Origin of the sequence: Shewanella sp. c952 (genome assembly GCF_019654975.1) — a bacterium.
Taxonomy (GTDB): Bacteria; Pseudomonadota; Gammaproteobacteria; order Enterobacterales; family Shewanellaceae; genus Shewanella.
The window spans coordinates 1-114,991 of the sequence record NZ_BPEW01000008.1; the positions used below are offsets into that span (position 1 = coordinate 1).

115 protein-coding genes (1 of these 115 cut by a window edge) are annotated in these 114,991 nt (G+C 43.2%); 58 read left to right on the forward strand and 57 right to left on the reverse strand.

Annotated features, from left to right (window positions below):
* Positions 1-150 precede the first annotated feature (150 nt).
* Positions 151-1,923: an ABC transporter ATP-binding protein/permease gene (locus K5R16_RS07660; RefSeq protein WP_220736950.1), complete on the forward strand. Its 1,773-nt coding sequence runs from the start codon at positions 151-153 to the stop codon at positions 1,921-1,923.
* Positions 1,924-2,052: 129 nt separating this feature from the next.
* Positions 2,053-2,316 carry a hypothetical protein gene (locus K5R16_RS07665; RefSeq protein ID WP_220736951.1) on the forward strand — a complete coding sequence of 88 codons (264 nt, stop codon included), beginning with the start codon at positions 2,053-2,055 and terminating at the stop codon, positions 2,314-2,316.
* Here the strand turns inward: K5R16_RS07665 and K5R16_RS07670 are convergent.
* Both K5R16_RS07670 and K5R16_RS07675 read right to left on the reverse strand, forming a co-directional pair.
* Positions 2,313-2,507: a hypothetical protein gene (locus tag K5R16_RS07670; protein ID WP_220736952.1), complete on the reverse strand. Its 195-nt coding sequence runs from the start codon at positions 2,505-2,507 to the stop codon at positions 2,313-2,315. The genes K5R16_RS07665 and K5R16_RS07670 overlap by 4 nt on opposite strands.
* Positions 2,508-2,686: 179 nt before the next feature.
* Positions 2,687-3,229, reverse strand: a complete 543-nt coding sequence (locus tag K5R16_RS07675) for a histidine phosphatase family protein (protein ID WP_220736953.1) — start codon at positions 3,227-3,229, stop codon at positions 2,687-2,689.
* Between the two features lie 169 nt (positions 3,230-3,398).
* Here K5R16_RS07675 and K5R16_RS07680 point away from each other — a divergent pair, with 169 nt between their 5' ends.
* From K5R16_RS07680 to K5R16_RS07705, 6 genes are all read left to right on the forward strand, one after another.
* Positions 3,399-4,148, forward strand: coding sequence for a ferredoxin--NADP reductase (locus K5R16_RS07680; protein ID WP_220736954.1), 750 nt, complete (start codon positions 3,399-3,401; stop codon positions 4,146-4,148).
* Between the two features lie 10 nt (positions 4,149-4,158).
* Positions 4,159-4,758, forward strand: a complete 600-nt coding sequence (locus K5R16_RS07685; protein ID WP_220736956.1) for a glutathione S-transferase — start codon at positions 4,159-4,161, stop codon at positions 4,756-4,758.
* Positions 4,759-4,955: 197 nt separating this feature from the next.
* The gene (locus K5R16_RS07690; protein ID WP_220736957.1) at positions 4,956-5,963 is read left to right on the forward strand and encodes a Fe(3+) ABC transporter substrate-binding protein; all 1,008 of its coding nucleotides are present in this window, start codon (positions 4,956-4,958) and stop codon (positions 5,961-5,963) included.
* A 145-nt stretch (positions 5,964-6,108) separates the two neighbouring features.
* Entirely contained in the window at positions 6,109-7,740 is a 1,632-nt protein-coding gene (locus K5R16_RS07695) for an iron ABC transporter permease (RefSeq protein ID WP_220736958.1), read from the forward strand.
* 2 nt (positions 7,741-7,742) lie between these two features.
* The gene (locus tag K5R16_RS07700) at positions 7,743-8,771 is read left to right on the forward strand and encodes an ABC transporter ATP-binding protein (protein ID WP_220736959.1); all 1,029 of its coding nucleotides are present in this window, start codon (positions 7,743-7,745) and stop codon (positions 8,769-8,771) included.
* Positions 8,772-9,071: 300 nt separating this feature from the next.
* Positions 9,072-10,004, forward strand: coding sequence for a Dyp-type peroxidase (locus K5R16_RS07705; RefSeq protein ID WP_220736960.1), 933 nt, complete (start codon positions 9,072-9,074; stop codon positions 10,002-10,004).
* Positions 10,005-10,071: 67 nt separating this feature from the next.
* On the opposite strand, the gene K5R16_RS07710 is transcribed toward K5R16_RS07705, so the two are convergent.
* A complete protein-coding gene (locus tag K5R16_RS07710) occupies positions 10,072-10,530 on the reverse strand; it encodes a cupin domain-containing protein (protein WP_220736961.1) in 459 nt (152 codons plus the stop codon).
* Positions 10,531-10,692: 162 nt separating this feature from the next.
* Positions 10,693-11,163 (reverse strand): transcriptional regulator ArgR, encoded by a 471-nt coding sequence (gene argR, locus K5R16_RS07715; protein WP_220736962.1) that lies wholly within the window; start codon positions 11,161-11,163, stop codon positions 10,693-10,695.
* A 351-nt stretch (positions 11,164-11,514) separates the two neighbouring features.
* Between argR and mdh the strand changes: the two genes are divergently transcribed.
* Positions 11,515-12,450 (forward strand): malate dehydrogenase, encoded by a 936-nt coding sequence (mdh, locus tag K5R16_RS07720; RefSeq protein ID WP_220736963.1) that lies wholly within the window; start codon positions 11,515-11,517, stop codon positions 12,448-12,450.
* A 77-nt stretch (positions 12,451-12,527) separates the two neighbouring features.
* Here mdh and ispB read toward each other — a convergent pair whose 3' ends face one another.
* Entirely contained in the window at positions 12,528-13,499 is a 972-nt protein-coding gene (gene ispB / locus K5R16_RS07725) for an octaprenyl diphosphate synthase (protein ID WP_220736964.1), read from the reverse strand.
* 280 nt (positions 13,500-13,779) lie between these two features.
* Between ispB and rplU the strand changes: the two genes are divergently transcribed.
* The 7 genes from rplU to K5R16_RS07760 all read left to right on the forward strand — a co-directional run bounded on the left by rplU (position 13,780) and on the right by K5R16_RS07760 (position 17,930).
* On the forward strand, positions 13,780-14,091 hold the full coding sequence (rplU, locus tag K5R16_RS07730) for a 50S ribosomal protein L21 (RefSeq protein WP_020914101.1): 312 nt from the start codon (positions 13,780-13,782) through the stop codon (positions 14,089-14,091).
* 15 nt (positions 14,092-14,106) lie between these two features.
* The gene (gene rpmA / locus K5R16_RS07735) at positions 14,107-14,361 is read left to right on the forward strand and encodes a 50S ribosomal protein L27 (protein ID WP_012154114.1); all 255 of its coding nucleotides are present in this window, start codon (positions 14,107-14,109) and stop codon (positions 14,359-14,361) included.
* 138 nt (positions 14,362-14,499) lie between these two features.
* Entirely contained in the window at positions 14,500-15,666 is a 1,167-nt protein-coding gene (cgtA, locus tag K5R16_RS07740) for an Obg family GTPase CgtA (RefSeq protein WP_220736966.1), read from the forward strand.
* Between the two features lie 26 nt (positions 15,667-15,692).
* The gene (locus tag K5R16_RS07745) at positions 15,693-16,454 is read left to right on the forward strand and encodes a threonine/serine exporter family protein (protein WP_220736967.1); all 762 of its coding nucleotides are present in this window, start codon (positions 15,693-15,695) and stop codon (positions 16,452-16,454) included.
* Positions 16,451-16,921, forward strand: coding sequence for a threonine/serine exporter family protein (locus K5R16_RS07750; RefSeq protein ID WP_020914098.1), 471 nt, complete (start codon positions 16,451-16,453; stop codon positions 16,919-16,921). Before K5R16_RS07745 ends, K5R16_RS07750 begins: the two co-directional genes overlap by 4 nt.
* Before the next feature lie 21 nt (positions 16,922-16,942).
* Entirely contained in the window at positions 16,943-17,425 is a 483-nt protein-coding gene (gene folA / locus K5R16_RS07755; RefSeq protein ID WP_220736968.1) for a type 3 dihydrofolate reductase, read from the forward strand.
* 109 nt (positions 17,426-17,534) lie between these two features.
* Positions 17,535-17,930, forward strand: a complete 396-nt coding sequence (locus tag K5R16_RS07760; protein WP_220736969.1) for a DUF3718 domain-containing protein — start codon at positions 17,535-17,537, stop codon at positions 17,928-17,930.
* Positions 17,931-18,210: 280 nt separating this feature from the next.
* On the opposite strand, the gene K5R16_RS07765 is transcribed toward K5R16_RS07760, so the two are convergent.
* The 7 genes from K5R16_RS07765 to lptD form a co-directional block, all read right to left on the reverse strand.
* Positions 18,211-20,232, reverse strand: coding sequence for a methyl-accepting chemotaxis protein (locus tag K5R16_RS07765; RefSeq protein WP_220736971.1), 2,022 nt, complete (start codon positions 20,230-20,232; stop codon positions 18,211-18,213).
* A gap of 93 nt (positions 20,233-20,325) precedes the next feature.
* Complete coding sequence (locus tag K5R16_RS07770; RefSeq protein ID WP_220736972.1) at positions 20,326-21,150, reverse strand: symmetrical bis(5'-nucleosyl)-tetraphosphatase; 825 nt, start codon at positions 21,148-21,150, stop codon at positions 20,326-20,328.
* 15 nt (positions 21,151-21,165) lie between these two features.
* Positions 21,166-21,546, reverse strand: coding sequence for a Co2+/Mg2+ efflux protein ApaG (apaG, locus tag K5R16_RS07775; protein ID WP_220736973.1), 381 nt, complete (start codon positions 21,544-21,546; stop codon positions 21,166-21,168).
* Between the two features lie 144 nt (positions 21,547-21,690).
* The gene (rsmA, locus tag K5R16_RS07780) at positions 21,691-22,503 is read right to left on the reverse strand and encodes a 16S rRNA (adenine(1518)-N(6)/adenine(1519)-N(6))-dimethyltransferase RsmA (RefSeq protein WP_220736975.1); all 813 of its coding nucleotides are present in this window, start codon (positions 22,501-22,503) and stop codon (positions 21,691-21,693) included.
* Positions 22,504-22,517: 14 nt separating this feature from the next.
* The gene (pdxA, locus tag K5R16_RS07785) at positions 22,518-23,501 is read right to left on the reverse strand and encodes a 4-hydroxythreonine-4-phosphate dehydrogenase PdxA (protein WP_220736977.1); all 984 of its coding nucleotides are present in this window, start codon (positions 23,499-23,501) and stop codon (positions 22,518-22,520) included.
* Positions 23,502-23,506: 5 nt separating this feature from the next.
* Positions 23,507-24,811: a peptidylprolyl isomerase SurA gene (gene surA, locus K5R16_RS07790; protein ID WP_220736978.1), complete on the reverse strand. Its 1,305-nt coding sequence runs from the start codon at positions 24,809-24,811 to the stop codon at positions 23,507-23,509.
* A 125-nt stretch (positions 24,812-24,936) separates the two neighbouring features.
* Positions 24,937-27,261 (reverse strand): LPS assembly protein LptD, encoded by a 2,325-nt coding sequence (gene lptD, locus K5R16_RS07795; protein ID WP_220736979.1) that lies wholly within the window; start codon positions 27,259-27,261, stop codon positions 24,937-24,939.
* 156 nt (positions 27,262-27,417) lie between these two features.
* Between lptD and K5R16_RS07800 the strand changes: the two genes are divergently transcribed.
* The 5 genes from K5R16_RS07800 to K5R16_RS07820 are packed head-to-tail and all read left to right on the forward strand — an operon-like array spanning position 27,418 to position 31,489.
* Positions 27,418-28,419, forward strand: a complete 1,002-nt coding sequence (locus tag K5R16_RS07800) for an aminoglycoside phosphotransferase family protein (RefSeq protein WP_220736981.1) — start codon at positions 27,418-27,420, stop codon at positions 28,417-28,419.
* Positions 28,416-29,084, forward strand: a complete 669-nt coding sequence (gene murU / locus K5R16_RS07805) for an N-acetylmuramate alpha-1-phosphate uridylyltransferase MurU (RefSeq protein ID WP_220736982.1) — start codon at positions 28,416-28,418, stop codon at positions 29,082-29,084. The genes K5R16_RS07800 and murU overlap by 4 nt, the downstream gene beginning before the upstream one ends.
* Complete coding sequence (djlA, locus tag K5R16_RS07810; protein WP_220736983.1) at positions 29,084-29,863, forward strand: co-chaperone DjlA; 780 nt, start codon at positions 29,084-29,086, stop codon at positions 29,861-29,863. Before murU ends, djlA begins: the two co-directional genes overlap by 1 nt.
* Positions 29,864-29,903: 40 nt before the next feature.
* On the forward strand, positions 29,904-30,515 hold the full coding sequence (locus tag K5R16_RS07815; protein ID WP_220736984.1) for an outer membrane beta-barrel protein: 612 nt from the start codon (positions 29,904-29,906) through the stop codon (positions 30,513-30,515).
* Positions 30,516-30,532: 17 nt separating this feature from the next.
* The gene (locus tag K5R16_RS07820; protein ID WP_220736985.1) at positions 30,533-31,489 is read left to right on the forward strand and encodes a D-2-hydroxyacid dehydrogenase; all 957 of its coding nucleotides are present in this window, start codon (positions 30,533-30,535) and stop codon (positions 31,487-31,489) included.
* Between the two features lie 87 nt (positions 31,490-31,576).
* Here K5R16_RS07820 and purT read toward each other — a convergent pair whose 3' ends face one another.
* The gene (purT, locus tag K5R16_RS07825; protein WP_220736986.1) at positions 31,577-32,752 is read right to left on the reverse strand and encodes a formate-dependent phosphoribosylglycinamide formyltransferase; all 1,176 of its coding nucleotides are present in this window, start codon (positions 32,750-32,752) and stop codon (positions 31,577-31,579) included.
* Between the two features lie 280 nt (positions 32,753-33,032).
* Here purT and K5R16_RS07830 point away from each other — a divergent pair, with 280 nt between their 5' ends.
* The 4 genes from K5R16_RS07830 to K5R16_RS07845 all read left to right on the forward strand — a co-directional run bounded on the left by K5R16_RS07830 (position 33,033) and on the right by K5R16_RS07845 (position 36,888).
* A complete protein-coding gene (locus K5R16_RS07830; protein ID WP_220736987.1) occupies positions 33,033-33,434 on the forward strand; it encodes a DUF3302 domain-containing protein in 402 nt (133 codons plus the stop codon).
* A gap of 1 nt (position 33,435) precedes the next feature.
* Positions 33,436-34,572, forward strand: coding sequence for an HlyD family secretion protein (locus K5R16_RS07835; RefSeq protein WP_220736988.1), 1,137 nt, complete (start codon positions 33,436-33,438; stop codon positions 34,570-34,572).
* Between the two features lie 81 nt (positions 34,573-34,653).
* Positions 34,654-36,123: an AAA family ATPase gene (locus K5R16_RS07840; RefSeq protein ID WP_220736989.1), complete on the forward strand. Its 1,470-nt coding sequence runs from the start codon at positions 34,654-34,656 to the stop codon at positions 36,121-36,123.
* 150 nt (positions 36,124-36,273) lie between these two features.
* Positions 36,274-36,888, forward strand: a complete 615-nt coding sequence (locus K5R16_RS07845) for a LysE family translocator (protein ID WP_220736990.1) — start codon at positions 36,274-36,276, stop codon at positions 36,886-36,888.
* A 79-nt stretch (positions 36,889-36,967) separates the two neighbouring features.
* Here K5R16_RS07845 and K5R16_RS07850 read toward each other — a convergent pair whose 3' ends face one another.
* The 3 genes from K5R16_RS07850 to K5R16_RS07860 all read right to left on the reverse strand — a co-directional run bounded on the left by K5R16_RS07850 (position 36,968) and on the right by K5R16_RS07860 (position 38,493).
* Positions 36,968-37,288, reverse strand: a complete 321-nt coding sequence (locus tag K5R16_RS07850; protein ID WP_220736991.1) for a DUF3144 domain-containing protein — start codon at positions 37,286-37,288, stop codon at positions 36,968-36,970.
* A 75-nt stretch (positions 37,289-37,363) separates the two neighbouring features.
* Positions 37,364-37,897 carry a type II secretion system protein gene (locus K5R16_RS07855; protein ID WP_220736992.1) on the reverse strand — a complete coding sequence of 178 codons (534 nt, stop codon included), beginning with the start codon at positions 37,895-37,897 and terminating at the stop codon, positions 37,364-37,366.
* A gap of 50 nt (positions 37,898-37,947) precedes the next feature.
* Positions 37,948-38,493: a type II secretion system protein gene (locus tag K5R16_RS07860; protein WP_220736993.1), complete on the reverse strand. Its 546-nt coding sequence runs from the start codon at positions 38,491-38,493 to the stop codon at positions 37,948-37,950.
* 147 nt (positions 38,494-38,640) lie between these two features.
* Between K5R16_RS07860 and ung the strand changes: the two genes are divergently transcribed.
* On the forward strand, positions 38,641-39,306 hold the full coding sequence (gene ung / locus K5R16_RS07865) for a uracil-DNA glycosylase (protein WP_220737098.1): 666 nt from the start codon (positions 38,641-38,643) through the stop codon (positions 39,304-39,306).
* Positions 39,307-39,332: 26 nt separating this feature from the next.
* Here ung and K5R16_RS07870 read toward each other — a convergent pair whose 3' ends face one another.
* The 4 genes from K5R16_RS07870 to K5R16_RS07885 form a co-directional block, all read right to left on the reverse strand.
* Positions 39,333-39,950: a 5-formyltetrahydrofolate cyclo-ligase gene (locus K5R16_RS07870; RefSeq protein ID WP_259649798.1), complete on the reverse strand. Its 618-nt coding sequence runs from the start codon at positions 39,948-39,950 to the stop codon at positions 39,333-39,335.
* 204 nt (positions 39,951-40,154) lie between these two features.
* Entirely contained in the window at positions 40,155-41,018 is an 864-nt protein-coding gene (locus K5R16_RS07875; RefSeq protein ID WP_220736995.1) for a PA4780 family RIO1-like protein kinase, read from the reverse strand.
* A 67-nt stretch (positions 41,019-41,085) separates the two neighbouring features.
* Entirely contained in the window at positions 41,086-42,561 is a 1,476-nt protein-coding gene (locus tag K5R16_RS07880; RefSeq protein ID WP_220736996.1) for a S41 family peptidase, read from the reverse strand.
* A gap of 99 nt (positions 42,562-42,660) precedes the next feature.
* On the reverse strand, positions 42,661-43,605 hold the full coding sequence (locus tag K5R16_RS07885; RefSeq protein ID WP_220736998.1) for a phospholipase A: 945 nt from the start codon (positions 43,603-43,605) through the stop codon (positions 42,661-42,663).
* Positions 43,606-44,024: 419 nt separating this feature from the next.
* Between K5R16_RS07885 and cobA the strand changes: the two genes are divergently transcribed.
* The 6 genes from cobA (at position 44,025) to K5R16_RS07915 (ending at position 50,516) form a co-directional block, all read left to right on the forward strand.
* Positions 44,025-44,840, forward strand: a complete 816-nt coding sequence (cobA, locus tag K5R16_RS07890; RefSeq protein ID WP_220736999.1) for a uroporphyrinogen-III C-methyltransferase — start codon at positions 44,025-44,027, stop codon at positions 44,838-44,840.
* Positions 44,841-44,881: 41 nt separating this feature from the next.
* Positions 44,882-45,790: a sulfate adenylyltransferase subunit CysD gene (cysD, locus tag K5R16_RS07895; RefSeq protein WP_220737000.1), complete on the forward strand. Its 909-nt coding sequence runs from the start codon at positions 44,882-44,884 to the stop codon at positions 45,788-45,790.
* Between the two features lie 43 nt (positions 45,791-45,833).
* Positions 45,834-47,273 carry a sulfate adenylyltransferase subunit CysN gene (gene cysN, locus K5R16_RS07900; protein ID WP_220737001.1) on the forward strand — a complete coding sequence of 480 codons (1,440 nt, stop codon included), beginning with the start codon at positions 45,834-45,836 and terminating at the stop codon, positions 47,271-47,273.
* A gap of 2 nt (positions 47,274-47,275) precedes the next feature.
* Positions 47,276-49,000 carry an SLC13 family permease gene (locus K5R16_RS07905; protein WP_220737002.1) on the forward strand — a complete coding sequence of 575 codons (1,725 nt, stop codon included), beginning with the start codon at positions 47,276-47,278 and terminating at the stop codon, positions 48,998-49,000.
* Between the two features lie 76 nt (positions 49,001-49,076).
* On the forward strand, positions 49,077-49,694 hold the full coding sequence (gene cysC, locus K5R16_RS07910; RefSeq protein WP_220737003.1) for an adenylyl-sulfate kinase: 618 nt from the start codon (positions 49,077-49,079) through the stop codon (positions 49,692-49,694).
* A gap of 249 nt (positions 49,695-49,943) precedes the next feature.
* Entirely contained in the window at positions 49,944-50,516 is a 573-nt protein-coding gene (locus K5R16_RS07915; protein WP_220737004.1) for a YdeI family protein, read from the forward strand.
* 59 nt (positions 50,517-50,575) lie between these two features.
* On the opposite strand, the gene K5R16_RS07920 is transcribed toward K5R16_RS07915, so the two are convergent.
* Together K5R16_RS07920 and K5R16_RS07925 are read right to left on the reverse strand one after the other, a co-directional pair.
* Complete coding sequence (locus K5R16_RS07920; protein ID WP_220737005.1) at positions 50,576-51,436, reverse strand: TIGR03899 family protein; 861 nt, start codon at positions 51,434-51,436, stop codon at positions 50,576-50,578.
* A gap of 62 nt (positions 51,437-51,498) precedes the next feature.
* Complete coding sequence (locus tag K5R16_RS07925) at positions 51,499-52,686, reverse strand: MFS transporter (protein ID WP_220737006.1); 1,188 nt, start codon at positions 52,684-52,686, stop codon at positions 51,499-51,501.
* A 635-nt stretch (positions 52,687-53,321) separates the two neighbouring features.
* Here K5R16_RS07925 and K5R16_RS07930 point away from each other — a divergent pair.
* From K5R16_RS07930 to K5R16_RS07955, 6 genes are all read left to right on the forward strand, one after another.
* Positions 53,322-54,728, forward strand: a complete 1,407-nt coding sequence (locus tag K5R16_RS07930; RefSeq protein ID WP_220737099.1) for a hypothetical protein — start codon at positions 53,322-53,324, stop codon at positions 54,726-54,728.
* 59 nt (positions 54,729-54,787) lie between these two features.
* On the forward strand, positions 54,788-55,936 hold the full coding sequence (locus K5R16_RS07935; RefSeq protein ID WP_220737007.1) for an imelysin family protein: 1,149 nt from the start codon (positions 54,788-54,790) through the stop codon (positions 55,934-55,936).
* 130 nt (positions 55,937-56,066) lie between these two features.
* Positions 56,067-57,710 carry a di-heme oxidoredictase family protein gene (locus tag K5R16_RS07940; protein WP_220737008.1) on the forward strand — a complete coding sequence of 548 codons (1,644 nt, stop codon included), beginning with the start codon at positions 56,067-56,069 and terminating at the stop codon, positions 57,708-57,710.
* Positions 57,711-57,889: 179 nt separating this feature from the next.
* Positions 57,890-58,417 (forward strand): menaquinone-dependent protoporphyrinogen IX dehydrogenase, encoded by a 528-nt coding sequence (gene hemG, locus K5R16_RS07945; RefSeq protein WP_220737009.1) that lies wholly within the window; start codon positions 57,890-57,892, stop codon positions 58,415-58,417.
* A 41-nt stretch (positions 58,418-58,458) separates the two neighbouring features.
* Entirely contained in the window at positions 58,459-58,989 is a 531-nt protein-coding gene (locus K5R16_RS07950) for a cytochrome b/b6 domain-containing protein (RefSeq protein WP_220737010.1), read from the forward strand.
* An 86-nt stretch (positions 58,990-59,075) separates the two neighbouring features.
* A complete protein-coding gene (locus K5R16_RS07955) occupies positions 59,076-60,074 on the forward strand; it encodes a glycosyltransferase (RefSeq protein ID WP_220737011.1) in 999 nt (332 codons plus the stop codon).
* Between the two features lie 64 nt (positions 60,075-60,138).
* Here the strand turns inward: K5R16_RS07955 and K5R16_RS07960 are convergent, their stop codons facing one another.
* Positions 60,139-60,795, reverse strand: coding sequence for a thiol:disulfide interchange protein DsbA/DsbL (locus K5R16_RS07960; protein WP_220737012.1), 657 nt, complete (start codon positions 60,793-60,795; stop codon positions 60,139-60,141).
* A 650-nt stretch (positions 60,796-61,445) separates the two neighbouring features.
* Between K5R16_RS07960 and K5R16_RS07965 the strand changes: the two genes are divergently transcribed.
* The 3 genes from K5R16_RS07965 to K5R16_RS07975 all read left to right on the forward strand — a co-directional run bounded on the left by K5R16_RS07965 (position 61,446) and on the right by K5R16_RS07975 (position 65,008).
* Positions 61,446-62,276 (forward strand): hypothetical protein, encoded by an 831-nt coding sequence (locus tag K5R16_RS07965; RefSeq protein WP_259649799.1) that lies wholly within the window; start codon positions 61,446-61,448, stop codon positions 62,274-62,276.
* 78 nt (positions 62,277-62,354) lie between these two features.
* Positions 62,355-63,956 carry a diguanylate cyclase domain-containing protein gene (locus tag K5R16_RS07970; RefSeq protein ID WP_220737014.1) on the forward strand — a complete coding sequence of 534 codons (1,602 nt, stop codon included), beginning with the start codon at positions 62,355-62,357 and terminating at the stop codon, positions 63,954-63,956.
* A 170-nt stretch (positions 63,957-64,126) separates the two neighbouring features.
* A complete protein-coding gene (locus K5R16_RS07975; RefSeq protein ID WP_220737015.1) occupies positions 64,127-65,008 on the forward strand; it encodes a LysR family transcriptional regulator in 882 nt (293 codons plus the stop codon).
* Positions 65,009-65,020: 12 nt separating this feature from the next.
* Here the strand turns inward: K5R16_RS07975 and K5R16_RS07980 are convergent, their stop codons facing one another.
* Together K5R16_RS07980 and K5R16_RS07985 are read right to left on the reverse strand one after the other, a co-directional pair.
* Positions 65,021-66,307, reverse strand: a complete 1,287-nt coding sequence (locus K5R16_RS07980) for a hypothetical protein (protein WP_220737016.1) — start codon at positions 66,305-66,307, stop codon at positions 65,021-65,023.
* Positions 66,308-66,489: 182 nt separating this feature from the next.
* On the reverse strand, positions 66,490-66,894 hold the full coding sequence (locus K5R16_RS07985; protein WP_220737017.1) for a hypothetical protein: 405 nt from the start codon (positions 66,892-66,894) through the stop codon (positions 66,490-66,492).
* A 334-nt stretch (positions 66,895-67,228) separates the two neighbouring features.
* Between K5R16_RS07985 and K5R16_RS07990 the strand changes: the two genes are divergently transcribed.
* Both K5R16_RS07990 and K5R16_RS07995 read left to right on the forward strand, forming a co-directional pair.
* Positions 67,229-68,563, forward strand: a complete 1,335-nt coding sequence (locus tag K5R16_RS07990) for a BamA/TamA family outer membrane protein (RefSeq protein ID WP_259649800.1) — start codon at positions 67,229-67,231, stop codon at positions 68,561-68,563.
* A 128-nt stretch (positions 68,564-68,691) separates the two neighbouring features.
* Complete coding sequence (locus tag K5R16_RS07995; RefSeq protein WP_220737018.1) at positions 68,692-69,546, forward strand: pirin family protein; 855 nt, start codon at positions 68,692-68,694, stop codon at positions 69,544-69,546.
* Positions 69,547-69,599: 53 nt separating this feature from the next.
* On the opposite strand, the gene K5R16_RS08000 is transcribed toward K5R16_RS07995, so the two are convergent.
* The 3 genes from K5R16_RS08000 to K5R16_RS08010 form a co-directional block, all read right to left on the reverse strand.
* Positions 69,600-70,007 carry a hypothetical protein gene (locus tag K5R16_RS08000; protein WP_220737019.1) on the reverse strand — a complete coding sequence of 136 codons (408 nt, stop codon included), beginning with the start codon at positions 70,005-70,007 and terminating at the stop codon, positions 69,600-69,602.
* 36 nt (positions 70,008-70,043) lie between these two features.
* Complete coding sequence (locus tag K5R16_RS08005) at positions 70,044-70,559, reverse strand: hypothetical protein (RefSeq protein ID WP_220737020.1); 516 nt, start codon at positions 70,557-70,559, stop codon at positions 70,044-70,046.
* A 195-nt stretch (positions 70,560-70,754) separates the two neighbouring features.
* Positions 70,755-72,419 carry an amidohydrolase gene (locus tag K5R16_RS08010; RefSeq protein WP_220737021.1) on the reverse strand — a complete coding sequence of 555 codons (1,665 nt, stop codon included), beginning with the start codon at positions 72,417-72,419 and terminating at the stop codon, positions 70,755-70,757.
* A gap of 470 nt (positions 72,420-72,889) precedes the next feature.
* Between K5R16_RS08010 and K5R16_RS08015 the strand changes: the two genes are divergently transcribed.
* Positions 72,890-73,774: a 3'-5' exonuclease gene (locus tag K5R16_RS08015; RefSeq protein ID WP_220737022.1), complete on the forward strand. Its 885-nt coding sequence runs from the start codon at positions 72,890-72,892 to the stop codon at positions 73,772-73,774.
* On the forward strand, positions 73,771-74,523 hold the full coding sequence (locus K5R16_RS22610; protein ID WP_220737023.1) for a DUF3465 domain-containing protein: 753 nt from the start codon (positions 73,771-73,773) through the stop codon (positions 74,521-74,523). The genes K5R16_RS08015 and K5R16_RS22610 overlap by 4 nt, the downstream gene beginning before the upstream one ends.
* Positions 74,524-74,583: 60 nt before the next feature.
* Here K5R16_RS22610 and K5R16_RS08025 read toward each other — a convergent pair whose 3' ends face one another.
* The 3 genes from K5R16_RS08025 to K5R16_RS08035 form a co-directional block, all read right to left on the reverse strand.
* On the reverse strand, positions 74,584-75,504 hold the full coding sequence (locus tag K5R16_RS08025) for a DMT family transporter (RefSeq protein ID WP_220737024.1): 921 nt from the start codon (positions 75,502-75,504) through the stop codon (positions 74,584-74,586).
* A gap of 390 nt (positions 75,505-75,894) precedes the next feature.
* On the reverse strand, positions 75,895-76,137 hold the full coding sequence (locus K5R16_RS08030; protein ID WP_220737025.1) for a ribosome alternative rescue factor ArfA: 243 nt from the start codon (positions 76,135-76,137) through the stop codon (positions 75,895-75,897).
* 130 nt (positions 76,138-76,267) lie between these two features.
* Entirely contained in the window at positions 76,268-77,356 is a 1,089-nt protein-coding gene (locus K5R16_RS08035) for a permease (RefSeq protein WP_220737026.1), read from the reverse strand.
* A gap of 217 nt (positions 77,357-77,573) precedes the next feature.
* On the opposite strand from K5R16_RS08035, the gene K5R16_RS08040 reads away from it, so the two are divergent.
* Both K5R16_RS08040 and K5R16_RS08045 read left to right on the forward strand, forming a co-directional pair.
* On the forward strand, positions 77,574-78,500 hold the full coding sequence (locus K5R16_RS08040; protein WP_220737027.1) for a hypothetical protein: 927 nt from the start codon (positions 77,574-77,576) through the stop codon (positions 78,498-78,500).
* Between the two features lie 294 nt (positions 78,501-78,794).
* Complete coding sequence (locus K5R16_RS08045; RefSeq protein WP_220737028.1) at positions 78,795-80,177, forward strand: Na+/H+ antiporter NhaC family protein; 1,383 nt, start codon at positions 78,795-78,797, stop codon at positions 80,175-80,177.
* Positions 80,178-80,243: 66 nt separating this feature from the next.
* Here the strand turns inward: K5R16_RS08045 and K5R16_RS08050 are convergent, their stop codons facing one another.
* Together K5R16_RS08050 and K5R16_RS08055 are read right to left on the reverse strand one after the other, a co-directional pair.
* Positions 80,244-80,756 (reverse strand): YgjV family protein, encoded by a 513-nt coding sequence (locus K5R16_RS08050; RefSeq protein ID WP_220737029.1) that lies wholly within the window; start codon positions 80,754-80,756, stop codon positions 80,244-80,246.
* 111 nt (positions 80,757-80,867) lie between these two features.
* Positions 80,868-81,479 (reverse strand): Crp/Fnr family transcriptional regulator, encoded by a 612-nt coding sequence (locus tag K5R16_RS08055; protein ID WP_259649802.1) that lies wholly within the window; start codon positions 81,477-81,479, stop codon positions 80,868-80,870.
* A 268-nt stretch (positions 81,480-81,747) separates the two neighbouring features.
* Here K5R16_RS08055 and K5R16_RS08060 point away from each other — a divergent pair, with 268 nt between their 5' ends.
* A complete protein-coding gene (locus K5R16_RS08060; RefSeq protein ID WP_220737030.1) occupies positions 81,748-82,359 on the forward strand; it encodes an energy transducer TonB in 612 nt (203 codons plus the stop codon).
* A gap of 137 nt (positions 82,360-82,496) precedes the next feature.
* Here the strand turns inward: K5R16_RS08060 and K5R16_RS08065 are convergent, their stop codons facing one another.
* Both K5R16_RS08065 and K5R16_RS08070 read right to left on the reverse strand, forming a co-directional pair.
* Positions 82,497-83,018, reverse strand: a complete 522-nt coding sequence (locus tag K5R16_RS08065; protein ID WP_220737031.1) for a hypothetical protein — start codon at positions 83,016-83,018, stop codon at positions 82,497-82,499.
* Between the two features lie 219 nt (positions 83,019-83,237).
* Positions 83,238-84,476, reverse strand: coding sequence for an MFS transporter (locus K5R16_RS08070; RefSeq protein WP_220737032.1), 1,239 nt, complete (start codon positions 84,474-84,476; stop codon positions 83,238-83,240).
* 188 nt (positions 84,477-84,664) lie between these two features.
* Here K5R16_RS08070 and K5R16_RS08075 point away from each other — a divergent pair, with 188 nt between their 5' ends.
* Complete coding sequence (locus tag K5R16_RS08075) at positions 84,665-85,381, forward strand: helix-turn-helix domain-containing protein (RefSeq protein ID WP_220737103.1); 717 nt, start codon at positions 84,665-84,667, stop codon at positions 85,379-85,381.
* A gap of 9 nt (positions 85,382-85,390) precedes the next feature.
* On the opposite strand, the gene K5R16_RS08080 is transcribed toward K5R16_RS08075, so the two are convergent.
* Positions 85,391-85,690: a DUF6482 family protein gene (locus K5R16_RS08080; RefSeq protein WP_220737033.1), complete on the reverse strand. Its 300-nt coding sequence runs from the start codon at positions 85,688-85,690 to the stop codon at positions 85,391-85,393.
* A 293-nt stretch (positions 85,691-85,983) separates the two neighbouring features.
* On the opposite strand from K5R16_RS08080, the gene K5R16_RS08085 reads away from it, so the two are divergent.
* Both K5R16_RS08085 and K5R16_RS08090 read left to right on the forward strand, forming a co-directional pair.
* On the forward strand, positions 85,984-87,285 hold the full coding sequence (locus K5R16_RS08085) for an NAD(P)/FAD-dependent oxidoreductase (protein WP_220737034.1): 1,302 nt from the start codon (positions 85,984-85,986) through the stop codon (positions 87,283-87,285).
* Between the two features lie 115 nt (positions 87,286-87,400).
* On the forward strand, positions 87,401-88,882 hold the full coding sequence (locus tag K5R16_RS08090; RefSeq protein ID WP_220737035.1) for a YdiU family protein: 1,482 nt from the start codon (positions 87,401-87,403) through the stop codon (positions 88,880-88,882).
* 87 nt (positions 88,883-88,969) lie between these two features.
* On the opposite strand, the gene K5R16_RS08095 is transcribed toward K5R16_RS08090, so the two are convergent.
* Positions 88,970-89,461, reverse strand: coding sequence for a hypothetical protein (locus K5R16_RS08095; RefSeq protein ID WP_220737036.1), 492 nt, complete (start codon positions 89,459-89,461; stop codon positions 88,970-88,972).
* An 11-nt stretch (positions 89,462-89,472) separates the two neighbouring features.
* Positions 89,473-90,291: a cytochrome c3 family protein gene (locus K5R16_RS08100; RefSeq protein ID WP_220737037.1), complete on the reverse strand. Its 819-nt coding sequence runs from the start codon at positions 90,289-90,291 to the stop codon at positions 89,473-89,475.
* Between the two features lie 635 nt (positions 90,292-90,926).
* Between K5R16_RS08100 and K5R16_RS08105 the strand changes: the two genes are divergently transcribed.
* The 4 genes from K5R16_RS08105 to K5R16_RS08120 all read left to right on the forward strand — a co-directional run bounded on the left by K5R16_RS08105 (position 90,927) and on the right by K5R16_RS08120 (position 93,150).
* Positions 90,927-91,676: a winged helix-turn-helix domain-containing protein gene (locus K5R16_RS08105; protein WP_220737038.1), complete on the forward strand. Its 750-nt coding sequence runs from the start codon at positions 90,927-90,929 to the stop codon at positions 91,674-91,676.
* On the forward strand, positions 91,669-92,193 hold the full coding sequence (locus K5R16_RS08110; RefSeq protein ID WP_220737039.1) for a hypothetical protein: 525 nt from the start codon (positions 91,669-91,671) through the stop codon (positions 92,191-92,193). Before K5R16_RS08105 ends, K5R16_RS08110 begins: the two co-directional genes overlap by 8 nt.
* A gap of 140 nt (positions 92,194-92,333) precedes the next feature.
* Positions 92,334-92,846 (forward strand): hypothetical protein, encoded by a 513-nt coding sequence (locus tag K5R16_RS08115; protein WP_220737040.1) that lies wholly within the window; start codon positions 92,334-92,336, stop codon positions 92,844-92,846.
* A 97-nt stretch (positions 92,847-92,943) separates the two neighbouring features.
* Positions 92,944-93,150 (forward strand): hypothetical protein, encoded by a 207-nt coding sequence (locus K5R16_RS08120; RefSeq protein WP_220737042.1) that lies wholly within the window; start codon positions 92,944-92,946, stop codon positions 93,148-93,150.
* On the opposite strand, the gene K5R16_RS08125 is transcribed toward K5R16_RS08120, so the two are convergent.
* Complete coding sequence (locus tag K5R16_RS08125) at positions 93,147-94,526, reverse strand: ATP-binding protein (RefSeq protein WP_220737043.1); 1,380 nt, start codon at positions 94,524-94,526, stop codon at positions 93,147-93,149. The genes K5R16_RS08120 and K5R16_RS08125 overlap by 4 nt on opposite strands.
* Positions 94,519-95,205 (reverse strand): response regulator transcription factor, encoded by a 687-nt coding sequence (locus K5R16_RS08130; RefSeq protein ID WP_220737044.1) that lies wholly within the window; start codon positions 95,203-95,205, stop codon positions 94,519-94,521. Before K5R16_RS08130 ends, K5R16_RS08125 begins: the two co-directional genes overlap by 8 nt.
* A gap of 197 nt (positions 95,206-95,402) precedes the next feature.
* Here K5R16_RS08130 and K5R16_RS08135 point away from each other — a divergent pair, with 197 nt between their 5' ends.
* Positions 95,403-96,623: a hypothetical protein gene (locus tag K5R16_RS08135; RefSeq protein ID WP_259649803.1), complete on the forward strand. Its 1,221-nt coding sequence runs from the start codon at positions 95,403-95,405 to the stop codon at positions 96,621-96,623.
* A gap of 46 nt (positions 96,624-96,669) precedes the next feature.
* Here the strand turns inward: K5R16_RS08135 and K5R16_RS08140 are convergent, their stop codons facing one another.
* The 17 genes from K5R16_RS08140 to K5R16_RS08220 all read right to left on the reverse strand — a co-directional run bounded on the left by K5R16_RS08140 (position 96,670) and on the right by K5R16_RS08220 (position 112,165).
* Complete coding sequence (locus K5R16_RS08140) at positions 96,670-97,002, reverse strand: TM2 domain-containing protein (protein WP_220737045.1); 333 nt, start codon at positions 97,000-97,002, stop codon at positions 96,670-96,672.
* A 289-nt stretch (positions 97,003-97,291) separates the two neighbouring features.
* Positions 97,292-97,537 (reverse strand): YdcH family protein, encoded by a 246-nt coding sequence (locus K5R16_RS08145; RefSeq protein ID WP_220737046.1) that lies wholly within the window; start codon positions 97,535-97,537, stop codon positions 97,292-97,294.
* Positions 97,538-98,025: 488 nt separating this feature from the next.
* Positions 98,026-98,667: a LiaF domain-containing protein gene (locus tag K5R16_RS08150; protein ID WP_220737047.1), complete on the reverse strand. Its 642-nt coding sequence runs from the start codon at positions 98,665-98,667 to the stop codon at positions 98,026-98,028.
* Positions 98,668-98,895: 228 nt separating this feature from the next.
* On the reverse strand, positions 98,896-99,528 hold the full coding sequence (catB, locus tag K5R16_RS08155) for a type B chloramphenicol O-acetyltransferase (RefSeq protein WP_220737048.1): 633 nt from the start codon (positions 99,526-99,528) through the stop codon (positions 98,896-98,898).
* 203 nt (positions 99,529-99,731) lie between these two features.
* A complete protein-coding gene (locus K5R16_RS08160) occupies positions 99,732-100,016 on the reverse strand; it encodes a hypothetical protein (protein ID WP_220737049.1) in 285 nt (94 codons plus the stop codon).
* A gap of 302 nt (positions 100,017-100,318) precedes the next feature.
* Positions 100,319-100,978: a molecular chaperone TorD gene (gene torD / locus K5R16_RS08165; RefSeq protein ID WP_220737050.1), complete on the reverse strand. Its 660-nt coding sequence runs from the start codon at positions 100,976-100,978 to the stop codon at positions 100,319-100,321.
* Positions 100,975-103,467, reverse strand: coding sequence for a trimethylamine-N-oxide reductase TorA (gene torA, locus K5R16_RS08170; protein ID WP_220737051.1), 2,493 nt, complete (start codon positions 103,465-103,467; stop codon positions 100,975-100,977). Before torA ends, torD begins: the two co-directional genes overlap by 4 nt.
* Before the next feature lie 14 nt (positions 103,468-103,481).
* A complete protein-coding gene (torC, locus tag K5R16_RS08175) occupies positions 103,482-104,660 on the reverse strand; it encodes a pentaheme c-type cytochrome TorC (RefSeq protein ID WP_220737053.1) in 1,179 nt (392 codons plus the stop codon).
* Between the two features lie 41 nt (positions 104,661-104,701).
* Entirely contained in the window at positions 104,702-104,872 is a 171-nt protein-coding gene (gene torE, locus K5R16_RS08180) for a trimethylamine N-oxide reductase system protein TorE (RefSeq protein WP_220737054.1), read from the reverse strand.
* Between the two features lie 263 nt (positions 104,873-105,135).
* A complete protein-coding gene (locus K5R16_RS08185) occupies positions 105,136-105,462 on the reverse strand; it encodes a DUF2956 domain-containing protein (RefSeq protein ID WP_220737055.1) in 327 nt (108 codons plus the stop codon).
* A gap of 92 nt (positions 105,463-105,554) precedes the next feature.
* A complete protein-coding gene (gene hutW / locus K5R16_RS08190) occupies positions 105,555-106,916 on the reverse strand; it encodes a heme anaerobic degradation radical SAM methyltransferase ChuW/HutW (protein WP_220737056.1) in 1,362 nt (453 codons plus the stop codon).
* 214 nt (positions 106,917-107,130) lie between these two features.
* A complete protein-coding gene (locus tag K5R16_RS08195; protein ID WP_220737057.1) occupies positions 107,131-107,955 on the reverse strand; it encodes a heme ABC transporter ATP-binding protein in 825 nt (274 codons plus the stop codon).
* Between the two features lie 19 nt (positions 107,956-107,974).
* Complete coding sequence (locus K5R16_RS08200; RefSeq protein ID WP_220737058.1) at positions 107,975-108,991, reverse strand: iron ABC transporter permease; 1,017 nt, start codon at positions 108,989-108,991, stop codon at positions 107,975-107,977.
* A gap of 23 nt (positions 108,992-109,014) precedes the next feature.
* Entirely contained in the window at positions 109,015-109,923 is a 909-nt protein-coding gene (locus K5R16_RS08205) for a hemin ABC transporter substrate-binding protein (protein ID WP_220737059.1), read from the reverse strand.
* 123 nt (positions 109,924-110,046) lie between these two features.
* The gene (locus tag K5R16_RS08210; RefSeq protein WP_220737060.1) at positions 110,047-110,460 is read right to left on the reverse strand and encodes a biopolymer transporter ExbD; all 414 of its coding nucleotides are present in this window, start codon (positions 110,458-110,460) and stop codon (positions 110,047-110,049) included.
* Positions 110,460-111,224, reverse strand: a complete 765-nt coding sequence (locus K5R16_RS08215) for a MotA/TolQ/ExbB proton channel family protein (protein WP_374758388.1) — start codon at positions 111,222-111,224, stop codon at positions 110,460-110,462. The genes K5R16_RS08210 and K5R16_RS08215 overlap by 1 nt, the downstream gene beginning before the upstream one ends.
* Before the next feature lie 200 nt (positions 111,225-111,424).
* The gene (locus K5R16_RS08220; RefSeq protein WP_220737061.1) at positions 111,425-112,165 is read right to left on the reverse strand and encodes an energy transducer TonB; all 741 of its coding nucleotides are present in this window, start codon (positions 112,163-112,165) and stop codon (positions 111,425-111,427) included.
* Between the two features lie 304 nt (positions 112,166-112,469).
* Here K5R16_RS08220 and K5R16_RS08225 point away from each other — a divergent pair, with 304 nt between their 5' ends.
* Together K5R16_RS08225 and hutX are read left to right on the forward strand one after the other, a co-directional pair.
* Positions 112,470-114,521, forward strand: coding sequence for a TonB-dependent hemoglobin/transferrin/lactoferrin family receptor (locus K5R16_RS08225; protein WP_220737062.1), 2,052 nt, complete (start codon positions 112,470-112,472; stop codon positions 114,519-114,521).
* Between the two features lie 77 nt (positions 114,522-114,598).
* Positions 114,599-114,991: the 5' portion of a heme utilization cystosolic carrier protein HutX gene (hutX, locus tag K5R16_RS08230; protein WP_220737063.1), read on the forward strand. The gene runs 120 nt beyond the window's last position; only the first 393 of its 513 coding nucleotides appear in the window; the start codon lies at positions 114,599-114,601; its stop codon lies beyond the right edge, outside the window.

The window sequence follows — 114,991 nt, forward strand, 5'->3', positions numbered from 1 at the left end:
GTGCTAAAGTATTACTTTTTACAGGCAGTTATCAAGCTTTAAATTAACAACTTGGATACAGATGTAACCCGTGATTAGTGTTTAGTCTGAGTCTTTCCCTGTTAAAAAGTCGATCTTTTATTTGTAATTTTTTATTTATTGGAAGTAATCATGCGCCCCTCCTTATATTTTGATGGTCCCGTTGGAAAACTCAATTGGCATGTTTTGAAACTGCTTTGGCCATACTTGTTAGAGTTTAAACAAAGGGTGGGGTTGGCACTGTTATGTTTAATCGTGGCCAAAGGGGCGAGTGTCGGTTTGCCGTTTGTGTTAAAAGCGCTGGTTGATGATTTGACCCTCGACGGCAAGAATGCCCTTTTAGCTGTACCTGTTGGGTTAGTCGTTGCCTATGGCGGTATTCGACTGTTAAACACCATCATTTCAGAGGTCAGAGATACCCTATTTGGTAGAGTGACTGAACGTGCAATACGGCGCTTAGGGATAGCAGTATTTGAGCATTTGCACCGACTTGATATGGCTTTTCATCTAGAAAGGCGCACTGGTGGCTTGTCTCGTGATATCGAGCGTGGCACCAGTGGTGTGAGTTTTCTGATGCGCTTTATGGTGTTCAATATCGTGCCAACAATGTTAGAGATTATCTTGGTCGTCGGCATCTTATTTTATAACTATGGTGTAGGTTACGCTGCAGTCACACTGCTTTCAGTAGTGGCTTATGGTGCTTACTCAGTGGTGGCTACCGAGTGGCGTACAGGTTATGTCAGAGACGCAGCCAAAGCGGATTCTGTTTCTAACACCCGTGCAGTCGATAGTTTGCTTAACTATGAAACGGTAAAATACTTTAATAATGAACAATATGAAGCCAACCGTTATGACAGTGCTTTAGCTGACTGGGAAGAAGCCAAGCGCAAGAATCGTTTGTCATTGTTTGCTTTAAATGCAGGTCAAGCTTGTATTATCTCAGTCGCGATGACCGTTATGCTGGCGATGGCGGCTAATGATGTTGTCCAAGGCGTAATGAGCATTGGTGACTTTGTGCTGATTAATGCATTTATGATGCAGCTGTTTATTCCGCTTAATTTCTTAGGTTTTGTTTACCGAGAGATCCGTGGAGCATTCGCCAATATTGAGCGTATGTTTGGCCTGTTAGATAAAGAGCCACTGATCGAAGATATCGATAATGCAAAAACTGAAAAGCTGACCAAAGGCGTCGTCTCATTCGAACAAGTTAGCTTTAGTTATGACAGCCGGCCTATTCTTGATGAGGTTAGTTTCTCGGTTAAGTCAGGCCAAAAGGTCGCGATTGTCGGCGACAGCGGAGCAGGAAAATCAACGATCGTAAAATTACTGTTTAGGTTTTACGATGTTGTGTCTGGTGCTATTCGCATTGATGGCCAGGATATTCGAGAATTAAGTCAAGATACCCTGAGACAAGCGATTGCTATCGTCCCGCAAGATACTGTGCTGTTTAATGACACATTAATTGAGAACGTACGCTATGGTCGCCCCTCAGCTACAGATGCTGAGATAGCAGAAGCGATTGAGATGGCGCACTTAGGTCACTTCATTGAAAGCTTGCCTGAAGGTGGTGAGACTCGTGTTGGTGAACGCGGTTTAAAGTTATCTGGCGGTGAAAAACAACGGGTTGCAATTGCCCGAGCGATTCTAAAGCGGGCGCCGATTTTAGTCTTTGATGAAGCAACGTCTTCGCTGGATAGTCATTCTGAACAGGCCATTTTAACAGCACTGAAAGAGGTGGCTAAAGGCCATACTAGTTTAGTCATTGCCCACAGATTGTCGACGGTGGTTGATGCTGACCAAATATTGGTGCTTAGTCAGGGGCGGGTGGTTGAAACTGGGACTCATACTAGCTTGCTTAATGCTGGAGGTTTGTATGCGAAACTTTGGCGTATTCAGCAAGAGTAGTGACTCGAATAGATTGGTATAAGTGTTTGAGGTTTTAAGCAAAGGCTGTATACAATTCAGCCTAGGTTCAGATTAGTGTGCTTATAATCATTTAACATTAATAATCATGATTATGCTGAGAAGGTCAATATGAAGAACATACCTCTACTTGTACATATCGAAGGGCAAGACAGCAAGGTTAACACCGATTGGCTTGCCATTATGGCTACGCTTAAAAAACGTGGTTTAGAAAAAGATGAGCTCGAAGTGGTCTATTTTGAATTGTCAGCAGGCATGCGCGTTACGACTCGTGGTTTAAGCTTGGCGAAAGCAAGCCCTGTTGAGCCGCTGAAAGGTTTGCTACACGAACCGAAATTTTCAGCCCGTGATTACGCTGGAATGCTAACTGCTTAGTAGTTTAGCTTGCCTATTTTCCAGCTTTCACAGAGTAAATCTTGAGGAGAAGGTGCTTTCATCGGCTGCAAACTGGTGATTTTGCCTTCTCTAAAACAGACATATTCCCCTTCTATCACTGTCATTCGTTGGCAGCTATTGCAGCTTATAGATAGCCCTTTATTTTGCTCAGGCATATCTTTGTCATCCATTACTTGACTCCATACTTAAAAGAATACTGTTTGGACTAGCATTAACCTACTTATCTAAAGATAGTTATCACTAACCCTTATTGGATATGCTATTTAATCACTAAAAATGCAGTTATCCAAGTCTATTTAACTATTAAATTAACTTTATTAACTAATAATTCAGATGGTGACTGTGTGAACTATTTTCCAAAATGATGCTTCTCTAGACTCATCTCGCCGGTCTCTTTTATCGTTAATCGGTATAGATCTCCGTAGTCTGACTCTTTTAATGCTGTTATTTTTGGCGCTCCCAATGCACTGATAATAAGTGGAACCGTATTGGAATGGCCTGCGATTATGCTGTTTCCATCTGAACCGTTAACGAGCTCAACGACTTGTGTTATGTGATCTTGCAAACCGTCAGCAGTGCCGACGATGGATATTGTAATATTATTAGCCTCTGCAATGGGCTTTAGTGTTAATTGTGTGCGCTGGTAGTTACTGGCGATGGCTTGGGAAAAGGAGAGTTTAGGTAAGGCCTTAATGAGTGCCGTGGCTCGTATTGTTCCCTTTTCACTTAATGCTGGGTCGCGTGTACCATCACTGAGTTTTTCTGCGTGACGCACCACTATGACCGTTTTGCTTTTTACTGTTTTGAGAGTCGCTTGTTCGACAGCGAATACGCTATTGCCATTCAACATGAAAATGGCGAATACGAATATTGTTTTGATGGTGACTTTCATAGATAGGCCTTGAGTTTACTCATTTTATTTCTGATAAAGAAAGGTTTAACTGCATTACTCGTTTAGTTGTTAACATTTTTACAGCTCAAAAACATCTTTGATAGATTAATCTTTCTGAATATGAAATAAAAGTTTATGCTGAAATGACGACGCACTTTTGGAGCAGATTATGTGGATTGAAGGCAAAGTCATAGAACGCCAAGATTGGAGTGACAAGTTATTTTCCCTAAAGATTAAAGTCGATATTGGTGACTTTATTGCTGGTCAGTTTATTAAGTTGAGTCAGTTGATTGATGATAAACGCATTGGTCGAGCTTACTCTCTAGTTAATCCGCCCGGAACCGATTATATCGAGGTGTTGGCCGTTGCTGTGGATGATGGCCAGCTGTCGCCTAATCTTCAAGCACTCTCTAAAGGTGATGTTATTGATGTAGCGACCAAAGCCTCGGGCTTTATGACCCTTGATGAGCTTCCTAAAGATGATAACAAGGGAGAGCATTTATGGTTTTTAGCAACAGGCACAGCCGTCGGCCCTTTTATCTCAATGATGGCGACCAATGAACCATGGCAAAGTTACCAGAAGGTAGTGTTAGTTTATGGTGTGCGAGAGGTTGAGGATTTAGCCTACTTGCCCCAGCTTAGAGCGTTTGAAGCCAAATATCCGCAGCAATTTAAACTGGTGTTATCGGTGACGCGAGAGCCTTTTGAGGGCGCATTAAGTTGTCGGATCCCTGATGGGCTTAACAATGGTGATATTGAAGCTAAAGCGGGTATCAAGCTATCAGCTAAAGATTCACAAGTGATGATTTGCGGAAATCCTGGAATGATTACTGATGCTCAACAACTTTTAAAAGAACGGGGCTTAGCTAAAAATTTACGTCGTGCTCCTGGACAAATTACTGTCGAAAAATATTGGTAAGGAGCGCAGTATGAAATTGTATTATTCCGATGCATCACCTTATGCGCGCTGCGTGCGAGTGTTTATTTGTTATCACAACATTGAAGATGTTGAAGAGATTATAGCTAATCCTTTTGATAACTCTCCTGAACTACTTAGAATCAACCCGTTAGCTAAAATCCCCTGTTTACAATTGAATGATGGCTCTGCACTGTTTGATAGCGAGGTGATTATGCGCTATTTGGATGCTGAGCATGGTCAGTCTGGTTTATTTGGTTCGATGGAACATAATTGGTCACAACAGTGCCATTTTTCATTGTTAAAAGGCATTTTTGATAGCGCTGTTTCGTTAAGGCAAGAGCAACTTCGCGAGGATGAAGGCTTACGGTCTTCGTTCTGGACCTCGCGATTTGAACAGGCTTTATTAAGAGGCTTAAAAGAGGTTGAGACGTTGGGGATTACTCGTAGCACTGAATTAACAGCGTTGCAGGTTATGTTGGTTTGTTTATTGGAATACATCGACTTTCGTCACCCAGATCTACCTTGGCGTAATGTCACTTCAGCATTGAGTGTTTGGTTAAAACAGGCACAGCAAGCTGATGTTTTTATTGCGACAAGGCCGAAGATGTAGATTGTCGTAGATGAATTACATAGTTATATTAAGCTCATGTTAATTAAGCTGTTACTAAATGGTAGTGGTAAGTTTTTAGTGGCTAAAAGTTTGCACTAATTACTTGCTGTTATTGCTCTGATTGATTACCCTTGTTGCAATTGAGAATTATTATCAGCATCGTGCTGACTATTAGATATTGTAAAGGGGTAAAGGTCATGAGAGTAATCACCAGTCTAATGATGGTTGGACTTCTGTGTAGTGCAAGTGTGGTGAGTGCCGCTGAAAGATTAACAGTTTATTCTTATCGTCAGGCCTTCCTTATTGACCCTATTCTAGCTGACTTTACTAAGCAAACCGGTGTAGAAGTCGACGTCGTTTTTTCAAAAAAAGGTATCGCTGAACGTATGATGCGTGAAGGTAGGTTATCAAAGGCTGATATTGTACTGACATCAGATTTTTATCGTTTAATGGAATTGGCTGAAAAAGATCTGGTGATCCCTGCTAAAAGTGACGTCCTTAAACAAAACATACCGCAAAAATACCGCTCTCCTGATGACATGTGGTACGCCTTAACCATGCGGGTCCGTAACGTCTATTCGTCTAAAGATAGGTTAGGTCCGTTGGATATTAACTATGAAGACTTAGCAGATCCTAAATACGCCGGCAAAATATGTACCCGCAGCGGTAAGCATCCTTACAATGTGTCTTTAGTTGCTTCGATGATCGCTCACCACGGTGAAGCGGAAGCAAAAACATGGCTAGAAGGTTTAAAGTCGAACCTTGCACGTAAACCTCAAGGTAATGATAGAGCTCAGGTGAAAGCGGTAAGTGAAGGGTTATGCGATATAGCGATTGGTAACAGTTATTATCTCGGTAAGATGTTACAAGACCCTAAGCAGAAGCCTTGGGCTGATGCGGTGGAGATTAATTTCCCGAATCAAGATAACCGTGGTTCGCATATCAATGTATCGGGTATGGCGTTGGCTAAGCACACTAAAAATACCGAGACGGCTATTCAGTTGATGGAGTTCCTATCAAGTGATGCTGCGCAACAAACGTACGCTGATGTTAATATGGAATATCCAGTTAAGGCTGATGTAAAACCGTCGAAACTTGTCGCTTCTTGGGGGCAATTTAAAGCGGATGACCTTCCTATCTACAAGTTAGCGCAATACCATGGTGCAGCGATTAAGCTTTTAGATGAAGTGAAGTTTGATCTTTAAGCTTACTATTTAAGGTTGGTCTAACACTATTGCTATATAGTGTTTCAGCTTGAATCTTTTGTGGTTGTACTGTCAGAGCCTATCTTTATGATAGGTTTTGTTTTTTTGGTACTTTTATTTTCATGACTTCTGGGCATCTAACATCATGATATTAGGCTTAGCAAAACGCTGGTCTGTTGCAAGTTACACCTTAGCACTGCTCATCGTTATGCCGCTTGTTGCGCTAATATTGCAGTCACTTTTACCTGATGAAGCGGTATTCGGCCATCTAATGGCAACCGTTTTGCCGACTTATATAAGTAACACTTTGTTGCTTATTTTTTGGGTGGTGATTGGTGCTCTCATCTTTGCAATCCCAGCGGCTTGGTTGGTGGCTAAATGTCGATTTCCAGGCCGAAATATATTCCAATGGGCACTGCTATTGCCGTTAGCTATGCCTGCTTATGTTGTTGCCTACGTTTACACTGATCTTTTTGATTATGCAGGTCCTGTTCAGCGAAGCCTTAGAGCATTATTTAGTTGGCAGACGCCTCACGATTATTACTTCCCTGAGGTGCGCTCGCTAGGTGGCGCCGCAATTATGCTGGCGTTAGTACTTTTCCCCTATATTTATCTATTGGCTCGTACCGCATTTATGGAGCAGTCTGCAAGCTTGGGGCATGCAGCACGTGTTATGGGCTGTAGTCCTTGGAAGAGTTTTTGGCGATTAAGTTTGCCAATGGCAAGGCCCGCGTTAGCCGTTGGGGCAACGCTCGTCGCTATGGAAACTGCTGCTGACTTTGCTACCGTAAGTTACTTTGCAGTGCCTACACTGACGACTGCTGTTTATGATACTTGGTTTGAATACGGCAGTTTAACCGCTGCTGCTAAGCTTTCTACAATCATGCTGTTTGTGGTGTTTGTGATGGTGGGCTTTGAGCGCTTCGCACGTCGTAAACAACAGCTTTTTCAAAAGCAGTCTGCGCCAGGCGAGCTTGACTACTATTGTCTTAATGGTGCGCAGGCATATGCTGCTACAGGCTATTGTTTTATCTTACTGGCATTAGCATTTATTCTGCCTTTTGTAATTTTATTGCAATATGCATGGGGTTATTTTGCGCAGAGTTGGAATGCCAATTTTTTTGAGTACAGCTTTAATAGCTTATGGATTTCGCTATTAGTCAGCGTTATCTGTGTCTGTATCGGTATTGTGCTAATGTTCGTCAGAAGGGTGAGTCCTCGTAAAGCTGATATGCTGCCTTCCAGATTAGCTTCTACCGGTTATGCGCTGCCAGGTACGGTACTCGCTATTGGAATTCTAGTGCCTTTTACTCAACTTGACTTTGCTATTAATGATTTAGCTTACTATTTGGGATTCCAAGAACCTGGGCTGATATTAACTGGCAGCACATTTATTCTAATATGTGCTTTTTGTATTCGTTTTGCTGCAATTGCTATTGGTAGCATAGAGAATAGTTACAAGCGTATTTCACCCTCTTTAGACATGGCGAGTGTGACCTTAGGTCTAACGCCTAAATCAATGCTCGCTAGGGTTCACATTCCTTTGCTTAGAAAAGGTATTTTCGCCGGATTGCTGTTGGTCTTTATCGAGTGTATGAAAGAGCTTCCTGCAGCTCTACTACTTAGGCCGATCGGTTTTGAAAATTTGGCGACTTATGTCTTTCAATTTGTTTCAGATGAACAGCTCGAACACGGTGCATTAGCTGCAATAGTCATTGTGTTAGTCGGTCTCGTTCCTTTGATTTATCTCAATCGTTCGTTGGAGCAAGAAAAGTAATTATGGCTACGTTACAAGTCAGCAATGTTCATAGTAGTTACCAAAATAACGTTGTGCTTAAAGGGTTAGATTTAACGGTTGAAAAAGGCGAGATTGTCGCTTTGTTGGGGCCTAGTGGCTGCGGAAAAACCACATTGCTGCGGGCTATTGCCGGCTTGCAGAGTATTTCTGCTGGTGAGATAAGGATCAACGGCAAAGCTGTGGTTTCTGATAACGAGTTTGTTGCCAGTGAAAAGCGGGGAATAGGAATGATCTTCCAGGATTACGCTTTATTTCCTCACTTGACTGTTGCTGAAAACGTACTCTTTGGCGTAAAGCTAGCCGATAAGGCCAATAAAGCTGCACGGCTTGAGAAAATGTTGGCTCTCGTCAAACTAGATGGGCTGGGGGAGCGTTATCCGCATGAGTTATCTGGTGGGCAGCAGCAAAGGGTATCGATCGCAAGGGCATTGGCCTATGAGCCTGAAGTCCTTTTGTTAGATGAACCCTTTTCTAATATTGATGCTAAAGTCCGCAGAGAGATGATGCTTGAGATCCGCAATATTTTGAAGAATCATAATATTAGTGCGGTTTTTGTGACGCACAGTAAGGACGAGGCGTTTGTTTTTGCAGACAAGCTAGCATTATTTAACCAAGGGCAAATCGTTCAATGTGGTGATGCCGAACGCTTGTATTTGCGACCTCAAGATAAGTATGTCGCTGACTTTCTAGGCGCGAGCAATTATCTTGAAGCAACAGTAATAGCAGACAAAACTGTGTCCACACTTATTGGTGATATTGAAAGCGAACTACAGCTTAAAGTGACAATCGGTAGTGATGCCGAATTATTACTAAGACCTCAGCAGTTGCAGATCGCTAGAAGTGAATCGGGAACCGGTGAAGTTATCGAAAGACGTTTCCTTGGTAGTGTTTGCCAGTACTTGGTTAACATTGGTAACAAGACGCTTGATATCCATAGTGAATACTTAGATATCAAGATCGGTGAAAAGGTGGCAATTACTACAACGCCGCACAGTTTAGTATTGTTGTAATTGACGTAATCGAGGCCATTAACTGACTTTTATCGCAACATAGTAAAGTACAGTGTATTTATTGAGTTGCTTTTACCAGTGTTTATTGACTATTTTACTAAGCTTGAATCTAGTGCGTTTAGTGCATATTAAATTAGACGCTCTCCGCGCTTACTCGTGCTGATACTGTTAGCTAGCTTGGTAAGTTGATTAAAGATAAGTCTTTATTTTTGGTTAATGTGCGTCAGATATAATTATTAATGACTAAAGTTGTAGATAATATTGCCGAAGATTAATGAATAATAAGGGTTACAGATAAAAATGGATAGTCAGGTTATGCCACGTGAACAGCTGGGAGTTTGTGCGGAAGGAAATTTGCACAGTGTCTATTTAATGTTTAATGCGAATGATGGTGTTGATTTACAAATGCGCCCGTGTGTAGCAAATGTGGCTCAATATATTCATGATCTTGCCGATCAATTTGCTGACAGTGCCTTTAATGGCTTTGTCGCTGTAGGCGCTAACTACTGGGATACGATTTATCCTGCTGCTAGGCCTTGCCAGTTAAAACCATTTCCAGCCATGAACCAAGAAAACAGAGACGCACCAGCGATAGAGTATGATCTGTTTGTGCATGTTCGCTGTGACCGCTTTGATATTCTTCACCTTGTCGCCAACGAAGTATGCCAAATGTTTGAAGGGCTGGTAGAGCTTGTCGATGAAGAACGTGGTTTCCGTTTCATGGATAGTCGAGATTTGACCGGTTTTGTCGATGGTACTGAAAACCCTAAAGGTCGCAGTCGCCAAGAGGTCGCATTAATTGGAGAGGAAGATGCGGCATTTAAAAATGGCAGTTATATCCATGTGCAGAAATTTGCTCACAATTTGAGTAAATGGAATCGCCTACCTGAAAAGAAGCAAGAAGATATTATTGGCCGTACTAAAGCCGAGAATATTGAATATGCTTCTGCAGATAAGCCGTTAACCAGTCATATTAAACGGGTTAACTTGAAGGATGATGCAGGTAACTCAATGGAGATCTTACGCCAGAGTATGCCTTACGGTACGGTCAAAGAGCAGGGATTAATGTTTATCTCTACTTGCCGTAACTCGGTGAACTTTGAAAAAATGCTCGAAAGCATGGTTTATGGTGATAACGAGGGAAATCATGATCACCTTATGCATTTCACCCAAGCTTTAACCGGATCATCGTTTTTTGCACCCTCGTTAGATTTTTTAGACAAATCGGCCTAAAGCGCTAAGCAATATCAACAAAAAAACGCACATTCAGTGCGTTTTTTGTTGGTATGTATCAGCGCAATTAATCTTCATCTTTATCAAAGTAGCTCATGGGACGACGGTTATAAACTTCGTTCATGCTTCGAACCAATACTTTATTGGTTTCCGGATAAACGACTACATCGTGAACATCGCGGTTTCCTACAACTAAAAAGATAAAGTCAGCCTCACTGTGATTAACAAATTTATGTGCGATACCTGAGTTGGCGGTAAAGCAGATATACTTGCCTTCACTAAACACATGAGGCTCTCCATCAAGATAAAGCGTTGCTTCACCTTGCATAGCGTAAATATGCTCTTCTTCCTTGGTGTGATAATGAGAAAGGGCTGAAGTCATGCCTGGCGCTAATTTTTCCATGGTTACGCCGACTCTTTCAGCCCCTGCGGTATCACCAATATGTTTCTGATGACTGCCATAGTCCTTTTCGTGAGACCAGTACTCCCAGCCCACATCAGAAACATCAATCAATTTGTTTTTCATTTTTATTATCCTCAACGTAGGAATGCTGTCCTATCTGGGAGTATAACGATATTGTGAAAATAAAAAATGATAGATTCAATATATTGTATAAAGAAAAGATTGGAGTTTTACTTAAGAATGGAATAGGGCGGCGTTTCCGCCCTTTTGTTGTTTTCTAAAAAGTTAATCCGTGTAATTGAACAACGACTTAACTGTTTCTAATGTATCTTCAATTTGCTGAATATTTGATGGGCTGATAAAAATGGTATCATCGCCAGCGATAGTGCCAAGAATACCCTCAGGCTTGCCTATTGAGTCGAGTAACCTTGCGATTAATTGCGCTGCACCTGGACTGGTACGCACTACAATCATCGACTGATTATGATCGACATCCAAAACTAAATTTTTAAGTGGACTACCAGCAGTTGGGACACCAAGTTCAGCAGGCAAACAGTAAACCATCTGCTGTTTAGCATTTCTGGTTCTCACTGCGCCAAACTTACTCAACATGCGGGATACTTTAGATTGGTTGATATTACTAAAGCCTTCCCCTTGAAGGGCTACCACAATTTCGCTTTGGGAGCCGAAACGCTCCTCTTTAAGAATTGACTTAAATGTTTTAACTAATTCGTCTTGATTTTTGCTTGCTTGCATATTTTATTATTCTTTATTCAAAAAAATCCGTTATATGATGATTATATTCGCCTTTCATGTCAAATGTTATTCGTTTTTTTGAATAAAAATTCATAGGTGAAGCTTGGTTTCAATTGCGAATCATTATGTAGAGTATAAATTCTAATTTTTTTAGCCTTAGCATTTCTAGAGTGTAACCGGCCCAAAGCTAGGCGGGCTGGGCTCTGAATGTGAATGTGCACTGAAAAGTGAGTCTAAAGTAGATTGAACACGACTAAGGGATAATTGAATTTTTGTTGTGAATCCAGTACTGTTGCGCCATTAGAAAAACAGATCTACATCACAAAAATCCAAGAATTGACGGAGATAACTATGAAAGTTGCTGTACTTGGTGCTGCTGGCGGTATTGGCCAAGCGCTTGCCCTACTATTAAAAACTCAATTACCTGCTGGTTCTAAATTGTCGCTTTATGATATTGCTCCTGTAACACCTGGTGTTGCGGTTGACTTAAGCCACATACCAACTGATGTTGAAGTAAAAGGATTTGCTGGTGAAGATCCTACCGCTGCACTTGAAGGTGCAGATGTAGTGCTAATTTCTGCTGGTGTTGCACGTAAGCCTGGTATGGATCGCTCAGATCTGTTCAACATCAACGCTGGTATCGTACGCAATTTGGTTGAAAAGTGTGCAGCGACTAGCCCTAAAGCGCTTATCGGAATTATTACTAACCCAGTAAATACCACTGTAGCGATTGCTGCTGAAGTGCTAAAGAAAGCTGGCGTGTATGATAAGAATCGTTTATTTGGTGTGACGACTCTTGATGTTATCCGCTCTGAAACCTTCGTTGCAGCCGCAAAAGGCCTGAACGTTGCTGACGTGAAAGTTAATGTTATCGGTGGCCATAGTGGTGTGACTATTCTTCCGCTTCTTTCTCAAATCGAAGGCGTGAGCTTTACTGATGAAGAAGTTGCAGCACTAACAACACGTATCCAAAATGCGGGTACTGAAGTTGTAGAAGCTAAAGCCGGTGGCGGCAGCGCAACACTTTCTATGGGTCAAGCGGCGTGTCGTTTCGGTTTGTCTCTAGTGCGTGGCCTACAAGGTGAAGCAAACGTTGTTGAGTGTGCCTATGTCGATGGTGGCAGCGAGCATGCTGAGTTCTTCGCACAGCCAGTCGTTCTAGGTAAGAATGGTGTTGAACAGGTACTTGCATACGGCGATGTTAGCGCATTTGAAACAAATGCACGTGATGCAATGCTAGACACACTAAAAGCTGATATCGATTTAGGTATTGAGTTCGTTAAGTAATTCTATTTTTTAAAAGTTAGTTGCTTAAACGAAAAACGGAGCCAAATGGCTCCGTTTTTATTTTGCTAAGCTGCATACTAATGGTTGCGTTGTACCGCAATTTTAGCCAGCGATACTAGTGCCGTTTTATATTCTGACTCAGGCAGTATGCTTAATGCTGCGATAGCCTTATTTGACTCTTCTATCGCACGCTGCTCTGTATACTCAAGTGCGCCACAGCTTTTTAGTGCACTCAAAATGACTTCAATGTGCTCCGTGCCATCACCTTTCTCGATCGCTTCTCTAATCAAGGTTTTTTCAGTGTCGCTGCCATTAGCCATAGCGAAAATGAGCGGCAGGGTAGGTTTACCTTCTGCTAAGTCATCACCAATGTTTTTGCCTAGCTCTTCTGTTTCTGCTGTGTAGTCAAGAAGGTCATCGGTTAACTGGAAAGCGGTGCCCAAGAATTTGCCGTATTCAGCAAGTGCCGTTTGCACCTCTTCTGAGCTTTCTGCTAATAAGCCAGCTAAACGTGTAGCGGCTTCAAACAGCTTTGCTGTCTTACAATAGATGACACGCATATAGCTGTCTTCTGTTGTGTCAGGGTCGTTACAATTCATTAATTGTAGGACTTCGCCTTCTGCGAGCACATTGGTGGCATCAGCAAGGATTTCGAGCACTTCTAGACTTTTTAGCTCCGTCATCATTTGAAATGAGCGGGTGTAAAGGAAGTCACCAACGAGCACACTTGCACTATTACCAAAAAGGGCATTAGCCGTTTCTCTGCCGCGACGCAGCATTGATTCATCAACTACGTCATCGTGTAATAAAGAAGCGGTATGAATAAACTCAATAATAGCGGCCAATTTTAGGTGAGACTCGCCGTTATAGTCTATCGCTCTAGCGGCCAAAATTGACAATAAAGGTCTTAAGCGTTTACCGCCACCGTTAATAATGTAAAAGCCTAACTGGTTAATTAGGGCTACATCAGACTCTAGTTGTTTATAGATCAGTTGATTGACAGCTTGCATATCGCTATCAGCCAATTGACGAATGGCGTTCAAATCCATAAATAGGCTCTATTTGTTGGCTACAATGACAATTCGCAGCTCATTTTAGACATAAATGTTATAATAGGAGGATTCTACCTAAATTTACGCTGCAAGACAGTAGTTGTCGGTAATTGTGAGAGTTATTTGGGTCTTTTTTTATTCTTATTCAATTAGCACTTGTCAGATGCGGGTTCTTAGCGTAAACTCCGCGACCATTGTCATTAAAGCTTTTATAGCACCCCTGCATCAATCTATTATGTTTTGAGCGGCGTGTTAGAAATATCGGAGTAAAATAGCTATGTACGCTGTTTTTCAAAGTGGCGGCAAGCAACATCGCGTTGAAGCCGGTCATACAGTTCGTTTAGAAAAATTAGAAGTCGCTACAGGCGAAACTATCGAGTTTGATCAAGTTCTTTTGGTTGCTGATGGTGAGACTGTACACGTAGGTGCACCTTTAGTTGAAGGTGGTAAGGTTGTTGCTGAAGTAGTTAGCCACGGCCGTGCGGAGAAGGTAACTATTGTTAAGTTCCGTCGTCGTAAGCACCACGATAAGAAGATGGGCCATCGTCAATGGTTCACCGAAGTTAAAATTACAGCTATTAGCGCTTAATTAGGAGTCTAACTCATGGCACATAAAAAAGCTGGCGGTTCTACTCGTAACGGCCGCGATTCAGAAAGTAAACGTCTTGGTGTAAAGCGCTTTGGCGGTGAATCAGTTCTAGCTGGTAACATCATCGTTCGTCAACGTGGTACTAAATTCCACGCTGGTGTTAATGTTGGTATCGGTCGTGACCACACTTTATTCGCACTTACCGATGGTAAAGTGAAGTTTGAAGTTAAAGGTCCACAGAACCGCAAGTTCATCAGCATTGAAGATTAATCTTTAGCTTTAGCTAAGATTGATACTAAGCCCCGCCATTGGTGGGGCTTTGTTTTTTTTAATATTAAGTAAATTGTGTTTTGGCGACTAGAATCGTTAAGAGTATAATTCTTTCATTCTGTGGTGCCAGGAGTTGGTATGAAGTTTGTCGATGAAGCGACTATCCGTGTAGAAGCGGGTAATGGTGGCAGTGGTTGCGTCAGTTTTAGACGTGAAAAATATGTTCCTGATGGTGGTCCTGATGGCGGTGATGGTGGTGACGGTGGCTGTGTTTATCTGCAGGCTGACGAAAACCTTAACACGCTAATTACTTATCAGTTTGAACGCTTCCATAATGCCGAACGTGGTAAAAACGGTCGTGGTCGTGACTGTACCGGCCATGGCGGTGAAGATCTTGTGCTTAAAGTGCCAGTGGGTACTAGAGCCGTTGATGCTGAGACAGAAGAAACTCTTGGTGATTTAACCACTCATGGGCAGAGAATGCTTGTAGCCAAAGGTGGTTTTCACGGTTTAGGTAACACTCGTTTCAAGAGTAGTACTAACCGAGCGCCAAGGCAGAAAACACTCGGTACCGATGGTGAAGTGCGTAGCTTGAGACTTGAGCTCATGTTGCTTGCTGACGTTGGTTTATTGGGTATGCCTAATGCGGGTAAGTCGACTTTCATTCGCTCTGTCTCAAAAGCTAAGCCTAAAGTTGCTGATTATCCTTTTACTACTTTGGTCCCTAATCTTGGCGTTGTTAACCCAAGACCGGGTCAGAGCTTTGTAATTGCTGATATACCTGGCCTTATTGAAGGTGCTGCAGACGGAGCTGGTCTGGGTGTTCAGTTCTTGAAACACTTAGAGCGTTGTCGTGTGCTGCTGCATATTTTAGATATCGAGCCTATCGATGGCAGTAGTCCGGTTGATTCAGCACGTGCTATTGTCGGTGAGCTAGAGAAACACTCTCCAAAGCTTGCTGGTAAGCCGCGTTGGTTAGTGATCAATAAAGCCGATCTAATGCTGGAAGATGAGCTACAGCAGAAAATCGATAAGATTGTCGAAGAGCTTGAGTGGGATGGTGAAGTCTTTACTATTTCTGCTTATAACCGTGAAGGTACTGATGAACTCGCGCTTAAACTTTTGGACTTTATTGCTACGCTACCTCCTGAAGAGGAAGTTGACGTTGAAGCGGAAGTTGAGTTTAAGTGGGATAACTACCATCAAAATGCCAACGAATCAGTTAATGAAGATTATGTCGATGATCTTGATGACGATGATTACGATGATGATGATTATGACGTTGAGGTTATCTATCAAAGATAGATAGTTTCAGTTAAGGACGTTGAGAATTGTACGCTGACACACAAAATGATATTACACGTCAAGTTGTTAGGGTTGCTCAACTTCTTTTAGCTTATGGTGCTGACTCTGAACTTGTTGAAGAGATTAGTCAGCGCCTAGGCTATGCGTTAGGCCTTGTTAGTGTTGAAATCTCGATCTCTTCAAACTCCCTCGTTTTAACTAGCCTAGTTCATGGGCGCTGCATAACCACTACCCGACGAACCCGTGAGCACGGGATCAATATGACCATAGTATGCGAGCTTCAGCGTATCTGTCTATTGACTGAGAAGGGGATTTACGGCTTGCATGAGGTGCGTAAGCGTGTGGCTCGTATTGAGCCTAAAACTTATCCAGCAAAGTACGTAGTACCTATGATAGGTTTGTCCTGTGCAAGTTTTTGTCATCTGTTTGGTGGAGACATTGCGGCTTGCGTAATCACCTTTATGGCCTCAGCAATTGGTATGTTTGTTAGGTTGTCGATTGCAAAACGGCATTTCAATTTATTGCTTAACTTTAGTGTTACAGCTTTTGTAACCACCATAGTCGCGCAAACCGGCTTTCAATTTGATCTCACCGAAACCCCAAAATTACCGATGGCGGCTAGTGTATTAATGCTGGTGCCGGGGTTCCCGATGATTAATGCTATTTCGGATATGGTAAAAGGTCATTTAAATGTAGGGATTTCCCGCTGGGGGCATGCGACCTTGTTAACACTGGCATCTGTTATCGGTATTACAATGGCAATGCAGATAGGAGGCCTATTTTTATGATATCTCTTATTTTAGCAATGCTAAATGATGCGGTTTTTTCTGCGATCCCTGCGGTAGGTTTCGCTATGGTGTTTAATGTTCCGCGTCGTTTCTTGCCATTTTGTGCACTGGCAGGCGCATTAGGCCATGGTAGTCGAACTTTATGGCTTAATGTTGGCTTACCTATAGAATGGGCTACCTTTTTGGCTGCAGCGCTTGTAGGGATTGTTACTATTGGTTTTGCTAAAAGACATTTAGCCCCTCCACTAATGTATGCTGTGGCAGCTATCATCCCTATGATCCCTGGGACGTACGCATTTAATACGGTTATTGCACTTGTCCAGTTAACAGCTCAATCCCATGTGAGTCCTGAACTGACGTCAGAAGTAATCAGCAACGGACTTAAAACTGTATTTATTCTTGGGGCATTGTCTGTAGGTCTTGCCATGCCTGGACTACTTTATTTTCGTTCGCGTCCAGTTATCTAACAACATTAAGAGGGAACTGATTTGAAAATTGCTATGATTGCCGCGATGGCGAACAACCGTGTTATTGGTAAAGATAATAAAATGCCTTGGCATTTGCCTGAAGATCTGCGCCATTTTAAGGCTCTAACCTTAGGTAAACCCGTAGTCATGGGGCGAAAAACCTATGAGTCGATCGGTCGACCATTACCTGGTCGACACAATATTGTCATTAGTCGTCAAGCCGATTTACAGATAGAGGGTGTAACAACGGTGACGAGTTTTGCACAAGCAAAGCTCGCGGCGGGGGATTGTGAAGAGTTGATTGTTATGGGCGGCGGCCAGCTTTATGCCGAACTTCTACAACAATCGGATATTTTATATTTAACTGAGATCTCGCTTGATGTCGAAGGAGATACCTATTTTCCTAACTGGGATGATGGCTCTTGGCTGGAAGTATCGAGAGATGTAGCTAAAAATGATAAACAAATGCAATATAGCTTTATCAAATTAGTTAAAAAGTGTTAAATTAACGGGGTTATTTAGTACCCTGTAACGATGATCAAGAAAGTGCATTATTCACTCATTGTGCTTTCTTAATACAATAAATAAAAACTAAAAGAGTAAGGAGTGTCTGATGCGCTTGCTATCCATGAGCATCGCTACACTATTTGTGGCATCTTCAATATCGATTTCATCCCCGGCGTTAGCTAATCAAGATCAACTCGCTGCAAATATTTGTAACTACGTTGTTAGCGATGACAAGAACCGTCTTCGTAAAAAACTAAAAGAAAGCCGAGTTAAGCTACGAAATATTTATGACGGCGTTTCATGTAATGGTGACAGCTTATTAAGAATCGCTATGAAAAGTGGTTCTAATGCAGTAGGTACATTTGTCGCTAAAAGATTACCCGTTTCGGATCTCGGTAAAGCAGAAGCCGATGGGCAAACTATTATTGCATGGGCAGAAAGCAACGGACATGCAGGTAGTGAAATTACATCGGCAATTAAGAGCCGTATCGCTGGCGGTTAATTTTCATTAGTTAATTGTGCCAAATAAAAATACTGGGTTAACCCCAGTATTTTTTTGCCTGAAATTTAATGTGACTAGAGTTAATAGCTTCACCTTAGTATAAAACTCCTCTGTACTTGTTATTTAATATGAATGGTTAGTTTTTTAATCTATAAGATCTAGCTCTGGAGGTATTAAATGCCAATCCTATTTTAGTATTATCGTTAAATAGCTTGATTGGGAACAAGTGAATAAAAAAGGGAGCCATAATGGCTCCCTTTTTTATATATCGGAAAAGAATTTAGACTTTAAACTCTTTCACTGAAGCTTGAAGCTCTTCAGCAAGCTGAGCAACTTGATGGCTAGATTGTGCAGTTTGATCTGCGCCTGTAGATGTCTCTTCTGAAATAGCGGCTATATGCTCTAGTTTCTCTGAAACTTGCTGGCTAACTAAGTTCTGCTCTTGCGCCGCATGCGCGATGTGGGTACCAGAGTCATGAGCTTGGTGTACAGCATTACTAATACTTTCTAGCGCTATGTTAGCTTGCTCTGTCTTATCAACACATGAGCTTGCCTGTGAGCGACCAAGCTCCATTACAGCTACAGCCTCTTGAGTACCTTGTTGGAGTACTTCAATCATCTGCTGGATCTCTTGGGTTGAATCTTGGGTTCTAGAGGCCAGGCTACGTACTTCATCAGCGACAACGGCAAAACCTCGGCCCTGTTCACCTGCTCGTGCAGCTTCAATAGCGGCATTCAATGCCAATAAGTTAGTCTGCTCAGCGATTGCTCTAATTACATCCAATATTGAGCCAATTGATGCACTATCTGCATGGACTTTATTGATCACCACTCCAGCTTTCGATACTTCATCAGCTAGAGCAAGAATAGTACGTTTGTTCTCATCAGCAATTAGGCGCATATGTCGACTTTCGTCATCTGCAGCTTTAATTTGGCTTAGGGCTTCATCTGCACTAGCGGTAACTTGCTGAGCACTTGAGCTAAGCTCAGTAGTTGCAGTAGCAACTTGATCAACCTGACTCTTTTGCTCCTGAATACCAACCGTGGTTTGTGCGGTAATCGCAGATGTCTCTTCTGCTGCCGCTGCGAGTTGATCTGAGCGGTCTAGGATCCCTTGGATCAAGGAGCGTAAACTGTCGACCAGTTTATTACAGTTAGCTGAAAGCTTAGCAAACTCATCATGGCCGCTATCATCAAGCTTATGGGTTAGATCGCCTGATGCCAGTATATTAAGAGCGTGGTTTATCTTCTCTAAAGAACGAGTTAAAGGTCGCACTACCGCGATGCTAACTACGATAGCAACCACAATGGCGATAAGTACCAAGATAATTGTTTGAACGCTAGCATTGTCGATATCTTTTATTGCTCGTTCACTTACCTGTTTTGAAATTGATTCGATGGTTGAAGTTAGGCTCGCCATCTGTTTATTCACGTCACTTGCCTGTTTCTCGACAGAGCTTAGCAATTGAGACGCCTTGCTATTTAATTCGATCTCGCTGGCTTTCATCGAAATAAGAGAGTTGTTACCTTTAACGAGACTAAAGACTTTAGACGCTTCTGTATTGATTTCATCAATCAGTTCTTGTTCAACAACACCTTCCCAATGATTAGTTACATATTTCAGCCTGCTCTTGGTGTCGCTGACAATATAATCGAGTTCTTTTGAAATAGTATTAAATTTAGATTTATCAGTTGTGCCGATTAAATCGAAGCTAGTGCTGACGATACTGCTTAGGCTTGAATCTAGTGTACTTGCCGTGGCGGCAATTTCTTGTTTAATGACATCTTCGCTAAGCTCAAAATCGATAAGGTCCAACAGTAGTGATGCGCTGTCATCAACTGCGATTTCAACATCATCATATCTGTTTTTAATTTTAGCTTGAGTCAGCAGTGCATTCTCACGAGTGCTAATCATGTTTTCACTTTGATTTTTAAAGCCGTTGTAGCTATTTTTTAGCTTGTTAATGACTTGGCTAAAATCGCTTCTGTTACTGACTAACGCTGTGAGTTGATTTAGTTCTTGCGAAAATGTGTTGCTTGCAGCTGTAAATTGAGACTTTATCGCTGGTACGGCATTGCTGTCTGGACTGTGATAAGCAACTAATACTTGTTTTTCTTGCTTGGAGAGCGTGTGAGATAGGCGATTGCTAGACTCTAGAGCCGGTAAACTAAGATCTTGTAGTAGGGTGGTGCTAGTTTTGAGCTTACTATTGGTAAACCACGATGCGGCGCCTAAAACGATGAGTAGAAAGGTGACAAATGCAAAGCCTCCAATCACTCTAGTTGCTACATTTAATTTCATAGAAGCTCCATTTATTATTATATTATTATTACGGATGACAACACTAGATTGGAAGGCACGCTATAAATTATATCGACCAATATCGCAGATAGTTTAACTCTTTTTTAACCTATTTTGAGTAATTTTTTGATCTGACTCCGCATGCCACAAAGTTAGGTGCTCTCCCCAGCAACAGCCAGTGTCCAGAGCCTGCAGTTTAGGTGAACTGACTTTGCCCATTATTGCGGCCCAGTGACCAAATACTAATGTATGAGATGGGCGTAATTTTGCTTTATGGTCAAACCAAGGTGATAGTTGTTGATTGTTACATTGTTCAATTGGTAGCTTGCAGTCAAAATCTAAACGACCATCTGCATAAATGTATCGCATCCGGGTGAGTGCATTTATGGTGTAGATATTTTTATCTAGCTCCGATAGCCCTTCATGCCAACTATCAATTGAGTTGGTGTACATTATTGCGATTAAGCTCGTTAAATAATCATCTTGTTGCAGTGCTCTGGAAACATTCTCTGCTTGTTCTTTTAGAGTCTGTAGATCCCAGTTTGGAGGGACTCCAGCATGAGTCATAATGATGTTTTGTTCAGAATGTTCTTGGTAGAGTGGTTGCAGCCGTAACCAATCAACTAGATTTCCAATCTCCTGAGAGTGTAGGAGTTCATCTAACTGATCTTTAGGGTTAGCTCGCTTTAGCTTCCCATGAACAGCAAGTAAGTGCAGGTCATGATTGCCGAGTACTATTTTAGCAGAGCCAGATAATGCTTTAAGGTATTGCAGAGTTTGTAAAGAACCTGGACCGCGAGCGACAAGGTCGCCAACTGTCCACAAACAATCGATTGATGGATTAAATGCCACTTTATCGAGAACGAGTTTTAGCTCCTCAAAACATCCCTGAATATCACCTACAAAGTAATTTGCCATGTAACGGTATAACCTTTAATGAAGTAAGCCTGGTATGGCAAGACTAAAAGCAGAAATGGGGGCTTTAAACTCTTCACCATTTTTCTTGATCATGGTGTAGTTCCCCTCCATAACTCCAAATGGAGTTTCCAAAACAGTTCCACTGGTGTACTGGTAGGCGGTATTGGGCTTTATCGTCGGAGTTTCGCCGACAACGCCTGCTCCTTCGACTTCGCTTTTTTGTCCATTTGCATCCGTAATACACCAGTAGCGACTTTTTAAGGTGACATCTTGATCACCTAGGTTGATTATCGTAATGGTATAGCTGAATAGGTATTTTTCTTCATCAGGTGTTGATTGTGCTTCAATATATTCCGTTTTAACTTCAACTTTAATGGGGGTTAAGCGTTGGTTCATCTGTAGCCTCAGTTATCAAAATCAGCAAAAGGTAGCGATATACTAATGGGACTTTTAACGAATAGATAGCGACGTGGGCGGGGGCAACTTAAAATAAAAGGGCAAATATATGCCCTTTATAAATACTTTAACGGTTAGTACCGTTTATGATTTAGCCTGCTTTTCAATAAACAGATTTGCCATCGCAACGTATTGTTGCACGCTAATCTGTTCCGGTCGCAATGTAGAGTCTATTTCAAGTTGAGCAAACTCTTCATCAGATAACATATGCTTAAGATTATTTCGCAATGTTTTACGACGCATATTGAACGCTGTAGTCGTTAAATGCCTCAAGACTTCGACATCCTTACACGGGAAAGGTTTTGTCTTATAAGGAACTAAACGTACAACTGCCGAGTCGACTTTTGGCGGTGGGGTGAAGCACCCTGGTGGTACTTCTAGCACTGGCATGACCTGACAGTGATACTGCGCCATGACGGTTAAGCGGCCATAGGCTTTTGTTCCTGGGCTAGCCGATAGTCTCAGTACAACCTCTTTTTGCAACATAAAGTGCATATTTTCGATGTACTGGGCAAACTCGAAAAGGTGGAACATTAGCGGAGTCGAGATATTGTATGGCAGGTTACCAAATACCTTCATCTGCATATCTTCACGGACAAGTTGCTTGAAATCAAAATTCAAGGCATCACCCTGATGGATCTCAAGCTTATCCTTTAGCGTTGGATGAGTTTTCAAGCGCTCAACCAAGTCTTTATCTAGCTCTACAACGGTTAATTTATCGATGCCGCTAGCAACAGGCTCTGTAAGCGCAGCAAGGCCCGGACCAATCTCAACCATTACGTGCTCGTTGTCTGGCGATATTGCGCCAACAATGCGATTGATCACATTTTCGTCGGTTAAGAAGTTCTGACCGAAGCGTTTTCTAGCCGTGTGGCCTAAATGTACTTTATTACTCATGGGTTAACTTTTCACTAATTCTTTGCGGCCAAATCAATGGCTCTATTTAATGCACAGACAAAACTACCAATATCAGCGGAGCCAGTGCCTGCAAGCTCTAGGGCCGTACCGTGGTCGACCGATGTTCTTATGTAGGGTAATCCTAGAGTAATATTGACTGAACTGCCAAAACCTCTAGCTTTTAGTACTGGAAGGCCTTGATCGTGGTACATAGCAAGTACCACATCTGCATCTTCTAAGTATTTAGGTTGGAACAACGTGTCTGCAGGTAATGGACCGATGATATCCATATCCAGCGCTCTTAATTCTTCGAGTGCAGGAATGATAGTATCAATCTCTTCTCTGCCTAAATGACCGTCTTCCCCAGCATGTGGATTTAGGCCACAGACATAAATTCTCGGGTTGGGAATGGCGAATTTTTCAACCAAGTCCTGGTGAAGAATTTTTATTATTTGATGTAAGCGATCGCGAGTAATGGCTTTTGATACATACGCGAGAGGAATATGTGTTGTCACCAATGCAACCTGTAAGCCAGGGGCTGCTAGCATCATAACCACATCTTGACAGTTTGCCTGATTGGCAAAAAATTCTGTGTGGCCGCTAAACGGGATCCCCGCTTGGTTGATGATTCCTTTATGCACTGGACCTGTTACCACGGCGTCAAACTCGCCGACCATGTTTTTTTCTCCAGCGAAACGCAGGGTATCAACAACATAGTGGCTATTTTGCTCATCAAGCTTGCCACATACCACTTCGCTTTCTAGAGCAAAAGGCACAATAGTAAGCGTACCAGCTTCTTGTGCTTTAGGAGCTTGGTTCGGTTGGTAAGGGCGCAATTGAATAGCGAGACCGAGTTTCTTAGCTCGAGCTTGTAGCAATTCAGGATCAGCACAAACGACTAGCTCAGCAGGCCAAGCCTGCTGAGCTAGTTGAATCACTAAATCTGGTCCTATCCCCGCCGGTTCACCCGGCGTGATAGCGATTCGTTTAGTCGACAATATGGTTAACCTCGGTTTGGTTCCGGCTCGAAAATATCAATAAATGCTTCAGCACGCATTTCATCTAACCAGTTCTGTAACTCTTCGTTAAACTTACGGCGATAGATTAACTGGTGAGCGCGGTTTGTATTAAACTGTTCAGTAGCATCCGTGGTGCGTCTTCCTTCAAGCTGAACAATATGCCAGCCGTGAGTCGAGCGGAATGGCTCACTGATTTCGCCTTTCTTAAGGGAATTCAATGCTTGTTTAAATGCAGGAACCCAAACATTTGGATCTGCCCAGCCCAATTCACCACCTTTTACTGCCGAACCTGGATCTTCTGAGTATTGGCGTGCAATGTCTTCGAATTTAGCTTCGCCAGAAAGGATCTGAGCTAAGAATCTATCCATCATGCCTTTCGCTCGTTCCTCTGACAGGATCGGAGACGGCTTTAGCAGAATATGACGAGATTTAACTTCTTCAATCTCTTGGGTTTGCAAACCTCGAGCATCCATTATTTTCAGGATATGAAGTCCTGCGCCACTTTTGATGGGGCCAATGACATCATTAACCTTGGCATCATTGACGACTTCGGCAAATAAAGTTGGCATTTCATTGATGTTCATGTAATCCCAAATACCACCCTCTAGCGCTTTTGGGCCTGAAGAGGCTGCAATGGCAATACTTCTAAAGTCATCACCATCTTTTAGACGTTTCAGAACTGTATCTGCTCTTTTGCTAGAAGCTTCAAGTTGGGCGCTGGTTGCATCACTAGGTACATCAATAAGAATGTGACCTATCTGAAATTCAACGTCTTTTAGGCCTTGTTCATTAATAAGACTTACTAAGTTGTTAATTTCTTGCGGTGAAACTTGGATACGACGCTGAACTTGAATACGTTGAATCTCGCCAAGCGTCACTTCTTCACGGAGCTGCTCTCGGTACTGGGCAAAAGAGGTACCGTCACTTTCGATCTGAGCTCTCATATCCTCAACAGATATTTTTTGCTCTTTAGCGATATTCGCAATGGTTTGATCTAATTGCAGATCACCAATATGCAGTCCTATACGGTCGGCCATCTGCATCTGCAGGCGCGTAAGGATCAGGCGTTCAATAACTTGAGTGCGCAACGCAGTATCTGACGGTAGCTTCTGACCCGCATTAGCAGCGTTTGCTTTAATGGTTTTAACCATGCCTGCAACTTCACTTTCTAAAATGATGCCTTCATTTATTTGTACTGTGACTCGGTCTAACGGTTCAACCGCAGCGTGAACAACTTGGCTCATCGCCAATGTTAGTAAAGCAAAAATCAATCTGTTACAGCGTTTCATCCACAAAAATCCTTGGCATTTATGAGTGTCATTTGCGGTATTCGCATACCGTGTTAATGATTCTTTTGTCCTGCTTTGACTGCTTGTCTTCAGCTAGGTTCAGCATTTTAGCTAATTTTGTTTATCTAATTCTTCAAGTAAAGCGGTTTACGATAGTTAAATAGACCATCGTCAAGCATATCTGAAACCCCTAAAGGACCCGAACCGCCTAAGCCTTTTATCACGAAGTTTAAGTAAACACCGCTTTCAAATAGCTCTCGAGTATCATTGACTGGGTTGTCTTCGTCAACGTAATTAGTCTTAATTCGATAATGATAACTCAAACGTACTGCCCAGCAACATGATTCATATTGAAATCCAGTATAGGTTTCTACGCTGCGGCTCTCATTGAGGTCATAATACCAGTTTCCAACCAGATATAAGTTGTCGTTAATTGGCCATGCACCTCTAAAGCCGACTTGCTTAATATCGACGGACTCATTGGTGTTGGTATTGAGTAAGTCGGGCACATAACGATAACTGGCCTGTAATAGCTTATTTTTACCTGGGCGATAATCAACCGTTAATTCACTCTTCTTGTTTTCGCTCTCTTTGGCGTCATATTGAATCGAGCCGCTTAAGAACCAATCGGCATAGAGTTGGGTGCTGAGCTCTGCGGCTAGTGCGGAGTTCGAGGTGTTCTCCTGAACAAATGTGTCGGCACTGCCGTTGACATCATTGATGCCTACACGGCTATCTTCTAAATAAATAATTTGACCTAAGCTGAATTTAAAAATCTCTTTGTTCTGTTCGTCAAACAGCTTGGTGGTTAAACCTAAGGTAAATTGATTGGCATCAGCAATTCTATCTAAGCCTGAAAAGCGACGTTCGCGAAACAGGCCGTTATAATCTTCTTGTAACTGAGCGGTATCGTAAATACCAATATTCGATTGATCTTCATAGCCAACATAAAGGTACTGGAACTGGGGCTCTAAAGTTTGACGATAATTAGTATTAAAGTAATCAGTAAAGCGTTCGAAATTGATCTGACCATGAATTCGAACTTGCGGTAGCGTACGGTTGACGGTGTCATCAAGTGGCGAGTTTGCCAAATTTGAGTTGTCGTCTTGCCAATAATTAGTTTGCAGTAGTTTAACTTCACTTGTTAGTGAACCTGCTGGGCCATGAATCGGATATGAAATACTCGGCTCAATATGCAAACGCGTCGCGGTTGAGTATTCACTGTCTTGATGGGAGAAGTTAGTGACTTCACTCATCAAGTTAACATCAAAACCGCGCCAGTATTCAGGTGCTCGATAGTTAAAGGTAAACTGTGGCATAACTTGGTAAGGTTTTTCCTCCTCTCCAAGTACTTTAATATCTTGCACGCGGCCGCTTATGTCCCAGTTTTCTTCAAAATAACTAATTTCACCAATCCGAGTTAACTGGTTATCTGTCGCACGTTGAACATCGGAATTAAGATCGTTGAAGTAGTTATTATCAGAGACATCGGTGTAGTTAGCCAATACGCGCCAATTTTTGTCTATGGCTCCGCTATGTTCCCAATGATACAGGTAACGATTCGGACTGTTGGTTAACTTATCGTCGTCGGGTAAAAATTCGAAGTTCAATTGACCTTGCTGCTTTTCACCAGCCAGATATCTAAACTCTGTTTTGGTATATAAACCACGAGCAGACATATAGTTAGGTGTAAATGTAAGATCAAACTCAGGTGCAATATTCCAATAATAAGGCACGGCAAATTCTACGCCGTTAGTGGTACTGGTACTAAACGATGGGAATAAAAAACCTGATTTTCGTTTATCTGATACTGGAATTGTCATGTAAGGAATATACATAACGGGTACGCCACCAATTTTAAGCTTGGCGTCCCAGATCTCTCCCCACTCCTCAGTGCTGTCAATTTTTATTTTGTCAGCTTCTAGTAACCAAGATGGCGAATCGGGAGGACAGGTGGTGAAGTTAGTCTTGGAGAGCAGTAAATTGTTATCTTTGGTGATCTCCAGTTTATTGGCATCACCATGAATTTGTTGTCCGTGCAGCCAATACTGTGCGCCGAGTAATGTGGCACTATTACTGCGCATCTTAGCTACTAAAGAATCGGCGGTAACGGTAAACTGCTCATCTTGAAATACCAAGTTACCGTTGGCGGCTAGCTCCTCAGTCTCTTGATCTAAAATAGCCTCATCCGCAGAGATGTTACGTCCGCCTTGACTAAAACTCACATCACCACTGAATTGGGCTTGTTTGCCCATTTGTGCTTTGGAGCTGTCAGAAATGATAGAGATACGTTCAAGATCTGCTGGGCTGTCTAAATCATACAGCGGCACGTACGGTTTTACTGGAGGCTCAATAACACACTGCGAACTTTCAACAGTTGCAGTATTGGCGTCATTTGCCAAGACTAATTGGGGAAGCAGGCTCAAGGCCAGAAAATAACGGATCTGCATCTTAGGTCAATTAATTATGATTTCTTAGTCTGGACTATTGAAGAAGAGAAAAGTTGCACCCTTTCTTGGGCAACTCAGCCAAATAATTTGTTTCAATCGCTTAGCTGTTTCCATTTTGTCGTTATAATAAAGCAATTTCTTCTTAAGAGCCATGAGGTGCCCTTGTCAGATCCTAGATTTATTCAGTTAAATGCATGGCTAAAGCAATATTTTAGCTCAAATATTACCCCAGAGCTTATTTCGGGTGACGCAAGTTTCAGGCGATACTTTCGGGTTGTCGTTGATTCAGTTTCTTATATTGTAGTTGATTCGCCGCCAAAGCTGGTGCCAATAACGCCATTTATACAAATAGCTGAAAGTTATTCAGCTATAGGTATTGCTGTTCCTAAAGTGGTTGCTAGCGATGTTCAGCAGGGCTTTATGCTCCTTAGTGATCTTGGTGATATCCAATTGCTATCGGTGCTGACCGCTGGCAATTTGACCGACTACTATCAAAAAGCGTTATTACTGCTTAACGATATTGCTCAAGTGACAGCGACTGAACAGGGCGCACTGCCTATTTACGATGATGAATTTGTGCTGCGAGAGTTGAACATCTTTATCGAGTGGCTAGCAGTTCACCATCTAGGGTTGGCGATGGATGAAGTTGAGTCGCGTACTCATGATATTTTCGATATTTTAGTTGAGAATGTCAGACAACAGCCTCAAGTTGGTATGCATCGAGATTATCACAGTCGTAACATCATGCTGCAAGATGACGAGCTGAAGGTGATTGACTTCCAAGATGCGGTTATAGGACCTGTGACTTATGATGCAGTTTCACTATTGCGCGACTGTTACATTCGTTGGCCTGAACCGATTGTCAACCAGCTGATGTCGCACCATTATAAGCAAGCGTTAGAGGCTGGGTTGTTGTCTACAGCTGTGAGTTTCTCACAATATCAGCGTTGGTTTGATCTGATGGGACTGCAACGACACATCAAAGCTGCAGGCATCTTCGCTAGATTGAACTATCGAGATAACAAGCCTGCATATATGGCCGATATTCCGTTAACATTGGAATATATTCGCGATATTGCTAGTCGTTATGCCGAACTTACAGAATTTAGCCAGTGGATTACAAACGTTATCATTCCAGCTGTAAAGGCCAAACCATGAAAGCAATGATTTTAGCGGCTGGACGGGGAGAGAGACTGCGACCGTTGACAGACCATTTACCAAAACCTTTGGTTGAAGTAGCCGAGAAACCTCTTATTATTTACCACTTAGAAAAGCTCGCCAAAGCGGGCTTTAAAGAGGTGGTGATCAACCATGCATGGCTAGGCCATAAGCTAGTTTCTACACTGGGAGACGGCGCCACTTGGGGGCTAACAATCAGTTATAGCGAAGAAACCCAAGCGCTGGAAACCGGCGGTGGAATAAAAAAGGCACTGAGCTTACTTGGCGATAAGCCATTTTTTGTTATTAATGGTGATGTCTTTATTGATACTTTGCCAAAAATCAATGAATTGAACGATGGAGAACTGGCACATCTATGGTTGGTTGATAACCCTATACAGCATCCCGCTGGCGATTTCGCACTAATAGAAGGTAAAGCTTCGGTGCTTGGTGAGAACAAGTTCACCTTTTCAGGCATGGGAGTATATCATCCTGCTCTGTTTGGTAATATTGCCGAGCAAGCTTTTGCACTCGCGCCGCTACTGCGAGAAGCGATGGACAATGGTAAGGTTTCTGCAGAACATTTTGCTCCATATTGGTGTGATGTTGGTACGCTAGAACGTCTTAACAAAATTGAAGAGCGTGAAGTACAAAAGGGTAAGTAATGCGAATTTGGGGTAAGGTTTTCGGTTTTATTATTGGCTATATGTTCGGTCGCCTTGGCGGTGCCATTTTTGGCTTGTGGCTTGGGCATATGTATGACCGCCGTCAAAGTGCTAGAGCAGGTATAGGCAGTAGCAGTAAGCGCCAAGCGCTATTTTTCAATACCACATTTGCTGTCATGGGGCATGTAGCAAAAGCGTCTGGTCAGGTTACAGAAGTTGATATTCGTATTGCAAATGCGCTGATGGATCAAATGCGTCTTACTGGCGATGCAAGGGCCGATGCGCAGGCTGCGTTTAGAGAAGGTAAAGAGAGTGACTTCGATATTCACGCCTGTTTGAAGACGTTTAGATTGATCTCTATGGGTCGTAAAGAGCTACTACAGATGTTCTTAGAGATCCAAATTCAAACGGCGCTATCAGACGCGAAGCTGGATCCTAAAGAACATACGATTCTATCGACCATTGCAAAAGAGTTAGGCTTTAGCCAAAAGCAACTCGATGAACTGTTGGCAAGATGGCAAGCTGAATTCAATTTCCATCAACAGGGCGGAGCGGGTCATCAGACTTCCGTTGCTGATGCTTATGACGTGTTGGGAATGGAAGAGTCGATGTCAGACCAGGATATTAAGCGTGGTTATCGTAAGTTAATGAATGAACATCACCCTGATAAACTGGTGGCCAAAGGTTTGCCACCTGAAATGATGGAGCTGGCAAAAACAAAAGCACAGGATATTCAAGCCGCTTATGATAGGGTTAAAAGTGATAGAGGTATGCGTTAAGCCTTGAATTAGTGAAAGTAAAATAATAAAAGGAACTGTCATGAAAAAGAGTCTAGTACTTGCATTGATCGGATTATGCTCCTTACCCGCTGCTGCTGAAGTCTATGTTGCCCCTTTTGGAGGGTATAGTTTCGGCGCCAGCAATTTTGATGTCTACAGCACTCAAGGTGAAGATAGTGGCACCGTGAAGCTGTCAGAATCTGAGAACTATGGCGTTATGCTCGGCTTTACCACAAAAGATCCCGGTAATGTTTATTTACTCTATAGTCACCAATCTACTGATCTGCGCGCAAGTGGCAATTTTAGCCCTAATATCATTTCTAAAATGGATGTCGACTATTTTCATGTTGGTGGCAGCCTGTATTTCCCAGTCGAAAATGTAAAACCTTATGTGACTACCAGTCTTGGTTTGACTCAGCTACGCCCCAGTGGTGAATATTCTAATGAAACTCGTTTTTCGGTTGCGTTAGGTGGCGGGGTTGAGTATCAAGCGACTAACGCGCTGTCATTATTTGCCGAAGTAAAAGGCTACGCGACTTTTATTAGCGCAGACAATCAACTCTTTTGCAGTGGCCAAGGTTGTATCTGGAATATTCAATCTGACATTATGTGGCAAGGCCAAGCTAATATCGGTGCAAGTTTGAAATTTTAAAAATGTGAGAGTGATAAATGCGAATAGTGGTATTAGATGGATATGCATTGAATCCTGGCGATCTAAGTTGGCAGCCTCTTGAAGACATTGGAGAGTTGGATTGTTTTGAGCGTACACCAGCACAAGATGTGTTGGCGCGCAGCAAAGAAGCCGAGGTATTGTTCACTAACAAAACGGTGCTTGATGCCGCTACCTTAAAGCAGCTTCCGAAACTTAGATATGTCGGGGTGCTTGCCACTGGCACAAATGTGGTTGATATCGATGCTGCTAAAGCACTTGATATCGTGGTCACCAATGTTCCAGGTTACGGCCCTGACGCTGTAGCACAAATGGTATTTGCGCATATCTTACACGCCACACAGCAAGTTGCTCGTCACTCTGATGCTGTTATGCAGGGGAGATGGTCATCAAGTGCTGATTTTTGTTTTACCCTGTCGCCGCTGCAATCACTTAAAGGTAAAACCTTAGGCTTAATCGGCTTTGGTGATATTGGCCGCACAGTCGCCCAAATCGCGCTAGCGTTTGGTATGAAGGTGATGGTTAATACTCGACATTCCAGTCTTAAACTACCCATGGGATGCACTTGGGTAACGCAAGATGAGTTATTCCTCAGCGCAGATATCGTATCACTGCATTGCCCATTAACAGCTGCTACTGACAAGTTCATTAATCAAGACGTACTCAGGAAAATGAAACGTAGCGCTATGCTGATAAACACTGCTCGTGGCGGCTTAGTTGATGAAGTGGCTTTGGCTGATGCTTTGGTAAAAGGGGAGATAGCTTTTTGTGGTGTCGATGTTTTATCGACAGAGCCACCTGAAGCAGACAATCCACTGCTATCAGCGCCAAATATTACTATTTCACCGCATAATGCTTGGGCAACCATTGAAGCAAGACAAAACTTGTTAAATATTGCTGTAAATAACCTGATTGCTTTTTTAGCAGGAAAGACAATTAATAGAGTTAACGAGTAGCATGATTGGTTGAAAAAAGGCTCTGTATCTCAGCAGAAATATAGAGCCTTGTTAGTCAGTTTTAATCAACTACCTTTAGCAAAGCTGTTAAAGAACGACGTTAACTTTACTGGCAGAGGTCAGTGCTTTGTCGACTGCTTTTTCAATGCTGCTATCTCTGGCTAGTGCAACACCGAGTCGTCTGCTGCCATCAATCTGTGGTTTACCAAATAGTCTAATTTGAGTATTGGGCGCTACTAGCGCTTCAGCAACTCCAGAAAATTGAATATTAGTCGATTGGCCATTGGCTAAGATCACCGCTGATGCACTGGGACCATGTTGTACAATATTACTGATAGGCAAGCCTAAAATTGCCCGCACATGCAGTGCAAACTCAGATAAGTCTTGGCTGATCATAGTCACCATACCGGTGTCATGGGGGCGAGGTGATACTTCTGAAAAGTAAACATCATCACCTTTGATAAATAGTTCAACACCAAACAAGCCATAGCCGCCAAGTGCCTTTACCACTTTTTCACCGATATCTTGTGCTTTAGCTCTAACAACATCTGACATAATTTGTGGCTGCCATGATTCTCTATAATCACCATCCTCTTGACGGTGGCCAATAGCGTCGCAAAAATGAATGCCGTTTATGGCGTTAATTGTTAGTAGAGTAATTTCGTAATCAAACGCGATAAAGCCCTCAACAATAACGCGTCCACCGCCAGCCCTGCCGCCTTCTTGGGCATACTGCCAAGCCGAGTCTATTTGAGCTTCATCTCGAACCACGCTTTGGCCTTTGCCTGATGAACTCATTACCGGTTTTACCACACAAGGTAAACCAATCTGGCTAATGGCCTTTCTAAATTCGTTTTCGGTATCGCAAAAGAAATAAGGTGAAGTTGGAATTGATAATGTTTCAGCAGCTAAACAGCGTATGCCTTCTCTATCCATGGTCAACTGTGTTGCTTTGGCTGTTGGGATTATATTTACCCCTTTGGCTTCTAGTTCAACCAATGCTTGGGTGGCGATAGCTTCAAGTTCAGGGATCACCAGATCAGGTTTTTCTAAGTTGATGACCTGCTCCAATGCCTCGGGATCTAGCATGTTTATCACATGGCTGCGATGCGCAATCTGCATTGCCGGCGCATTTGGATAACGATCAACGGCGATAACTTCAATACCAAAGCGTTGCAGTTCAATGGCTACTTCTTTACCCAACTCTCCACAACCAAGCAGCATAGCGCGCTTAGCGTTTTGACTTAATGCAGTACCTATCATCTTTTTTACCTTTGTTTAAATTGTAGGGATGCTCTCCTTGCTGCAATGTAAACAACATAGGGGCATTATTTATTATTGTTTTTAGTCTACCTTGCCAATTGAGCTCGCAATGTAGCATTGACGATAAACGTGCGGCAGATCACGCTGATTTAGAAAAACACTCTATGCTTATATAATGTTTTAATTCAAAAAAACATAGCTTTGTAAGTAGTTTGTTGCCAAGATGTTTGTATAGAATTGACAGTTATAGATGTAATCAAAACAATAAAAGGAGAGCGCTGTGTTTTTAGATTACTTTGCGTTAGGCATCATATTTTTTGTCGCCATTTTTATTTTTTACGGCGTAATAGCAATACACGATATTCCTTATGAAATCGCTAAAAAGCGAAATCATCCGCAGCAAGATGCTCTGCATGTTGCGGGCTGGGTGAGCTTATTCACACTACATGCTATATGGCCATTTTTGTGGATTTGGGCGACACTTTATCGCGAAGACCGAGGTTGGGGTTTCAGCCAAGTAGTTGAGAAAGAACAGATATTAGAGAGTGAGGTTAAAGGCCTGACTGAAACGGTTAGAAAACTGGAGCAAAGATTAGCTGCAGTTGAAGGTATCAATGCTACCGCTGAGTTGAGCAAATCTGTCGTGGATACGACTAATATCACGCCAGAGGAGAAAGTGTAATATGGATTTACTACTGATTCTTACCTACACCGCTGTGTGCATTGCTATTTTTAAAATATTTAAAATTCCGCTAACAAAATGGACTGTACCCACTGCTATTTTAGGCGGTATTTTTATTGTCGGTGCTTTAATTTTATTAATGAACTATAACCATCCTTACACACCTTTTGCTAAGGATATGTTTGTTTCGACGCCTATAAACCCATTAGTTAGAGGCGTCGTGGTTTCGGTTGACGTGGAACCTAATACTCCGATTAAAAAAGGCGATGTGTTGTTTAAGTTGGATGCAACTGGTTACGCCGCTATTGTGAAGCAAAAGCGCGCAGCATTAGTTGCTGCCGAACTTGAAGTACCTCAATTGGAGGCTGCTTGGGAAACTGCTAAGGCTGCTGTAATGAGAGCCGAGGCTGATAGAGATAGAACTAAGTCTGCATTCGACCGTTATGAAAAAGGCCGCAAACGAGGTGGTGCTAACTCACCATTTACAGAGCTAGAACTGGACAACAAACGTCAGCTCTATTTAGCTGCTGAAGCACAGCTTACTGCAGCAAATGCCGAGGCGTTACGTGTAAAACTGGCATACGAGTCTAACGTTGACGGGGTGAATACTAAAGTCGCAGGAATTCAGGGAGAGCTTGAGAAAGCGCTGTTTGATCTTGAGCAAACCGTGGTGCGAGCACCTGCTGATGGTATGGTGACACAGATGGCACTGCGCCCAGGAATTGTTGCTGTCCCTATGCCGTTAAGATCATTACTGAGTTTTATTCCGAATGAAGATCGTCTTTTTGCTGGCGCATTTTGGCAGAATTCTCTGTTAAGGCTTAAAAAGGGAGATGAAGCTGAAGTTATTTTAGACGGAGCACCAGGGGTAGTATTTAAAGGTAAAGTCGCTCAAGTATTACCTGCGATGGCTGAAGGTGAGATCCAATCTGGTGGGCGATTAATTACAGCAAGTTCAATGACATCTCGTGGTCGTTCAATTGTTGTTATTGAGCTTGAAGATAGAGAGATTCTCAATCAATTTCCAGCGGGTGTATCTGGACATATCGCGATATATACCGAGCACTTTGCTCATGTGGCAATTATGCGCAAAGTCTTGTTGAGAATGCAGGGCTGGTTGAACTACCTATTCCACTAAGAGTTGAGTCGTTGAGTTTGATAAAGGGACCTTTTAGGTCCCTTTATTGTTAGTAAATTTTGATAATTAAGGTTGTAAAACATGCAAGATATAAGGGATTTAACTGCGATTTTACGCTCCAACACGCCTATCGTGGTTATCGAAACCTATGAAGAGTATCGAGTTCTAGATTTACTAAAAAGGGTGTCACAAGTTTTATATCAACCGTTATTTAGCTGGAGCATCACCAAGGGCTTATCTCGGGTAGATAAACAGCTAGGAGTGCAAAAATTTAACAGTGAACCTGCCGATATATTAGGACAGATAAAATCAACGCCTCAAGGAGGAATTTATGCGCTTTGCGATTTTCATCCATTTGTCATTGATGAGCCGAAGAATACCCGTTTACTAAAAGAGATAGCACTAGAGTATGAATCGTTAAAGCACACTATCATCTTGATTAGTCATGCTTTTGATATACCGCCTGAAATCAAACGCTATTGTGCCCATTTTAGATTGTCTCTGCCAAACAGTACTCAGCTTCTTAATATTATTCAGCAGCAGGTCAGACAAGCAAATCAACAGGGCTTGAACATTGAAGTGGATGAGTCGGCAGCGTTAAAGCTCGCAGATAATCTTCGCGGAGTCACATTTGATGATGCCCGTCGCCTAGCTCATAAGGCAATTGTTGATGATGGAGCTATTACTCACTCAGATATAGATCTTGTTAATCGAGGTAAGTTTGAACTGCTTAATATGGATGGGGTGCTGCAGTTTGAATATGACACTAGTGATTTTTCTCAAGTTGCTGGTTTGCATAATCTCAAGCAGTGGCTGCAGCATCGTAAGCCGCAATTAGAGCAGACCTGCAATATTGAAAGCCCTAAAGGTATCTTGCTACTCGGAGTGCAAGGAAGTGGTAAAAGCTTGGCGGCGAAGGCGGTTGCTGGATTATGGCAAAGGCCGTTACTAAAACTTGATATGGCAGCGCTGTATAACAAGTATATTGGTGAGACGGAGAAGAATCTACGTCAAGCATTAACGTTGGCCGATCTGATGTCACCCTGCGTATTGTGGATTGATGAAATAGAGAAAGGCTTAAGCAGTGGTGATAGCGATGATGGTACTTCTAAACGGATATTGGGCACCGTACTTACCTGGATGGCTGAGAGGAAGTCAGAGGTGTTTTTAGTTGCTACGGCAAATGACATCAGTGCACTGCCACCGGAGCTGATGCGAAAAGGGCGTATGGATGAAATATTTTTTGTCGATCTTCCTGATGATGAGATCCGCCAAGCCATCTTTCTTATTCATGTACAGAAGCGAGGTATAGAGCCTAATGTATTGGACTTGGCGCAATTATCGATAGCGAGTGAAGGTTTTTCGGGAGCTGAAATTGAACAAGCGGTGATCTCAGCAATTTATACAGCCAGAGCGACTAATCAAAGAGTGGATCAACAGGTGCTAATGACTGAACTGCTCAACACTCGACCCTTATCGGTCGTTATGCGTGAGAAACTTTCAGGCTTAAGAGAGTGGGCATCGGGGAGAACTGTCAATGCGCACAATTAAAATACTCGCTTATGTACCACGATTAATAGCAATTAAGACCTTGTCGATATTATTCAGCATTGGTTAAACTGGCGGTAAAATTGCGCGGGTACTCTGAACTCATCACAGCAGCGCTTCAAATTTAAAACGGGCTTTAAAGGGAAATCATAAATGAGTTTTAGTGTATGGCTAGGATTGCTCGCTATCTGTTGTTTAGGCGCGATGTCTCCAGGGCCTAGTTTAGCTATGGTGGTAAGGCATACTTTAGGTGGTGGTCGAGGCAAAGGTATTATCTGTGCATGGGCTCATTCCATCGGTATCGGCGTTTATGCCTTGGTGACTTTACTCGGGCTAGCAGTGGTACTTAAGCAGGCTCCGATGGTATTTAATGGTATCGCGATTATAGGGGCATTGTATTTAGCTTACATGGGCGTACAAGCTTTGCGCTCTAAAGGTGGTATGTCGGACAAATTGGCAGCGGGTAAGTCAACGGATGCATTTACTGCTGCTCGTGATGGCTTGGCTATCTCACTGTTTAACCCAAAAATTATGCTGTTCTTCTTGGCGCTTTTTAGTCAGTTTGTCATGGTCGCAGATAACATGACTGCTAAAGGGTTGATTGTGCTGACTCCTCTACTGGTGGATGGCCTTTGGTATACTCTTATTGCACTGGTTTTATCACACTCAGCAGTGTTACCTAAGCTGCGAGAGAAAGCGGCATTGATTGATAAGCTGTCTGGGGTTGTACTGATTTTATTAGCGCTAAGAGTACTGGTTACCCTATAGGATGGAGCTTTAGGTACTATTTACGTAATAAAAAAGCCATCAGCAATGATGGCTTTTTTGTGCAGCTTTTAGGTATTCATTAAGAATTGAATACTTGCACAGAGTCATCTTTAGCAGGCTCTTCAGCTTTTGGCTGTGATGGATTCTTAATATGGTCTTCAAGATTGTCTTTCAACATCTCTTTATACTCGTTACTAAACCATTCAAGAGCATTATCTTTTTCTGCTGCAAGATCAGCTGATTTTAGTGATGCTTCAAACGCATTAAAACGAGCTGCTGCAAAACGCATTCCTGTGCCGACTTTACCGACATCTTGCTCTTTTGCTGAAAGTTCGTTGGCCAATGCGATGAATTGATCGGCTATTTCAAAAATTGTGGTTTCTTTTTTAGCTTCTGACATTCTGCTTATGCTCTTAATGATTGAGATTTAGATGACTGATTCTATCTTAAATTAGCAGCTAATAAACCATTGATATCAACTATTGGGATCTGAATCGGTAATAACGCTACCGTCTCTAGAGTCGTAATAGATAGACATAGTCTGTTCTGGGAGAAAGTAAAAGAAGCACTGGTCTGGGCTTTGATAAGCGGCGCGATAAACTGCATCGGGCGTATTTACCGAGTTAGAGACAATGGGAGCATCTTCTAGTACCGTGCGCCAAACAGACATGCAGTCATTGGTATTATTTAGCCGCGGGCTGCTCTCAAAGGGGGGATAACTTTGCGCAGGAAAGCCCCATTGGTTGATATCTAATTGACCAGATGCACCACCGCTAAATACTTGCAAATTGTCAGCTGGACCTGAATTTCCTGCCGCAGCCCATTTTACATTGGCTAAGGTTATTCCTCCTTTAAAGGCACCACCGGTCGCTTGATGGGTGGCTATCTCTGCATCTTGTCTTAGGTTAATAAACTTAGGGAAAGCGATAACGGCAAGAATACCTAAGATGATAATAACAACAACCAGTTCAATTAACGTGAACCCCTGTTGGACTGATTTATTGGTCATGAATAGATCCATTATTCAGTTTGTCTGAATTGAGTTTAGCTTAACTTAATCTAACTGTTTGGATCTGAGTCTACTGTAACGGAGCCTAAATTAGAATTGTATTGAATTGATAAGTTGGTATTTTCTCTATAGTTAAATGTACAAGTCGCAGTTGCACTATAGATTGCTTTATAGTCTGTCTCATCGGCATTGTTATTAGATACACTCGGCTCATCACCTTGAAAGATAACTTGCCAGACCGAAATACAGTCGTCAACATTGTCAAGCTTGGGCGATGCTTCATTGCCATGAATATAGTGCTGTGCAGGCCAGCCATTAGCATTAAAGTCAACTTCACCTGATTGTGCAGTGCCAAATACCGGTAGGTCTTCCACTGGTCCATTACCAACTTTTACAGCCCATACCGCTCTTGACAGATCAAGCCCTGACTTAAATGCCCCTGCAGTACCTTTAACTGTCGATACTTGTGCATCTTCAGACAAATTAATGAACTTAGGTAAAGCAATAACTGCGAGGATCCCTAGGATAATGATGACAACAACAAGCTCTATTAATGTAAATCCAGACTGTGACTTTGAAGATGAAGGGTTCAACATTTGAGAGGCCGTCCTAGGCAAAAAATGAGCGCATATTTTATCACCTTAGTGACTTAATACCAATGACTAAACATCAAACAATCTAATGGATTGCATGGGTTAAGCCGAACTTTTACTATAGAGGAAAATACTTATATGAGCAGAGCTATGGCTACGGAATCAAGTTGGGAACAATTCATCCAGCAGCAGAAACAGCAGGACTACTTTATTGAGCTTGAGGCATTTGTTAGCGCAGAGCGAGCAGAAAAAGTTATCTATCCAGATGAGTCCTTGGTGCTCTCAGCATTTGAACACACCCCGCTGGAAAAGGTTCGGGTGGTGCTGATTGGCCAAGATCCTTACCATGGTCCAAATCAAGCCCATGGTTTGTGCTTTTCGGTGCAAAAAGGGATTAAAACTCCGCCATCATTGGTTAATATGTATAAAGAGTTGCTGACTGATATAGAAGGTTTTAAGACGCCTGACCATGGTAACTTGCAAGCCTGGGCAGAGCAGGGGGTGCTGATGCTTAATACGGTGTTAACCGTAGAGCAAGGTAAAGCACATTCTCACGCTAAATCAGGTTGGGAAACATTTACCAGCAATGTACTGCTGCATCTCAATGAACAGCCACAACCGATTATATTTGTGCTTTGGGGGGCTCATGCGAAGAAGAAAGGCAAGGTCATTACTGCTAAGCAGCACAAAATTGTCTGCGGACCTCATCCATCACCACTGTCTGCTTATCGCGGTTTTTTTGGTTGCAAACACTTCTCTCAAATCAATACGCTAATTGCACAACAAGGCGGCCAACCAATTGATTGGCAGGTATAGAATACTGTAACCCTCACAAGTTTGGACTAACCAAATGAGTAGTTTTTTGATGGTGTGATAATGAAAGGTAACGGAATATCCCATAGCTGACTGGCAAGTTTACTGACTTGTTGGCAGTCATGGGCATAACCAATAGGCAATGGTTTGCTCGTCGCTTGCCAGTTGGCTAGGGTTCTGTCGTAGTAACCGCCCCCCATCCCCATTCTATTGCCGAATCTATCAAATGCTACCAGCGGGGTTATCACCACGTCTAATTGATGCGGCAGGATCATTTGAGTGATGTTGAGTTTGGGCTCCCAAATACCTAAATTGTTTTTCTCTAGAGCGCTCTTTGGCTCATATTGAAGAAAGATCAGGTTGCCAGCACTAAAGGGGTGTAGCCTAGGCAAGTAAACTTGAATTCCCAGTTGCCATAGCATTTCAATCAAAGGCGCTGTGTCGAGCTCACCGTCATTAGTAAGGTAGAGCGCAACTTTAGCTGCTTTTAGTTGTTTGAGTTTATCTAGCGCACTTTTTGCCGCTAAAATGGAGGATTGTTTTTGTTGCGCTAAACTCAACTTACGACGAGCTGTGCGCACAGTCTTACGTATGGTCTTAGGGCTATTTGAATCTATTGTTTGGTTGGTATCTGCTACTAATGACATTAGGATCATACTGAGTTTAGTCGATAAGCTTGAGTCTACGGGCTGATTGAGGTTATCGCAATCGCTAACCGCTCATCTTGATAGGCGAGAATTTTCCACGATAGCTTAGATATTGCAGACTTAATACCAGCCAATAAAAAGCCCAACAGTGTATTTGTTGGGCTGTAGATGATTCAATTGAATGAAAGCGTTTACTGACGAATATTAATATTCATCCTCTTCAGCGGCATCTTTAATGCGCTCTTTACGCTCTTGCTCCTCTTCAAATGCAGCTTGGATCTCTTCCAATACTGCATTAATGTCAGCGGTATGCTCGCTCTCAATAAACTCACCAGTTAACTCGCTTTCAGGTGACAGTTCACCAGATTCGAACTTTAACCACATCTCTTGTGCATATTTGGTTTTCAATAATGATGGTGCAAACTGACCATAGTATTGGGTCATATTGTTCACGTCTCGAAGTAACATACGCTTGGCGTTATTATTGGCTGCAGCATCTACTGCTTGAGGTAGATCGATAATTACCGGGCCTTTGTCATCCAGAAGTACATTGAACTCAGAGAGATCGCCATGAATAAGGCCAGCACAGAGCATACGTTGTACATCTTTCATCACTTGATAGTGATGTGCGGTCGCCATCTCGGCAGTAAGGCTAATATCATTCAGTCTTGGCGCCACGTAGCCTGCGTCGTCAGTGACCAGCTCCATCAACAATACGCCATCAAAGCAGCCATATGGTGTCGGTACTCGCACACCGGCATAAGCTAGGCGAAACAGCGCATCAACCTCGGCATTTTGCCAAGCCTGTTCTTGCTCTTGGCGGCCATAATTTGAGCCTTTTTCCATTGCTCGAGCGCGGCGACTGTTGCGGCCTTTACGGCCTTCGCGGTATTCGACGGCTTTTTTAAAGCTACGTTTGTCAGCTTCTTTGTAGATTTTAGCGCAGCGGACATCATCGCCACACCTTACGATGTAGACATCAGCTTCTTTGCCACTCATTAACGGACGAACAACTTCGTCTATTAATCCTTCATCAACCAATGGTTGGAGTCGTTTAGGGGTTTTCATAGTGCTCTTATACCTTACTTAAGCAAGCTATGGAACAAAAGTGGCTAATTCATCATAAAAGATGGGCCTATGGCAGTCTTTTAGCGCTTGTTCGTTTGTTGCCAGCAGTTAAACGTTTTGAGGCTTTGGGCTCTTCGGCAATCATATCAGTAGTATTTAGATAGTTAAGGGCATATCCACTCAGTTTTATGTGAGGAGAGAGCCCAACACCTGAAATCAATCTACCTTGGGGGCTATAAGTCAGTGCTGCACTGTACTTTATGCTAATACCGCTATGCTTCAGCTTCACCGAATAACGCGGGCTTAAGCTGCCTCGGGTTTGCTCTCCTACGACCTTTACATTTGGCCAGTTTGCCGCTCTTAGTGCCAGCCATTCACACTCTTGCTGACAGCTTGAATCGACGAGTAAGTGTAGCTGTCTTTTTTCACTCGCCGCGTTGGAATATTCCTCTGTTCCGCGTACAAGCCAATGGCTAAAAGCTTGTGTACCATCAAACTGGCTATTAAAACCTACAGTTTCTAATTGAGTTTGTTCAAAAAAAGATAACTCATTTAACGGAAAAAAAGCTTGTTTTGAGAAGGTGGCAGAAGTTGAGCTTGGAAAACGTTTGTATTTTATCAAGCCAATGGTGCTGTTATAAGGAGTGTAGCTAGGAGCAACGTTATCGTTAATCCATTGGTTAAGTCGGTTATCTATTGAAGTTAACTGTCGAATATCCAGCTTAATGGGGTTGCTAGTGTTAGCTTCAAGTTGCTTAAAAAAGTGACTCTTAAACTTGTTATCTGCTGGGTATTGTAAAGTCTCTCGCGCCAAAGACGCTTGCTTATGTACAAGTGTCGCGCTGTAGCTTACATCAATCTTGCTATCGCTTGAGTTGTCTAATCGCATCGTACGTTGAATGCTATCGCCAGCTGAATTTGTAAAAGTGAATTGAGCCGAATCCGACAGGGGAAGGCCTATTTGTTGTCTTAGTTGGTTAATGCGAGATATCCAGCGGCTTTGCTCTATTGCGGAAAGCTTCAAAGAGTCAGGGATATACTGTTGAGCAGCGGTTACCCACCTATTCATTGGCAGGCCATCAATATGGGTGAGATATGGATAGTCTTCATCAAACTGCTCTTCCTTCGACATAAATGCAAGCCAGTGTTTGCCATCATGGTGTAACACGCCTTGGAAGCTTGTTAGCGCTTTGGATCGAGGCGTACTATTGGGCTGCGAGACGCTAACAGCAGGATCGTTTAATGTCGACAGCCAAGCTTGTAAACGAATCTGGAATATTGAGCTGTTAGTGTGCGGGAGATTGGCGAGTAGCAAACGTTGTGCAGTCAAATTAAACTTGTGTTTTTTGTCAGGATCTAATGCCGCAAAAGCTGATTTTTGATTGATATCTCTGAGTAACTGTTGAATGTCTTGTTTTTGCTGCTCTGAAGTTAGCTGATAAGAGGCGCTGTGTGGGAAAAAAGAGATCCTAATTAGCTGCACGGCACTTATGAGCATCATAGTTGCAAAGATAAAAAAGATACTTTTAACGCTCAATGCCATATCTAATCCCTGATATGGGCAGGCTTAATTAATCATATAGCCTGCCATTTCTAACAATTCGGGTCACTGCATTTATGCCCACACTTCCCAGCAACCTAGCTAAAGAATGTCGTTAATCGAGATCCCTATACCTATGCGTTGGTTATGAGAATTATAGTCGATTAAACTTTCACCGTAGCCATTAAAGTATTGGGTGTATAAGCGTAAGTTGCCCATGATGGGATAACTCCAAGTAAATTCAACCGCGCCATAGTTAGGTTTTTGTACATAGTTACGTACCATCAAAGTAAATCTATGCTCATCCAGCCCATAAACGCCTCTGAATTCAATATTGCCCATATAGTCTGTGATATCAGGATTATCATCCCCTTGAGGCGATGTCGGTGTCTCCTTTTCATCTTCGGGGATGCGCCACCATGCTTTTGCTTCGAGTGCAAATGGCCCTGAATCGAATACCATCATGCCGTAAATACGATTCCAGCTTCTTGATAAAGAGCCTGCTTGGCCATTTGATTGATGCACAGCGCCTACTCCCCAAAAAGAGTTCTTTAAAGGGCCGAGCTGCCAGTCGTTAGTGAAAAGCATAAACACTTCAGGTTCATGATTTGTTTCTCTAAACGGCGAAGAGATATCTTTGTTATAAACCTGCCAATAAGATTGGTTGGTATAAGCGGCAAATAGGTGACCGTTGTCGCCAAAAACATTGTGCCACAGTGGAAACTTAAAACTTATTTGAAATTTAGCTTCTAAATTATCAAGGGTAAAAGGATGCTCTTTTGCCTCTTGAGCAAAGGGTTCCATATTCGGTGAACTGTTGTAAGTCACAGGAAGAATGTAGTTCACCTTATGCGGTGTTATCACATAAGGGCGGTCACCGGTTTCTGTTTCTTGGGTAATACGGTTATCTACCAGTGACTTCTCACGCTTGACTTCGATATCTTCAGTGCTGCTATTTGCTTGCTCTGTGCTTTTAACGGGTTCGGCAACTGATGTAAATGTGCAGCTTAATCCAATAGACAAAAATAGTGCGCCTAGCTTGTTCATAACATTCCCTGAAATTGGTCAAAATGGTGCTTTTCTAGTTTGCGGATAAGTTTACCTAGCCAGCGAGGTTATTAACAGAGATATAGCAATCTGGTAACCCTTTCCATGATGTGGCGAACAATTCATGCTAATGAGTCGATGCGTTGTGATGTAAAGCTAATATTGGCCAAGCTAACTAGATCCAAATGCAATAACTTAGTGCCGAATAGCAGTTCGTTGAATGGCCTGTTTAGCATGAAAAATACAATCTCCGACTATAAGTAATTGATTTAAAAGTTTTTAGTGACTTTTGAGTGCTGATTTTATGATACATGCTATCGTGCTAATAACTAAAAGTTATAAATGATTTGAATTTTCTATTTATTATGGAATAAGAGGGCGGCTATATTCAGGCTATCAAATTAGAGTGAGGGTGCGTGATGGAGATTGTAACTTTACCGGGTCAAGCCGCAGGTGGAAAAGTGTGGCTAGTAGGTGCAGGCCCTGGTGACGTCGATCTGCTAACCGTTAAAGCTTATCGAGTACTGCAAAGCGCCGACGTTGTGCTTTATGATGCTTTAGTGAGTGCAGACATTATGGCGCTCATTCCCAACAATGCAGAAAAGATAGCAGTTGGTAAGCGTGCAGGTAAGCATAGTGCAGCGCAAAGCGAGATCAATCAACTGTTGGTGACCAAAGCCTACACCCGTAAAAATGTAGTACGCCTTAAAGGCGGTGACCCATTCATTTTTGGCCGTGGTGGAGAAGAGCTACAAACAATTGTTGAAGCCGGTCTCTCATTTGAAGTGATCCCAGGGATCACTGCCGCAAGCGGTACTGCAGCGTATGCAGGGATCCCATTGACGCATCGTGATTTCGCGCAAGGGGTGAGTTTTATCACTGGCCATTGCCAACTAGAAAGCCGCCCTATGGACTGGCAGGGCTACGCTAACCCCAACAATACCTTAGTAGTATACATGGGGATCTTAAACGCCAACATTATAAAAGCTGGCTTGCTGGGCGCTGGACGTTCTGCAGACACTCCTGTTGCTATCGTGTCGAAAGCAACAACTCAAGAGCAGCGCACCTTTGTTGGTACACTCGATAATATTGAACAATTAGCATCCGATCCAGAACTTGTCATGCCAGCTCTAATGGTCATTGGTGAGGTGGTCGAGTTGGCTGATAGCTTGAACTGGTTTAAGCCTCAAGGCTTGCCAAGCTGTGAAATGAATTTAAACAAACAAGTTAAATAGATGTGCTTAGCACAATAGAATCAAGAAGACGGAGAATTAGCATGGCCGCCAAAGAGTTAAGCCATTTGCAACAACTAGAAGCTGAGAGTATTCAAATTATCCGCGAAGTTGCGGCAGAGTTTGATAACCCAGTGATGATGTATTCCATCGGTAAAGACTCTTCAGTGATGTTGCATCTTGCACGCAAAGCTTTCTACCCAGGAAAGATCCCATTTCCTTTGCTGCATGTTGACACTGATTGGAAGTTCAAAGAGATGATCGCCTTTCGTGACGCACAGGCGAAAGAGTTTGGCTTTGAATTGCTAGTACATAAAAATCCTGACGGTATTGAAATGGGCGTAGGTCCGTTTACCCATGGCAGTGCAAAACATACCGACATCATGAAAACTCAGGGGCTTAAGCAAGCACTGAATAAATATGGCTTTGATGCAGCCTTTGGTGGCGCACGCCGTGATGAAGAAAAGTCTCGTGCTAAAGAGCGAGTGTATTCATTCCGCGACAAGCACCATACCTGGGATCCTAAAAATCAGCGCCCAGAGCTATGGCGTACCTATAACGGTGCAGTTAACAAAGGCGAAAGCATACGTGTATTCCCACTGTCTAACTGGACAGAGCTTGATATTTGGCAATATATCTACCAAGAGAGCATTGAGCTGGTACCGCTGTATTTTGCGCAAAAACGTCCGGTTGTTGAGCGTGATGGCATGATGATCATGGTCGATGATGATAGGTTGCCTTTAGAAGAGGGTGAAACGGCTAAAGATGAATTAGTGCGTTTTAGAACACTAGGTTGCTACCCATTGACTGGCGCAATGCATTCAGAAGCGGATACGTTAGAAAAGATTATCGAAGAGATGTTGTTAACTCGCTCAAGTGAGCGTCAGGGACGACTTATCGATTCAGATCAAAGTGCCTCGATGGAACTCAAAAAACGTCAAGGTTACTTCTAAGCGCGGCAAGTTACAGCCTTATTAGATTTTAAAGGAATTACTCATGAATCAAGCAGTCAATAACAACACCCGCTTAGCCGCTGAGCTTGAAGATTTAGGTGTGAAAGAATATTTATCTCAGCAGCAACATAAAGGTTTGCTGCGCTTTTTAACTTGCGGTAGCGTCGATGATGGTAAAAGCACCTTAATAGGACGTTTACTGCATGACAGTGCCCAAATTTATGAAGACCAATTAGCCAGTCTAAAAAGTGACAGTGCTAAAGTAGGCACTACCGGCGAAGAGATTGATCTGGCATTACTTGTTGATGGTCTGCAGGCTGAACGCGAGCAAGGGATCACCATCGACGTTGCCTATCGTTACTTTTCAAGTGACAAACGCAAGTTCATTATCGCTGACACTCCAGGCCACGAGCAGTACACTCGCAATATGGCAACAGGTGCATCTACCTGTGATTTAGCGGTTATTTTGGTTGATGCCCGTTATGGCGTACAAACTCAAACACGTCGTCATGCCTTTATTGCTTCGCAGTTAGGTTTACGTCATTTTGTGGTTGCAATTAACAAGATGGACTTGCTTGGTTTCGACGAGAAAGTTTTTAATGACATTAAAGCTGAATTTGCTGAATTTGCGGCGCAGCTAGGTGATATCGATATTCGTTATGTGCCGTTATCAGCATTAAAAGGCGATAACGTCGTAGAGCGTAGTACACAGACGCCTTGGTACACCGACGGTACTTTGCTTGATCTATTGGAGACTATCGATACTCGTCGTGAACTCAATAGCTTGCCAGTGCGTTTTCCTGTGCAATATGTATTGCGTCCCGATCTCGATTTTAGAGGCTTCTCTGGCACACTGTCTTCAGGGGTTATTAAAGTCGGTGATGAGCTGGTGGCATTACCATCAGGTAAGCGCAGCAAGGTTGAGCGCATCGTGACATTTGATGGTGATCTTCAAGAGGCTATCGCAGGACAAGCGGTAACCTTAACACTTGAAGATGAAATCGATATTTCTCGTGGCGATCTATTATCACAAGTTGAAGATGCACCCACGCTGGCTAATCAGGTGAGCGCTGATATCGCTTGGATGGACGAAAAGCCGCTACAAGTAGGCCAGTTATATGATCTAAAAGTGGCGGGTAAAAAGTTGCAAGCAAGTGTCGCGAATATCGAGTATTTAGTTGATATCAATACGCTAGATCGTAAAGATAGCGACGTTATTGGCTTAAATGATATGGCGCGAGTGACACTTGAGTTAAATGAAGCGATTGCCATCGACCCATACACTTTGATCCGAGATACCGGTGGCATGATCTTAATCGATCGGTTGTCGAATGCGACAGTCGCAGCGGTAATGGCTGTGACAACTTCAAAAGCAAAGCCCGCAAGCAGTCAGTTTACTGATTTTGAGCTTGAGCTTAATGCACTGATCCGTAAGCAGTACCCGCATTGGCAAGCACTTGATATTAGTAAGTTAGAGGGCTAGCCGTGTCAGAGCTGTGGGTGTTATCGAGCATACTGTTTGTCCTTGTTGCAGCCTTAATGGCTGGAATATGGACACCCGCAGCCCTATTTTTTACCGCCGCATTAACCACTTACCTTCTTGGAATGGTGGAGTTGGAAACAGCATTGGCAAGTTTCACCAATGCAGGCTTAGTGACGTTAGTGCTGATTATTCTGTCGACGACTGCGCTAGAGAAAACGTCATTGCTAGGCAAGCTCAGCCAAGTGGTAGGTCAGGGTTCATTAGCATCAACCATGGCAAAGCTCGGCTTTTCAACCGCTATTTTGTCTTCGTTTACCAATAATACTGCAGTGGTGTCATCCTTAATTGGTGTGGTGAGGCGTAATCAGTCACACGCACCGGCTAAGTTATTACTGCCACTGTCTTATGCGGCCATCCTCGGCGGCACCTTAACGTTGATTGGCACTTCTACCAATCTTATTGTTAACTCCTTTGTTGAAAACGCAGGTTTGGAACCCCTAGGCTTTTTTGAGTTTTCACTGATTGGTGTTGTGATCGTCACGCTTGGCGTTGGTTTACTGGTATTGCTTGCCAATGTGCTGCCCGATAGACGTGAAGAAAGTGCAGAAGAAAACTTACCTTATCTGCTTGAAGCGCGTGTGGCTAAACAGTCGCAGTTGATTGGTAAGAGTGTACTGGATAACCGCTTACGTGCATTGAAAAAGCTTTACTTAGTTGAACTTGAGCGTAGTGGTATACGTATTTGCCCTGTTCCTCCGCATCTAGTGCTGCAAAGTGAAGACATATTACGCTTTGGTGGTGCAGTTGAATCGGTCGAATTATTGCATCAGTTTGATGGACTTGAATGGTTTGGTAAGCAGCAAGCTAAAGGGCAGAACCTCATTGAAGCAGTGCTTTCTCCAACATCAAAACTGGTTGGAGCCTCGTTAAAGGCATCCAAATTTAGAGAGCGCTTTGATGGTGCTGTACTGGCTATTCGTCGTGGGCACCACCCGTTAAAAGGTGGCCTTGGTGATATTGAGCTGCAAGCGGGTGATGTTTTATTGATTACTCCCGGCGATAGTTTTAGCCATAACGCCAAGTTAGCCTCTGACTTTGTCGCGGTAAGTGGTTTAGATTTGAGTGTTCGGTTAGATAATAAACGCAGTCGTTGGGTGCTCGGCGGCTTTGTGTTAACCATTTTTGCCAGTCTTATAGGCGCTATACCCTTGATTAAAGGCTTACTGCTACTGCTGATTAGTTATGTCGCTATCGGTGCCGTGAGCTTAACAGAGTTAAAGCGACGCTTTCCTATTGAGCTGGTTGTTATTGTAGGCAGTGCACTTAGTTTAGCTAATCTGATGTTATCGACGGGGCTGGCAAATGATATCGCTAGCTTTATCTTAACATCACTCAATGGGTTTGGTGTTTTTGCCGCTTTTGTCTGTGTGTATTTTTTAACGTTACTGCTAACAGAGCTTATTACTAATAATGCGGCAGCAGCACTCGCTTTCCCAGTGGCTTACGCCATCGCCTTGAATTATGGCGTCGATACTCGGCCATTTATTTTAGCGGTTGTATTTGGCGCGAGTGCGAGTTTTATTTCGCCTTACGGTTATCAAACTAACCTAATGGTTTATAGCGCGGGGAATTATCGTTTTAGCGATTTTTTAAGAGTGGGAATACCGTTATCGGTATTGTACTCGTCGATAGTCATTATTTTAGTGCCAATGCTGTTCCCGTTTTAGATTTTACTCAATCTTAAGCGTGTTACCTGATAGCTTGGCGCATTGTTATTTATTCGATTAAAGTTTTGGAGTGGTTATGTCTGACATCGTTTGGCACCAACATAGTATTGACCAAGAGTCTCGCGCAAAGCTGAAAGGGCAAAGCCCTGTGTTACTTTGGTTTACTGGGCTTTCTGGCTCTGGTAAGTCAACGCTAGCAGGAGCATTAGAGCGGGCGCTGTATGATGCAGGCTTTCATACTTATTTGCTCGATGGTGATAATGTTAGGCACGGTCTGTGTAAAGACTTAGGCTTTAGTGTTACAGATAGAGATGAAAATCTACGCCGAGTGGGCGAAGTTGCCAAGTTGATGGTTGATGCCGGTCTAGTGGTGCTATCTGCTTTTATCTCGCCGACTAAAGAGGAGCGCGAGCGCGTTCGTGCACTTTTTGATGAGGGACGCTTCATTGAGGTTCATGTGTCTACGCCGATAGAAGTCTGTGAAGCGCGTGATCCTAAAGGACTTTATAAAAAAGCCCGAGCGGGTGAAATAAAAGACTTTACTGGGATCTCCGCGCCATACGAAACGCCAACGGCGGCGGAGCTGACTATAGACACCAATAAAGGTGATTTAGCATCTCAAGTTAGCGCGTTGCTCGACTATCTCGCAGCCATTCAGGTGATTGATGGAGCTAAGCTAAAAGCTGCAGGTTAGTTTTCCACTCAAGCTGAACTGAAAACAATGCCATACATGGATTCATGTATGGCATTTTGTTTATACGGTGGCTTGGCTTAGTACTCCAGCAGAATTCCTAACAGGGAGTGGCAATTCTGTGAAATCTAAATATGTGGTTAAGTTAAAGGAGGACTGTGAGGCAGATTTTTTTACAAAGAGGTGAATTAAGTAAGCTACTATGTTCATTCTCATAAATGAAGTTATGTTCCTAAAAGAGAAGCTTGGTCGATGCCTAAACCTGAACTATCGAAAATTATTTCATTCGAGACAGCGCAAAAACTTGCTGAGTGGCTCAAAGAAAACCACGCAACTGAAACAGAGTTGTGGGTAAAGATATTTAAGAAAGGTTCAAAGATTCAGAGCGTGACTTGGGATGATGTGGTAGTAGAGGCTTTATGCTGGGGCTGGATAGATGGCATAAAGAAGTCGATTGATGGGCAAGCTTATCTTCAGCGTATTACCCCAAGAAAAGCTCGCAGCAGCTGGTCTAAAAGAAATACTGAACATGTCGAACGTTTGGTAAGTGAAGGGCGGATGAGGGAGCCTGGCTTGCTACAAGTCTTGGCTGCTAAAGAGGACGGTCGCTGGGAGAGTGCTTATCGTGTCAGTGAGATGGTGGTGCCCGCAGATTTCTTAGCTGAACTAGAGACTCTGCCGCAAGCCAAGCAGTTTTTTGAAAAGCTGAATAAATCGAGTCGTTATGTAATCGCTCATGGTCTAGCAAGCGCAAAGAAACCTGAAACCAGACAGAGACGATTTAGCAAATACATGATTATGATGGTTAATAAACAAAAGCCGTAAATAATCGAGGCTCGGTATCAACGACTATCAACTGAGTGCGTCCTTTACTATATGACTCGCTAATCTATCCTGAAATCTTGGGAAAATACCGCTTTTAGTGCTTTGATGTAGCTGGTGTCAGTATTGAAGTGGATCAACTGCGCAAGTTCATCGCCTACTGGCGTAAAACGATAATAGCTAAAGAACAGCTGACCACTTTTGGGTGTAAGCTTTAGCTTGATGTTACTGAGCGCAAAGTTAATCGGCTTTTTACTACTAAGTAGACCTGTTTCTAGTTCACTGCGGTGTAAAATTCCGGCCTCAATCAAGGTTAAAATATTGGAATAGGGTAAGCCAAACTGTGATAACGCTATATTGGTTTGGGTGGGCTTCTTAAATAGATGACCTAAACCACCGGCATGCTTAAAGCCAATGACTAGTTTCAATTTGCTCTCATTATTAACCAGTACTGACATCCCTAAGGCTTTTTCCAATATCTGCGCTTCTTTGTGGGTTAGCTGTTTTAAAGTGGTTAATGTACGGAGGCTAAAGTTACCTGGGTTGGTGATCTCGCTGGCTAAAATACGCCCCCAAAGCTCCTGCATTTTGCGATTGTGGATCTGCTCCGCAAGCTGAAAGAATTGGTGCGCCCAATCGGCATCGAGATCCATACCGGTTACATCAGATGGTGTTTGGCTTATGGCAATCTTATAGATGGTTTCTAAATTTGATTGGTACTGGTTAGCGAGCTTTTGCGCTCTATACGCGCTGCGTTCGGTAATAGAAGCACTACTTGGCCGGTAATCACCTTCGCTGCTGAGTCCAAGCATTCGTCCTAGGAGCAGTGCTTTCTTTCTTGCTGACACGTCGGCTGATTTAGCGCTATCAATAACCGTTGGTTTGTCTGTATGCACTTTTGTGTCTTGCACTGTTTCAACCATCAGCCGAGTCCTTTGTAAACATTACAGTTATCTTTATGCCGAACAAGTCGTTCATTGTCTAGCTATTTGTCTGCATTAACCAGTGGTGCTAGCTTGCCAAATAACGCTACCTCTTCGCCCCTTTGTGGATGTCGAGGCACATTTATCGCTAAGATCAGTGAGCAAACAGCGAAGCCTGCACCGATGTAAAATACCAGCGCTGGCGAGGTTAGCCACAAAAGCCCTAGAAGTGCAGGGATCACGACCGCCGCAATATGGTTAATGGTGAAACTGACCGACATAGTTGCGGCAATATCTTTGGGATCAGCAATTTTCTGAAAGTAGGTTTTTACTGCAATCGCCATCGCAAATAAAAGGTGGTCAATCACGTAGAGCGCAGCGGCAGCTTCTGCGTGCTCGACTAGCGCATAGCTGACAAAAACCAGTATTAAACCAACATATTCAATAGTGAGTGCATTACGCTCACCAATACGACCAATGAAGCGGCCTATGGCTGGTGCAAATAACAGATTTACCACGTAATTGATTAAGAATAGTGAGGTGATCTGGCTGATACTGTAGCCAAATTTTTCAACCATCATAAAGCCTGCGAATACCATGAAGATCTGTCTTCTGGCACCGGAGAAAAAGGTCAGCATGTAATATAGCCAGTAGCGTTTTCTGAGAATAATTTTCTTGTGTTGCACTTCACCCTGAGGAAACGTCGGGAAGTACATCGTAATAGTGATGACCATGACGAGTCCTAATACACCGATGATGGCATACATCCATTGGTAATCGAGCTGTAGCCAAGTCATCACTAGCCAGATGCTGCCGTAGCCCAATAGTGCAGCTGCGCTTCGCCACGCGAGTGCTTTTCCTAAAAAGGCAGCGGTGTTTTTCTTTTCTACCCATTGCAGTGTTAATGATTGATTAACTGTTTCAAAGTAGTGAAAGCCAATCGACATCAATACCGTGGTGATATATAGCCCCAGCACTTGTGGGAAGAATCCGGTTATAGCAACTCCCACGCACAATAAGGTTAGCGATAATAAAGCAAAGGTTTGCTCTCTGATTAGCAGCAGTACAAAGATAGCAGTGAATGCTAGAAAGCCCGGAACCTCTCTTAAACTTTGTAATATGCCAATTTCAGCACCAGTAAACTGTGCTCGTTCAATGACAAAATTGTTAAGCAGCACCTGCCAGACGGCAAACACGAGTGACATGATGAATGTCATCCAAAGTAATAATTTTTGCGGGTTATTCTTCATTGAAACGATCCATGTACTACGGCGAAAGGATGAGCAGTATATACCCAATTAACATTAAGCAATACAAAGATGTGAATGCCTAAAAATACTCTCGCTTTTCGGACGCCAGATCCTTAGCTGCATTAATCACGCTGAAGTTCTCCATTTTTACTTGCCCTAATTTCGGCTTTGTAATCTAACGAGTTGGGTATGAGTTGCTTACACAAAACCTGCTTTGCAACGTGGTAAGTGTTCAGCTTCGACTTGGTGTAAGTGCTTTCTACACAAGTACATATTCAGCGCATATTGGTTGTGATATTACCAATGTAAAGCCTTATGTATGCTCCACTCTCTGGCACTATTTTTAGTTAACAAGTTTGTAATAGCTAAATAATTACAGATTTCACCAATTTAATCTCCACTGCCATTTTTAAATCTATCTGCTATATAGGTCAAATTTAGTTATTGAAATATAACAGTTTATTGTTTGGGTGAATAAGTGTTACCGCTGTTAATTTGCTTTGGCTAATGTAAGTTTAATGTAAATTGTATTGTAAAGAATAATGCAAATCGTTCTCATTTGATGTAGTTTGGCGGCAATTATTAGGGATGCTGGTTTCCAGCAAGAATTAATCGAGAGCCGTTTTATGAAAAACATGTCAAAACATGTGAAGCTAAATCTACTGGCCGCCACCATCGCTGGCGTGTTCAGCGCCAATGCCATGTCTGCAACTGATCCTGAAGTGTTAGCCGCTGCGATTGCCAAGCAAGAAGCTGAGTTGGTGGCCTTGAAGGGGCAACTTAAGGAGTTGGCTAAACAACAGCAACAGCAAAATGTTCAGGCTGAAAAGCAGAAACAACAGCAGTTAGAGCAGCAAGCTGCAATTGAAACGGTTCAAGCTGAATCAAGCAAGCTAAGTAAATTCTCTTTTAAGTCTTACGGTAGTGTCATCTATACCAATGATGAGTACTACGACAATGTCCAAGACACTACGCCTGAACGTCGTGGGCGCTTCGATTTAGAGCGCATTGTGACTGAGTTTGGCTATCAGTTTAACGATGAGTGGGACATGGAAGTTGAAATTGAATATGAGCATGGCGGTACTGGTTCATCTTTAGAGTACGACGGCTTTGATGAATTTGGCGAGTTTGAAGCTGAAGTCGAAGCTGGCGGTGAAGTTATGATAGAGAAAGCGCAAATTCGTTATCGCCCAAGCGATGCCTTTGGCGTTAAGTTCGGTAATATCCACCTACCTGTTGGTTTGAGTAGCACCCTGCACAAGCCTAATCAATATCTTACTGTTCAGCGTCACAAAAGTGAGGCTGCAATGCTTCCAGCTGTCTGGAATGAAAACGGTATTGGTGTTTTTGGTGAAATAGCTAACTTCCATTATCAAGCGCAGGTTGTCAGCGGTTTAAATTCTGAATACTTCCGCACTTACGATTGGGTTGCTTCTGGTCACCAAAAACGCTTTGAGCATGTTAATGGTGATGATCTGGCATACGTCGTACGTTTAGATTACGGCAATTTTAAAAGCGGTTCGGCTGTCGGTGTTTCGTATTACTACGGTAATACCAGTGGTAACCGTCATAAAACTAACAAGATGAGTGCCGATGGTACCGTGGGTATTTTATCGGTTGCTGGCGCCTACGTTGAAGGTCCGTGGATCCTTCGCGGTCAATACCTTAACGGGACCTTGAGCGACTCTGATGCCATTACTCAAGCGAACAAAACAACCCCAGGTTTAAAGCCGGGCAACTTTGCTCAGCTAGGCAGCGAATCTGAAGCTTTCTTTGTAGAAGCGGGCGTTGACTTAAGCCACTTCACCTCTATTCCGGTCACTATTTTTGCCAATATCGATTATTCAAATCCGCTTAAAGAGGTTGAATCGGGCATCGCCACGAAGCGATACGAAAATACCTGGATTAGTGGTGGTATCAACTATTTCCCAATTCCAGAGATTGTCATCAAGGCTGAAGCGGGTGTGCAGCAAGTTGCTGTGTCTTCAATCCCTGATACTAACTTTTTTGCGCTGGGCGTGGGCTACCAGTTCTCGCTATAAACAATCAAATACAAGTTAGCTTAATTAATTTACCTAAGTTATAAAAAATGGAGTTTTTAATGAAACAATTTACTCATTCAGCGGTTGCTATCGCGTTAATTTCTGCACTTGCTGCATGTGGTGGTTCTGGTTCTGACAGTACACCAACAACTGAACCTGATGACTCTTTCTCGTTCGATGCCACTGAGATGGTGACCAACCTTACAGAGGACGTCATCGTTGCCGGTTACAATGACTTAGCGGGTGAAGGTGAAGCGTTGTTACTCGCAACGCAAACATTGGTTGCAACCCCTACCCAAGCGAATTTAGAAGCAGCACAAGATGCATGGAAAGCGGCGCGTCAGCCTTGGGAACAGGGCGAATCACACATCTTCGGTCCAGTAGATTCAATGGGTATTGATCCGCATTTGGATAGCTGGCCTTTGAACACCATTGATTTAACAACGGTACTATCTACAACGACAGGCTTTGATGCGGAAACCATCAAAGGTTGGAATGATGACGTGCAAGGTTTCCATACTATGGAATACCTACTATTTGGTGACGGTGTCGCAGATAACACTAAAGCCATTGCAGAGCTAACGGCTAATGAACGTGACTATTTAATGGGTCTTGCTGAAGTGTTCCGTGATTACACTAAAGACCTCGATGATGCATGGGTTGTTAGCCATGATGCTAGCAGTGGCAAAGCTTATGGTGAGTTACTTAAAAAACCAGGTAGTGACGGTAATACATTCTACAGCTCAAACGTTGGTGTTGTTGAAGAGTTAATTAATGGCATGATCGGTATTGTGGATGAAGTGGGTAACGGTAAGATTGCCGATCCATTTGGTGACACTGTCGCTAAGGCTGATACCTCAAAAGTTGAGTCGCAATATTCTTGGAACTCGCTAACTGACTTTAGCAATAACATTATTGGCGTACGTAATGTCTACCAAGGTGAGCTAACAGGTGCTGCAGACAAGCAAGGTATTATTGATTTTGTTGCCGCAGCTGATAAAGACTTAGCCACGCGTGTCGGCACTGAAATTGATAATGCTATTTTGACTATTCAAGCAATTGAAGGCTCAAATGACATGCCATTCCGTCAAGCTATCTCTGATACTGAAGGTCGCACACGCATCCAAACAGCAGTTGATGCATTATCAAAACTGCAAACAAGTCTTGAGTCAGATGTACTTCCACTACTAAAGACGTGGAAAGTGTAAATAAGTGACTTTTTAAAAGGCATAGGGTTAATCCCTATGCCTTTTTCATGTTAATCACCGGTGCTTTAGTCTTTAACTGCTAGCTAGCCTAAAAAACTAAACCGACGGTAAAACGTGTGTGGTAAAGCCAATGCGCAATAAAAATTATAAATTCAGTGTCAATTTTACCAAGCTTAATGCTTTAGCTTTCGCTGGCATATTGAGCTTGTCGGCATGTGGTGGTAGCGGTGATGATGAGACGACACCAACGCCAGAAGAGAAAGTCTACCCTAGCTATACCGATATCACAGCCAGTGGCGGTGATACTACAACTTATGATGCCTCTGAATCCGGTCATGGTTTTTCAACACCTGCACCGAATTTAACTGCTGATGAACTAGCGTTACATTTGGATGGTGATCTTGGCTTTGAAACCGCTTTTACAACCGCGCCGAATCCAGCGCATCCAGATTTAGATGGTCTTGGTCCAGTATTTAATAATGCCGACTGTAACTCTTGTCATCAACGTGATGGTCGTAATTCAACGCCGCAAGTTGCTGCGGGTGAAACCAGAGTTAAGCTGGGCTCTGAAGCTGGTATTTTTCTTAGGATAAGTAAAGCACCTGATGAGCCATGTGTTACAGGTACTGCGGCAAATAACTATTGTGCACCCATTGCAGTACCAGATTTTGGCGGTCAGTTATTTCATCGTGGCGTGTTAAAAGCGCGCTCTGATTGGCAGCAAAACATGTTTATTGGTCAGGCAGATGTTTATCTGTCTTATGAGACAAAAACGGTTACCTATACTGATGGCACGAGTGTGACGCTAAAGAAACCGCTATTTGATGTAGAGAACCCTTATGACGCACCGGGTGAAACCAAATCAAGCTCTAATGTGACCTCTAATCTGCTTCAAGACGATGTGCTCATGGGCTGGCGTAATGGTATGCCTGTGTTTGGTTTAGGTCTTTTAGAAGCTATTCCTGAAGTTGATATTGTGGCAAATGTTGATGCTGAAGACAGTAATAATGATGACATTTCTGGGCGTGCTAACTACGTATTTGATGCTGTAAAAGCGCAAAACGGGGACAGTAATCCGTTATCGCTAGGTCGCTTTGGCTGGAAAGCCAACACACCAAGCGTCAGAGTGCAGTCATTAGGTGCATTGCGGGGGGATATAGGTATCACTAACCCGTTATTTCCCGATGAAAGCATTAAAGGTACCGCACTGCATGATGATTACTTGGTGCGCACCGGCTTTACCGATACAGGTGAGGGGATTGATGGTGAACCTGAAGCGAGTGCTGAATTTAGTGACTCTGTCGTGTTTTACGCTGAAACATTAGCTGTACCAGCAAGACGCAATGTTACTGACCCAGATGTTCGAGAAGGTGCGCGTCTGTTTGAACAACTTAACTGCAGTGGTTGTCATACGCCTAGCTTTGTCACTAAAGCTTCGGGGGACATTGGTGGCACAGAGATGATTGCGGGGCACAAGAGCCAGACTATCTATCCTTTTACTGACATGCTGTTACATGACATGGGTGACGAGTTGGCGGATGGTCGTCCTGACTTTCTTGCCGACGGCAATGAGTGGCGAACCCGTCCACTGTGGGGAATAGGCCTGACTCAAACTGTTAATCCTCAAGCTGGTTTCTTACATGATGGTCGTGCAGCAACACTTGAAGAAGCCATTTTGTGGCATGGCGGAGAAGCGCAAAAAAGCACCGATGACTTTATGGCGCTAACGGCTGCGGAGCGAACTCAAGTTATTGATTTTCTAATGTCTCTATAAAATATAAGTATTAAGTCGCTTAGGGAATACGAAATTTGTGTATTCCCTTTTTTGATTTTGTGAGGTAGGTAAAGTTAAAGCGGCTTCTCGAACTGAAGCTCGTGATCTGATTCAATTAAAAATACTCGATTTTCACCTATGATTAACCCAATTAAATTTTACCTATAGGGGAGCATCTGGTGAGCAATATTCTTATCGTTTATTCAAGCGTACATGGCCAGACCCGCAAAATTTGTGCTTATCTTGAAAATAAGCTGGTAGCCTTAGGCAATAAAGTTAAAGCCGTTAGTATCGATGAAACCGTTGATTTGGCCGCGTTTGACAAAATCATTATCGGTGCAAGCATTCGTCATGGTAAGCATAACCCCGCTGTTTATGACTTTATTGAAGCCAATCAAACACTGTTAGAGCAGAAGCCTAGTAGCTTTTTCTCGGTCAGTTTGGTTGCAAGAAAGCCATTGAAAAATACAGCAGAAACGAATCCTTACATGCAGGCCTTCATTGAAAAGTCTCCATGGCTTCCAGCACAAGTAGAAGTGTTTGGTGGTAACCTCAATTACCCAAGCTATGGTGTTGTTGATCGAAGCATTATTCGCTTTATTATGTGGATGACTAAAGGGCCAACTGAAGCTGATACTAATATCGAATATACCAATTGGCAAAAAGTAGAGGCTTATGCTGATAATGTCGACCAGCTGACGGTCTAATTTGTTGTTTTGAGGCGTTAAGTTACCAATTTGAGGTGAGAATGGCTAAATCAAGATTACAGAAAGTTCTGAACGTTTTCGTTGCGCGTCAGCACATCATGATTATTATTAGCGTTGCTTACCTCATCTTGACCAGTGGTTGGATCTTGATGGGGCGGAGTTTAAGAAATAATGCCAGCTTTTGGGATCTCAGTCATGTTTACCTTGGTTTATTCGCTGCCTTCCTCGCCGTTTCATTTTTAATAACCACATGCTTAAAAGGAAAGTGGCGTCAGTACTTTCCTTGGCTAATAGCAGATTTTTCACAACTAAAAAGTGACTTGCAGGGGCTGGTAAAAGGTAAGTTACCTATTGCGGGCGGTAGAGGCCTTTTTAGTATTGTCGAAGGCTTAGGGCTGCTAATATTCTTAGCTGTGGGGCTTACTGGGGCGCTGTGGTTTGTAACCCAAGGCTCTAGCGACGCACTTATGTGGCGTAGTTACCACATCTATTGTGCCAAAGGCTTTATTGGCTTTATCGTCGTGCATGTTATCTTTGCTTGTTTACATTTGCTCGATTTTATCCGGAATTAATTGTCACTAATACTGAAACAAAGCTTTTATCTTTAAAGGCTTTAAACTAACTTATCCTTATGGACTCGTGAGTGAAGGGGAGGCGATTGCGGCCAAAGGTTATTCAGCTAATTGACGATGCAAAACTAGGTGGTGTAAATATAGCACTAGAAAGTCTTGCGGCCTCAAAACTGAAACATGAGTTTCAATTCCAGTTAGTTCACACTCAACTTAACCTGCCTAAATTTAGTCACTATGACGCATCCGTGATAGTGATCCACGCTGCAATGAGTTGGAAAAAAATACCTGCACTTTTAGCATTGAAAGTCGCCAATTGGTCGACGCCTATCTTGTATCAAGAACATCATTATAGCCGTGAATTTGTTGGCCATTGTGTGGACAATGCTACCCGTTTTAAATGGATGCTCAAACTTGGTTATGCCGTGGTCGATAAGGTGCTTAGTGTTTCTAATCAACAGGCTGATTGGTTGGTGAGCTTTTGCCAGCTGCCTGAAAGTAAAATAGCTCGAGTTGGGCAGGCTAAAGAGTTAGCTTTGTTTAAGGCTGTCGCTAAGAGAGAACGTCATAGTCCGCTGCGGTTGGCCGCTTATGGACGGCTGACTAAGCAAAAAGGTTTTGATTTGTTAATCAAAGCGATTGCTCATTTCCCTGATACCGAAGTCACCTTAACTATTGCGGGTGATGGTGAAGATAAAGAGGCACTACAACAGTTGGTTGAGTGCCAGTCGCAAGTCCGATTTATTGGTGAAATAGAGGATGTAGCCAGTTTTCTGAGCACTGTTGATGTGGTGGTGATCCCTTCTCGCTGGGAACCTTTTGGGCTCACTTGTATGGAGTCCGTTGCTGCTGGCAAACATGTTATTTTGCCCGCAATTGATGGCTTAGCCGATCAATTACCTGATTCTGAAGAGTGCATAGGCTTTGAGGTTATTACCTCTTTGTCTGTAATTGGGATCATCGAGGCGATAGACAATGTAAATAAGAGAACTGAAATAGGTGTTAGCGAGAGTCAACGCCATGTAACCGAGCTAGCTTGGGAAAACATGCTGGGACGGTGGCGGCAGTTATTAATCCAGTACAAATGAAGCTATTTTAGCGGGTACAAATACAAAAAAGGCGCCTTTAGGCGCCTTTAACATAAGTAAATGGTTACTTATGTTCTACCGCTAGGTAGTTGATTAGGTCGATAAGCTCGCCAAGAGTACGTACAGAACTCATGTTAACGGCATACTTGTCGTTAACTACGAATGCTGGAACACTTTGTACTTTAAACTCTTGCTGCTGTGCGCGCCATAAAGCGAGTTTAGCGTTCGTTTCTTTGCTGTCAGCTGCTGCATCATATTGCGCGCTATCAACGCCAAGTTTAGCGAATACTGCTTTGATGTCGTCACGGCTTTTTAGTGGTTCAGCATGTTTATGTCCTGAAGCACCATGATCGTGTTTCTCACCGTTGTCGCCTTGAATAACTTTAAACATCGCGTCAGTTAATGGCTTTGGATTATCCAAAGTTTGAATCACAGCAAGAGAGCGCATGACTTCAGTGTTGATTTCAGTGTTTGCAAAATCAACGTGCTTGCTATCAAAGGCCACTTGCTTATTTAGATTGGCTTTGATGTCTGGTAGGTACATCTTTTCCATATTGAAGCAGTTACCGCAGTAAAACGAGTAAAACTCAGTCAGTTTAGGCTCACTGCTTGGTGCTTTATTGCTAACGACGGTGAAGTGTTTACCTTCAACGAATTGTGCGGCAAAGCTGCTCATTGGAGCAACAACTAAGGTAAGTGCTAAAGCGATATATTTAATCAAGCTAATGTCCTCAAAGTGACCTTTATCTTTATAGACAAGGTTGTGCAGTAACGAAAAATACAGTTATTAAGCTTCCGTTACACTAATTTATGTATACCAATCCTACTTGAAGATGCCTTCTACGATTGGTTTTATTGGGCTTACGCTGTGTTATTTATTTTATCAAGGGAATAACCATTAGTGGCAATTAATGCCGTGATTAAAGCCCATTAAACACCCACTGCACCCTGCATGTTCAAACAGGATCTGTATACTTTTGTTAAGAATAAAACCAGATGCTTAATTATGACTTAAATTTGCCTTTCTGACATGCACTAGAGTGTGACATATATAATGCTTTAGATGAGAATCGAAATTTTTCACATTAAAGTTTGTAGTGCTTCACAATCTAGATTGAATTCGTATAGATTTTTAATTTTTGCAGGAACTTAATGGCATTGCTGAACCATGTATTAATAGCGAGTAACGGCTATGTTTTAGATGACATCATCGTTCGTTATGAATAATTTAAGCTTTTCATAGACATCACGACTAAGATTAACCTGATTAAGCTAACTACTTGTGTTAAATTTTAGCAAGATATTGAGTTTTTATCATTGAGTCGAAGCGCTCAGTGTTAAAACTAAAAAGTCATGTTGGGGGAAACGGATTTGAATACACCATCATATATAATTATAGGTTCGATTGTTTTTGCTGGAATGGGGCTAACTGCCAAAGCAGAAGGCACTGATTGGCGAATTGCTTTTGGTGGCCATAATACGATAGTAGAGCAGGTTGACTCACATACTCTGGGCGCCCATGCAGGCTTTTTTGTTGAGCATGTTACTGAGTCCAATATTAGCTGGAAAGGTAATATTGATATTTTTATCGATGACGATAAAGATAAGCTCGATCCTGATCATATCCCTATCTGGTTTCAAACCGCTTGGTCAGTGGATGGCAATCTGTACCGCTTTTCTCCCACAATGAACCTGCAGTGGCAGGTAACTCTGGACGGTAAGCGAAATACCGTAAGCTCGGTTGAGAAACAATCGAAACTATTCCCAGCCATTGTCGCTCGATTCGACAATCAAAAGTTTTATGCTGGACTCACGCTAGGCGGTGGTCATTATATGCTTGAGATTGATGATGATGTGCCAAGAGAGCGTGGCTATGATCGTGAAGATTTTCAAAATAAAACCGGCGCTTACACCGTTGCGGCTGATACAAAAATCATGCTGGGGAAATCATTTGATATCTATGCGGGCGCTCAAACATGGAATGACGGCAGTAACTGGTTGGAAAACAAATATTCAGCCGTTTTTAGCTATCACTCCGATAGTTGGATTGAGGACAGCGAGGTAAAGCTCAGTGTTGAGCACTCTGAGTATAATTTAGACCCATTTGATAATCGCGACAAAAACGATGCTGACTATTTAGCTATTTTGCCTTGGGATCACGACACGTTAGTTCGAATATATGTCGATATGCCTTGGGGTTAAGTGACGTTTTGAAAAAAGAATACTAAGAGCCGCCAAAGGCGGCCTTTAAAGTGATATCACTGTCCTTGTGTGAGCGCTATGAAAACCTTTTCGTTGTTAGTTTTACTGTTTGCAACCTTAGTGGGTATTGTCATTTCCCTGGCCATTGGTGAGCGTCTTTACGTTGAAGAAACTCGAACTATTGAAGTCGAGTTTGCTCGAGATATTGATGATAAAGCACAGGTATTAGAGCAGGAGGTAATGCTCAATATTGAGGTTCTTTATGCCCTTAAAGGGGTCTTTATTAGCTCTGATCATGTCAGTGCTGAAGAGTTTAAACAGGTCGCTACCAGCTTTCTTCTGCGCCATCGAAATATTCAAGCCTTAAAGTGGATCCCTAAAGTTGATACGCGCAAGCGTCTCTCGGTTGAAAATAACCAACGAAACTCTTACGAAGATTTTGAGTTTACCGAACGGAGCAACGATGAGAGTTTGGTAACAGCTAAAACTCGCTCCATCCATTTCCCTGTGGTGTATCTAGAGCCATTTTCTGGCAATGAAAATGCGCTAGGGTTTGATTTAGCCTCTGATCCAACGTTAATGAGAGTGCTCAATAATGCTCGAGATTTGGGCTCCTCCATGGCCTCTGCTGGTATTAAACTTGTACAGGCCAGTGAGCAGAATTCTATTTATGTATTTTTACCCATCTATGATGGTGAACCCAATACGCTATTGAAACGACAAGAACGATTGTTAGGCTTTGTCGCAGGCGTTTTTAGAGTGGCAGACATGTTCGATAGCGCGATAAAGAGAACTTGGGTTCAAGGGATCTATTATACCTTAGAAGATATAAGCAACGATAAGCACCAGTCGCTCTACAGTAATTTGTCTAGTGACGTTTCTACTACCTTACATCAGAGTAATAGTGAGATAATTTATCAACGTCCATTGACCCGTTTTAGCGGCCGGCAGTGGCAAATTCATGCTATGCCGAGTGAAGGCTATATTGCAGAGCGACGAACAGCATTTCCCTATTTAGTTGCACTGTTTGGCATATTAGGCAGTCTGGTGCTGGCCATTTATGTGTTCTTTATAATGAGGCACAGTCATATGGTTAATATGCAGGTGCTTGAGCGTACGCGGGATCTAAATCTGGCTAAGAAAAAACTTGAAGCACTGTCTATGACCGATAGTTTAACCCGCATCGGTAATCGTCGTTTCTTCGATGATGCCTTTGAGCGGGAATGGCAGTTAGCGATTAGAAATAAAACGCGATTAGCATTGCTGATGATAGATATTGATAATTTTAAGAGTTACAACGATACCTATGGTCATCTTGCTGGTGATCAATGTTTAGTTAAAGTCGCTCAAGCAATCGCTGAAGCCCTACATAGACCCAGTGATGTCGTGGCGCGGTATGGTGGTGAAGAGTTTGTGGTGATCTTGCCACATACTCGAGATTGCTTATCACCCGCGCAGCGCTGCTGTGCAAATGTTGCCGCACTAAATATTAGCCACGCTAGCTCTACAACTCGTCCTTATGTCACTGTGAGTGTTGGGGTAACAAGCATTATTCCTACAGAGTCTGACGATATGATAAAGCTCGCCGCTATTGCTGATATGGCGCTCTATAAAGCTAAAGAAAATGGTCGTAATCAGGTGTTTGTAGATGCTGAGGCAATAATACCTAAGACGCTGTAGCTTTGTCGTTCGCTTAGTCGTGTAGCAAAGGACGGTGTTATCAGCCTTTCTAAAACCACAGTGACTCTAAGTCACTTGCTACGATGAGTTGGGACTTTAGTTATCATCAAATGGAATTTTAATTATATTTTGTTATGATTTAGCCAGTTTATTAATTTGATGAGATAGCGATGCTGAATCCACAGTGGCTTAAAACGTTCGTTACACTTGCAGAGGTAGGGCACTTTACTCGCACAGCAGAGCAGTTGTTTATGACACAGCCTGGGGTTACTCAGCATATCAATAAGCTTGAAAACCAAGTTGGCACTCTATTGTTAACTCGCATAGGTAAAAGCTTTGAGCTCACTGACGCTGGCTTGCAGTTGTTATCCTATGCAAAAACTAAAATAATCGAAGAGGAGCATCTATTGCAGATGCTGCAGACCGATGAGCCCCATGCCGGAACGTGTCGCTTTGCTTGCTCCGGAGCCCTAGCAATGCACTTCTATCCGCGATTTGTCCAGTACCAGTTGCAACATGAGCAGCTGCAGGTTGCTTTAGAAGCCGCTCCGAATAGTCGAATTATAGAAAGCATATTAGATAATAGCGTCGATATCGGTATTGTCACGCAGCAGCAATCATCGTTGGAACTGAATCAGCTTTATTTAGGCAAGCAAGCGCTATGCTTAGTGCTACCGCCAAGTTTTAAAGGCCATGAAGTCACACTGGCATTGCTGGAAAATATAGGCTTTATCAATCATCCTGATGGCCATTATTACGCTGAGCAACTACTGAGTGCACAGTTTGGCAATGAGTTTGTCGGTATGAGTAAGCTTAAGCAGCGTGGTTACATTAATCAGCTAAACCAAATTTTATTACCGGTTTCAAAAGGTTTAGGTTTCACCGTTCTGCCGCAAATCGTTGTCGATGAATATCCTGAGCCCTTGTTTGTTGCTAACACGTTGTCTGAAGTGGCTGAAGAACTATATATGGTCAGCAAAAAGCAACGCCAGCTGCCAAGTCGTTATCAATGGTTTATCGATACGATTTGTGAGCAGTTGACGCCACAGTAACGGTCAGCAAAGTTAGCTGTTACTCTGCGGCAACTCAGAGTCTTCACGTTTATGTTGCTGGATAAGGCGGTATTCAATGATGCTGGAGATGATAAACATCATCAAGTAGCCACTACCCATTGCAAGTATCACCGCAACCACGTTATCTGTGAACATTCGTAAAATATAAAACATCACGATTAGCGTCACTACTCCAGCCACTCTAATCGATAAGCTTTGTAAAAAATGGCCATGGGCTTTGATATAGGCCACCTGAAAGGCGTTAAGCATCATAAACCCAAAGAACAGTGCAAAGTGCATCAATACAGGGGCTGCAGTAGCATAAGTCGCTGGGAATATGAGCGTGACCAACTCCTCGCTGTAAAAAATCATACCGAGTAAAAATACAGTGCTAATAGTAATACCTAGGGTGTAAAACCAGCGCCGCATTTGCGCTATCTGTTGATGTTGACCCTGCCGTAAACATTGGGCTATTTCCGGTAGAATATATCGATAGACGGGGAACACAAATAATAGTGTCATATAGGCGAACAAGGGTCTCACTACGACTTGGAAGTCACCCAACTCATCAACGGTAAAGTAAGCGACGGTTAGCAAAACGGTGATGTAAACCATTAAAATGCTTGCGCCTACCTCGAGTGAAGACAACATGCTTTTTTTCACAAAACTGCGCATTTCAGGGTCAAGTTGTACTGGTGCAAGTGGCGTGGTCGCAATCTCTTTACGCCGTTGAATAAACATATAGCCTGCAACGGCGATACTCGACAGCATTAAGCTAAAGAACAGTGATGAAACCGCGGTTTGTTGCAGTAAGTAATAACAGATCAGAAACAGGATTATTTGCACCATAGGCTCTATCCATATTGCCTTATTTGCGATGTGGTACAGCCGATACATGCCTATCTGATTGGTGAAATAGACCTTAAAGCCCATGCCAAGAATAATTCCGACCAGCTGCACGTATTCAACATCAATTTTGAGCTGATGCTTTATATAGGGCAGTACTATTCCCCAGGTGAGTAGCACCATTAATATCAATGAGTAACGGAAGATATTAGTAATGTCTTGCGCATTTTTTGTTTGCGAAAAGCTCACCACCATGGAGGTTCGAAAGCCACTTAATAGGATTAACGACAGTGAGATGATATCGACAACGGTATGGTAGAGTGCAAGATCGCTCTTAGCGACCCATTGTGCCAACCAAATTTTAAACGCCAGCCCAAGAGATATACTGGCGAGCGTGGCCCATATTGCCGCTATAAACGAGCGTTTTGCCCGCTCAAATGAAGTTTCTGACATAAATGAATATAGCTCGCTGATAACGACGTGAGGTATTGATACTAGTCAGAAATATTACGTGACTATTATCAGCGCAGCAGAAGTTTCGTTAAAAGGTGTGATCTTGTTGGAAACTAGTGGCTAAATAATTAACTCAAGCAGCGTTTAGATAGCAAAGAGTGTGTTATTTCACAGCCCACTCTCTAGTCGAAAACATGTGGGCAAGCCGAGTAGTCATTAAAGCCATCATCCCAGCGGCGGACATCATTGGCACGGCGCCAGCGGCTATGCCAAAATTCCATTAAACAAGTGCCGCCATTGAGTTCGACTAGAAAGGTATCTTGCTCTTTGACCTGTTCGTAAGGCGGATAGTCTTTACTGCGTCCCCATGTAATACCACCGCGGCCGTCGGCCCAGTGTTGCCAAAAGCCTTCAATACTAAGCCACTGTTCATCCTCTGCCACCCATGCCATTGCTTGTCCATTAAGCATCGCTATTTCACCGTCAGTCTGGCCGACTTTGGCAGTTGAGTCTGCGGCAAACGAGTTACTTGAAAATGCCAATGTTGAAAATGTTAGCGCTATGATTATGAATATTTGTCGAGTCATACTATTAATCCTGCTATGTTTTAATGTAATACCAATCAATATAAAGATTTAATCGCCTGTATTGAGTATTGATGGCTTGCGACTTCGGCAACGAATAAACTCATGAGAGAACAACCATTATGTTATTTATCCAGTTGAGTCAGTTTGCTAAAAAACACTCTGAGTAGCTTAACTTCTAATACTGATTAGTATAATAGACCTACTAAAAGCAAAATATATTCAATAGACGGTGATATATTTTTTTATAAGTATAGGTCATAGATTTTGCAAAAATTATTTCCGACGAGTCACATCAAAGCTAAGTCGCTTTTACGTCATTTTTAAGGGAAGTGCCATGAAAATAGTAAATATGGATATGCGTCTTGTTTGTTGTATTTCACTTTGTTGCGGTATCTCGTTACCCGTTAATGTGTTGGCTGCACCTGCTGCTAATGTAAAAACGTCAATAGATAGAGCTGAAACTCCTGATAATGTGAAGGAAAAATTGCTGCTTCCCTATTTTTTTAACTCTGACTCTATGGGGCTTAATATTGGTCTAGGCGGTATGTTGAGTGGATATTTCCAAGATCAAATGACGATTGGTGGCACCGTGTTTGGCGGTGATGTTAGTAGAGGGGTAGGCTTAGGTGTTTGGAACTTTAAACTGCCCAAAACCGAACGGTTTTTTTTAAGTACTTATGGGTTTCTTGGTTATTACCCCGATCAGCGCGCATACGCTGGGGCAGGGCGTGAGTTTATCCCAGCAGGCACGCCACTACCAGGTAGTAACGACTCCACAAATTTACAGTTTTTAGAGGCAGACGGCTCCTCTAATTGGTTTGATATAAAACTTGAGTACGCATTGCCTATCGGGGCGACAAAAGATAAAGGCATGGTGGAATATAAGCTTGAAAATGGCTTATTAGTTTCAGATCCCAGCGGTGGTGATAGTTGGAATCCACTGGAGAGCGGAGCCACAGTGGTGGTACTACGGCAGTTTAATCGGTACCAAAGTTTTGAGTTTGCCGATGAAGAACTTGATGGCACTATCCACGCCATCGAGCTGGGGATTTTGTATGACAATACCGATTTTTCTGTTAACCCATCCACAGGTAGTAGCCAGTACTTCTCGGTATCACATGATGCAGCTTGGTTAGACTCAGACAATGAGTGGACCTTTATGAATCTTGATATGAGTAAGTACTTTTCATTTGGTGAGTCAGAATATGCAAGCCAACGTATTCTCGCACTTAATTTTTGGACTGGATACTCACCTTCTTGGGAGCTTGAGTACGATGAACAGGGCGGACGCCAAGTTACCAATAATGCTCCATATAATGAAGGGGCTACCTTAGGTGGTTTCTATCGTATGCGTGGATTTGACCAAAATCGCTTCCATGATAAAGCAGCCATTTATACCAGTGCAGAATACCGCTATACCTTGAAATATAACCCCATTGAAGACATTAATTGGCTTAAGTTTTTACGCTTAGATTGGTTTCAAGTTGTAGGGTTTGTTGAGGCTGGAAGAGTCGCTCCTGAGTATACCGCCAATACATTACTGTCAGATTTAAAAGTGGATTATGGTTTATCTTTAAGAGCATTAACGGCTGGATTGGTGGTTCGTTTTGATATCGCTCATTCAGATGAAGCGACTAACGGTTGGGTAATGGTGGATCATCCTTTCTAAGTGTAATGGCGATTAGGTAAGTGTTTACACTTCGATTAAATAGAATGAATGTTGCGGTATTTCGCGTTATTCATTCTAATATTTGTTTGTTAACTTGAAGGCAATCGAAAATACTTTAGGTAAAACAGATGAACATAATCAAACAATATCCAGCACATAAAACCATGGACGGCGATGGGGTTAATATCATTAGAATCGCCGATTTTACTCGTGGAAATCTTGATCCATTCTTAATGATAGATGAGTTGAAATCTGCTGAGGAAGCTGACTATATTGGCGGTTTCCCTCCTCACCCTCATCGCGGCATTGAAACCTTCTCCTATATTCTTAAAGGCGGTATGGAGCATAAAGATCAGCTCGGCAATGTAAAAGCGATACAAGCGGGAGATGTGCAATGGATGAGCACTGGCAGTGGGGTTATTCATTCCGAGATGCCGTTAGCTGATAGCGATAACGGCCTACATGGTTTTCAAATTTGGCTCAACATGCCTGCTAGCGAAAAAATGCGTCCTGCCCGTTACCAAGATACGACCAGTACACCTATTCCAGAACTGAGAAATTCAACTGGAGCGCAAATTAGAGCACTCGCAGGCGAGTGGCAATTTGCAGGGCAGTCTGTTGTTGCACCTATTCAAGATCTCGCAGGTAATGCGGAAATAGCCCACGTTAACATTGAGGCAAGCGGCAGTGCAGAGTTGATGTTAGAGCAGCATGCTTTTGTTGGTCTATACATCTATTCCGGAGAGTTACTTGTTACAGGTGGTGAGCGTTATCATTCCCAGCAGCTATTGATCGTTGATTCAAGCAAGATGATCAGTTTAACTGCAAGCACTGCTGGTGCAGGTGTGTTGATCTTGGCTGGTACACCTATTAAGGAAGATATTGTGCACATGGGGCCATTTGTGATGAATAGCCAAGCTGAGATCCGTCAAGCTATTGATGATTATCAAAGTGGTCGTTTTGGAGAGATACCACCAGTTTAAGCTCAATATTTTTGGAGCAAGCTATGTTGTCTCAAAGCTTGCTCCGTCAGTATTTACAGCTTTGACGCCGGCATTATCTTTGCGCTAGTGACAAATTTAATCGGTGTTTTGTTGGGATTTCTTTTTGAGGCTGAATAATTTTTCACTGGAAATTGGTCAAGCTTTGCTTGAGTCATATAGTTTTCAGGTGTGGCGCTAATTAGCTTTTTCTCGACCTCTTTTCCGTTTGAATCGATAGTAACTTCATAAACCCACTCTCCCGCACCTTTGGGCAACCATTTGGGTTTACTGTTATATATTTTTGGTTTTTTATATTGCACTACCCAATAGTTCGATATGTCGTCGGCATTAATTTCAATCACTGCAGAGCTAAATACTGGCACTATTTCTTCTTTAGGTGTTGACTGGCAAGCCATAAGTGCGATCGCCAGAACGCCAAGGTAAATCTTGTTCATTTTCATTTTAACCTTCCTTAGTATGGTTATAGTGTGAGCTTGTTATTGTAGGAAACGCAGCTTTTGCTCAATAGTACATTCATCTACTGATAGAGGGTCATTGCTCCGGTCTGTTATCCAGCACTGGTCGTAAATAGAGCAGTAGCAAAGGCTTATTTTTATATCGTTATCAATAGTGAGAAAGAGTCTGTTCTGAGCTCCTTTATATATCAATGGTTGGATTGTTTTTTCAGACGGCAGAATGCGTTGGCTAATATGTGACTGAGTAAACCTAGGGATTTCAGGGATTTCGTCCCAGCTTTTAATTGGTTTCGATTTGTATGTTATAGCTGCATATTTGATGATAGCGGGACCAGTCCCATTGTTGCTCACACCGTAGCTGAAGTTATCATTCCCAAAACTGCGAAATATCTCTAAACGAGGCCAAACAGATGCTCGGGCATAGGCTCTATCTATGTGTGCAGAATAGACGCCTACCATGGTTGTAACCACGCTAATCAGCAATGCCGACAGCGCCACGATCATTTCGGGCTTCTTATACCAAGAGGCTTCTTCCATGTTACAAATCTTCCTATTTTAATATTCTAGTTGATTTTTTACTTATTAAATTCAGCTGTATAGCGCAAAATATTACCACCTTGCTACTTGTGGCTACACCCTATAAATCAGGGGGGATGTTGCAGGCTCTATAGAAAAAGCGAGCAATAATACTCGCTTTTATCTAGCAATCTAATAGGGTTTTCGTCGTCCCGTTTAGCGCTGATTATTCTCTATATCAAAGATCACTTCGCCGTCAACCCAGGTTTGCAGCACTTGTGCTTGCCAGATCTCGCTGGGGTCATCTTTGACGATATCGCGGTCGATAAAGATGAAATCGGCTTTCATCCCTTTAACTAAGCTGCCTATTTGATGCTCTTGGTGCGCTGAAAAAGCAGCCGCCGTAGTGAAGCTTGTTAGCGCCTGGCTGATGCTCATACTTTCATCTGCATACCAACCTTTGTTTGGTTGATTATCATGATCTTGACGGGTGACAGATGCATGTAGTCCATAGAAAGGGTTTGCTGATTCAACCGGGAAATCTGAGCCTGCTGCAATCACAGCATTCGCTTGAAGCAGTTTTTGCCACGCGTAGGCACCTTTAATGCGATCGGGCCCGACTCGGTCTTCTGCCATATTTTTATCACTGGTGGCATGGGTTGCTTGCATAGAGGCAATAACACCTAGCTTGGCAAAGCGCGGAATATCTTCAAGGCGGAGGATTTGTGCATGCTCTACTCGATGACGCAAAGCTTTAGTATTGGTCTGCTTAATCAGTGTTTCATAGGAATCTAAGACTAATTTATTTGCATGATCGCCAATAGCATGAGTATTGACCTGAAATCCTGCTTGCATCGCCGTCAACATATAGCTTTTAAGCTGTTTGTCACTATGTAGCAGCAGCCCTTTATGGCCATGAAGATCTGAATAATCCTCTATTAGCGCGGCCCCACGGCTGCCTAAGGCACCATCAGCAGAAATCTTAACGCTGCTAAAATCGAGTTTTTGCGATTGATGTTGATATGGGCCTTTGGCCATCAGCTTATTAAATTGACTATCACCTGCTGCAACCATGCCATATACCCTAATTGGCATCTCATCTCTATTGGCTAAATTCTTATAGGCAGTAATGGTATTGCTGCCCACACCGGCATCATGAACACTGGTTAAACCTAGACGCGCAAGATCGGTCATTGCAGTTTTTAATACTGTTTCCTGTTCTTTGATGCTAAGTGGCGGAATGGCTTGGCTTATCAAGCTCATTGCATTGTCGATAAACACCCCGCTTGGCTCTCCATTCTCATTGCGTATTATCTCTCCGCCAGCAGGTGCTTTGCTGTCTTTGCTAATTCCGGCTAATTTCATTGCTGCACTATTCGCCCAACCTGCATGACCATCAACTCGTCTTAACCACACTGGTGTGTCAGGAAAGTGTTTATCCAGCGCCGCAGCTGTGGGGAAGCTTTTACTTGGCCACAAAACTTGGTTCCAGCCGCGCCCCTGCACCCAAGCAAGCTCTGGGTTTTGTTGACGAAACTCGCGGGTGCGCTTTACGGCTTCAGCTTCCGACAAGCTGCCGCGCAGGTTAGTACGCATCAAGTTGAGCCCCCAACCAAGCACATGGCCATGGGCATCAATTAACCCAGGTAGCATGGTTTTACCATCGGCGTCGATGACCCGCATATCAGTGTTTATGCGGGGTTGTTGCTTGTTGTAGAGGCGGGTTATTTTGTCATCTTTAATCTCTATCGCGTCAAAAGTGCTGAGTTGGCCATTATTGATGCTGTAGCCATTGACGTTTTTTATCAGAGTGGTTTGAGCATGGGCACTGCAACTTAATGCTAATAACGCAGGGTAAATCCATTTATTGATATTTTTCATGACGTTCACTGTCTTAGTTTAGTGTTATTTTAGTTGGTATTATACCCATCCGACCTGAAAATGCAGGGTTCAGTGGGAGTTTAATGGGCTTTAGTCACAGGTTCATTGCTCCATGCTGAACCTAAGCTCCTACATCCATGTAGGCGAGGCATTGATTGCAGCTAATGGTCGCTCCCTTGGTAAAATCAATAACACAGAGTAAAGCCCATGCTTTTTATATAAGAAACGCCCATCGAAGAAGGGGTTGTGCAAGCCCACTTCGTTGTTGCGGCAACTTAAAAGGGAATAACCATTTCCACGTTAACGCGTCTAGAATTGAACTAGCACAACACCTCTGAAACGAGGATTTGCAAGTGGGATGGGTATAGATACTAACAGTTGCGGTTTATTACGCAATACGTAGCTGTTTCGCGTTATGATTCGTTAATCTATAGCAAAGTACTATGCAGAATAACGCACTGAGAAACGGTATGAGTTTATATAAATTTGCCCTAGCGGCCGATAAGTCAGTACAGATCAGGCAAGCGCTTGGCGCTGAAGCGGAGGCTTATTTTGCCGCCATGGAAGCGGCAGAACAGGCCTTTTTCGGTTCAATAGTGAATGAGACAAACCAGCAAAAACTTGATTGGTTGCGACTGCGTACTCACCTTATTAGTCGTATGAGCGATAAAGATATTGCTGCACTTGCAGGTTATCGAATCGACAAGCTTCAAAATGTAGCCCGCCACCTTGATGGCAACGAACGGCAAATAGCTATCGTAACCATCGATACCTTAGCGGCGGCGATGACTGATATTAAAGCCCAGCAGTGGATTGGCTTTGACACTGAAACCGCGGCAACCTTTGACAAAGGCCGTCGTAACACTAACCCTGTCTCTTTGATTCAAATCGCGACGGCGAGCCATTGCTACCTGTTTAGAATGGTTGGCAGTAATGTGTTGAGCTTTAAAGCAGCACTGGCAGAGGTGTTGTCTGAGCAATCGAATATTCTTAAGATTGGTATTGGGCTTCGCAGCGATGTGAATGCAATGAAGCGTGATTTCAATATTGCTTTAAGCCCGATGCTCGATCTCAATTGGCTGATGAACCAGCTTGGCGCGGCAAAACAGATGGGGACAGTACAAATAGCGGCAAGCGTATTGTCGCTTAAGCTGCCTAAGAGCAAGCGGGTGACGTTATCGAATTGGGCGTTGTCGCTCGACAAGCCATTATCGGATGAACAAATCCAGTATGCCGCAGCCGATACTTTGGTGGCATTAGATATTTACCATGGATTGTTTGAACAGATTAGCGCTTATAAAGCACTTTGGCCGAATACAATCAAGCAACGTTTTTTAGAAGAGGCAACACATTGATAAAGAAGGGGAAATTGGTTCGCTGGAACGACAGCAAAGGCTATGGTTTTATCAGGCTTGAAGTCGAGGCAGACAATGAGGTAACTCAAGATATATTCATGCATATGTCAGCCCTGGAGCCTATGAATAGGCGACCTTTGGTAGGTGATACGATCTATTTTCAAATAGAGGCTCAAGCAGATGGCAAGCAGCGGGCATTTGCTGCCCGTATCGAAGGGGGCGAAAGCGGTATTGATGGCGATAAGCGACGTAAAGCAACAAGACCTGCTAAGCAGCAAAAGCCAATTCAGGGTGTGCTATATCGTATTGCGATAATGCTGGTGGTATTGGCTATTGCCAGTTTTGTTTATAACAAAACGCTAGCGCCAAATACTGTGAACACTGTACTGCCTGCTATTTCAAATGCAGTTGCAGCAAATGACTCGCAAATTAGCCAAGCGTTTAAGCAACAGCTTAGTGGCATACAAGTGCAAAGTCGCGGCGTAGTCAGTAGAATACTCGCCGATGATAATAAGGGCAGTCGTCATCAGCGGTTCATTATTAGCCTCAATAACGGACAAACTCTGTTAATTGCTCATAATATCGATTTAGCCCCGAAGATTAATGGTTTGAAAGAGGGCGATACAGTGAGCTTTTATGGTCAATATGAGTATAACGATCGCGGCGGCGTGGTGCACTGGACTCATCATGATCCTAATGGTCGCCATGTCGGTGGTTGGCTAAAGCATCAGGGAAAAACTTACCAATAATCGTTTTTACAGACGGTGAATTAATTCACCGTCTTACTCTTTAGTATCTACTCTTTAATATCATTTGGCATTAGCATTTTTAATCAGTTTAGCGCGTAGCTGATCACCAAACTGAAACAGTGCCAACCCCGTTAACACAAAGCAAGCGCCAATAGCCAAGGCTTGGGTTATCGCTTCGCCATTAAGCTGTGCGCCCAACATCATCGCAAATACTGGGGTAATGAGAGTGACTAATGCTACAGTGCTGGCGTTGAGGTGCTGCAGCACATAGAAATAAGCAATAAAGCCTATTAGCGAGCCAAAGACACCCAAATAGACGATTGCCATTAATGAACGTGGCTGCCAAGTGTCGATTGGCACAGTGCCATCAAAGAGTAACCAAGCAACGGCAAACATCGGTGTTGAATAGATAAGTGCCCCGACGGTACTGGCAATTGGGTGGATGTTTATTTTCACTGTTTTTATCAACACGCCACTTAAACTAAATAAACTCACCGCGGTTAAAATCAGTAGCAAACCAATCCAGCTATCGCTCGATAGCGAAAGTTTGGCGGAGCAAACGATGCCAAGGCCGATAAATGCAATCGCCAGAGCAACCAAACGCATCGGACTAAACTTAGGTTCATTCAATATTTTTTGCGCCAATAAGCCTGAGATCAAAGGCGATAATCCAAAGATCAATGACATAGTGCCCGAGGGTAGGTAACGCGCGGCAAAGTAGCTCAGTAACATGCCCCCCACAATCCCAATTGAAGAAACTGCATATAGTTTTCTTGCGGAGGGGTTCCACGGTAAGCGAATACGCATTAATAAGATGATCAGCGAGCCCAGTAACAGGGCGATCAGCATTCGCAATAATACTGCCATCGTTGGATGCACTGATTCACTGCTCCATACGATCCCTAGTGGCGTTGTCGACCAAATTAATACTACCGACATAAAGGCCGCCGGAACCATCTTGGGTAATGCTGTTGCTGACATCTCAACACTCCTTGCGTTTATAGCCTGGTCACACAAAGCGACATCAAAGCTAATGATACAGATTAGTTTAGAACCGCTGTTGGGCAAGGCGAGAAAAGGAGAGTTGTCCATCACCGCGCTGCTGATTGTTTGCGGTGTGGAATCGAGAATTACTGGCTAACTATTGTTATATTCCCAATTTACCGCGCAACGACATAACCACATCACACTGGCGAGAAGTCGCAGTGTCAGGCAATTTGCTTGGCAGTAAATAGCGGTGAATATAAGTGTCATGTTACCAATAGAGTTTAATGTCTCGAAGGCCCAATAGTCTAATTGTTGTGCGCTTGAGTCAACAGTTAAACCAGTAAAAGGTAAATTAAATTTATGCTGCAGTTTTTGGAGAGAATACTATGCGGATATGCTGTTATCGTTGTTATGAAAAAACGCGAGAGCTAGATAGTCAAAAGGGGCTAAGCCCTTCAGCTTTTGCCCCTTTTGTTTGCGGTTGTAAGACCCCTTGCCCTTTTTAGGTTTCTCAGTACGCGTTTTAAATAACGGACTGGTAACGATAGCCTTTAGTGCATTGTCTTTAATCACTCCGCGGCCACTTTCGTGCTCTATTGGCGGTGGTGATTGACGATGTTTTGCCATTTTATAACTCCAGTTAGTCAATACTATATTGAGTGATTGTACTCGGCGGCAATTATACGCTTAAAAATTGTACGCGCTAATACTTTTTACAGCTGCAAAGAGTATCAGCACGTGGTTGTTTGGCTATGCGTTATGCAAAGATAAAGCTATAAAGGTATCCCGCACCAATCGCCATACCGAGGATCACAGCTAAGAACGCTGCTATCATTTGATTCTTAAAAATCGACTTTAGTAAAATCACTTCGGTTAAACTGGCACCAGCACTACCAATAATCAGTGCCATAACTGAACCCAGTGCCATACCCTTGGCCACTAATGCTGAGCTTAATGGAATGACCGCCTCTGCACGAATATAGAGAGGAATACCAATGACAGCAGCAATAGGAATGGCATACCACATACCTTCACCAGCATATTTTGCAATAAGCTCGGTAGGCATAAATCCATAAATGAATGACCCAAGTAAAATGCCGACCATTAAGTAAGGTAAAACCTGCTTAAAGTCTTTCCATGTTGAGCGCCATACTCGTATCCAACGGTTGTCTTCAATTACTGTCGCTTTACTGTCACCACAACTGCTTTGGGTAGTACTCGCAGGTGAGCTGCATGAGTCTGCTACTGCAGTGCTGCCACATGACGCTGTTGCAAGTACTGGCGCGGTTGGCGCAGGTTCACTGCAACAAGATGTTGTTGCGGCTTTAACTGGCGCACTTTTAGGCGCTGTATCGCCACAACCCGTACCACAGCTAGAGGCTGTTACCGCTTCATAAGCTTCGGGCTTCACATAACGTTCAAATCCTAGTTTCTCTAGCACGTAGCCAGCAGTCACCGAAACGACCATAGCGACTAAGAAATAGAATACAGCGACTTTAAAACCAAATGTCACGACGAACAGTCCAATAATAATTGGGTTCAATAATGGGCTTGAGAACAAGAAAACCATCATAGGGCCAAAACCTGCTTTTGCTCTAAGTAACCCTTTTAAGAATGGGATCGTCGAGCATGAGCAAAAAGGCGTTATCGAACCCAGCAGCGCAGCAATAATATAACCCTTACCTTTCTTCGAACTCAAAATCGATTGGATTTTTTCAGGCGGTATATACTCCTGCAATATTCCGACGATGTAACTAATGGCAAGAAACAGTATTGTTAACTCAGCCGCTAGAAACAGGAACATGTTGGCCGTTTCTTTTGCCATATCGATGATTTCAGGACTCATAATAATGACCTATTAATGTTTATTTGTTATTTCTGGAATTGTCGAAATAATTAAGATGAGCAGATAATAGGCTCATTTAAAGAAAGATCAACCCTTATTACCGCTTTTGTCGAAATAATAGTTAGACATCAGCTATAAAGTGTTAAAACTTCTGGCCAATAAATGGAGTAAACGCTTATGATGGATTAAGGCTTTTCAAGAGCTTAAAGGACAAAACATGCTAGATGCTATTTGTAAATATGAAGAAGCTGAGCCGATAACTTTCTCAGTATTTAGATTTCAAAAACTATCTGATGATGATATTGAAAAATATCGTCAAGCACTTGTTTGTCCTGCTTGTGCTGGTAAGGCTTATTATCGTAAGGCGTCAAAAGACGGCAAAGCAGCCTGCTTTGGCTCTCGATATCATCAAAGTGATTGCGTCGAGTTTAAGCCATCGGCAGCTAAGGCACGTGAAGAGCTACACGCGATTGAAGTGAATCAGTTGGTGGTTGATAGCGATGCGATGATTATCGATTTTAGCCGCGCAGCAAAAGTTTCTAAGGCTAAACCTCAGCAAAAGGTGTTAAAAGAAACATCGTCGAATAGCGATACAGCGGTAAAAACAAAGCCAGAAAAAAGAGCGTCTGAGGAGGAAGCCGTACTCCCGTTTAAGGCTTCTTCCGAGCCTGAAGCAACAAGTGGTGTTGATAAAAATGAGCCTGAAAAGCGCGTTGCGACTCAAGGGCTGGAGAAAGTACTGCATAGCTTATTACGAGGCAGTGACTTGGCAAGTTCAGACCTCTGGGTTTACACCGATGAAAAGTATCGCTGGCGAGCAAAGAACTTATTTGTCAATTTTGCTGATGCAGAGCCAACTGAAAATGGTGCGCCGCGAATGTATTGGGGCACGATATCTCATACCGATAAACAGCGCTTGTGGTTAAACCCTGCAGAGACCAAAGATGTTGGCATCCCTATCGACATGTTTTCGAGCTCGTTAGCCTCTCGCTTCGATCTGCAATCGCGGCGTGACTTTGAAGGTGCGGGGATTATTTTGTTCGGCAAGTGTTTTTGGAACAAAAATAAAAGCCGCAAAATTATTCAGTTATGGAGTAATGATGTTAATCGGTTATTCATCTCAAAAGCGGATGAGAATGACTAGCAATATTTGTTACTCTACAAGCTAATTATTTTTTTATTTTTCATTAGATTAGGTTGTGGTTTTGTCGTTGTGTAATAAAAAGTATCTGCAATATTAATAATATTGATTGACTCAAAAGCAATTGAGGATTATTTTCTGCGCGATGTTTTTCCTAGGGCTCGACAACAGACCCGTAAAATACAAGGTATCGGCAGGTACATTAGCAGGAAAGCAGCAATTGAACTCGACAAATAAGTGTTTGAGTTTGGTGAATAATCTAGCCATTTTGGCACTTTATTATAAGGACCTTAGCGCATGTCTGAGCCGACAGCCTTAAGTCTTATCCCACCTGCGGTGGTTTTGGTGTTAGCAATCGTGTTACGCCGCCCAATCCTTTCTTTGATCATTGGTGCTTTAGTTGGCCTCGCGATGTATGACAGCGCGAATATGTTGACTAACTTTGCCGATACATCCTTATCTGTTATGGCTGATGAAACCATTGGTTGGTTAATTCTAGTCTGTGGTGGTTTTGGTGCTTTGATTGCGCTGCTGGTAAAAACTGGCGGTTCGATGGCGTTTGGCCGTCATGCACTCAAGTTAGCCAAAGGACAGAAGTCTTCACTGTTTATGACGTTCATTCTTGGAATGGTTATCTTTATCGATGACTACCTCAATGCACTAACGGTGGGATCAACCATGAAACGAGTTACCGATAAATTCAAGGTCTCTCGTGAGATGTTAGCCTATGTTGTTGACTCGACTGCTGCGCCTGTTTGCGTGCTTGTGCCACTCTCTACGTGGGCGGTATTTTTCGGTGGTCTCTTAGTTGATAACGGTATTGCAAGTGAGGGGCAGGGAATCGCTGTCTACATGCAGGCTATCCCATACATGCTTTACGCTTGGTTAGCGGTAGCGATGGTGCTATTGGTGATCTTGGGCATTATTCCAGCCTTTGGGCCGATGAAAAAAGCGCAACTTGCAGCCGCAAAAGGCGAGCCCGCTAAAAAACAGATCGATTTAGATGAGGTACAGACATCAGATGAATATGCGCTTAAAGCCATTGAAGATGAGTTTAAGAATGCCGATGACGGCGGCAAGTTACATAATTTCTTTGTGCCTATTTTATTGCTAGTTGGCTTTACCGTTTACTTTGATATTGACGTGCTTAAAGGGCTTATTGCGACGTTAGCAATAACCTTGCCTTATTACGGTATACAAAAACTGATGCCGCTATCTGAGATGATGGAGCAGATGATAGATGGCTTTAAGAACATGTTGCCAGCCATAGGAACGGTAATCGCTGCGTTCATCTTCAAAGATGTGTGCGACAAGTTAATGTTACCTGAGTTTGTTATTGGGAGTTTAAGCCCCTATATGACACCGGTTTTGTTGCCTGCAGTGGTTTTCTTAACCATGTCGGTCTTAGCCTTTGCTACCGGTTCAAGCTGGGGTATTTTTGCAGTATCGATACCCATTGTGATGCCTCTGGCGCAAGCGGTTGATGCTAATATCTCACTGGTGATTGGCGCATTATTATCGGCATCATCATTTGGTAGTCAAGCTTGCTTCTACTCTGATTCGACGGTACTGGCAGCGCAGGGTTCGGGCTGTAATTTAGTTAGTCATGCGGTGACTCAATTGCCCTATGCACTTATTGCTGCAGCATTCACTTTTGTCGGCTTTTTACTGTTAGCTTAAGTCGTGTTAAATCCTTCAAGTAAAGGGCGCTACTCAGAGCCCTTTTTTATTTACATAAAAATACGATTAGTTAGAGTTTTTGGCGTGAATGACGAAACCATAATAACGGTAGTAAGCGATAATATTGCTACTAATAAATAAGATCTCCATCACCACGGCTGCAGGTGAGCCTAGAACAGCATTGTTGATGAGCCAAACGCTGGTGCCTATAAGCATTAATTGACGCAGTCGTCGGTCGTTTTTACAAAATGCGGCGATAGTTTGCAGCGAGCTTCCTAAAAAACTCAACACACTTAATACACCGGAAAAGGTCAGTATCAATGCAAAGGCATTTAAGCAAAGAAATAGACTCATGATCCGTTTGGAGTGACTAAAGATTGTGACAAAGTATCGGATTGTTGCCAATAACATTAGTATCGTTGCTGTCCATTGTTCAAGCAACGCGAAATGGCTGGTGATGAGTACACCTGAAATAGATAAACAGGCCACTATTTTTTGTTTTTGTTTAAATTGAAATGACAGAATATCGAACACAATAGCGAAAACAATTAAGCACTGTGAAAGAGTATAAGTGGACATACTGGAGCCTTATTTTTATAAGCTTGTAGATACAAGCTTTTCAATCCTCTAAGGCTAAGCGCGTCGTTTGTTATAGTCATTATCTTAGGTTAATTCGCTGACTTTTTTACTTCAATTTATAGGGATTCGAGACTTTAATCGAGACAGGCTCACAGGAGTTATTCCTATGTAACTGGCTAGCTGGATATTATTGAGTTTTTGCACCCAATTAGGTCTGTACTCGGTTAAAAAGCGATACCGTTGCTCTGGTGTATTGAGTAACAAGAATGCTTCTTTCTGTTCCTTGTAAATTAACTGTTGGCTAAGTAAGGATATTTTGACAGCTTGCCATAGCGGTTGAGATAAAAGGCTTATAGGAAATTGTAGGATCAATGCATCTTCTACAACTTCTATTTGGTACTGGGCGGTTTGGCCTGTTAGCCAACTGGAGTACAGGAAACAAAGCTCATTAGTAAAATAAAACTCTTTAGATAAATTATTGCCATTATCATTATAGTGGCAAGCTTTTAGGATCCCGGCAGCAACAAAAAAGACATGGCTTTGAATTCCATCCTGACGTAATAAAATATCACCGCAGCAAACAGGTATGCTTTGCGTTAAAGACAGTATGTCATTAATAGCTAACGCTTCATCTAACCCAAGTTTGTTTAATACATTGAGCAGGGGCATTAATGATTCTTTAGATTGGGGCAATTTTGACGCAGTAGTCATTACTTTACTCAATCGAAACACATTCTTTATTCGGCATTATTCAATTTATAGTGCGGCATTTATTAATGCAATATTTGGTGTCAAAGTGAAAATTTAAAATGGAATATTTTTATACTCAATAATAGATAGTTCACCTACAAAGTTGTAAGCTAAGTGTTTAATATTTGTTGCGATGTTGTGCTCGTTGGCTTTATTTATCTACAAAGTGTAACAAAGTGTTTGGCTTAGCCAAATTTTACTGCTAGGTATAAAAGGGCACCCACTCAAGAAAGGATAATCTATGAGTCAAAATAGCCTGTTTAGCCGGACAAGTATTATGCTAACTGGAGCCCTAGTTACTTTGGGTTTATTCATTTTTATGTCGCAACTGGTCAAGTCAGACCAAGTTTATATAGGCACCATAACCGAAGCGCCAATTATTCAAATCATTAGCGATATTCCAGAATCACTTCCACCTAAAAAAACTGTAAAAATCAAACCCCAACCAATAGTCGAAAAACCCGCTCGAATTGAGATCCCTAACGCCGGTGGCGAAGGCACTAGTTTAACAACAGCAGTGGCACAGCCAATCATGCCTCAGGTTATTGAGAAGTATAGTCAGGGCCCTGTTAACCAAGATGCATTACCTGTAGTGCAAGTCACGCCGCAGTATCCCATTGGCGCTGCAAGAGACGGTAAAGAGGGTTATGTGATCCTTGAGTTTGATATCAGCACGCTTGGCAGTGTCACTAATGTCAGTGTGGTTGATGCTCAGCCAAAGCGCCTCTTCAACAAATCGGCAGTACGGGCCATTAAAGGTTGGAAGTACAAGCCGAAAGTCGTTGAAGGTAATCCTGTAGTGCAGCCTAAGCAGCAGGTGAGGCTGGATTTTACTTTAGATAAGGAGTCATAAAGCTTGGCTTCACATCAACTCTAGGAAGTTGATGTAGAGTGACAATTTACCTAGAGTATTCGTGCTAGGTAAATTGCCACAGTTGGCTGTCAATGATGCACATAAATAGCTTAGTTTACCACGACTAATGAGTCTCTTTACTGCAGGTCGATTGTCACTACATTGGTCACGCCTGATGCTAATTGCACCATGCCTGTGGTATAGAAATCACCGCTTTTGGCCTTTGCTTTTAGATAATATTGACCGCTATTAAGCATTTTTGCTCTGGTATCAAGAGTGAGAATCGATTTCTTATCCATCCAGCCATTCTCATCCATTGAATACAAGTATTGATTGCTTTCTAATGCTGCACCGCTATCAAGATGATAGGCAACAAAACGCACCATTGTCATTCCATTAGGGTTTTTCTCAGCCCTAATTGAGCGAATAACACCATAGTCTACGCTGGTTTTTCCTGTGCGATGGACGCTGATATCTTCAGATTCATTAGCATACTGCACTGGGCTGTGCTCATAGCCTGGAGCCGTAGTGGTGGTGCTAGTCGTTGTAGCAGAACCTATGCTTGCTATGTCTGATACTGAGCTAGTAATGTTACGAATGTCGGTGCTTTTGCAGGCAGCAAGGCTTAACACCGCTGCACATAGGAGTACTTTTTTCATTATTTAGTCCGTTAAAGAGGCTTCAATCCATGGTTAAATCTTAGTAAAACTAAGTGGTTAATTTTGCGCAGTGCTAAGGTAGCAATCGCTTAGGTAGGAGTCAATATAAGCTTATTATGAATAATATTGATTTAGAGCAACTGAAGCAGGCTCTAAATCAATAATTTAACGCTCAGTAACTGCGTACTGATACTAAAGAAATATAGCGCCCCAGAAAAACTAAACCGCTTGAGGCGATAGAGTGTTGGATTTAGAGCTAATAAGTTGGCTTTTAGAGGCAAGAACAGCAAATATGCTCCAAACTAATGCGACGATTGCACATAGAGCGAGAGGTTGTTGCCAGCTGCCGTTATGTTCATGAATCGCTCCCATTATAATTGGTCCCGTCGCGGCCAAAAGGTAGCCTAGAAACTGCGCCATTCCCGATAGTGTGGCTGCTTGATGTGCCGTTTGGGTACGTAAACTTATCAGTGCTAATGCGACAATAAAACCACCTCCCGCGCCAAACCCAAATAACATTCCCCATATCATGGCGTAACTCGGCGCATAGATGAGGCCGACAATTCCAAAAAACGCCATGATGGTCAAGCTAAAGCTCAGTAAGCGCTTATCAGTGATCTTTGCTAATAGAGGAATAAGTATTATTGCGGGCACAGCGGTGAACAGTTGCAGTACACCATGAATGACCCCTGCTTGATGATGACTGTAGCCAAGCTCAACTAATATCGTAGGCAACCAACTAATAAAGATATACATCAAAAAAGAGTTCAGGGCTAAAAACAAGGTGATGCTCCATGCATCGGTATTTCTCCATAGGTAACTATGACCATCAAGCTCACTGGAATCTTTGCTGGGCGCGGTATGATTTCGTAGCTGTGGCAACCATATTAGTATGGCAATAACAGGGATAATAATTAAGCTTCCTAGTGAGAACGCCCAGCTAGGCATAGCACTAATTGAAAGCCTAGTTGCCAGATCTGCCAATGGAATGGCTAAACTTGCACTTAGCGCTGAACCTGCACCCATCATGAGTACATAAATAGAAGTCATAGTGGCGATCTTGGTGGGAAAGTCTCGCTTCATTAAGCTCGGCAGCAATACATTAGCAATGGCAATACCAGCTCCGATAATCACGGTTCCAGAGAATAATCCAACAGAGTTACCAATAGATCGAATGACCAAGCCGATGGTGACTAATATCAGCGATAACATTAAGGCTTGTTCTAAGCCTTGCTTACGGCCAATCCTGGACGCGATAGGGGAGAAAAAAGCAAAAGCGAGTAAAGGTAGTGTGGTCAGCATTCCTGCTTGAGTGGCTGACAAATTCAGTTCTAAGCGAATCAAATCAAGCAGAGGGCCAATACCTGTAATGGGGCTTCTAAGACTGAGCGAAATAACTAACACGCCTAACATAAGAAAGGCACCACCAGTAAGACGAAGATGTGGGTGTTTTGCCATGATGAGTTCCTTGAGAAAAAGAATGACTGCTTGGCAGTAAAAGTGGGCTAGATTACGCTTCATTTCATTTGCTGTATTGAGCTATAGTGACATTTTATATCTAAAAGCGGCCAAAATAGTTGCAGCAAATTAATTCGTTTCCGGTATTTGATTCAGATGCGTTTCCACAAGATGTGGTGGCTTTAAGCATGTCGGGAGGAGAGCGCGATGCAGAAACTCCGCAACATCAGCACCGTAAGTGTCAGCTAGTTATCGCACTTAGCGGCTATGTAAAGTGCAAAATTGCCGATGCTATTTGGATGGTGCCTCCCAACAGTGCAGTGTGGATCCCTAGCCAGCAATGGCACAGTAATTTGATTTCCAGTAATGCCAATGTATGTATGCTATTTGTTGATCCTGACGTGGCAGGCATGCCAAATCAAAGCTGTACCTTGTCGATAACACCATTGATAAGGGAGTTGACGATACATTTGACTCAACAAGAGCAGGACTACCAAGCCAGTAGTGCAACAGCGCAAGTGGTAAAAGTGCTCATCGACCAACTGAGGTTGATGCCGACAGCGCACTACGATTTTCCAACGCCGAGTGAACCAAGATTAAAATCAATTGCGGCAAAGCTTATTCAAGCACCTGACGATAGACGAACGGTTGCCGACTGGGCGAAAGCTCATGCTATGAGCGAAAGAACGCTAGCGCGACTCATCAAGCAGGAGGTCGGGCTAACCTTTGGTCGTTGGCGAGGGCAGCTTCATATTGTATTAGCATTGCAGAAGCTGGCTAGCGGAGAATCTGTACAGCGTATTGCTGAAGAGCTTGGCTATGAATCAGTAAGTGCTTTTATTACTTTTTTCAAGAAAACACTCGGCAAATCACCCAAGCAATACATTAAGCAGAACGACACTTGAAGCACTGTATTAAAGCTTGATTATCTCTCGGTAATGACCGCTACTCTCTAGGCCACACATCTCGTCGTACGCTGTTTGATACTCTATCTGAGTCTGTCGATATCGATGGTTGCGCAGCAGCTGCTTGGCCTGCACCAGTGAATTAACGACTAAAATCTCTTCCTCTTCAGTTAGCTCAATGAAGTTTTTATTGGAGTCGACCGCACCAACGAGATAATGGGTAGAGTCTGCGACACCGATTATCTTGGGTATATTGGTTTGCTCGTGCGTCGCTTGATGCAGAGTGTTTGTTTTGTCGTATTTTTTCATCGCTAGCTCCTTATCCATTTATAAGTTGTACGCATTTACGCCAAAAATAGTTCACCTTTCATACAAATTCATGCACTAGCAAAGAGATGTTCAGGCAGGCTCGGAATAATGTTGATAACTTGGTTCACTAGAACTGGTTGGTTTATTCAACTGGTTTTCGTTGCTTATTTGGGTTTATTAACCATGACTTTACCTGTGCGTTGAGGCATTGTATTGAGTGCTAAATTAGACTTCTCCTATTCAGCAGCTTAGCGAATGAATAGATTCAGGCATCATTAAAGAAAGGATAAACAATGACGTTAATATGTCCGAGGATTGTGATTATTGGTGGCGGCGCTGGTGGACTCGAGCTGGCGACTCAACTAGGGCGTAAGTTAGGTAAAAAAAACTTAGCGCAAATTATATTAGTTGATAAGAATCGTACCCATATTTGGAAACCTTTATTACACGAAGTTGCTACAGGCTCACTAGATTCTGATCTTGATGGTGTCGTTTATTCAGCACATGCCGCCAAACATGGCTACCAATTTCAACTTGGAACCTTTTGCGGTTTATCGCCAGAAGAGAAGTCGATCTCAGTAGCACCGATTACTGACGAAAGCGGCAAAGTGTTATTACCTGAACGCCAAATACAGTTCGACAAGCTGGTGATTGCTATTGGTAGTGTTAGTAATGACTTTAATACCCCAGGAGTAAAAGAGAACTGTTTTTTCCTCGACTCTCACCAGCAAGCGAATCGTTTTCATAATGCATTGTTAGATAGTTTTACTCGAGTGCATCAATCAGATTCTATCAACGAGCTCAATATTGCCATCGTTGGTGGAGGTGCGACTGGGGTAGAGCTTTCTGCTGAGCTTTATCACGTTACCGATCTTCTAAAAGTATATGGCCTCAGCAAAATGACGGCTGATAAGCTCAATATACATTTGATTGAGGCTGGACCTAGGATCCTTCCTGCTTTGAGTGAACGAATAGCGGCCTCCGCACGCCATGAACTCACTCAGCTAGGCGTCTCCGTAAAGGAGAACACTCGAATTAGCGAAGCCACTGCAGCGGGGTTTGTGACCGCCGAAGGGCTATTAATTGAAGCTAACTTGATGCTTTGGGCTGCAGGTGTAAAAGCCCCAGATTTTATTAAGGATATTCAACTGTTTGAGCTTAACCGTGCTAACCAGATCAAAGTTAAAGCAACGCTCAAAAGTACTGTGAATGATGACATATATGTGATCGGAGACTGTTGTGCGTTTGAACAGGCTGACGGTAGCTTTGTCCCACCTAGAGCGCAATCGGCACATCAAATGGCGCAATGTGCGGAAAAGAATATTATCAAGGACATGAATGCAGAGCCATTAATCGAATATGTTTATGTCGATCATGGATCTTTGGTTAATTTATCGCGCTACAGTACTGTCGGCAGCTTGATGGGGAACCTGACCAAAAGCAGTATGTTTGTTGAAGGCAAAATTGCTCGTTTCGTTTATATATCTTTGTATCGCATGCATCAAAAGGCCATTCATGGCACGTTTAAAACCATAGCATTATGGTTAGCCGAAAAGCTAATGAGAGTCGTTAGGCCAAGAATGAAATTACACTAGGTAATTAGCTGTTATTAGCTGTTATTAGCCTTATCAAAATTACCGTTTCAAAGGTGATTGAGGTAAAGTAAGCGGAATAAGAATGGTTTATATTTCACAAACAGATGGATATTTGATGAGCAACAAAGTGATTGATTTAGGATTCGATTTCGATAATAGCTATGCCAATGAACTTGAGGGGTTTTATGTCTCTTGCCAAGGTGATAAAGCGCCCACTCCTGAGTTGGTGAAGCTAAACATTGCATTGGCTGATGAGTTAGGGATCAGCAATCAAGATCACGCTCAGTTAGCCGAAGTCTTTTCTGGCAGTGAAGCGCCGCAGGGCGCTGCGCCATTAGCACAAGTTTATGCCGGCCATCAGTTTGGTGGATTTAGCCCGCAATTAGGTGACGGTCGCGCTTTGTTGTTAGGGGAGGTGCTTGATTCAAGCGGTAAGCGGCAAGATATACAGCTAAAAGGATCTGGGCGTACTCAATTCTCTCGCGGTGGCGATGGTAAAGCGGTACTTGGCGCAATTCTACGTGAATATATACTGTGTGAGGCCATGCATGCTTTAGGGATTGCTACCACTCGAGCATTAGCGGTTGTAACCACGGGTGAGCCTATTTATAGAACGCGATATTTACCAGGAGCTGTACTTACTCGGGTTGCATCAAGTCACATTCGGGTGGGTACATTTGAATACTTTGCTTCGCAAGGAGCTGAAGATAAAGTTAAGCAGCTGGCCGATTATGCTATTGCACGTCACTATCCTGAACTTAAAAAAAGCCCGCAACCATACTTAGATTTAATCTGCGCTGTACGTGATAAACAGGCGCAACTCATCGCCCAATGGATGTTAGTCGGCTTTGTACATGGAGTCATGAACACAGATAACATGACCATAAGCGGTGAGACTATCGATTACGGTCCTTGTGCATTTATGGACGATTATGATGCTCGTGCGCTATTTAGTTCTATCGATCAAGATGGGCGTTATAGCTATAGTAATCAGCCAGCGATGGCGCAATGGGATCTGGCTCGTTTTGCTGAAACATTATTGCCATTAATTAATGACGATTCAGATAAGGCGATAGCACAAGCCACGGATTCGTTAAAAGCCTTTTGGGATGAATTTAAATCTCACTGGCTGCAGGGGATGCGCGCTAAGCTTGGTATGGTTGTCGAGGTTGAAGGTGATTATGAGCTTTGCGAACAATTACTGGCAGCGATGCAAGGGCAGAAGGTGGATTATACCCAGCTGTTTCGTTTGTTAGCCGATGATCTGCTAACAGACAGCAATGATGCTGAATCGCTCTTTACAGACTCAAGTTTATTTATGCAATGGAAGCCGTTATGGCAAGTCAGGTTAGCGCAAGAGTCATTCTCTGCAAAAGAGAGTGCTGAGCTGATGAATGCCGTTAACCCAATTTACATTCCGCGAAATCACTTAGTGGAAGCTGCTATCGAGGCCGCGGAAGAGCGCGGTGATTATCAACCATTTGAAGTAATTGTTAGCGTATTAGCCAAGCCTTTTAGTAAGCAAAAAGATAAACAGGAGTATGCTCAGCCAGCTCCAGCAAGCTTTGGTAAGTTCACTACCTACTGCGGTACTTAGTCTCTCCGTTTTTACTAAAAAAACCACGCAATGGAATAGTTCATTGCGTGGTAGTCGAGTACTAATGCCGAGTTGCAGGGTGGGGCATCAATCTAAAAACGCTAGCTCTAGGTGTGCTTTTTCACCTTTAACTTCGACGGCGACGCGATAGCTGTCAATGGCATCCTTCCACTCAACTGAATCTAGAACAAGGCTGTATTTACCTGATTCTGCTTCCGTTATTGCCATCGTGCACTCATCATCAGCAACACAGTTGGAATGGTTAACTTGATGCCAGCCAAGCTTATATTTTACTGGTGAATCACCTTCTTTAGGGTAACCCATAACAATTAAATTAAAGGCACTGGCATCGGTAACAAGCATTTCATCGTCACCGGTAAGTGTTAATAACACATTGCCTTTTTCTGCATCGACGGTTGTTAGATTAACGCTCAAGGTTTCAGTGTCATTAATCCCAATTGTTGATACTGGTGGCTCGACTGGTGGTTCTACTGGTTTGTTGTCGTCATCATCACTACCACAACCGAGTAAGAGCACAGAGCTGAGGCCGATAGCGCAACATAATTTAGTGTGTTTCATTATCATTCCCCCTAGTTTACAAAGTGGCCTGTATGGCAGGTATCACATGCCATGTTAGTTTTCACACTTGGTTGGAATGTTGATTCTGACGTATGGCAAGTTTGGCATCCAGCAACCGTGTCTGAAATTGGATGAGGATTTGCTGTGTCACCATCAAGAGCATTGTTTAGCATTGTGACTAATTCATAAACAATTGATGCGGATAACTGCTTACAGCGCATACCTTTTTGGCTAAACGACTTGCCATTTTCTCTCGCCCAGAGGCTAATTGAAGAGTGACACATAATGCTATTGGCTGATGTTGGCGTACCGACTTGATCGAGCGTTTCAGTCATATCTGCACCAATGCCAGAAATAAAATCAGCAGTTTGCAGCGGCAGCTTCTCACTTTCGTAGTAGCGCATAGTTGGGTTAAGGATGCTATTAGCTGATTCGCCATTAATAGATAGCAAGTTAACGAGCATGCCTGTCGCGTTAATATTACCGCAAACTGTTCCTTCACCTAACATACCGGCATAACCATAGTGCGCCATTGCTGTAGGCACTTGTGCAAATTTCTCTGCATCTGGTGACATTGATGTTGCTAAGCTTTGAATGATGCTGTCAAACACTTGGAACATACAACCGTTACCTGTTTCGTAGGCTAGCTTGGCAACAGTCATTGGATCTAACTTAGCGTAGGCAAGTCGAGTACCTACTTCGAGTTTCCAGTCACCTGTGTTACTAGTTACGGCTGCAATTACAGGGTTCGCAATAAGTGCGCCGCCAGCGGCTACTGAAGAGATACCAATGATACGGTTTATTGCTTGTCTTCTATTTAATGTTTTCATCGTTTCACGTCCCATTTTTTTATAAGTCACTCAATACTTAGGTTGAGCGTTTTGAATTAGCTGCAGACTATTGATAGCTGGCTTAAGTTGCTGCCAGATTTCATTGCTGCATTGGCTTGAGGTAAGCATGACAGGCGTGAAAAACAACGATGAGAGCTAGTTCAAAGTAATTTTGGGGGATCTAACCGCTATGATGGTAGATAGCTTTGTTGATGTTTTATCTCTTTAAGTTGAGCTATTTCGAGTTAAAATACCAACATATTGCACTATGTTGGTTTGTAATGCTGATTACAGGGTTTTATCCTACTTATTATCATTGGTATTTATTGATCTAGATCTAATAAAGCGTTGAATGGTTATATATTTATATTATCGACTTGTAATTCTTTACTGATTTATTTGCTTGACTTAATAGTCAGGCGCTAGCCAGATTTTGTATTAACATTAAGTAGATAAGTGCATTGCTTATTAGTGGTTTATAACATTGACGAGTTCTACATTATTGGCATTAGTTAGAACTAATGCATAGTTGTCAACAAATTATGCAAGCTATGACTAATTTGTGATTAGCTAAAGGTTTGTTGGCTCCTAAATCCAGTAAACTGGCTTTAGACTTCTATATGGACGCGATTGATATGCGATTAAAAACCTTTGAGTTTGATATTGCTAATAGCCAATTATTCAACACTGAAACTCAAAGCTCGTTTCATCTAACTCGTACCGAATGCCAGGTACTTGAACAACTCGCTAACCACCCTAATCAAGTCATGAGTAAAGGGCAGCTTGCCTGTGCCGGTTCACAAACTGCTGTGATGAGTGAGTCAGCAGTTGCTAAGGCGGTTTTTACGCTACGGAAATACTTTGGTGAACAGCACGAAGACTTGATTGAAACGCTACCGCGCAAAGGTTATCGACTCAATATTCAAGTCCCAACTGCAAGTTGGTCAAAGCGCTCAAAAGCCAGAAAAAAGTACCTCGCTTTAACGGTTGCTGGGCTGCTGTTGGCATGTATTGCAGTCGTCACCGCAATGCATCAATACATATTGTTTGAGAGTGTCGATGCACCGATTAAAAACAGCCGTAATCTAGTATTAGATAACGGTGAAGAGGTGCTACTGACTTGGCTCGAATCGCCACGTATTAGATTGCGCCAAGAGGTTCCCATCGAAGAAAAAGTCATCGCGGCATTGAATCGTTGTCCACATCTAACATGGCAGAGTGTAAATCTTGCCTTTTCTAATGATATGCAGGTACTCAATGTATCAATGCTTGGGAAATCAGCGAGTGGTGAAACATTGTTGAGAAACATTAAGACTATTGATTTTAGCTTGAGCCCAGAGTTCATTTCAGAAAGCTGGCTAGAAGAGGTATCTCTCTGTGATTAAGTATTTGAAAGTTGCGCTTAGCGGCGCGCTGCTAGCACTTGTGATAGGTATCATCGTGCTGCAGCACATAAAGGCCACAGAAGTTGATATTGTGCTTTCTTGCCGTAATGAGTTGGTGGCAACGAATCCACAAACCCATGAAATTGAACATCACTCACTGATTGCTGATTTCGCATTGCAAAAGCGCTCGGCCAGTATCAGTTATCGTTACTTCACCACAGACGGTATTCCTATTGCTACTCTGCAGTTAAAAGGCGACATATTGAGTGCGAATAAAGATAAAGATACCTATATTCTTAACCTGGTGAGTAGTGAGTTGATCCGCCATAACAGTGAACTATCATTGCCGCTGCATGGGACTCATTTAGAGGCTTTTGCCAGTCGTAACATCACCAAGCAAGGGGTGCATAATCTAACAATACAGATTGTTAGTCGTGACGAAGCGGAAAATACGGCGCTGTTGTACTTTTTACCCAGCACTAATATCTGCGCCTGTAGTTTAGTGACTATGGGGTAATAAGCTGCGGTTAAGCTTATGGCTTGCTGCATCTTTTTAGTTTTCTTTACACTCCTTTGCTTTTCTTCGACTTTTTTTCTACTTCTCTATTTATATAGTCACTTTTTGAGTGTTTCGGATAACAGAAGAGAAATTTTATTATGATAATCAAACGTCAAAGGATCATCCTAACCGGTGCCTTTACTCTATTATTGGCCAGTGCGACAGTAAGTGCTATCGCGGCAGAAACACCGTCTGTGGAAACAAAGCACTGGATAACTCAAGCACCTAGTCAGATTGTAAAAGATAAAAGGATCGAGCAGTATCTGCGCGGCTTCGATCAACCTATGTGGGAAGTTGGGGAACGCTATCAGCACTTAGAGCAAGCCATAATCGATAGCAACTTCGAGCTTGCGTCATATCATTGGAATAAGATAAAAACTACGATTGAGAATGGTCTTATGAAACGTCCAGCGAGAAGGCAAAATGCTGAGGCTATACTGCTTAATCATACTTGGGGTGAGGTGAGTAAAGCTTTTGCTAGCAAAGATATATCGCGGGCAAAGCTAGCTGTGGTTAAGGCCAAGGCGGCATGTATGGCATGCCACGCCGCGGAAAATGTAGCATTTATTAATAACCAACCACTTTTCACCCAAAACAGTGATAACGGCTAAACGAGCCAAGCTCTACTATAATCTTACTCATTGATTTACTTAAATCTGGTTCGCTGTACTGTGAGCCAGATTTAACGTTTAGATAGTGGTGGCAAATATGACTGAACTTAAAGTGACCCGTGTCGGTAAAGGACTTGGGTTAGAACTCCCGCAAGAGATTGTTGAACAGTTACACCTTGGTGCAGGCGATAATATTTGTTTAGAAAATATAGGCCATGGCTGTTTTCGACTTCGCAGTCAAACAGATATGCAGGCTGAGCAGATAGCGTTAATAGAGGGCTATATGCACGAAGAGGATGCTTAACTAATGTTGCTTAGATCGCAGCTAAAGCAAGCGCCGCCTAACTTACTTTTACTCACTTTGAGGTTGCAACGCATGCGAGCGGCCGCAGCTTTAGCTATCGCGAGCCCTAAACCTAAGCCACCAGTTTCTAAATTCCGACTCTTATCTATTCGATAGAAAGGCAAAAAGACGGAAGTAAAGTTTTGCTCTTCTATTCCTATTCCATCATCTTCGATAGTTATATTTATCAAGCTGGGCAAGGCTTGGTTTACCTTCACCGTTACTTTTACTTGGCTAAAGGCGTATCGAAGTGCATTAGAAAAGATGTTGTCGAACATTAAGCGAAGGTAAGCTGAATCGCAGTTGAGCTGAATATTGGGGAGTGTAGCAACTATGTCGATATCATTATTAACACGGAGATGCTGGATTCTACTTTGTATATACTCATCAAGTTGAATGGGCGAGCATTTTTTTGGTTCTTGAGCGGTCTGCTCTGCATTGAGTTTTGAAAAGGTCATGACTTGACTAGTCAGTTTATCAATGTCATCGATATAATTATCTATGTTATCGAGTAGGGCTAACTCTTCAGCTTGCTGTTTGCGTTGACGCAGAAGGCCTGTTGCTAGTTGAATACGGCTCAGCGGTGTTCGCATCTCATGGGGTACCGCTTGGGCAAAAATTTGGTTCTCGTTTACGGTTTCAGTAATTGAATCAGCCATTTTATTAAAACTACGCGCTAGTTCATTGACTGGTTCTGTATAATCCTGCTTGGCTCTAATATTTAGCTCACCTTTGCCAAATCTTTGATTTATTTGTACTAGCTGATTTATTTGAGCCTGTAGTTTTCTAACTGAAAAGTAGAGCGTTGTACCTATTACCACAACCACTACCAGTAATAGTAAGTAAGGAACGACTTCAGCCGGGTCATTGCGAATCAATACAAAAAGACTGTCATCATGCTGCCTGCTAGCTCGGGGAGAAAGCACGCTATTGGCTTGTTTGTCAGAGATTAAAATAGCCCCTTTTCCTTGAGAAAGTGGATACACTGCAAGCAGTTGGTCATCGGTCAATTTGTAAATCGATGTACCTGCAATCTTGCTCAAAAAATCACACGTTGAGCAATGTTGCTTTATGTTCCAGTTTTCTTGCCAGCGAACATCAAAGCTAGCGTCATACTCAATTGGCGTTAAGAGTAGCTGTTGCGCTGATAGACCACTGCGGTGCATATCAGCACTAATTTCTGCAAAAGTTTGAAAGCTATCATCATAAAAATCGATAACATCACTCCGCTCTAGGAACTGCTCACTCAGGTAGAAAGTGAGTAACACGCTGGCAAATAATGCAGCAAGTAAACTGATATAAAGCCGCGTAAATAGTGGGGGAAATATATTAGTCATTGATTAACATATAGCCTTTGTTGCGCACGGTGAGAATGGTTTGATAGGGTAGAGCATCATCATTGAGTTTTTTTCGTAGACCTGAGATCCGCATATCGACGGAGCGATCGTTGAAGTCGTAGGTAATTCCCCTTAGCGTTCGGCAACAATCCTCTCGAGAAACAATGTTCCCAGCGTTGTTAGCGAGTAATAGCAGCATTTCATATTCAGCCGTTGTCAGCGGTAGAATTTGTCCATTGAAGCTGACTTGTTGCTTATTCGTAGAAATTGTTATTTTCCCAACCTGTATCAATTCGACGTGTTGAACTATTTTTTGATAGCGACGCAAAAGATTCTCAATTCGTGCCAGCATGACATGGGGTCGCACAGGCTTGGTCAAGTAATCATCGGCTCCAAGTTTTAGTAAGCTTACTTCGCTAATATCATCGCAACAAGCAGTCAGAACCAATATGGGGTGCAGATAGAATTGTCGCAATTGTTTGCATACAGATACTCCATCAAGACCTGGTAGCATTAGGTCTAGAATGACTAAATCAGGTTGTGTTGCTAATACAGAGTGTTTTGCTTTCGAACCATCAGCGATGATATGAGTGCAGTAACCTTCTGCTTCTAGGTACATAGCAGTTAGGCGAGAGATCTCTTTATCATCTTCAATGATGAGTATTTTAGCTTTACTCAAAAATATACCTCAGTATTACGTTCAAGATGCGGGGATAAAGGCCAGAGTAGATAGTGCTAATTCTACAGAGCTTTATTGGAATTAGTAGTCCGCTTACATTCGCTTACATAACCTCTGCACTGCTTACTTAAGCTTACCCAGAGCGCCAAACTAATGTGCTAATTTCATTCCTCAATATTAGATGTAAGGGGAACGACATGGTAACAAAGGCAGTTGTAGCGGGACTAGTCAGTGCAGGATTTTTAGCTTTAGTCGCTTGCAATTCGGAATCATCTAAGACTTCAACAGACAACAATAACAATACAGAAGGGTTGTCAGCGGAAACCAAAGCGCTTGGAATCGAGGCCGTACCTGCATCGCTATCATCAACCTATAGCACTGCGCTTCAATTTAACCGTTATACCAAGGTTGTAGCGCCAAATAATAAACCGATTCATATCATCGCTCAGGACAAGCTAGCTGATAACCAAATAGTGCGTGCTAGAGCCATTTTAAATCATTATTTGACGGATTTACCAGGCTCTACATTTGGTAGTGATAAATCATCAGTGGCCAATAAAATGGCGATAAACGGCGCAGTGCTATTACTACTCAATGGCAGTGACGATGGTAGTAATGCTGCCACTAATCTCGGTGGTCAGCCACTTTACCAAAATGAAATACAAGTAGAGGGAGGCACTTGGTATATCAGTCAGGATTATGAACAACATCGGGATGCCAGTTTTGAAGAAATATTGCATATGGTGCATGATTATGGCATTGGAGTTGATCAAAATAGTGAATTTGTTGGTGCAGTACCGGGATTCCAAGCTGAGATCCGCTCAGCTCAAATTACAGCACTTAATGACAAGTTATGGGGCGGAGACGCGAATTGGATTACCGAGCTGACTGCAGAGAACAGTTTAAGCCAAGAGTATTTAGCCTCAGTTGTTGATGCCTATTATGGCCTTTGGGGGGCATGGACCGGTAGTGAAACTCACAGCATGTGGGGTGGATATATTGCTAAAACACGGGCTGAAATGAAGGGGGAGGATCCATTAGGCGCGGCACTGATGGACAATCAGTTTTTTCATTCTTACCTAACGTACAATGCGCGTATTGACGCCAGTTTTAGTGGTGACTTTAGCCTGAAGTTTAATCCTGAATTAGGCTACACACATCATTCTCAATACTTAAAAGATATCACTTTAACCGGAAATCAAGCCAGTAATGTAATAGTGAATCATTTCGATAATAACATCACAGGCAATAGCGCCAACAATCAGGTCAAATTCAGTGGTAACTCTTCACAGTACAGCATTGATAAAAAAGATGATGGTACAACAACAATTACAGACATGGTGCGTGATAGAGACGGCTACAACACGCTAAACGGTATTGAGCAGGCTGTATTTATCGATAGCAGCATTTCTTTGTAACTTGGCTTACCAAAGCCGCTGCATTAGCGGCTTTATATCAATGTTGTTAACTCACTCTGCGCGAGTAACGCTGCTCAAAGCTAAATGCACTCATTTTAAAGGTGCGGACGGCATCAACCCAACCCACTATAAAAGGCACAAGTGTCCAACTAAACACTAGGTATAGGCTGCCTTTTAGATGCTGTCCTAAGTAGAACTTATGTATCCCTAAGCCGCCAAACAGAATGCTAAACCATACCGTGAGACGTTGGTTTTTGATGCGAATATCGGGATCAACACCACAGAGAGATTCCAGCCCTTGTGCAGCCTTGCAGTGTGGGCAAGCTGTTAGGTTTATCTCAATCTCTTGGTGGCACTGAGGGCAATTGATATTCTGCATCGCTATCTCCAATTATCAAAAACACATTATGAGTACAAGTGTGCGCTGAAATATAGGTGTGCAGTTCACACTATCAAAATAAAGCTCATAGGATTGATGAGTTAAAGAGAGGCTTGCTGAAATTGAACTTGGGCTATTGAAGTGTTTAGGAGGGCAATGCATATGTCCAGCGCTGTTTGCCTATATCAATTGATATAAGCAAACTTTCTACTCGTCGTCTTTTGTTTGTTATCGATAATATTCGCTGGCTAAGGGCAATGAAATGATATCTCGATAGAGGTTAGATAGTTTACTGGTGATGCTCTTTTAACTTCTGAAACAACACATCTTTTAGGTTGGCGCGCTGTACTTTGAGTTGGTGCATATGCTCGTCATCAGTCGGGCTACCGTCAATTTCTAGCTGACGAATTTCGTAATCTAATAGGTGATATTGCTTGGATTGTTCTTCAAAGGCTGGGTCTTTATGGTTCAAGTGGACAATGTCTTGTTTAAATTCTGGGAAGTCAAAAATAAGCGCGTGATTTTCATTTAGCATAGTTACTCCTGAAATGTGAACTACAACGTTGTTACTCTCCACATTACAGCATTCTTGATTTTATCAAAGGCTAAATTTAGCGATTTTAGTGATCTTCCTAACAAAATTTATTCGCCTTGTTTAAGCCATTAAGTAAGGCCGTTATCACGCCGGCGAAAACACAATTGAATTCGCCTCATGAAGTGTATTTAGCCATGTTATATCGTTATACCAACTCCATTATGGATTTACTCAGTTCAGAGCTTTCTCAGGGCTTTCAACTCAAGGCGCGTTGGTAAAGAAATGGTTATTCCCTTTTGAGACAATGCAACGTAGCAGTGAAACTCCTGAGACGCTGACAACGTGCGGCTGATATTTAAGGCATAGGGAAATCACTTAATACAGCGCATGTGCCATTCGATAGAGAATAACTATTAGCGACAAGCCACTGACTTGTCTACAGTGATTTAAACTTCCGCTGAATGAGCAACTCTTTAATGGAGTTGCTATTAGCTAAAGGTGTCCTTTAATTGATTGGCAAAAGCGATAAACTTCTCTTTAATCGTGCGCTTTACTGAAACAGATAGACTGCCGAGAATGACTTTACCTTCGATGGTAATGATAGGTGCTTGGCGGTTCGCCATCGACGGCGCACAGTTTTCAATACTACTTACAGCGCAGTAGGTTTTACACACCACATTGACATTCTCAGGAATAAATACCGTTGCACTGCCTAAAATACAGTTAAGTTTTATGGTGATATCTTGGTGCTGAAAAATAGCATCGGTAAAGTCGAGTGTGGTTTCGCCCAGTACATTGTTAACTTGAATTGTTCTAGGGACTGCCCATTGGCCACTGCGTTCATTGTTGCCAAGCACACAATTGATATTGAGTGTGTCATCTTGCTGCTTGCTAGTGTAATTGGGAGTGAATTGTTGATCTTTCTTACTGCTGTACTCATCGTCTGCAGAAAGCGACAAATCGGCCACTAAGTCGAGTAATTCTTGGTGAGATTCACTGGCCATCGCATCATCGAGGCGGCGCTCAAACGCTTCTGCGGAGATGATTCCGTGACTGTAATTCACAATCAGCTTATCGATGACTTCTTCTCTAACCTTTTCAATTGGTCTATCTTCTAATGTGACAGGCATATGCCGCTCCTTTGGCAATTAGTCGTTATAAAGATTACTAATTAAGCATTTTGTATACCAACCTAACAAATAGTATTTTAATCAACATGTTGCGTAAATATTATTGCTTGCCTGAATTAATATGCTGTGATTAGTTGGCTACTTAGTTAAACATAGCACTAAAAAGTGGTGTTTTTAACTGCGGCTGTTATGGATAAGCATATTGCCGAATTGGTGACGAGGTTAGCGTTATTTTAATTGAAGAGCCTGCCAATAATCATATAGAGCAGCGATATTTGATGAACACATTAGTGGCACTGCAGGTTTGAGTTGCTCGTCTGTCCAAAGCCACCATTGCATTTCGAGTAACTGAGATATTTCTGTTGCAGAAAATCGGAAACGAATGTGTTTAGCTGGGTTAGAGCCCACAATTTCGTAAGGTGCAACATCTTTGGTCACGACAGCGCGGCTGGCAATAATAGCGCCATCACCAACGTTGACGCCACTCATTATCATGGCTTCACTACCAATCCAAACATCATTACCAATAACGGTATCGCCAGCACGTTCAAAACCATCAATCCCATGACTAAAGTTTTCATGATCCTGATAGAAAAAGGGAAAAGTACTGATCCACTCGTGTTGGTGGCCTTGATTGCCCGCCATCATAAATACCGCACCGGAGCCAATGGAGCAGTAGCTACCAATAATGAGCTTATCGATGTCAGTTCTATCCGCCATTAAGTAGCGTGCGCAATCATCGAAACTGTGGTTGTGGTAATAGCCAGAATAATAGCTGTGCTTGCCAACGACAATGTTTGGATTGGTGACTTGCTCTTGCAGTGGCTTACCCACAAATGGGCTTTCGAAATAGTTGTTCAAGTTATAAAACCTTTAGTTCTAATGCTGGCAGTATGTTTAATCAGTAATTAGCACTGGGTGATGACACTGGTAATTGTTGGCTCTCCGGAAGTTTGCCAATGGTACTCAAAATAGCAATTAGTTGCTTTTACTTCTGCGCCACTAGGCTTATTTTTCGGCATTATACACATGTGCCACTGGTTGCGAAGAGATCATAGCTGCGATTATTCAGCTTTTGCGGAAATTCGGTTAATCACTTCATGAGCTTCTTTTAAGCTGGCGCCTGTCTCTTGGCGATATAACCGAATAGCGGTTAACTTTTTACCTAAGGTAATCGCCGTTAACACATCTTTAGAGACGTGGATATTTTCATCAAACACAATGCCATTATTCTCTAGCAATGTGTCTATTTTATTTTCTATGATTTTTAATTTGCTATCTGTTTTTTGTATATGGAAAATGCAAAAAACGAGCCCTAAAATAACGATGATTAACAGTGGTTCATCCATGATGTATCGATTCCTTGTCCCTTGAGGTTTTGTTACGCAGTGTCTTCAAATTGAGCGTTATAAACTCACTTGTTCTGTATAGCACTTTTGATTTACTTAGGGAAGCGGGCGGCAATATTGTTTAGCGATTAGATAGAGAACATCGTCAAAAATAAACAGCCCTAGTCAAAGTTTTAAAACTGAGCGTTACATTGGCAAGTGGATTAAATTTAAAGGTAGCGACAAAAATGCCGATAGTGGACAGTCACTATCGGCATGTAATTTAGGCTGGTTCAGCGCTTAGGAATGAGCGCCAATTAAGGTTAACTTTCGCTTTCCAGCCACTCTAGATCTGAGTTAACCCAAGCAAGTGTCAGTTGCGCTAAGGCGATATAGAAATTGCCAGTGTCGACCTTGGCGACTTTTGCTACAAAAGTTGCTAACCAATTAGCGAGATTGTCGCGAATAAACTCAAGCTGCTCTTGGTTGCTGCTATGCATATTGATATGCGCCACATAAGCCAATATTACCGCTAGGTGATCGGCAGGCTCAGGAAACTCACTCTGTACCTGCAGCTGACTCTGTTTTAAAAACTGAGTCATCTGCTGGTGTTGCTCACCAAATAACAGCGGTTCATCAGCCTTATTTGTTGGCTTTTCCGTTGCGGAATTATCGACTAAATATAGGCTGGCGTAAGGTGAGGCACTGTGCTTAGTGCCCACCAAAAATAGACCGCAATAATCGGCAGCAAGCTCCAATAAAGCTTTATCACTATTAAGCTTGGCAAACTCGGCAACAAGCACCTCAACATCAGCTTTAAAGCTAGGTTCAGCGGCTAGTTGTGACCAAAACGCTTGTGCCTGAGTGCTGGTTAACTCATGCAGTGTTTTATGGTCGATCTCCTTGGCAAACAAAGATGAAAGTAACTGGTAAATGGTACTTCTTGCTTGGTTTACTGGGTTCGCTGCTGATCCTGTGCTCATAGTGCTATCTCAACTGGTCCGCTAAATGAACTAACATTGGGTAATTTACCTTGATACTTTTCAAATTCAACCAGGCAGGTATAGGCAGAGCATGCTTGCGCCAGTTTTGATGTACCAATATCTTGGGTTAAAGTATTTGGATCGCCGTAGCTACATAGTGCGCCAATTTCTGCGCCACCCTCTTTGCTACCGTCTTCGCCAACGGGACCATACCAAGCGCCTTCGTGAATACGAATAACTCCTTTAGGGAAATTATTTGATACCACTGCACCCGCTAGTAGCTGGCCACGGTCGTTAAACACTCGTACCACATCACCTGCTTTAATACCGCGTTTTTTAGCGTCATCAGGGTTTAAATAAACCGGTTCGCGACCGTTAACGGTATAGGTTTCACGGAACTGCTCAGATTCACACATCTGTGAATGCAAACGCTTATCTGGGTGGCAAGACTGCATCCATACCGGGAATTTTTCAGAACCAGGCCCACCGTGGCTACGCTCTGATTTTTCCATCCAAGTTGGGTGGCCTGGGCAGTCATCGTAATTATATTGGGCAATCTTACGGCTAAAGATCTCAATCAAGCCTGATGGAGTGCCCAGTGGGTTGATCTCTGGATCATCTCTAAATGCGGCGTGACGTGTCCAAGGCTTACCTTCACCAAAGTGCACGTAACCCTGTTTCCAGAACTGGTCAAACTCAGGCATCTCAAATTTACCCGCGTTAGCATTTTTACAGTCAGTGTATAGCTTATTTAGCCATTCACGCTCGGTCATGCCGCGAGTGTACTCTTTCTCTTTACCCATAATACGGGCAAAGCGAGTGAAGATTTCAAAGTCAGACAAGCTTTCATAAAGTGGCTCGACCATCTTCTGCATTGCTAATACGCCACGGTTAGCGTAGCTACCATAGACATCAATATCGTTACGCTCAAAGGTTGTGCATGCAGGCAGAACAATGTCAGAGAAACGACAAGTCGCCGTCCAGTTCATGTCGATAGTGACCACACATTCAAGCTTTTGAAATGCTTGCTTCATGCGGTTACGGTCTTGATGATGGTTCCAAGGGTTGTTGCCTGAGAACACCATCATTTTAATATCTGGGAAGGTGACTTTGCTGCCATTTGAGTCAATGGTTTTACCGGGCTCAAGTATCGCGTCTATCCAACGTGCAACAGGTATCGTGCTGCTGGTGCCTTTAAAGTCATTGCTATCAAACAGTGGCTTTTGGTCTTCATCCAAGTTACGCGGGAAAGCGCCCGGCGCTGCTGCACCAGATGATGGCACACCAATGCTTGAATAATGGTGACCATAGCTTATGCCGCCGCCAGGTAAGCCTATTTGACCTATCATGGTGGCGAGCACGGCTGCCATCCAATAGGGTTGCTCACCATGTTGCTGGCGTTGGATACACCAGCCCATGAGCATTTGGGTGCGGCTCTTTGTCATTACCTTGGCGAGATCTCGAATGATCTCAGCAGAAACGCCGGTGATCTCAGCGGCCCACTCTGGTGTTTTCTCAACGCCATCGGTTTCGCCTTGAATATAAGGCAAGAAACGGTCGAAGCCTAAGCTGTAACCTTCAATAAACTTGGTGTCATGAAGGTTCTTTGCCACCATTTCGTGGGCAATACCTAACATTAACGCTACGTCAGTTTGTGGATTAACGTATAACTGCTCACAACCTAAATACTGTTGGGTTTTAGTGACGACAGGATCGATGCTAATAACGCGGATCTCACCTTTTGCCACTTTCTCTTTTAGCTCGGCAAGGTAAGCATAAGACTCATGAGTCTCAGCATTCCAGCCCACTTGTAGGTTCTTGTATGGATCGTTCGACCACAAGATAATTGTCTTAGAGTTCTCAAGAATAAGCGGCCAAGACGTACCTTGGGCATATACCTCTGTAGAGCCTAAGATGTAAGGCAAAATAGTTTGCCCAGCACCAGTAGAGTAGTCGCCGACCTTCTTAACAAAGTTGCCATGCATGCCAACAGCGCGTTGCATATGGCTGGTGCTAGAGTGCAGTTGACCGGTTGCACGCCAACCGGTTTGGCCTGCGTGTAGTCCTGATGGACCATACTTAGTTTGCACTTCATCAAGTGAGTCTTTAAATAGCGACAGTGCTTTATCCCACGTGACACGTACAAAGCGGAAGTCGCCACGTTGACTAGTATCACTTTTATGGCCTTTCAGTAAAAAGTCCAAGCGAACCATTGGGTAACGCACACGAGATGGGTTGTAGACTAAACCCTTAACGCCGTTAATCATGTCAGTCGGATATTTATCACGGTCAAACGGGATGACCTGATCAATCACGCCATTTTTGCGCTTCATCTTGAATGCGCCAAAGTGTGAACCTGTGGTCAACCATCCATCACTGGCTTTTGCGCCTGAGGCCGCTAAAGCATTTAACGGTGCTAAGACTGATGAGCCGCTAAGTACAACATATGAGGTGCCGACTAAGCCTTTTAGAAAATCTCTTCTGTTCATAATCTGCAGTCCTATTAGTGAGCCGACTTATTGAAAGTTGATGAATGCTCTTGCAAGTATTTCTGTACTAATGCTTGGGTATCTTGATCCATGTTGACGAATGCGATCATGCCTTGGAACATTCCTGGCCAAGTGTTGGCGTCAAAGTGCGCTTCATCTGGCTGGGTGTGACACACACTGCAGCTGTCGCTATAGGTGCTGCGAGCATAGTTCCAAAGTGGCTGTAGGTCGCTAAGTAGGTAGTCGGTATCCGTCCAAATAACGGCTTCAACACGCTGCCATTTAAGGCCTGTCATTGGATCTTCTTTCTCTTCGAAAGTTTTAATTACACCCTCTTCGAGCGCCGCATCTTTAGTGAGCTGAGCCGATAGAATGTTCAAACCAAAGTCATAGTAGATCACGCGGCCTGCACCGATTTTCTTTCTCCAGCCGTCGATACCGATTTTGGCGCGATTGCCCTTAAGCTCTAATACTTTCACTTTAGTGGCGATGTTCAAGGTACCGGCTTCAACGTCTGTTTTTTCATTAAAGTAAACAGGCTTGGTCAGTGCCGTAAAGTAGCTTTGGTCAACCTCTAAGCCGTTAACGCCAGAGCCTACTTCTGCAATGAGTTCTGGCGCACGTGCCGTGCCCATATCAGGCAGTTTGTGAGCGATACCTTTGTGGCAATCGATACAGCTTTGATCGAGTTCTGCGGCGCGCTTCATCTGTTTTTGCGCGAGCTTAGACATGCTGTCCCACTTCATTGAGTCGTAGTTATGACAGTTTTTACAAGCTAGAGAGTTATCGCGGTCGAATCGCTTCCATTCTCGGCTGGCCATCTCTAGGCGTTTATCTTCGAATTTTTCAGGGGTATTGACGGTTTGCAGTAACCAGCCCCAAACATCGTGAGAAGCTTCGATTTTACGGCCAATTTTACGGCTCCACTCATGAGGAACGTGGCAGTCAGGGCAGGTTGCGCGCACACCTGAGTGATTTGACCAATGCACTGTTTCTTGTAGCTCTTTATACGGCATGCTTTCCATGCTGTGACAGCTAATGCAAAACGCTTCAGTGTTTGTTGCTTCAAGCGCGGTGTTAAAACCACCCCAAAAGATAACGCCCATTAGAAATGCTGACACGCTAACAGTGCCGAGTGTAAGGTATTGTGCTGGTTTGGTTAGTGTGCGCCAGATGTTAAGTAACCATCTCATAATCGCATCCTCGTAATAAGTTTATAAAGTGAAATAGGGGATTAGTGAGTGACAACGCCGCCAAATGCTTGGATCATCCAAATGATGAAACCATAGCTACTCACAAAGGCGATGCTTAGTGCAGGGAATAATATAAAGATGATGAAGCTCAAAGCCTTAAGCTCATCTTTTTTGCTACTCGTGTTTAATTTATTCGGATTTTGATTTGTCATGACCGTTCAGCTCCAGCTCAATCCTTTCTTTGATGAGGTCATTATAGGGAGATGATGTGAATAGCGATGGGGCTTGCAATGAACAGCTTGAGACAAGTTATGAATAAATATGAACAGAATTAGAGATTGGTAATTAAGCAAGTTGTAGTTTTTAAAGTCAGTGACTTGTATTGATTTTGGCTGGAGGGTGGGCGTAATAACTTGCAGAGGTTATATCAGCCGCCCATAAGCGCTGCAAACAGCGGCTGATATTTAAAGTAGGATTATTTTGTCATAACATGGTAGCTGATAAATCCAATCCAACTTAGGGTCAATAAGCCCCAAGGCAGATAAGGGCTGGCGGCGCGGTCTTCAATATTTTCTTCAATATGCTCAGGCTCTGCAGCTCTCGCTTTAGCGCGAACCTGCTGTTTCTTTTGCTTATCACGTACCCGAGCTTTGCCTTTTTGCTGTTTTTTATATTCAGCAATACCTTTTTCAATACCGAGTGCAATTAGTTTAGTTTGCTCTTTTGTTTGCCCCGGCTTCTGGGTCGATTTTGCCACTTTCATAGCTTCGTTTTTGGTTTCGTCTGAGATCTGCTGTGCCATATTTTATGAATGCTTAGCTAAGAATAGGCTCACTATAACATGAGCCGATTTATCCTTTAGTGACTTATTTTCCCCGCGAGATTAAATCCTGTTTAACTTTTATTTTCAGTCAGAAACTCAAACAGACCAGTTTGCATATTTACATTCCAAAAACGTCCCGCCAACGTCAGTGTTAATGCGTTGCTGCTAAGCTGCGCGAGTCCATGGCTTTGCCATGCTTCAAAGAGCGGCTGTAACTGTTCTACTAGGTGAGTTTCAAGTTGGTTAAATTGCAATTTTCCACTATCTAAGCCGCGCTTAAAAATAGCATCTAGTTTTGCTGATGGGTTAGGGGTAAACATCATTCCTGGTACATTATGAGGCGTCGATAATGATGCGTCATTGCCGATAGTGCAGGCCAGTTGTTGGGCTTGATGCCACTCGGTCAAACTGCGAGCGTTCATCATCGAATGGCCATGAATACTGCCGCCTGCTCCTGCGCCAAAGGGAAGGATCTCAATGCCACTCTTAGCTAACGAGTTATAAACACTGCGCTCACGTGCATCGCGGCGCCAGTGACAGCTGGATAGGCGTTGCCATTGATTCGACTCTAGATACTCTGCACCAAAAGCATACATCTGTGCGCGGGTTTGGCTGTCAGCTTGAAATTCACTGCTATCGGTACCCAGAATTTTACCTTTATCACTGGCACGATCAATACGGGTACCACCTAGGCCTATAAGTTGATAAAGGTCGACTCCATGTACACCGCTGTCTAAGACTGCTTGTAAATCCCGCTGCCAAATTGACAGTGTTTGTCCCGGTAGCCCAAAAATAAGATCGACCACAATGCTGGCGCTGTCGTGTTGGCTTAACGTTGATAGCCGCTGCAGCAGTTGTGCTTTGTCATCAAAGCGGCCAGCGGCACGCCTAACCTCGGTATCAAAGCTCTGCACACCGAATGAAAAGCGATTAAAGCCAGCATCCAATGCGCTATGCCATTTGTCATCATCAAAGCCATTGAGACGACCTTCGAGCGTCACCTCGGCATTATCAACCAGTGGGAAGCGGTTTACCGCAGCACCTAGCATTGCAATTTCTGTAGCTTGTATGTCGGTAGGTGTACCACCACCTATGTATACAGTGTCGAACGGTTGGCTCTGAGCAAAAGGGCTACTAGCGGCAACGCTCAATTGCTGACACAGCTGCTGCATATAATCACTTATTCGCTGTGGGTTAGCGCCATTTTCGAAGAAATTACAAAAACTACAACGTTTACGGCAAAAAGGGATATGAATATACAGGGCTCGCTGTTCACTTTCGCTAGGTTGTTGCCACCATTGTTGCCACTGCTCTGGTGTGACATTAGCTGGGCGGCTGCCACTGCGACCAGCGTGTGGTGCACTCTTTACCTTAAAAGCATGTTGCAGTGGTTCAGGGCTTGAGATCCCCGTCATGGATGGCGTCAGAATCATTACTACTCTCAAATACTATAATTAAAATATATATTTGAATGATAACTATTATCAATTAGTGTTTGGGTGAGATGGATCAAGTTAGCAGCTGTTTGCAATGTAAATATTGAGTCTAATAGGGTGGTATGAGCTATCTCCATCCATGGAAATAGCAAGGCTAAAACGAGGACCAATGCACTCGTCAGTAAGAGTTAGTTGCTTGTCGAGTTGAGAGTTAAAACAGCAGTGGGGTTTGTTGTCCCGGCTCCATCACTACGATGGGATCGTACTTCCACACTTGCCTTATGGTTTCCGGCGTTAAGGCTGCAGCGGGTACACCATCACTAACGACTTTACCTTGCTGCAATATAATCAACCTATCGGCATAACGGGATGCTTGATTAAGATCGTGCAGCACAACCACCACGGCATAGTTACTTTCGTGAGCAAGTGACTTTGCCAGTTTTAAAACCCGGTGTTGCTGCGCTAAATCCAGTGCTGATGTTGGTTCATCTAAAAACAAAATTGCCGGCTTATCCGATTGCGCCAGTTGAGTTAATACTCGTGCTAGCTGTACTCGCTGCTTTTCACCTCCAGAGAGCGTCGGGTAACTGCGATCTTTCAAAGCCGTTAAATCCAATTTATCTAGCTGGTTATCGATGAGTTGCTGACCTTGTAGTTGGGAAAGCGTTAACGGGTATAGCCCCATTTCAACCACTTGGCTGACCTTAAATGGAAACGTTAATGAGGCATGTTGCGGCAAAACAGCAAGAGATTTCGCTAGCTGCTGCCTATCCCAGCTGTCTATGGCTTGTCCGTGAACTTTTATCCGACCAGTTTCCGCTTCAACCTCTTGGCACAAGCTTTTGAGCAGGGTTGATTTCCCAGCGCCATTTGGCCCTAAAAGCGCAGTCACTTCACCTGCATGTAAAGTTAGATTGATGTCGGTAAGCACAGGTTTATGGCCAATGCGCACTGACAGGTGGTTAACTTCTATTACAGTTGCCTGAGAGTCAGATTGCGATAGAGGTTTAGATTGAGAAAACCTTGTTTGCTTCATACTTATATCAACCTCATCTTCATACTAACCTGCTGCGCTGTTTGAGTAATAAAACAATAAAGAAGGGCGCACCGAGCAGAGCTGTCACTAAACCCACTGGCAGCTCTGATGGGGCAACGATAGCGCGAGCGCCGATATCCGCAAGGGCTAATAACGCGGCGCCGAGCATAGCGCTAAGAGGTAATAGTTGCTTATGATCTGGGCCTACCAGCATGCGAACGAGATGCGGCACTACTAGGCCGATAAAGCCAATAATGCCGGTGGCAGCAACTGATATTCCGACGCCGATAGCGCATAGCACAATCAGTCTCAGTTTCAGTTTGTCGACATCTAGCCCTAGATGTCGAGCTTCAGCCTCTCCAAGTAACAATGCATTCAGTGCTTTGGCGCTGCGGTTAAATTGCCAACTGACGAGCGCAAGCGCAATGAGTGTGAGTATGACGTAATGCCACTGGGCTCCCGCTATCGAGCCAAGCTGCCAAAGCGTGAGATCCCTAAGAGCCATGTCGTCAGCCATATAGGTCAGTAACCCAATCCCTGCGCCAGCTAGTGCTGCAACAGCAACTCCCGATAGTAGCAGTAGCACGACTGAAGTCCCCGTTGGACTACTGGCAAGGCGATAGACCACTAATGTGGTGACTAAACCTGCCAAGAAAGCGCTGATTGCAACGGCATATTCACCGCCTTGGGGAAACAGCACGATACAGATAGCGGCGCCGAGCGCAGCGCCAGAGGAGACACCAATAATGCCCGGTTCGGCCAGTGGATTGCGAAATAACCCCTGCATAACAGCGCCACATTGTGCTAACACAGCTCCCACTGCTAAGGCGAGCAGGGTACGTGGTAAGCGCACATTATCAATCACTAACTGCTCATGAGCGGCGACATTTCCAATCTCTATATGTGTTGCCCAATTGATGACGGCACTGAAGCTAGCACTGGGGCTAATTTGCAGTGGGCCTATGCTGACAGACATCAGGCTTGTTACCACCAAAGCGGTCAGTAAACAGGGCCAAAGCCAACGAGTATTTTCCATTTAACGATTCCAGAGTTGCTGATTTAGTAACGCTTAACGCTGATAAAATCGCTAGCTAACTTATCAGCGGCTGCGACTGCACTAATCCCTAAACCACCCAGTAGCGCTTGTGGGTTAAGATTTTGGATCTGTTTGTTTTTTCCCGCAGGAGTATGTGCCAGTAATGGCATGGTTTTTAGCAATGAATCCACCGGGTTGTCAGTTTCTTTGTCTGAACGGTTTGAGATCAAGATTACGTCAGGGTTCAGTGCCAAGATCCCCTCTTGTGAAACACTTTTATAGCCAGAGAACCCCGCAATATTTTTGCCGCCTGCTAAGTTAATTATGATATCTGCAGCGGTGTCATCGCCGCCTACGCGAGCTGGTCTGTCTGGCTGCAGCAGTAGAAACAACACTTTAGGCGCATCGCCTTGATTGGCTATCTGTTGTTTTTTTGCTTCAATATCTACAAATGATTGCTGCAATTTAGACTTAAGCTTTTTTGCTTGGGGCTCTCTTTGTAACAGCTTGCCCATTTGATCTATATTGCTATAAAGCTGAGCTTGGGTGTTGGCACTGGGCAGTTGTACCACGTTAACCTTAGCGGCCGACAATACATCTAACGTTGCTTTAGGTCCCATGGCATCTGAACCCATCACAATGCTAGGATTAAGTGCCAAAATGCCCTCTGCAGATAGCATTCGATGATAACCAAGTTTAGCGATATCTTTAGACTCAGTTGGCAGTTGGCTGGTGGAATCAACGGCAACCAACTCGTTGCCAGCATCGAGTGCAAATACTAATTCCGTCATTCCCGCTCCGGCGCTAACAACGCGTGGGCTGGTGTGCTGATGCTCTCCTTCATGAGCAATAGCGCTGTTGCACAATAGCGCTGATATGCAAAGGCTCGCAGCCATGCGGCTAAAGGGCAGGATAGTCGTTAGATTAAGCATGAAAAACTCCAAAAATTAAACTTGTCATTAAAGCGTGTTCCAATAATTTGGCTCACAGAAATTTGGCTCAGTAACTAAAAGCAACTTGTCTAAGCTGCTGCTTACTTGAGTGCGGTTTATGTATTAAGGCTCCATCAAAATTTGGGTATTGCTGATCTGTTGTCGCTGTAGCAATGCCAGTACATTCATCAAGGGCTGTACAGGGGCATTTTTGTCTGCAGCAACCACCACCTTCACGTCGGGATCAACACTAAAAATATTGATGAATTCGGCTTCAAACTCATCGAAGTTTTGGTAGGTGGTGCCGTTAATCGCCCAATGTGGATCGGCGGTGAGAATGTTTATCGCCACATGTTTATCATGAGTCAGAGCGTTTAAGCTTGAGTCAGCTTCAGTCGGCACATCGACGGGCAAGCTAAGTAGCTGGGTATTGGCGGTTAACAGTAAAAACACCAGTACGATAAAGATGATGTCAATGAGTGGAGTTAGATCTAACCCTTGTAAAGCGCTGTTTTGTTCGCTATCACTTGTGATCATCAGTTAGCTCCATTTGGCACTTGGCAGCTTGCTTCTTTGCAAGTTGCCGCCTTACTGCAGAGCTGCGCAGCAGAATCGCTACCTATACTCAAGGCTTGATCAAAACCCTCTAGCCACAGGTTTAACAGGTTGAGTGCATGGGCGAGTTTATTGCAACGTCTCTCAGCCCAAAGGGTAAACAGGTGGGCTAGGGTAATAGCGGGAACCGCAATAATCAGTCCAGCAGCAGTGGTATTCATCGCAAGGCCAAGGCCTGAAGCCAGTTCCGACGGCGTTACCGGGCCGTCAGAAAGCCCGAGTTGATTAAACATTTCGATTAAACCGAGTACTGTGCCTAATAAGCCAAGTAATGGGGTAATGATACCGATGATCTGCAAGACTTTGAGCCCTGAAAGTAATCGGCTTTTTTGCTTCACGAGCCACAAGTTGACGATCTCTTCGCGCATCTCACGGCTTTGGTCGCTATGGCGTAATAGCAGTGCCGTTCCTTTCGCTAACATGCTGCGGCCTTGACTGATCTCTGCAGTCAATTGCTGACGTTGCTCAGGGGTTGCGCTGCGTGCTTGTTGGCGCAGTTGAGTTAACCAGCCGTCGCGTTTTGGCAGTTCATAAAGCATGAGTGCAAGGCGCTCGAGGATAATCATCAATGCCACAAAAGCACAGATAAAAAGTGGCCATGTAAGGTAGCCTAGTTGCTCTGCAAGTTGCTGGTACAGCGGTTGAGACACAGATTGAGCTGCCGATTGAGATAAAGCTTGAGACATTTAATTTTCCTATACGATAACCATTTATCGCGTCTTGTTAATGGTGTTATTCGCGCCGTCCCTAAAACGCATCTGTTACTTTTTAGCAGCAGCTAAAAGAGTCTAAATTTCTCTCCTAGAGAAACGTCATTGAAATTTAAATCAGTGGTTCTGTTTTTCCGATTTAGCACCGTCTCGAATCTTGGTACTAAATATTGGTCCTAATTGAGTTGAAACTTAACCGGTACACGCACTGTGTAGGCGTATGCGGTTTGCGGCGATGGAGCTGAAAATTGCCACTTTTCAACAGCATTAAGTGCGGCTTTGTCGAGTAATCGGTAACCAGAACTGTCGATTAAGGTCAGTGATAACTGCTCACCTAATTGGTTGAACATTACCTCTATGGTTGCTGTTCCTTGTAGTCCACGCTTGCGGGCTTTTTTAGGGTAATGAGGCTGTGCTGGTGGCGTGGCAAAAGTTGGCTGGTTTAACTGCACAGACTCTTGGCTAACACCTTGTTTAGCACTGACTTGGTTTTGATTGTGGGCTATCTCTGTACGGCTATCGTCTGTAGCTAGCGCTTTGACCGGCTCTGGAGTTTCAGTTTGTTTGGCAACGGCTTCAGCTTTTGGCTTATGACTTGTGGTTGGTTTTTCAGCTGCGGTCGCTACAGTGTTTGGTTTGGTTTCTACAACAGGTTTTAGTTCTGCCGGCGCGGGCTCGACAGCTTTAGCTTTAACGGGTTTTGGCGGCGCAATATCTTTAACGGGCTCTGGTTCAGCAACGTTACTTGCTGGTGCTTGGCTTGCCTGCATGGCAATAGAGAGGTTCACCGCCTGCTGAGTGCCCATTGCTGAGCCTGCGTCTAGTTGCAGACTTGGGGCGGTGTTTTGTGAGGCAAGCACTCCACCTTGGATTAACAAAGTGATGCAACCAAAAGCAAAGTATCGTTTAGGAGTCATGGCCGATTGTCTTGTCTAAAATCATTACTGCTGAATACACCTTAAGAAATACATATGCTTAGTCAAGCTTTACAAAACTTACAATTTACATATTTTACAGAAGGTTATATTCAATAGTTTTATCGAATGACACCAAGATACACAAATCTTAATGAGATCGCAAATGATAATGATTTTCATTTGATCTATGTTTTTTTCTCAGGTAAAGTGCCGAAAATAATAGAACGGGTGTCCGATTCTGCGCAATTAATGGACTAATAAGTTGTTGTCGCTCCCGCCATAAACTTACCTTGAGGATTGAAACATGACCAAGAAGCCACTCGTAATTGCAATGGCATTGGCTTTTAGCTCCAGTGCATACGCAGAACAAACTCAGCAAGTTACCGAATTTGACGAAGTAGTGGTTTCCGCCACTCGTGTCACTGAAAAAGTATCCGAAACGAGCCGTAGCGTAGCTGTAGTGAGCGAAGAACAACTACAAGAGCTTCAACCTGCGTCAGTAGCTCAAGCACTGAAAAATGAAGCAAACGTTAATGTTTCCAATGGTCCAAGAGCTTCATCCCAAGGCGTTGAAATTCGAGGCTTAGGTGGCCAACGTGTTTTACAGACCATTGATGGTGCTCGCCAAAACACTAACTCAGGTCATCGCGGAACCTACTTTATCGATCCTGAATTACTCAGTTCTGTGGAAGTCGTACGTGGCCCTGCAAGTAGCCTTTGGGGCAGTGGAGCGATTGGTGGTGTGGTCGCGCAAAATACTAAGTCAGCTCATGATTTTCTTGAAGATGAAGACACGTTTGGTGGTTACATCAAGCAAGGTTTTGAAAGCAACGGTGATCGCGCTAAAACCAGCGGTGCAATCTATGGTTTGTCCGAAACATCGACAGCAGGTGATATTGATTGGTTACTAAACGGCAGTTATTACGACAGCAATAACATTAAGGTTGGCAACGACCAAACCCTTGAAAATAGTGCCTCTGAAGGTTCGAGTGGTTTGGCTAAATTCGGTTGGGAGCCGACCGACGAACAACGCCTGCAGCTATCAGCAAGGTTTTCTAAAGTCGATGAGTTAGTTCCTAGTAATCCAACCACCGAAGTGGGCAGCTCTGTACCACTGGTGAAGCGCAAAACTAACGATCAAAACGTAACATTAGATTATAGCTTCAACCCGACTGCGAATAAGTTGCTCGATCTCAATGCCACCTTGTACTGGAATGGTACCGACTATGACGAAGACCGTGTTACTAAAAACCAAGTCGACAGCACTGAATATAATACCCTTGGTTTTAGTATCAACAACAGTTCAGAGTTCGCAAACACGGTACTAACATACGGCGTCGATGGTTACCAAGATACGATTAAAACAGTACGTGACGACAGCGGTCAAGCGGGTCAGCGCCCTGATGATATTGATGGTGAAACCGCGGTTTGGGGAGCATTTACTCGTGCCGATGTTAGCCTCTCTGACAACTGGAAAGTCGATGCTGCCGTACGCTACGACGCCTTTAAAAATACCAGTAACAACTTAAACCAAGAATCTGACGACAGTGCGCTTTCTCCATCTGTAGGCTTGGTATGGACGACAACGGATTGGTTAACCTTGAGCGCTCGCTATGACCAAGCTTTCCGTGCACCAAGTATTGAGGAGATGTACTCAACGGGTACTCATTACTGCATCCCGCCGATCCCTGGTTTCTTACCTGGTGGGCTTTGCAATACCTTTGAAATCAACCCAGATCTAAAAGCCGAAAAGGCGCAAAACAAAGAGATTAAAGCGGATCTTCGTTTTAGCGAGCTTGCAGGTAATGACGAATTAGCAATGACGTTAAGTGTGTTTAGAAATGATGTCGATGATTTCATCGAACAGTCAGTATCAGATCCGCTTATGGGTATTCCCGGCTTTGAGCAAACGACCTCTTGGAACAACGTTGATGAAGCCAAGCTAACCGGTTTTGAGTTCAGTACACGTTACCGTTATGAGCAAACGCGAGTGACCTTAAACTACGGTCAAACAGAGGGCAAAGACAAAACGGAAGGTGACTACCTAACCAACGTTCCTGCTAAAAAGTTAGCAATCGACCTGTCGCAAGCCATTATGGAAGGTGACATGAAGCTTGGCACACGTTTTACTTACGTTGCAGAGCAAGATCAGTTACCAGAGGATTATACAAATCAGTATGACTCATACAGCCTTTGGGATGTCTATGTTGCATGGGAACCTGCAATGGGCACATTTGAAGGGCTAAGAGTCGACTTTGCAGTAGAAAATATCGGTGATGAGGAATATCGCCAAGCGTGGCAAACCCTTTATGAACAGGGAAGGAATTTCAAATTGTCAGCGCGCTATAGCTTCTAACTAAGCTAGCCATTAAGGCCAATTCACTTACAACAAGTGACTTGGCCTTTTGTTATTTTTCTTATCGGAGATATTCCATGTCAGCCACAGTAGAAACCATCCGCCAACACCTGATTGATAACCCAAGTGCAATGCCTAGCCAAATAGCGGCAGAACTTAAAGTGTCTGAATTTGAAGTGGTGTCAGCACTACCCTGCGAGCAATTGACGCTGCTGCCTACCTCAGAAAAAGATGCCTTGCTGGCCTCTTTACCTGAATGGGGCAACATGACCACTATTGTGTCAGCGTCAGGAAGCATTTTTGAGTTTAAAGGCGCATTCCCTAAAGGAAAGTATGCTCACGGTTATTACAACCTCATCACCAAAGGTGATGGCCTGCATGGTCACTTAAAGCTAGATGATATTAGCGCCATAGCCTTAATCAGCAAGCCGTTTCGCGGTACAGAAAGTCACTCAATTAACTTTTTTGGG

Coding starts and splice junctions, on each gene's coding strand:
- torD (WP_220737050.1), bottom strand. CDS start 100,978: ATGAGCACAGGATCAGCAGCGAACCCAGTAAACCAAGCAAGAAGTACC.
- torE (WP_220737054.1), bottom strand. CDS start 104,872: ATGACAAATCAAAATCCGAATAAATTAAACACGAGTAGCAAAAAAGAT.
- K5R16_RS08060 (WP_220737030.1), top strand. CDS start 81,748: ATGAGTCAAAATAGCCTGTTTAGCCGGACAAGTATTATGCTAACTGGA.
- K5R16_RS07950 (WP_220737010.1), top strand. CDS start 58,459: ATGGCTAAATCAAGATTACAGAAAGTTCTGAACGTTTTCGTTGCGCGT.
- K5R16_RS07765 (WP_220736971.1), bottom strand. CDS start 20,232: ATGAAATTAAATGTAGCAACTAGAGTGATTGGAGGCTTTGCATTTGTC.
- K5R16_RS07770 (WP_220736972.1), bottom strand. CDS start 21,150: ATGGCAAATTACTTTGTAGGTGATATTCAGGGATGTTTTGAGGAGCTA.
- K5R16_RS07985 (WP_220737017.1), bottom strand. CDS start 66,894: ATGACTCGACAAATATTCATAATCATAGCGCTAACATTTTCAACATTG.
- K5R16_RS08145 (WP_220737046.1), bottom strand. CDS start 97,537: ATGCTAAATGAAAATCACGCGCTTATTTTTGACTTCCCAGAATTTAAA.
- K5R16_RS08000 (WP_220737019.1), bottom strand. CDS start 70,007: ATGAAAATGAACAAGATTTACCTTGGCGTTCTGGCGATCGCACTTATG.
- purT (WP_220736986.1), bottom strand. CDS start 32,752: ATGATAGGTACTGCATTAAGTCAAAACGCTAAGCGCGCTATGCTGCTT.
- surA (WP_220736978.1), bottom strand. CDS start 24,811: ATGAAACGCTGTAACAGATTGATTTTTGCTTTACTAACATTGGCGATG.
- K5R16_RS08195 (WP_220737057.1), bottom strand. CDS start 107,955: ATGAAGCAAACAAGGTTTTCTCAATCTAAACCTCTATCGCAATCTGAC.
- K5R16_RS07760 (WP_220736969.1), top strand. CDS start 17,535: ATGCGCTTGCTATCCATGAGCATCGCTACACTATTTGTGGCATCTTCA.
- K5R16_RS08115 (WP_220737040.1), top strand. CDS start 92,334: ATGATAATCAAACGTCAAAGGATCATCCTAACCGGTGCCTTTACTCTA.
- K5R16_RS08140 (WP_220737045.1), bottom strand. CDS start 97,002: ATGCAGAATATCAATTGCCCTCAGTGCCACCAAGAGATTGAGATAAAC.
- K5R16_RS07875 (WP_220736995.1), bottom strand. CDS start 41,018: ATGAAAACCCCTAAACGACTCCAACCATTGGTTGATGAAGGATTAATA.
- K5R16_RS08010 (WP_220737021.1), bottom strand. CDS start 72,419: ATGAAAAATATCAATAAATGGATTTACCCTGCGTTATTAGCATTAAGT.
- K5R16_RS07815 (WP_220736984.1), top strand. CDS start 29,904: ATGAAAAAGAGTCTAGTACTTGCATTGATCGGATTATGCTCCTTACCC.
- K5R16_RS08030 (WP_220737025.1), bottom strand. CDS start 76,137: ATGGCAAAACATCGTCAATCACCACCGCCAATAGAGCACGAAAGTGGC.
- K5R16_RS07850 (WP_220736991.1), bottom strand. CDS start 37,288: ATGTCAGAAGCTAAAAAAGAAACCACAATTTTTGAAATAGCCGATCAA.
- K5R16_RS08045 (WP_220737028.1), top strand. CDS start 78,795: ATGTCTGAGCCGACAGCCTTAAGTCTTATCCCACCTGCGGTGGTTTTG.
- K5R16_RS08225 (WP_220737062.1), top strand. CDS start 112,470: ATGACCAAGAAGCCACTCGTAATTGCAATGGCATTGGCTTTTAGCTCC.
- K5R16_RS07930 (WP_220737099.1), top strand. CDS start 53,322: ATGTCAAAACATGTGAAGCTAAATCTACTGGCCGCCACCATCGCTGGC.
- K5R16_RS08160 (WP_220737049.1), bottom strand. CDS start 100,016: ATGGATGAACCACTGTTAATCATCGTTATTTTAGGGCTCGTTTTTTGC.
- K5R16_RS07935 (WP_220737007.1), top strand. CDS start 54,788: ATGAAACAATTTACTCATTCAGCGGTTGCTATCGCGTTAATTTCTGCA.
- K5R16_RS08070 (WP_220737032.1), bottom strand. CDS start 84,476: ATGGCAAAACACCCACATCTTCGTCTTACTGGTGGTGCCTTTCTTATG.
- lptD (WP_220736979.1), bottom strand. CDS start 27,261: ATGCAGATCCGTTATTTTCTGGCCTTGAGCCTGCTTCCCCAATTAGTC.
- argR (WP_220736962.1), bottom strand. CDS start 11,163: ATGCAAGCAAGCAAAAATCAAGACGAATTAGTTAAAACATTTAAGTCA.
- rplU (WP_020914101.1), top strand. CDS start 13,780: ATGTACGCTGTTTTTCAAAGTGGCGGCAAGCAACATCGCGTTGAAGCC.
- K5R16_RS07840 (WP_220736989.1), top strand. CDS start 34,654: ATGCAAGATATAAGGGATTTAACTGCGATTTTACGCTCCAACACGCCT.
- K5R16_RS07855 (WP_220736992.1), bottom strand. CDS start 37,897: ATGACCAATAAATCAGTCCAACAGGGGTTCACGTTAATTGAACTGGTT.
- K5R16_RS07975 (WP_220737015.1), top strand. CDS start 64,127: ATGCTGAATCCACAGTGGCTTAAAACGTTCGTTACACTTGCAGAGGTA.
- K5R16_RS08215 (WP_374758388.1), bottom strand. CDS start 111,224: ATGTCTCAAGCTTTATCTCAATCGGCAGCTCAATCTGTGTCTCAACCG.
- torA (WP_220737051.1), bottom strand. CDS start 103,467: ATGAACAGAAGAGATTTTCTAAAAGGCTTAGTCGGCACCTCATATGTT.
- K5R16_RS08005 (WP_220737020.1), bottom strand. CDS start 70,559: ATGGAAGAAGCCTCTTGGTATAAGAAGCCCGAAATGATCGTGGCGCTG.
- rsmA (WP_220736975.1), bottom strand. CDS start 22,503: ATGAGTAATAAAGTACATTTAGGCCACACGGCTAGAAAACGCTTCGGT.
- K5R16_RS07835 (WP_220736988.1), top strand. CDS start 33,436: ATGGATTTACTACTGATTCTTACCTACACCGCTGTGTGCATTGCTATT.
- K5R16_RS07680 (WP_220736954.1), top strand. CDS start 3,399: ATGTGGATTGAAGGCAAAGTCATAGAACGCCAAGATTGGAGTGACAAG.
- K5R16_RS08135 (WP_259649803.1), top strand. CDS start 95,403: ATGGTAACAAAGGCAGTTGTAGCGGGACTAGTCAGTGCAGGATTTTTA.
- K5R16_RS07970 (WP_220737014.1), top strand. CDS start 62,355: ATGAAAACCTTTTCGTTGTTAGTTTTACTGTTTGCAACCTTAGTGGGT.
- rpmA (WP_012154114.1), top strand. CDS start 14,107: ATGGCACATAAAAAAGCTGGCGGTTCTACTCGTAACGGCCGCGATTCA.
- K5R16_RS07920 (WP_220737005.1), bottom strand. CDS start 51,436: ATGGTTGAAACAGTGCAAGACACAAAAGTGCATACAGACAAACCAACG.
- K5R16_RS08125 (WP_220737043.1), bottom strand. CDS start 94,526: ATGACTAATATATTTCCCCCACTATTTACGCGGCTTTATATCAGTTTA.
- cgtA (WP_220736966.1), top strand. CDS start 14,500: ATGAAGTTTGTCGATGAAGCGACTATCCGTGTAGAAGCGGGTAATGGT.
- ispB (WP_220736964.1), bottom strand. CDS start 13,499: ATGGATTTGAACGCCATTCGTCAATTGGCTGATAGCGATATGCAAGCT.
- djlA (WP_220736983.1), top strand. CDS start 29,084: ATGCGAATTTGGGGTAAGGTTTTCGGTTTTATTATTGGCTATATGTTC.
- ung (WP_220737098.1), top strand. CDS start 38,641: ATGGCTACGGAATCAAGTTGGGAACAATTCATCCAGCAGCAGAAACAG.
- K5R16_RS07940 (WP_220737008.1), top strand. CDS start 56,067: ATGCGCAATAAAAATTATAAATTCAGTGTCAATTTTACCAAGCTTAAT.
- K5R16_RS08200 (WP_220737058.1), bottom strand. CDS start 108,991: ATGGAAAATACTCGTTGGCTTTGGCCCTGTTTACTGACCGCTTTGGTG.
- K5R16_RS08205 (WP_220737059.1), bottom strand. CDS start 109,923: ATGCTTAATCTAACGACTATCCTGCCCTTTAGCCGCATGGCTGCGAGC.
- K5R16_RS08100 (WP_220737037.1), bottom strand. CDS start 90,291: ATGAAAACATTAAATAGAAGACAAGCAATAAACCGTATCATTGGTATC.
- K5R16_RS08015 (WP_220737022.1), top strand. CDS start 72,890: ATGAGTTTATATAAATTTGCCCTAGCGGCCGATAAGTCAGTACAGATC.
- mdh (WP_220736963.1), top strand. CDS start 11,515: ATGAAAGTTGCTGTACTTGGTGCTGCTGGCGGTATTGGCCAAGCGCTT.
- murU (WP_220736982.1), top strand. CDS start 28,416: ATGAAAGCAATGATTTTAGCGGCTGGACGGGGAGAGAGACTGCGACCG.
- K5R16_RS07870 (WP_259649798.1), bottom strand. CDS start 39,950: ATGTCATTAGTAGCAGATACCAACCAAACAATAGATTCAAATAGCCCT.
- K5R16_RS07700 (WP_220736959.1), top strand. CDS start 7,743: ATGGCTACGTTACAAGTCAGCAATGTTCATAGTAGTTACCAAAATAAC.
- K5R16_RS07685 (WP_220736956.1), top strand. CDS start 4,159: ATGAAATTGTATTATTCCGATGCATCACCTTATGCGCGCTGCGTGCGA.
- K5R16_RS07705 (WP_220736960.1), top strand. CDS start 9,072: ATGGATAGTCAGGTTATGCCACGTGAACAGCTGGGAGTTTGTGCGGAA.
- K5R16_RS07915 (WP_220737004.1), top strand. CDS start 49,944: ATGCCTAAACCTGAACTATCGAAAATTATTTCATTCGAGACAGCGCAA.
- K5R16_RS07665 (WP_220736951.1), top strand. CDS start 2,053: ATGAAGAACATACCTCTACTTGTACATATCGAAGGGCAAGACAGCAAG.
- cobA (WP_220736999.1), top strand. CDS start 44,025: ATGGAGATTGTAACTTTACCGGGTCAAGCCGCAGGTGGAAAAGTGTGG.
- cysD (WP_220737000.1), top strand. CDS start 44,882: ATGGCCGCCAAAGAGTTAAGCCATTTGCAACAACTAGAAGCTGAGAGT.
- K5R16_RS07925 (WP_220737006.1), bottom strand. CDS start 52,686: ATGAAGAATAACCCGCAAAAATTATTACTTTGGATGACATTCATCATG.
- K5R16_RS08150 (WP_220737047.1), bottom strand. CDS start 98,667: ATGCCTGTCACATTAGAAGATAGACCAATTGAAAAGGTTAGAGAAGAA.
- K5R16_RS08025 (WP_220737024.1), bottom strand. CDS start 75,504: ATGTCAGCAACAGCATTACCCAAGATGGTTCCGGCGGCCTTTATGTCG.
- torC (WP_220737053.1), bottom strand. CDS start 104,660: ATGAGATGGTTACTTAACATCTGGCGCACACTAACCAAACCAGCACAA.
- K5R16_RS08075 (WP_220737103.1), top strand. CDS start 84,665: ATGTCGGGAGGAGAGCGCGATGCAGAAACTCCGCAACATCAGCACCGT.
- K5R16_RS07845 (WP_220736990.1), top strand. CDS start 36,274: ATGAGTTTTAGTGTATGGCTAGGATTGCTCGCTATCTGTTGTTTAGGC.
- K5R16_RS08080 (WP_220737033.1), bottom strand. CDS start 85,690: ATGAAAAAATACGACAAAACAAACACTCTGCATCAAGCGACGCACGAG.
- K5R16_RS07860 (WP_220736993.1), bottom strand. CDS start 38,493: ATGTTGAACCCTTCATCTTCAAAGTCACAGTCTGGATTTACATTAATA.
- K5R16_RS07990 (WP_259649800.1), top strand. CDS start 67,229: ATGAAAATAGTAAATATGGATATGCGTCTTGTTTGTTGTATTTCACTT.
- K5R16_RS08105 (WP_220737038.1), top strand. CDS start 90,927: ATGCGATTAAAAACCTTTGAGTTTGATATTGCTAATAGCCAATTATTC.
- K5R16_RS07690 (WP_220736957.1), top strand. CDS start 4,956: ATGAGAGTAATCACCAGTCTAATGATGGTTGGACTTCTGTGTAGTGCA.
- cysN (WP_220737001.1), top strand. CDS start 45,834: ATGAATCAAGCAGTCAATAACAACACCCGCTTAGCCGCTGAGCTTGAA.
- K5R16_RS08050 (WP_220737029.1), bottom strand. CDS start 80,756: ATGTCCACTTATACTCTTTCACAGTGCTTAATTGTTTTCGCTATTGTG.
- K5R16_RS08220 (WP_220737061.1), bottom strand. CDS start 112,165: ATGACTCCTAAACGATACTTTGCTTTTGGTTGCATCACTTTGTTAATC.
- K5R16_RS07820 (WP_220736985.1), top strand. CDS start 30,533: ATGCGAATAGTGGTATTAGATGGATATGCATTGAATCCTGGCGATCTA.
- K5R16_RS07675 (WP_220736953.1), bottom strand. CDS start 3,229: ATGAAAGTCACCATCAAAACAATATTCGTATTCGCCATTTTCATGTTG.
- cysC (WP_220737003.1), top strand. CDS start 49,077: ATGTCTGACATCGTTTGGCACCAACATAGTATTGACCAAGAGTCTCGC.
- K5R16_RS07880 (WP_220736996.1), bottom strand. CDS start 42,561: ATGGCATTGAGCGTTAAAAGTATCTTTTTTATCTTTGCAACTATGATG.
- K5R16_RS08210 (WP_220737060.1), bottom strand. CDS start 110,460: ATGATCACAAGTGATAGCGAACAAAACAGCGCTTTACAAGGGTTAGAT.
- K5R16_RS08085 (WP_220737034.1), top strand. CDS start 85,984: ATGACGTTAATATGTCCGAGGATTGTGATTATTGGTGGCGGCGCTGGT.
- K5R16_RS07995 (WP_220737018.1), top strand. CDS start 68,692: ATGAACATAATCAAACAATATCCAGCACATAAAACCATGGACGGCGAT.
- hutW (WP_220737056.1), bottom strand. CDS start 106,916: ATGATTCTGACGCCATCCATGACGGGGATCTCAAGCCCTGAACCACTG.
- K5R16_RS07670 (WP_220736952.1), bottom strand. CDS start 2,507: ATGGATGACAAAGATATGCCTGAGCAAAATAAAGGGCTATCTATAAGC.
- K5R16_RS08035 (WP_220737026.1), bottom strand. CDS start 77,356: ATGAGTCCTGAAATCATCGATATGGCAAAAGAAACGGCCAACATGTTC.
- K5R16_RS08185 (WP_220737055.1), bottom strand. CDS start 105,462: ATGGCACAGCAGATCTCAGACGAAACCAAAAACGAAGCTATGAAAGTG.
- K5R16_RS08090 (WP_220737035.1), top strand. CDS start 87,401: ATGAGCAACAAAGTGATTGATTTAGGATTCGATTTCGATAATAGCTAT.
- K5R16_RS08095 (WP_220737036.1), bottom strand. CDS start 89,461: ATGAAACACACTAAATTATGTTGCGCTATCGGCCTCAGCTCTGTGCTC.
- K5R16_RS07660 (WP_220736950.1), top strand. CDS start 151: ATGCGCCCCTCCTTATATTTTGATGGTCCCGTTGGAAAACTCAATTGG.
- K5R16_RS08065 (WP_220737031.1), bottom strand. CDS start 83,018: ATGAAAAAAGTACTCCTATGTGCAGCGGTGTTAAGCCTTGCTGCCTGC.
- K5R16_RS07885 (WP_220736998.1), bottom strand. CDS start 43,605: ATGAACAAGCTAGGCGCACTATTTTTGTCTATTGGATTAAGCTGCACA.
- K5R16_RS07695 (WP_220736958.1), top strand. CDS start 6,109: ATGATATTAGGCTTAGCAAAACGCTGGTCTGTTGCAAGTTACACCTTA.
- K5R16_RS07710 (WP_220736961.1), bottom strand. CDS start 10,530: ATGAAAAACAAATTGATTGATGTTTCTGATGTGGGCTGGGAGTACTGG.
- K5R16_RS08120 (WP_220737042.1), top strand. CDS start 92,944: ATGACTGAACTTAAAGTGACCCGTGTCGGTAAAGGACTTGGGTTAGAA.
- K5R16_RS08040 (WP_220737027.1), top strand. CDS start 77,574: ATGCTAGATGCTATTTGTAAATATGAAGAAGCTGAGCCGATAACTTTC.
- K5R16_RS07750 (WP_020914098.1), top strand. CDS start 16,451: ATGATATCTCTTATTTTAGCAATGCTAAATGATGCGGTTTTTTCTGCG.
- apaG (WP_220736973.1), bottom strand. CDS start 21,546: ATGAACCAACGCTTAACCCCCATTAAAGTTGAAGTTAAAACGGAATAT.
- K5R16_RS07980 (WP_220737016.1), bottom strand. CDS start 66,307: ATGTCAGAAACTTCATTTGAGCGGGCAAAACGCTCGTTTATAGCGGCA.